This window comes from Microbacterium sp. DT81.1 (assembly GCF_049844955.1).
In the GTDB taxonomy this organism is placed as follows: Bacteria; Actinomycetota; Actinomycetes; order Actinomycetales; family Microbacteriaceae; genus Microbacterium.
In genome coordinates, this window is the sequence record NZ_JBNCMA010000008.1 from 1 (window position 1) to 112,686 (window position 112,686).

Consider the following 112,686-nt stretch of genomic DNA (forward strand, 5'->3'; position numbering starts at 1 on the left):
GCTCAGGCGTCCACGCCGAAGGCACACAGCAACGGGACGCGGGGGATCATCCGGCGCGGGCCGAGCTGCACCGTCGGGATCGTCCCGTTCTCGATGCCGAGCTTGATCCGCTCGGGCCTGCCCGCGAGCAACCAGGAACGCCCTGCCCGCGACCTCCCTCGCGCGGGCATTGCGCGCATAGGGATCCCTTGCGGGCATCCGTTCTGCGACGGTACGCGCGGCCGAGAATGCCGGCAGTCTGCACAACGCTGCGCGAGTGCGCGCGTCGCGCCCACTCGTCGCGCCACTCGTCACCCCAGCCCGAGTACCCGCCGGGTGAAGCCGTTGCGGAAGACACCGCCGGGATCGAGCTCACCGGCCAGGGAACGGAAGGCGTCCATCTGCGGATACAGCGGTGTCACATCGAACAGCGGGCTGAAGACCTTGCCCCAGTGGGGCCGCGGCGAGAACGGCTCGAGAGCGCGCTCGAGAACGGGCAATGCGCTCGCGACCGCTTCCGGATGCCGCTTCCACGTGTGGGCGATGGACAGAGAGTCCCGGCCGTACGCCATGCTCAGCCAACGGTCGTCGGCGGCCACCGCCCTGATCTCCGACACGAAGAGGTGCGGCGCGAACGGTTCGCTGATGCGCCGGACTGCCTCCATCGCCGCTTCGGAATCGCGGATGTCCACCAGGTATTCGGTCTGGATCTCGGCACCCACCGAAGGGCGTGCGTCCATCCGGAAGTGCGCCAGGCGCTCGGACCACGGTCCCCACACTCCGCGACGCGGCGTCACGTTCTCCGTGTCTGGCAGGTCGGTCAACGCCGAGCCGACGTGGTCGGCCGCGTCGGCGTCTCCCTCGCGAGACTTGATGAGCAGCTCATGCCGGTCCAGCCAGTCGGTGAAGATGCTCACGCTGTACGCCGAGGACATCAGGGCGGGCACGTCATGCACGAGGTCCGCCCAGCGGGCGACGGCGAACGTCTGCTGGCGGAGCCGGTAGGACGGCACGATCGCGAGGCTGAGTCGGGTCACCACTCCGACCGCGCCCAGCGAGACGACGACGCCGGCGAGGCGAGGATCCGTGTCGTCGATTCTGAGGACTTGTCCATCCCCCGTGACGAGCTCCAGGGCACGCACCGCGGCCGACAGGGAGCCGTTCGCAAGTCCGGACCCGTGGGTCGCGGTCATGACCGCTCCGCCTATGGAGATGTGCGGCAGCGACGCCAGGTTCTGCAGGGCCCAGCCTCGATGCTCGAGCCATGCGGCAAGCGCGCCGTATGTCATCGCTGCCGAGACCCGCACCTCTCTGCGGTTGGCGTCGAGCACCGGTTCGATGATCAGTCGCTCGAGCGAGACGAGCTCCGCCGAATCGGCGAGGTCGGTGAAGGAGTGTCGCGTGCCGAGTGCCCGCACCCGGGTCCCGGACGTGATGACCCCCCGCAATTCGCCCATTGAAGAGGGCCTGTGCAGCGTCGACGCGGTGAACCGGTACGTCTCCGCCCACGTCGTGCCGACGGGGCCGCCGCTCATCGCGGCGGCTCCCTTCTCGCGTTCGGCGCAGCGATCACTCGGGGGTCAGCGCTCGGCGAGCTGCTCGGCGGTTCCGAGGTCGGTCACGAGCGCGGTCACCCAGCCGCCCGAGAGGGCGCCGTGGATCGCCTCGAGCTTGTGCTCGCCGCCCGCGATGCCGACGCGACGGGGGATGCGCAGGAGATCCTCGACCGGAATGGCGATGATGCGATCGTCGAACTCGCCGCGCACGAGGGAGCCGTCGGCGCTGTAGATGCGGTGGCAGATATCGCCGACCGCGCCGGCTTCGATCATCGCGGCGCGCTCGGCGGGCGAGAACGCGTTGCCGCTCTCGGCCAGCACATTCGACGGCTCGATGCTTCCGATGCCCATGATCGCCATGCTCAGCTCGCGCCAGTGCCGCGTGACCTCCTGCATCGAGGGGTCGGCCAGCAGGCTGTCGCGGATGGCCGAGCCGGCCACGATCCCCGGCGCCTGCACGTAGACCGGCTCTGCGCCGAGCATGCGCGCCAGCTCGCCGAGGATGCGGTTCGAGTGGCTCTGCGCCTCCGGCGCGCCGACTCCGCCGAGCAGCTGCACGACCTCGACGGCTCCGCGCGCGGTGAAGGGCCGCATCCGGTCCACCATCGCCAGCACGGTCTGACTCCACGACGAGACGCCGATGCGGTCGGTGCCCGAGAGGGTCGCCTCGAGGTAGGCGGCCGCCCCGGCGCCGATGGCGGCGAGCAGCTCGCGCTCGTCGGCCTCGGGGTCGACATCCACCACCACCGCCTCGGCAATGCCGTACTTCGCCTCGAGCGTCTCCTCGAGCTCCGAGTAGACACCAGGGGCGACCGTGACCGTCGTGCGCACGATGCCCAGGGCCTCCGCCCGCTTGAGCAGGCGGGAGACCTTGGCCTGCGAGATGCTCAGGGCGGCGGCGATGTCCGCCTGCCGCACGCCGCGCTCGTGATACATCCGCGCGACCTTGGTGAGCAGGCGCACGTGACCGTCATGCGGACGGGTGTAGCGGTTGGTCGACACGTGCGGTCTCCGATCGGTTGTCGCGGGCGGGCACCGGTGCGCGCCGCGGCATGGGGGAAACGATATTCAGTTGGCGGCCCGGGAGGCCAGTTCTGCGGTTCCGAGGGAAATGCGGCGGGTGTGCATCCCGTGGGGAAGCGTCTCGGGCTCCCGGCCCGGAAGGTCGAGCACACCCCGTGCCCCGACGGGAACGGTCGCCTGTACGACCAGCTCGCCCTCGAGCACCGTCCAGGTGATCGCAGTCTCACCGTAGGGGGTCAGGTGGCTGGCCGTCGCCGTGGTCAGCCCGCCGCCGGGGCGCGGCGCGAAGCGGATGACGCGGTAGCCCGGCTCATCGGGTGCCAGACCCGCGACGACGCGGTGCAGCCAGTCGGCGACCGCGCCCAGGGCGTAGTGGTTGAAGCTCGTCATCGTGCCGGGATTCACCGTGCCATCGGGCAGCATGGCGTCCCAGCGCTCCCAGACCGTCGTCGCGCCCATGTCCACCTGGTAGAGCCACGAGGGGCACTCCCGTTCGAGCAGCAGGGCGTATGCGGTGTCGACGTGGCCGTGCGCGCTCAGCGCGTCGGTGACGAGCGGGGTGCCGACGAACCCCGTCGCGATGCGGTTGCCTGCCTCTCGCACGAGCTCGGCGAGGCGTGCCGCGGCGGTGTCCCTGCGTGCGGCATCCGGGATCAGCTCGAACGCGAGCGCGAGGGCGTAAGCCGTCTGCGCGTCGCTCGTCATCGTGCCGTCGGCGCCGACGTAGCGCTCCGCGAAAGCGGCCGCGACCTCGTCGGCGAGGCGCGAGTATCGCGCCCGCTCATCCGTCAGCCCGAGCGCGTCGGCCATGTCGGCCACCGCGCGTGCGGAGCGGGCGAAGTAGGCCGTCGCGACCAGGTGGCGGTCGGTGCGGGCATCGGCCGGGTCCTGCGGCGGGGCGGCGGGATCGAGCCAGTCGCCGAGCTGGAAGCCCGTGTCCCAGAGCCGGCCGGGTCCGGCCAGGCGCTCCACGAGGTCGACCCACCCGCGGGCGCTGCCGAACTGGGCGCGCAGCACGCCGGCGTCGCCGAAGCGCTCGTACAGCGTCCACGGCAGCAGCGTCGCCACATCGCCCCATGCAGCACCAGGACGGATCGGCGTCCACATGTGGTGGGCGGGGATCACGGGCACGTACCAGGGGACCGTGCCGTCGGGCAGCTGCTCGATGGCGAGGTCCCGCAGCCAGCCGGTCAGCATGCCGCTCACGTCGTACAGCGAGGACGCCGCCGGTCCGAAGACCTGGATGTCGCCGGTCCAGCCGACGCGCTCGTCGCGCTGTGGGCAGTCGGTCGGGATGTCGACGAAGTTGCCGCGCATCCCCCAGACCACGTTCGCGTGCAGGCGGTTCACGGAGGCGTCCGAGCACTCGAACCACCCCGTGCGCTCGAGGTCGGAGTGGTAGACCCGGGCCACCAGGTCGCCGCTCGCCGCCGCGGCATCCAGGTCACCGGGCCATCCGGACACCTCGACGTAGCGGAAGCCGTGGAATGTGAAACGCGGCTCCCACGTCTCGCCCTCCGCCCGGCCCGCCAGCGTGTAGCCGTCGCTCGAGCGCGCTCCACGCAGGGGACGGGTGTAGAGCTCGCCGTCCTGCAGCACCTCGGCGGTGCGGAGGGTGACGGTGCGCCCCTCCTCGCCGCGCACCCGGATGCGCACCCGGCCGACGAGGTTCTGGCCGAAGTCGAGGATGCGGCTGCCGCTCGGGCCGGTGAGCACCGCGACGGGCGCGACCTCCTGCGTGCAGCGCACCGGCGGTCCTGTCGGCGCGACGAGCGTCGCCGGGTCGCGGTGGCGCATCGCCGCGCGCTCCCATCCGGTCTCGTCGAAGCCCGGCCGACTCCACCCCGCGCGTTCCTCGCGTGCGTCGTGGTCCTCCCCGTCGTAGATGCCGGAGCGGAGGATCGGGCTCGGCGCGGCCCGCCACGAGTCGTCGGTGGCGATGATCTCGCGGCGCCCGTCGGCGTAGGTCAGCTCCAGCTGACCGAGGAAGGACAGATCGTTGCCGTAGAGGTTGCGGAACCCGCCGCGCCAGCCGAGGCGACCGCGGTACCAGCCGTCACCGAGCCAGGCGCCGACGGCGTTCGGACCCTCCTCGAGCATGGCCGTGATGTCGTGGGTGTAGTACCGCAGCCGGCGGCCGTAGACGGTCCAGCCGGGGGAGAGGGCGTCGTCGCCGACCCGCATGCCGTTCACCTCCGCCTCGTAGAGGCCGTGCGCGCTCGCATAGAGTCGCGCCCGCACGAGTCCGTGCGCGACCGCGAACTCGCGGCGCAACAGGGAGGGCCGGCGTTCGTCCGAGTCGGGGTCTTCGGTCCAGGTGGCGCCGACCGGGCGGGCGATCCAGTCGTCGGGGAAGAGCAGTCCGGCCTCGAGCGTCGTGGGGTCGGACGGGGCCGACCACTCGCCGTCCGCGCCGCGCACGGCGACGCTGAGGCGCGCGGACTCGCGCGACCGGAGCGGAGCGTCCGGCCAATCGACGAGCACCTGCTCGCCGGAGCAGACCGTGAGCTCCGACGCCGGCGCCTCGCCCCGCTCGATCACGACGCGATAGGCGTTCTGCCGCCATCCGGCCGGAGCTTGGAGGACTCGCCACGAGAGACGAGGGGCATCCTCGCCGATGCCGAACGGCTCTCGGTGGTGCTCGAGCCGAGGCGATTCGACGATCACATCCACGACAGCTCCGTATCGGTTGCATTCACTATAGAATCATTATGCAATACGGGCTGAGAAAGCGCGAGAGCGGGACGCAGGAGGATCTGTATGGGCGAGCCTATGGTCATCGGGGTCACCGGGAGCGCCGGAAAGCTCGGCCGGGCCACGGTGGCGCGGCTGCGAGACGAAGGTCATCAGGTGATCGGCTTCGACCAGGCGGGCGACCCTGGCCCCGGGTTCACCCGCGTCGACCTTGCCGACTACGGCCAGACCCTCGACGCGATGCTCGGCGTCACCGCTCGGCACAGCGGGTTGGACGCTCTCGTGCACCTGGCCGCCATCCCGGTGAACGGCCTGGTGCCGGACGCCGAGACGTTCCGCAGCAACGTCGCGGTGTCGTTCAACGTGCTCTTCGCCGCGCATCGCGCAGGCATCCGCACGATCGTTCTTGCATCGAGCATCACGGCGATGGGCTTCCCGTTCGAGGAGACCCCGCCGTTCCTCCCGGTCGACGAGAGCTGGACGCGCGCGAACAACACGTACGGCCTCGGCAAGGTGGCCGAGGAGGCGGTGGCCGCACAGCTCGCGCTCTGGGGGTCGGATGTCTCGATCACGGCCCTGCGGTTCACCAACGTGGTGGGCGAGGGCGAGTATGCCACGTTCGACCGCGCGGCCGAGCCCGGCTATCGCCGCGACCTTCTCGGGTCGTGGATCGATGCGCGCGACGGGGGGCTGGCCGTCTCGCTCGCCCTCGCCGGCGCCACCCCTGGTTACCGGGTCTACAACGTCGCCGCACCGGAATCCGGCTGCGCCGCTCCTTCGCGGGAACTCGCGGAACGGTGGTTCCCCGGCACGCCCGTGGCTCCCGATCTCGGAGAGTTCGAGTCGCTCATGTCGACGCGGCTCATTCAGAAGGAGCTCCGGTTCCGCGCGCAGCACGACTGGCGGGCGCGGTCGGGGGCCGCGTCCGCCTCGTGGGACCCATCCCGCTCTCCGTCCGGCTCTGCGCCGGGGGATCCCCGCCGCGACGTGACCTATGTCGACCTGCCGAGGGGGCACTGGCCGCAGCTCACACGACCGGACGATCTCGCCCGTACGATCCTCGAGCAGCCGCCCCTCAGCCCTTGACGAAGACGTTCTCGGTCACCTTCGTGCCGGTCACCGGGTCTGGGTCGGCGTCGGGCTGCACGTAGTACGTGCGTGTCGCGTTGCTCACGCCGAGCTGCGGGCCGCCGCATCCCACCACCCAGTCCTCCCGGTGCACGAGAAGGCAGACGGTGCCCACCTCCGTGCCTCTCGCGAGGTACAGCTGGTCGCCGTCGTGCTCCGCGACCCACCGCGCGCTCGCGGTGTCGACGCTGTCGTAGGCGTCGCCGGCGAGGTCCGCGGGCAGCGCGTCCGCGGACTCTGCATCGCGGTCCAGCAGCGCGAATCCCGAACCGCCCACGCCCCCGACGAGAACGATCGCCGCCCCTGCGAGAAGCAGAAGACTCGTGGCAAGCAGAAGCAGAAGACTCGTGGCAGATCTGGTGCTCATGGACTACCCGCTTCCTTTCTCCGAGTCTTGCGGGCGAGGGCGGCTCACGCAAGGATCGGCGGCGGTCCTACTGAGGGGTGAGCGCCACTCGCGTCGCCTCACCGGAACCGAGGCGCAGCACGACCTCTCCGGCAGGTGTCGAGACGGTGACCTCGCGGTCCCGGTGGCCGATGTTCGCCGCGATCACCGTCGTTCGCCCCTCGTGCCTCCCGCCGAGGGCCCACACGGTCCCGTCGCGGCTCGGCCCGCTGAACAGGCTCGCCCCGTCGAGCTCGGACAGCCAGCCGAGCACCTGGACGACGGGGCGGGGGGAGCCGTCGGACGAGCGGATGCCGCGGGGCCCCCACTCCTCGAAGTAGCACAGGGTCGCCACACCGTCCACCGCGAGCGCGGCGGCGCTCGCCACCGTCCATGCCGCCAGCTCCGGCGCGGCCATGCGCGGGTCGTCGGCATCCGTGAACGCGGCCCCGTATCCCTCGGAGAGATCGCTCGCGGCGGGGGTCGGCGTGGGCCGTGTCGCCACGTTGTTGAATCGGGGTCGGAGGGTCACCGGCCCGATGTGCACCGGCCGGCCGACCGCCATCCGGACGGCCTGCTCGGCGACGAGGCGCTGGATGGGGACCGACTCGACCAGCTGCTCCGTATCGAGGGTGTGAAAGAGGGGGGTCACCGAGAACGTGAGGGCATCGAGGTCGCCGGGGACCAGCTCGGCGCCGCGGTTCAGCTCTGTGAAGTGGGACCTCGCTCCGCCGATCACGGGGAGAGCGAGACCCCTGTCGGAGAGAGCCCGGCGAAGCGCATCCCGCAACGGCGGGAGAGTGATCGAGTCGAGCCTGTCGTAGATTCCGATGCGCGTCACCGGGAGCGCGCTCAGCGCGTCGACCACGGAGTGCAGGTCGTCGCGGGTGTCCGCGACGACCCGTACGTCGAGGGGTACTCCAGACCGCGCCGCCCGCTCGAGCGCCGCACGCCAGTTGGGGGTGGCCAGATCGAGTTCGACGAGTACGAACGCGGTGCCGGGTGCCGAGCCGGATGCCCCGGCGAGCGTGGGTCCTGGCGCCGGACCGGGTGCGGGATCAGGCGCCGTGGATGCCGCGACACCGATCGATGGGAACGCACCCGCCTCGACGAGTTCGATTCGATCCACGGGCCCCGCCGCGTCGTTTCCGGGCGGCGTCGCACGGTGTCGCGCCGCCTGCGACGCGGCGGTGCCCGCCCCCAGCGCATCGGCCGGCGTGACCTCGAGCCGGGCGGTCTGCTCGGGCACCTCCCCCTCGGCGAGCGAGTACGGGAAGGGCAGTGCCAGGGGCCGGCTGTACGTCTTGTAGGAGGCGTCGGTCCAGTTGCGCTGGTCCTCCATCTCGAACACGTCGCCCGAGAGCGAGAGCCGCGCCTCGCCCCCGTCGAAGCGCCAGTCCATCCCGAAGATGTCGAGGGCGGGTTGATGCGGGCTGATGTCGATGGGGAATCGCATCGCCGTGGTGGTGCCATCCGGATGCCGCACCGTGAGCGGCCCGCCCGCCAGACCGGGCGGGTGCAGCAGCACGAGCCCCACGCGGTTCGTCTCCGCCGCCTGTGCCGAGACGGCCCGCCAGCGGATCTCGAGCGCATCGCCCTCCACGGCGGCCGTCAGGGTGCCGTGCACCGAGAGCCCGAGACCCTCCATCGCCAGCCGCACCGTGAGCTGCGACTCGCCGGGCTCGGCATCCACCACCCGCGTCGGGACCGTGCCCCAGTCCGCGTCGCGCACGACCGCGCGCACGCCGCGCAGCAGCAGGCGTCGCCGGAACCGGATGTCGGCGAGCTCGTCGCCCCGCAGCTCCAGCGACCAGTCCCCGCAGGACCACGTCCGGGACGGCGACCACCAGCCGGGTGCTGTCGTGCCCCCGGCATCCGTCCCGCCACCGGCATCCGCCCCATCGCCCGCCTCGGGAGTCACAGCGTCGTCATGCCCCCGTCCACGGCGAACAGCGCGCCGGTCGCGAAGGCGCCGTCGTCGCTCGCGAGATACACCATGATGCCCTCGACGTCGGCCGGGCTGCCGGCACGGCCCAGGGGAATCCGGCCGATGATCGCGGCGCGCGAAGTGGGATCGGATGAGATCGCGCTGACGAGCGACGTCTCGGTGTACCCGGGCACGACCGTGTTCACGCGGATGTTCCTGTCGGCGTAGGCGGCGGCGACCGTGCGGGCGAGCCCGTGGATGCCGGCCTTCGAGGCGCTGTAGGCCGTGAAGTCCTTGCCCTCGCCGTTCAGGCCGGTGGGGCTGCCGGTGAGGATGATCGAGCCGCCGACTTCGCGAGCCAGCAGCGAGCGCACGGCGTGCTTGACCGTGAGGAACGTGCCGGTGAGGTTGATGTCGATGGTGCGCCGCCAGACGTCGAGGTCGAGGTCGGCCGCCGGAGCGTCCTGCCCGAACAGCTGCACGCCGGCGTTGGCGACGACGACGTCCGGCGACATGCCATCAGCCTGGAGCTTTGCGAACGCCGCCTCCACCGCCGCCTCGTCGGAGATGTCCATGACGACGGCGACGGCGCGGTGCGCGTTGATCGTCTTCACCGCGGCATCGGCGGCATCCGCATCGCGATCGGCGACGACCACCCGCGCGCCTTCGTTCGCGAACCGCAGCGCGACGGCGAGCCCGATTCCGGTGCCCGCCCCGGTGATCAGCGCGGTCTTGCCTTCGAGGCGACCTGTCATGGCGTGGCTCCTCAACGCTCGATGTGACTGCGTTCGATGTGGTCGAGGTGAAGCATCCGCGCGAGGTTGCGGTCGAGCTCGTCGTCGCGGAAGATCTTCTTCCAGTCGTCCTTGATGATGCTCTCGCGACCGTAGTCCATCGCGATCAGGCACGCATCGCTGAAGGGGTTGTCGCCGCGCAGGCCGTTGGCGAGCGCGACCTGCGTGTGGCCGTACAGGATGCTGCGGGCGGCGGCCTCGGGCACGCCCATCGTGTTGATCGTCTCCTGCAGGGCCTCGTTGAGCAGGGCGCCGATCATGCAGGCGACGGTTTCGACGAGTGTGGGCTCGAGCTGGGCCAGCTGCTTGATCGTGACCCAGTGCACGTCGATGATCGGGGCGTAGATCGCGCGCACGGTGGACTCGACGATCGCCTGCTTCGCCGGGTCCTCCGACTCGACGGCGGCGATCGCGTCCTGCGGGGCGGCGATGCCCCCGAACGTGTCGGCCCACTCCTCGGGGGTCTGCCGCTGCAGGAAGATCGACGGGTGGCACGGGTGCGCGACGGCCTGGATGACGTCCTCGCGGGTGGTCAGCAGCCCGGCGTACGCGGCGGCGGGGTCGAGGGTGAGCACGATCGAGCCCGGCTTCATCTGCGGCACGACCTGTGCCGTCACGGGCCCGAGCGCCAGGTCGGGGACGGCGAAGACGACGATGTCGGCGTCGGCGACGGCATCCGCGAGTTCGGTGACCTCGCGGCCCGCCTCGCGCGTGCGCTCCTGACCAGCGGGCGAGTTCTCGACGTAGTAGACGGTGTGATCGGTCCTGGCGAGGTTGTTGGAGACGCGCATCCCCATCTTTCCGCCCGCTCCCAGGACGGCGATCGTGTAGGTCGCTGAGCCTGTCGAGGCGGTCCCTGAGCCTGTCGAAGGGTCGGTGGTGGTACTCATATTGTGCTCCTCAGGTATTCGAGTGTGATGCGGGTCCATTCCCGCTCGGTGGTGACGGTGGTCTCGGGGTCGCCCTGCCAGGGGAGCCAGTGCTCGACGATCTGGTTGATGCCGCGTTCGTCGGGCCTGACAGCGCTCAGCAGGTGCGGGTAGTCGTGCAGTCCGGTGCCCATCGGGGCGCCGGAGTAGGTGAAGCCCACCCAGCCGTCCTGGCGGGCGAAGGCGAAGTCCTTGACGTGGACGTTCTTGGTCAGCGGGGCGCAGCGCTCGACGGCGGCCCGCGGCGTCTCCAGCCGCGCGACGACATTGCCCGGATCGAGGCAGATGCCCAGGTGCTCGGAGTCGATCCGCTCGACCAGGCCCGCGAGGTCGTCCGTGGCGACCTGCTCGTACGTCTCGAGGGCGAGCGTGACCCCGGATGCCTCGTAGGCGGGCAGCGCCGTGCGCAGCATCCGCTCGGCCTGCTCCAGCGAGGGACGCGACTCCGGGGCGTACAGCATGCTGCGCACGAGCGCGGCGCCGAAGGCGTCGGCGAGGCGCAGGAACGCTTCGAGGTGCCCCGGGTCGACGCCCTTCGTGCCGAGTTCGATCACGAGGCCGAGGTCCCGCGCGGCGGCGGCGGCGTCGGCGATCTCGGCAGCGCTCATGACGAGCAGCGGCGCGTAGTCGCAGATCTGGAACAGTCCGACATCCTGGTCGCGGGTGGCCTGCAGTGCGCCGATCAGAGACAGCGGCTCGTCGACGCGGTCGGAGTGCTGCCAGAAGAAGGCGTAGGTGCCGAGGCCGATCATGCTTCGAGCCCTTCAAGCCCGTCGAGCCCGTCGAGCCCGTCGAGCCCCTCGGTTCGCTCGATCGCCAGCACCGCGGCCTCGTCGAGCACGGCCTCCAGCGCGACGGGATCGTGCGCGAAGCGCCCGAGGAACAGCCCGTCGACGGCGTCGCCGAGTGCGCTCAGCAGCCCGGGGCCCGCGGACCCGCCGTAGATGACGGAGGTGCCGGGTCGGTCGGCCACGGCGTCGCGCAGTGCCAGGGTGACGGTCCGGATGTGGGCGACGGGCGCCGGCTCGGGCGCGCCGATCGCCCAGACGGGCTCGTACGCGACGATCAGCGGGCCGGCGGGGGCGCCTTCGAGCGCGTCCACCAGCTGGGCCACCGTGCGAGCGGCCGCCAGGGGCGGCTCGCTCCGCTCGGTCTCGCCGACGCACAGCACCGGCCGAAGTCCGTTGCGAAGCGCGGCGTGCGTCTTCGCCCGCACCACTGCGTCCGTGTCGCCGAAGAGACGGCGGCGCTCGGCGTGCCCGATCTCGACGACCCCGACGCCCACCTCGGCGAGCTCGGCCGCGCTGACCTCGCCCGTGAAGGCACCGGAATCCTCGGTCGCGGCATCCTGCGCGCCGATGATCGTCGGAGTGCCCTGGAACGCCTCGACTGCGCGGGCGATCTGCAGGTAGGTCGGGATGACGAAGAACTCGACGCTTCCCGACGACACGGCCGGATGCCGTGCGGCGAGTTCCGCGACGCGCGCGAACCATGCGCGGGCCTCACGATGCCCGAAGTACATCTTGAGGCTCACGCCCACGGTCACGCGCCCGGTCATCAGCAGCTTCCGGTCTGCTCGTACTCGTCGATGACGGCGACCTTCTCGGCGGACGCCGAGGTCGGGTCGAAGCGGTAGGTCAGCCACTCGCGCGCGAGGCGGCGGGCGAGCTCGAGGCCGACGACCCTCTGGCCCATCGTGAGCACCTGGGCGTCGTTGGAGAGCACGGCGCGCTCGACGGAGAAGCTGTCGTGCGCGGTGACGGCGCGGATGCCGGCCACCTTGTTCGCCGCGATCGCGACGCCGAGCCCGGTGCCGCAGACCAGCAGCGCGCGGTCGGCCTCACCGGAGGCGACGAGTTCGGCGGCGGCGATCGCCACGCGAGGGTAGGCGGTGTGCCCGTCGGCGTCCACGCCCACGTCGATGACCGACGCGACCCCGGGATTGGCTTCGAGGTCGGCCTTCAGGATCTCCTTGTAGTCGAAGCCGGCGTCGTCGCTGCCGACGACGAGGCGCAGGGGCTGGGATTCTCCGGGCATGTCAGTTCCTTTCGGTGGATTCTGGGGTGGCGGACGCATCGGCGGCATCCGGCGCCCCGGTCGATTCCGCGAGCAGCTCGCCGATCGCGGTCGCGATGAGGGCGAGCGAGTGCGCACCGGGGTCGGGTGTGCCGAGGCTCTTCTCCGCGTGCGGCCGTGCGCGGCCCATGCGGGGGAGCAGCTCGGCGGTCGCGGCGGCGGCGCGGGTCGCGGCCTCCGCGGCGGCGGCCCACGCGTGGGCGAGGGAGGCGCCAGAGTCCGCAGCGATCGTCAGCTCCGTGCTGAACGGGACGAGGGCATCGACCATGGTCTTGTCGCCGACCTCGGCCTTGCCGTAGTCGGTGACGCCTCGGGCGGCGGCGGCCACACCCGCGGCGACGCCGATCGCATCGGGGGCGTCGTCGTCGCCGATCGTCTCGCCGATCGAGCGCAGGATGACGCCCCACAGGGCGCCGGATGTGCCGCCGGCCCGGTCGGACCACGCGTCGCCGGCGTGTGCGAGCACGGTGCCGACGCCGGCCCCGAGCTCCGCGGCGCGCTGGGCGGCGGCACGCGCGGCGCGGGCGCCTCGCTGCATCCCGATGCCGTGGTCGCCATCGCCCGCGATCTGGTCGAGGCGACCGAGTTCGTCCACGTGCGCATCGACGATCTCGGATGCCGCGGCGACGGCACGCGCGGCTACCGGGGCGAGGGCGCGCGACTCGGCGCTGGCCGCCGGGATCGCGGCGGTGTCTTCGACCGAGGCTGCCCGCTCGTCCTGCGCGGCCGCGACGACCGAGCCGCGGCGGTACGCGGGGGTGTCGACGGGTGTGTCCCAGAGCCGCTCCAGCTCGTCATCGAGCCAGAACAGCGTGAGCGAGGTGCCCGCCATGTCGAAGCTCGTGCAGTACTCGCCGACGTGCGGGTCGAGGACCTCGACCCCCGCCTCCTGCAGCAGCGCGGCGACGCGGCGGTAGACGACGAACAGCTCCTCGTACTTGACGGCGCCGAGCCCGTTCAGGATCGGCACCAGCTTCTGCCCGTCCGCGCTGTCGATGCCGTCGGGCAGCTCGGCGAGCAGCCGGCCGGTCAGCAGCTCGGCCAGTTCGTCCGCGGTGGGCACGTCGGTCTCATCTATGCCGGGTTCGCCGTGGATGCCGAGGCCGACCGCCATGCGCCCCTCCGGCACCGAGAACAGGGGCTGCTCCGCTCCGGGAAGGGTGCAGCCGGTGAAGGCGACGCCGAACGAGCGGGTGCGGTCATTGGCGAGCCGGGCGACCCGCTCGACTTCGCCGAGGTCGTACCCGGCCTCGGCGGCCGCGGCGGCGATGCGGAACACCGTCAGGTCCCCCGCGATGCCCCGACGCTTGTGGCGCTCCTCGATCGAGGCGCTCGAGATGTCGTCCGTCACCGTCACCGTGGCGCAGGCGATGCCCTCGGCGCGGAGGCGATCCTGGGCGGCGTCGAAGTTCAGCACGTCTCCCGCGTAGTTCCCGTAGGAGAAGAAGACCCCGCCGCCCCGATGCGCCGCGTTCGCCACGGACTGCACCTGCTGCGTCGAGGGCGACGCGAACAGGTTGCCCATCGCGGCGCCATGGGCAAGACCCTGCCCGACGAGCCCACCGAAGGCGGGGTAGTGGCCGGAGCCGCCGCCGATGACGACGGCCACCTGGCCGTCGGGCACCACGGTGCTGCGGACCACGCCGCCGGGAACGCGCCGGACGTACCGGCCGTTCGCGGCGACGAAGCCGTCGATCATCTCGTCCGCGAACGCGGACGGCTCGTTCCACAGCCGGGTCATGGGCGGGGTGCCCTCAGCGCTGCGGCATCCGCCTTCTCCTGCGCGGCAGCGAGGCCGGCGGCGGTGACGGCCGCCTTGTTCTGACGTGCGAGCACGACCATGAGTATCGCGGAGACGAGCATCACTCCGCCGACGATCATCATGGGGATCTCGTAGCCACCGGTCCAGTCCGCCACGGCGCCGGTGACGAACGGTGCGCTGAAGCCCGCGAGGTTGCCGATCGTGTTGATGAGCGCGACGCCGGCGGCCGCGGCCACGCCGGTGAGGAACTTTGTCGGGAGGGTCCAGAAGTTGGGCAGCGCGGCGAAGATCGCCATCGCGGTCAGGGTGATCACTGCGATCGTCGCGGCGGGCGAGCCGGCGAACAGGGCGAGCGGGATCGTCACGGCGCCGAGCACGGCGGGGCCGGCGATGTGCCAGGTGCGCAGGCCGCGGCGGGAGGCGTCACGCGACCAGAAGTACATCGCGATCGCGGCGGGCAGATACGGGATCGCCGTGATCAGGCCCTTCTGGAAGACGTCGAACTCGGTGCCGGCCGCCGTCTGGAACCCCTCGATGATCGTGGGGAGGAAGAACGCCAGCGCGTAAAGGCCGTAGATGAAGCCGAAGTAGATGAAGGACAGCATCCACACGCGGCCGCTGCTGAAGGCGAAGCGTACGGAGACGTGCTTCTCGGACTTCTCTGTGACCTTGCGCTCGGCGGCGATCGAGTCCGTGAGCCAGACCTGCTCCTCCTTGGTGAGCCACGGGGCATCCGCCGGCTTGTCCCTGAGGTAGAACCAGGCGATGATCCCGACGATGATCGCGGGGATGGCGACGCCGAAGAACATGAAGCGCCAGCCGGCGAGCCCGAAGAAGACCTCGTCCTGCTGAATCAGCCAGCCGGCGAACGGGGCGCCGATGACGGTGGTGAGCGGCTGGGCCAAGTAAAAGAGCATGAGGATGCGGCCGCGGTACTGCGAGGGCACCCACAGGCTGAGGAAGAGGATCGCACCGGGGAAGAACCCGGCCTCGGCGACACCGAGCAGGAACCGCAGCACGACGAGCTGCTCGAAGTTCTGCACCCAGGTGAACAGCAGCGCGACGATGCCCCAGCTCACCATGATGCGGGCGAGCCAGCGCCGGGCGCCGAAGCGGTGGAGGGCGAGGTTGGAGGGCACCTCGAGCAGGATGTACCCGATGAAGAAGACGCCGGAGGCGAAGCCGAACTGGGCGGCGCTAAGCCCGAGGTCCTCGTTCATGCCGTTCGGGGCGGCGAACCCGATGGCGGTGCGGTCGAGGTAGTTGATGAAGAACATCAGCGCCACGAAGGGCACCAGGCGCAGGGAGACCTTGCGTATGGCGGATTTGGCAACGGGCGACTCTATGCCCGTCACGACGGGGGTGTTGTCCACGGTGACTCCTGAGGATCGTCGTCGATTCTGGCGACGCCGGGGATGACGCCTGGGACTATTTTGGCAAACCGGTTGACCAATTGCAAGCGAAAGTTTCCGAGTACATTGGGCGTTATGCCCGCCTACGCCGCTGACTCCTCGGCCGAGATCACGGCCGCCCTGGGCTCGATGCCCGCCGGATCCGCCGTATCGGGGGTCGCCACGCGGCTGCTCGACCTGTTCACCAGCGGCCAGGTGGCGCCCGGCACGCGGCTGCCGCCGGAGCGGGAGCTCGCATCCACCCTCGGCGTCGGCCGCTCGGCGGTGCGCGAGGCGCTCGCCGCGCTCGAGATCCTCGGGATCGTCGACGTGCGCCCCGGTTCGGGCACCTATCTGCGCGGGACCTCGAGCGAGCTGCTTCCGCAGACCCTGCGATGGGGACTGCTGATAGGGGAGCGGAACACCGCGGAGCTTCTGGAGCTGCGCTCGGGGCTCGAGATCTACGTGGCGAGGCTCGGCGCCGCGAGGCTCACCGACCGCCAGCTCGCCACGCTCGGCCGCCACGTCGACCGGATGCGCGCCTCGGTGGATGACCTCAAGGCGTTCGTGCAGGCCGACCTGGACTTCCACCACGCGCTCGCGGCCGGGGTGGACAACCAGGTGCTGCTCGACATGCTGCAGGTGGTCCGCTCGCTGCTGCGGGTGTGGGCCGACCGGGCCGTGCACGACCAGGCGCACGCCGTGCGGGCGCTCGAGGAGCACGACGCGGTCTACCAGGCGCTGCTGCGTCGTGATCCGGATGCCGCGGCATCCGCCATGGCGACCCACATGGCCACGGCATCCGCCCGCCTGTCGGAGACGTCCCGCGCCTGACGCTGCCTAGTCCGCCTCGCGGGCGCGCCGGACCCCCCACGCGAGGCGGCCGGCACGGACACGAGGCGCGGCTTCCCGTCGGGCAACACGAGCGCACGGCTTCCCGACGAGTGCACGGGATACTGCCGCCGGCACGCCGTGCACTCGGCGCTGAGCCGTGCACTCGGCGGTACGCGCGACGGGCATCCGGGATGGCCCCGGCTAGCCCGCCTCGCGGGCGCGCAGCTTGTCGGCGCGTGCACCCTCCCGCTTGGGGAGCGGGATCGGCGTCGTGCCGGCGACCGCGTCGCTGTACTCCTCGGGCGAGACCACGCGCAGCGGCCTGGTCTCGTCGAGGGTCAGGCGGAAGCGCTTGGACGCGTGGCGGTGCACGCGGCCGGAGGCCAGCATCCACGTGACGCCGATCAGGAACGCGACGAGTCCGGCGGTCGCGCCGACGAGGATCGCGGCACGGGGACCGAATTCGGCGGCCACCCACCCGACGATCGGCGCGCCGACGGGCGTGCCGCCCATGATGACGGCCATGTAGAGGGCGAGCACCCGGCCGCGCAGCGCGGGGTCGGTCGTCGTCTGGACGTAGCCGTTCGCGGTCGTCATGACGGTCACCACCGCGAAGCCGACGAGGGTGAGCGTCGCGGCATAGCTCCAGTAGCCGGGCATCAGGGTCGAGGCCACCGAGGCGATGGCGAAGCCGAGCAGCGCCAGCACGACCACCCGGATGCGGGCCTGATCGCGCCGGGCGGCCAGCAGTGCGCCGGCGAGCGAGCCGATCGCGAGGATGGAGCTGAGCAGCCCGAACCCGTCGGCGCCCTGTCCGAACTCGATCGCCATCGTCGAGGCGAAGATCGGGAAGTTCATGCCGAACGCGCCGAGCAGGAACACCATCGCGAACGTCACCATGAGATCCGGCCGTTTGCCGACGTAGCGGAACCCGTCCGCAAGCCGGGAGGAGCCGGTGCTGCGCACCCGCGGGACGAGCTCCTTCGTGCGGATCAGCAGCAGGGCGATGATCATGCCGAAGAACGTCACGGCGTTGAGCAGGAACACCCAGCCCGTGCCCACCAGCACGATGAGCACGCCGGCGACGGCGGGCCCGATCATCCGCGCTCCATTGAAGGATGCCGCGTTCAGCGCCACCGCGTTGGACGCGTTCTCTCGTGACACGACGTCGGTGACGAACGCCTGGCGGGCCGGGTTGTCGAATGCGCCGATGACGCCCAGTGCCAGGGCGAAGCCGTACATCAGAGTCAGCGTCATGACCCCGGACAGGATCAGCACGCCCAGCGCCGCGCCGAGCACCATCAGCAGCCCCTGCGTGATCATCAGCAGCCTGCGCCGATCGAAGCGGTCCGCGACCCAGCCGGTAACCCCGACGAGAAGCAGCGGCGGCCCGAACTGCAGCGCCATCGTGATGCCCATCGCGCCGGCGTCGTTGTCGGTGAGCTGGGTGAGCACGACCCAGCTCTGGGCCGTGGACTGCATCCACGCGCCGATGTTGGACACGAGGGCGCCGATGAACCAGACCCGGTAGTTGAAGATCGAGAACGACCGGAACATGGCGCTCATCGCTCGGCCAGCTCTCGCATGACGATGGATGCCGCGGCCAGTGTCGCGCGCTGCTTCCGCGTCAGTTCCGCGAGCGCCTCTTCGAGCCAGGCGTCGCGGCGGCGAACGGTCTCGGTGACGACGCTCGTGCCGGCATCCGTCAGCTCGATGTTGACCTTGCGACGGTCGACGGCGTCGGCGGTGCGAGTGAGGTAGCCGGACTCTTCGAGGCAGTTCACCGTGCGGTTCATTGACGGCGCGCTGACGCGCTCGCGGTCGGCGAGCTCACCGAGGGTGTGGCCGCCGTGGATGTGCAGGGCGGCGAGCACGGCGAACTGGCCGTCGCTCATGGTGTCGACGGCGCGCTGGGCGCGGAGGCGCCTGGCGAGCCGGAACGTGGCCATGCGCAGATCCGAGGCGGCGTCATGCAGAGAGGTGTCGGCGGGAGGGGATGCGGGAAAAACGGAAGCACTCATAGATTTACTTAGCATAGCTCATTAGCCTTGCTAAGTAAATGGCTCGCGTGGAGGCTGGACCGTCACGAAGTGGGTTCGGGCCCCCCTGTCGGGAGACGGCGACGCCCCAGCAACTAGGCTCGCGTCATGCCCGAGTTCATCGATGCACACGGCATCGCCATCGTCTACGACGTCTACCCGGCGAGGACGACGCCACGCGCGGTGGTCCAGCTCGTCCACGGCCTGGGGGAGCACGCGAGGCGTTACAGCGCGCTCATCGAGGCACTCACCGCCGACGGCTTCGCCGTGTACGCCAACGATCACCGGGGCCACGGTCGCACCGGGATGGCCCACCACGGGGACGACAGCACCAAGCTCGGTCGCCCTGGTCCCGGCGGGTTCCGGGCTGCCGTCGCCGCGGTCTGGCAGATGACCGAGCTGATCAGAGAAGAGAATCCCGAGCTTCCGCTGGTGCTCCTGGGACACTCCGGCGGGTCGTTCATCGCCCAGATTCTGCTGAACGCCCACCCCTCGGCCTACGACGCTCTCGCGCTGAGCGGGTCGGCACTGCGCCTCCCGGGATCGCTGCACGCCGGCCGGCTCAACGCGAGGTGGCAGACGGCCGAGGCGATGGGGACCGAGTGGCTGGCGTCCGACCTCGACGTGGGCAGGGCCTTCCTCGAGGATCCGCTGACCACCGTCACACCGGCCGCACAGCTGTTCACCCTTCGCGACCAGTTGCGGTTCTACGGGCGCCCGCGCAGGAATCTGGGCCACGACATCCCGGTCCTGCTCATGGTCGGGCGCGATGATCCCGTCGGGGGACCGCAGAGCGTCCACAGGCTCGCCGACTCCTACCGCACCCGGTCCGGGCTCACCGACGTCACGACGCTCGTCTATCCCGGCGCGCGCCACGAGGTCTTCAACGAGGTGCAGCAGAAGGACGTCCGCGGCGACCTGCTCGCCTGGCTCGACCGGCGGTTCGCCGTCCGCGACTAGCCGGGTGGTGTGCACCGAACCAGGAGAACAGCGGGAGAGCAGGACGTTTTTGCCCTCGGCATCCTGCATTCGCGCACATCTCCTGCTTTCGCGCTGTCCATCGCCGAACCCTCGCGATTCATTGCCGCAGAGCGAGGTCCACCGTTGCACCGACGGGCGGATGCCGCGCGCACCAGACCCTTGACTTTGGGAGCGCTCTCACGGCATCCTGGCTCTGAACGTGTCCGTGGGAGCGCTCCCACGACCGGTCACCCGCGGTAATCCACGCGCGCACAGCGCACGCGATGGTCGACGAAGACCCTGGAGAGACATGACACACCTGTTCCGCACCCGAGCCCGCTGGGCGGCGCTCGCCGCCGTCGGCGTGGTCGCGGCATCCCTCACCGCGATCGCACCCGCGTCCGCGGCAGAACCCGGCGACCTCGCCGGTTCCGACCTCTACCTCAACCCCTACAGCACGACCCTCGAGGCGGCCCAGTCCCTGAGCGGCCAGGCACGGGCCGACGCCCAGCTGCTGGGCAGCATCCCGTCGGCCAACTGGTTCACCAGCGGAACCGCCGCAGAAGTGCAGGCGGCGGTCGACGAGGTCGTCTCCGACGCGGCGGTCAAGGGTCAGATGCCCGTGCTCGTGGCCTACAACCTGCCGTTCCGCGACTGCGCGCAGTACTCCGCGGGCGGCGCCGCCGACACGGCGGAGTACAACGCGTGGATTGACGGCTTCGCCGCGGGCATCGGGGATCGCGCCGCCACCATCATCCTGGAGCCGGACGGCCTGGGCATCATCCCGTGGAACACCGACATCAACGGCAACGCCGAGTGGTGCCAGCCCGCCGAGCTCGACCCCGCGACCGCCGTCGGCAACCGCTACGCGCAGCTCAACCACGCCGTGGACGCATTCGCGGCGCTTACCGCCACATCGGTGTACCTCGACGGCACCCACAGCGGCTGGCTGGGCGTCGGCGACATCTCCAACCGCCTGATCCTGGGCGGGGTCGAGAAGGCCGACGGGTTCTTCCTCAACGCCTCGAACTACGTGCAGACGGAGCGCCTGCAGAAGTACGGTCAGTGGATCTCGGACTGCGTCTACCTCTCTCAGAACAGCTGGTGGGAGCCGTCATACTGCGGCAGCCAGTACTACCCCGCGAACCCCGACGACTTCCCGACATGGGGACTGACCGATGCGACCTACGACAAGGCCTTCGCCGACACCGGCCTCACGCGCGACCCCGCCGTGCAGGCGCACTTCGTGATCGACACGAGCCGCAACGGCCAGGGCCCCTGGACCGCTCCCGCCGGCGCCTATCCCGACCCGGAGGTGTGGTGCAACCCTCCGGGTCGCGGAGCGGGTGAGGTTCCCTCGACGACGACCGGCAACGCGCTCATCGACGCGTACCTCTGGATCAAGGTGCCCGGTGAATCCGACGGCAAGTGCTATCGCGGCACCGGCGGCCCGCTCGATCCGGCGCGTGGGATCGAGGACCCGGCCGCGGGCCAGTGGTTCCCCGAGCAGGCGCGGGAGCTGGTCGCGCTGTCCAATCCGCCGCTCACGCCCCTGACATGCCACGTCAAGGTGAAGGACACGCAGATCGGCAGCAGGTTCGTCTCTGCGCTGGTCGTGCAGAACAACGGCACGACGACCACGGACCCGTGGACCCTGTCGTGGAGCTTCGAGGGCGACCAGAAGGTGACCAGAGTGGTCGGCGGCTCGTACAGCCAGACCGGGGCCGACGTCACGGTGACGGGCACGAAACTGCTGCCGAAGCTCGCCCCGGGCAAGAAGGCGGCGGTCGTCCTGACCGGCAAGGGGGCGGCGGACGCACCATGGCTGTTCTCCCTGAACGGCGAGCCCTGCACGTCCAGCTGACCACGTGAGAACACGCGAGGGCGCCGGATACCGCATCCGGCGCCCTCGCTGACGTTAGGCTTGGCCGCGCCTCGGCGCTCCGCCCCCCAGCTCCGTGCGCGCCGCCCTCGGCCTGCGCTCCCGATCGGAAGGTCCCCCCACCGTGATCACCCTCTCCTGGCTCCTGATCATCGCCCTCGCGGGCGGCGTGCTCGCCCTCATCGACGGCATCCTGCGGCTGCGCGGAAAGGGCGGGACGCTGTTCGGGGTCCTCGAGACAGTCGTGGCCGCGCTGTTCCTGCTGTCGCACTTCGTGCCGGGCATCCCGTTCGGCTCCCTCGTCCTCGGAATCGCCACGATCGTCGTGCTGGTGATCGGCCTCATCCTCCGGGCGAAGCACGCCATCGGCGTGACGATCGCGGCTCTCGTGGTCATCGGTCTGTGGATCGTGCTGATCAACCGCTGGCTGATCATCCCCGGGATCAACTGAGCCCGAGCTTCCGCGGCGCGCGCCCCCGCCGCCTCCCGAGCACGTCGCCGTAGGCTGAGCGCATGCACGGCGAATACAAGGTCCCCGGCGGCAAGCTGGTCGTCGTCGACCTCGAGGTCGAGGACGGCCGCATCGCCGACTTCCACCTCGCGGGCGACTTCTTCTTGGAGCCCGACACCGCTCTCGACGCGATCGACGCCGCCGTGACGGGCCTTCCGGTCGAGGCGGATGCCGCGGCGATCGCCGCGGCGGTGCGCGGCGCTCTCCCCGATGGGGCGCAGCTGCTCGGCTTCACACCCGAGTCCGTCGGAACGGCCGTGCGCCGCGCCCTCGTCACGGCGCCTGGATGGCGGGACTTCGAGTGGGAGGTCGTCCACGAGAAGGCCGTGTCGCCGCGCATGAACCTCGCGCTCGACGAGGTGCTCACCGCCCGGGTGGGCGACGGGCGGCGGCGCCCGACCCTCCGTCTCTGGGAGTGGGACGAGTCGGCCGTCGTGATCGGATCTTTCCAGTCGTATCGCAACGAGGTCGACCCGGATGGCGCAGCCCGGCACGGCTTCGATGTCGTCCGCCGCATCTCCGGAGGCGGGGCGATGATGATGGCCGCCGGTCAGATCATCACGTACTCGCTCTATGTGCCGGCATCCCTCGTCGCGGGCATGACCTTCGCCGACTCCTATGCCTTCCTGGACGACTGGGTGCTGCAGGCGCTGCGCTCGCTCGGCATCGAGGCCACGTACCAGCCGCTGAACGACATCGCGAGCCCGACCGGGAAGATCGGCGGCGCGGCGCAGAAGCGCCTGGCCAACGGCGGGGTGCTGCACCATGCGACCCTCAGCTACGACATCGACGGCGAGGTGATGACCGAGGTGCTGCGCATCGGCCGGGAGAAGCTCAGTGACAAGGGCACCACCTCGGCGGCGAAGCGCGTCGATCCCCTCCGCAGCCAGACCGGCCTGCCTCGCGAGCAGATCATCCAGCGTTTCATCGAGACCTTCTCCCGCCTGTACGGCGCCGAGCCGGGGCGTATCACCGAGGAGGAATACGCCGAGGCGGAGGCGCTGGTCGCGGCGAAGTTCGCGACGGACGAGTGGCTGCGCCGCGTGCCGTGAGCGGGCCGCCAGGTGGCCGCGTCCGGATCCACGAGGGCGACAACCTCGAGATCATCCGCACGTTCGAGGACGCCTCGTTCACGCTTGTCTACCTCGATCCGCCGTTCAACACCGGGCGGGTGCAGGCCCGTCAGGTCGAGTCGGCTCGGTCGGCCGGTCCCGGCCCGGTCGCCGACGCCACCATCCGGCGCGGGTTCCACGGTCGCGAATACGAGCGGCTGAGAGGGGACCTCCGCACCTTCGACGACCGGTTCGACGACTACTGGGCCTTCCTCGAGCCCCGCCTGCTCGAAGCGTGGCGCCTGCTCGCTCCGGACGGGACGCTCTACCTCCACCTCGACTACCGCGAGGCGCACTACGCCAAGGTCCTGCTCGACGCGATGTTCGGGCGGGCGTGCTTCCTGAACGAACTCATCTGGGCGTACGACTACGGGGCGAAGACCCGCAGGCGGTGGCCCACCAAGCACGACACGATCCTCGTCTACGTCAAGGATCCCGACCGGTACTGGTTCGACTCCGATGCCGTGGACCGCGAGCCGTACATGGCACCCGGACTCGTGACGCCCGAGAAGGCCGAGCGCGGCAAGCTGCCGACGGACGTCTGGTGGCACACCATCGTCCCGACCACGGGGCGCGAGAAGACCGGATATCCGACGCAGAAGCCGGAGGGCATCCTGCGCCGGATCATCCAGGCCTCCACCCGGCCAGGCGATCGCGTGCTCGACTTCTTCGCGGGCAGCGGGACGACCGGCGCGGTCGCTGCGGCGCTCGGGCGCGACGCGGTGCTCGTCGACGACAACCCCGAGGCGATCGCGGTCATGAGGGCGCGGATGCCGGCAGCGACGGCGTCTCCGGTGCCGGCTGGAACCCAGGCTCGCATCGGCGCAGACTAAGTCCCACGCGGCGCGCGATCATACCCGCGCTCCAGTGGCCTCACAAGACTGTTGGAAATTCACGGCGGATGCATATTCTTTCCTCATCCCCCGCCGCTTCGAGTGGTGGGGCGTGCCTTGCTGTATCCGCATGCCCATCCCACGAGGAGCCCCATGAGTCTCACCCGCAGCCGTCTGTCTCGAGTCGTGGTTGCGGGGGTGACGCTCTCCGGATTGCTGGTTGCCGGCGGCGTACCCGCATTCGCGCAGGACCAGCGATCCCTCGCCGCCGCCCCGGACGAAGGTCCGTCGTCGAGGTTCCAGCAGTCGCCCACGCGTGGCCCCGTCGGCACGGAAGTCCGCCCGATGAGCGTCGGCGCAGACGGGCGTGTGACGGTCGTCGTCGAGATGGAGGGCGACCCCGTCGCCGTCGTCCAGGCCGAGAAGGGCAGCGAGCTGACGACCGCCGAGCGCGAATCGATCAAGAGCACGCTCAAGAAGGCGCAGGATGCCATCGCGGGGTCGATCGAAGGCAGCGGCGGCACGATCGAAGCCCGCATGCAGTCGGCCTACAACGGCATTCAGGCCTCCATCCCGGTAGAGCAGGTCGACGCGATCGAAGCGCTGCCCAACGTGGTCGCGGTGCACCCCGTCAAGAAGTACTCCCTCGACAACGCGGTCTCCGTGCCGTTCCTCGGCGTGCCCCAGGTCTGGCAGGACACCGGATACACCGGCGAGAACGTCAAGATCGGCATCATCGACACCGGCATCGACTACACCCACGCCAACTTCGCCGGCCCCGGTACGCCGGAGGCGTGGACAGCGGCCAACGCAGCGGAGGCGGACCCCGCCGATCCGGCGTACTTCGGACCCGAAGCGCCCCGCATCAAGGGCGGCTACGACTTCGTCGGCGACGCGTACAACGCCGATGACGACGCCAGTGTGCCGATGCCCGACCCCAACCCGCTCGACTGCAACGGGCACGGCAGCCATGTGGCCGGCACAGCCGCCGGCAACGGCGTCGCTGCCGACGGCACGGCGTACACGGGCCCCTACGACGCGTCCACCCCGTCGACGCCGTTCGACATCGGTCCCGGCGTCGCGCCGCAGGCGGACCTCTACGCGCTCCGGGTCTTCGGCTGCGCCGGCTCGACGAACGTCGTCGTGCCCGCCATCGACTGGGCCGTCGACAACGGGATGGACGTTCTCAACATGTCCCTCGGCTCGCCCTACGCTCAGGCCGGCGACCCGGACGAGGTAGCGGTCTCCAACGCGGTCGGCGCGGGTGTCGTGGTCGTCCGGTCCGCGGGCAACGAGGGTCCGAGCCCCTATCTCGCCGGGAACGGCGATGGCGTGATCACGGTCGCGGCTGTGGACAGCACCGAGAGCTTCCCTGGTGCCGAGATCACCGTCGACGGTGTGGCCATCCCCGCGATCAACGCCAACGGCGCGGACCTCGCCGGCCTGCCCGAGATGACTGTCGTGCGTCTCACGGACGACCCCGGGACCGCGAACGAGGACGAGTCGCTCGGCTGCTCCATCCAGGCGTACAAGTTCGCCGGGGTCGTGCCGGGCGGCAACCAGCTCGCCGTCTCGACCCGTGGCCTCTGCGCCCGCGTGGCGAAGGCGATCTTCGCCCAGCAGGCGGGCGCTGCCGCGGCGGTCATGATCAACACGAGCGACGACTACCCGCCGTTCGAGGGCCCGATCACGTCCAACCCCGACGATGGGAAGGAGTACACGGTCACCATCCCGTTCCTCGGCGTCAAGCAGTCCGATGGGCCGAAGCTCGTGGACGGCGAGACCGCCTCCATCGCCGCTGCGGCTCTGCAGAACCCCGGGTTCCGCGGCTACGCGTCGTTCAGCTCCAGCGGCCCCCGCAGCGGTGACAGCGCGATCGGTGTGGATGTCGCGGCTCCGGGTGTCTCCATCGTCTCGACCGGCGTCGGGACCGGCAACGGCCCCGGAACCAACTCGGGAACGTCGATGGCTGCTCCGCACGTCGCGGGAGTCGCCGCGCTGAGCGTCCAGGCGCACCCGAGTTGGAAGGCAAGCGAGGTCGCCGCGGCGGTGGTCTCGACGGCCGACCCCGAGAAGGTCGCGGGCCAGAACGGCGTGCGCGGCGGAGTAGGCCTTGTCGATGCCGCACAGGCGGTGGCCGCCCAGGTGACCGCGACGGGTGACGCATTCCGCACCGAGAGCGGATGGCTTCGCGAGCCGGCGCTCAGCTTCGGCTTCCAGGAGTCGTCCTTCGCGTTCGGCGGAGTGAAGACGATCACCGTGACCAACTACGGCGACAAAGCCGTCACCTACAGCGTGACCTCCGCGCCGTCGGCTCAGTCGGAGAAGGCGAAGATCGTGCTCAGCCGGAGCAAGGTCACGGTGCCGGCCGGTGGTACGGCCAAGGTCGTGGTGGCGCTCGGCGCCACCACCAGCGCGGTGGGCTCGTCGACGGCTGGACCGGATCAGTTCTCGTTCTACGAGTTCTCGGGCGACATCGTCCTGAAGTCCTCCGCCGACACGCTGCGCGTGCCGTACCTGCTCGTGCCCCGCTCGACCAGTCGCGTCGCAGTCGCCGGCGGCAGCCCGCTGATCAAAGACGCCTCGGTCACCGACGGAGAGAAGTCCATCAAGCTCAAGAACCCTCTCGGGGCCCTCGCAGCGGACGCGGACTTCTACACGTGGGGTCTGAGCGACGAGAAGGACGTGACCGAGTCGATCGTCGACACCGGGTACGACGTGCGTGCCGCAGGCGTGCAGTCCTTCGCCGACGGCGAGGACCAGTTCCTCGTTTTCGCGATCAACACGCACAACCGCTGGTCGAATGCGGCGAGCAACCAGTTCGACGTGATCGTCGACACGAACGGCGACGGGAAGCCCGACTGGATCGTCTTCTCGGCGGATGCCGGACTCGTCACGGCCGGGTCCGCGAACGGCATCTCGCAGGTGTTCGAGTACGAGGTTGCCACAGAAAACACCTACGCCTCGGGCTTCCTCGCGTCTGCGCCGACCGACAGCAGCACGATCCTGCTGCCGCTGTACGCCAGCGACCTCGGCATCACGGCGGAGAACGCGACGTTCCGCTACACCGTGGAGAGCTTCTCTTCAGTGAACGACGGGGAGGACGCGATCGATGGCATGGCGACCTACAACCCGTGGGCGCCGGCACTGAGCAACGGCCAGTTCGTCACGGTGCCCCGCAACGGCACTGTCTCCGTGCCGGTCACGGTGGATGCGGACGAGTTCGCTGCCCAGAAGCCGCTCGGAGTCATGGCTGTCGTTCTGGACAACGCGTCGGGCGGAGAGGCCCTGCTGGTCAAGGCCCAGTAGCCGCTGCTGCGACGAAGGTGGCGTTCCGCTTCTGCGGGGCGCCACCTTCGTCCGTGCGAAGCGGATGCCGCGTCCCGGTCGCGACTCCCCTTCAGCGTTCGCAGAGCTTCGGCGAGTCCGTCGAACCGAAGCGATAGTCGTACGTCTCCCCGTCCACGCGCACGATGACCCGCATGCCGTCGACCAGCGCCTGCGTGTAAGAGGCGCCCGGTTTCGGGCAGCCCAGTGCGCCGTTGTTCCAGGTCACCGCCTTCGCCGAGACGAGTTCGGGGGCGCCGGTCACGTCCCTGGCGATCAGATCCGCCACGATGGCGTCCCAGCGGGCCGGAGGCACGTCGGTGGGTGCTCCAGATGCCGAGACGGGTCCGGGCGTCGTGGTGAGGAACGGCGGCCGTGTCGATGCCTCGGTCGAATCGTCCATGGAAGCCCCGGAACACGCGGTGAGAGAGAGAAGGAGGAACGCGGCGGCGGCGATGTGTAACCGAGACATCCGACTCCCCTTGGTCGGCTTCAGCCTAGGGCGCGGCGCTCCGAGTTGACTGGGAAACGCTTGCCCCTGAGGAGCCGTGTAGCCGATCACCGACCCTAGGCTTGCACCATGCGATTCGGTGTATTCATTCCCCAGGGCTGGCGTTTCGATCTCGTGGGCATCGAGCCCGCTCGGCAGTGGGAGGTCATGAACGGGCTCGCCCAGCGTGCCGACTCCGGAGCATGGGAGTCGCTGTGGGTTTACGACCACTTCCACACGACCCCCGTGCCCAGCGACGAGGCCACGCACGAGGCGTGGACCCTCATGGCCGCGTTCGCGGCATCCACCTCCCGGGTGCGGCTCGGTCAGATGTGCACGTGCATGGGCTACCGCAACCCGGCGTACCTCGCCAAGGTGGCCGCGACGGTCGACATCGTCTCGGGCGGCCGGGTGGAGATGGGTATCGGCGGCGGCTGGTACGAACACGAGTGGCGCGCCTACGGGTACGGCTTCCCGCCGATCCCCGACCGCCTCGCCAAGCTGCGCGAGGGTGTGGAGATCATGGACCAGGCCTGGACCACGGGTCGGGCGACCCTCGACGGCAAGCACTACCAGGTGGACGGCGCCATCGTTCAGCCCCGCCCGCTGCAGGACGGCATCCCGTTCTGGATCGCCGGAGGCGGCGAGAAGGTGACGCTCAAGGTCGCGGCGAAGTACGCCGCCTACACGAACTTCGCCGGCTCGCTCGAGGAGTTCGACCACAAGAGCGATGTGCTGCGGGGACACTGCGACGACCTCGGCCGTGACTTCGCGAGCATCACGCGCTCGTCCAACTTCAACACGATCATCGGCGACACCGAGGCGGAGGTGCGCGAGCGCATCGCCGCGCTGCGCGCGCGGGTGCTGCCTTTCGTCGGCGAGGACCGGGCCGACGCCATCGCGCGCGACTTCGAGGGGTCCGACGCGGTCGGCACGCCCGACCGCGTCGTGGAACGGCTGTCGGAGCGCGCGAAGCACGGGCTGGGCTACGCCATCCACTACTTCCCTGACTCCGCCTACGACACCTCGAGCCAGGAGCTGTTCGAGAGCAGGGTGATCCCCGCGCTCGCCTGAAGGCGGTCGCTGAGGTCGCTCTAGAGGAGCGCGGCGACTTCGGCGTAGCCGTCGGGGATCGTGTCGGGAGCGGATGGCGGGCCGCCGAACACGCGCGTCGTCCCCGGATTCTTCGACCACGCCGGCCAGCCGGGGTCTCCCGTGCGCACGAAGGCGACGGCCGAGCCGTGTACCGCGTCCGCGAGCGCGGGAGGCGGGTCCTCGCCGGCGATCCTGTCCACGCGCTCGGCGTCGAGGTGGTCGAAGAAGAAGGGCACGTCGAGGCAGTGGCACGACCACCCCTTCGTCGGGGACACCCACGAGAACCGGTACACCCAGGTGGGCGCCGGCCCGCGGGCGGCGGCGACCCGGGCGACGAGCGTGCGGAAGATCCGGTCGGTGGCGTAATGCCCGAGCACGGCGGCGGTGCCCTTGCGGCGCACGTCGCGGTTCGCCTTGAGGTAGGGGCGCCGCTGCGGACCGCGCAGCCCGATCACGCGACCGAGGGCGAGCCCGGCCGGCACGAAGCGCAGCTTGCCGCGGTAGCCGTCGGTGGCCATCGTGAACTCGTCGTCGGTAGCGCCGAGCACGAGCAGCTTGTCGGCACCGACGCCCGCTGCGATCGCCTCCACCGTCGTGTCGGTCAGCAGCTCACCATCGAGCACGGGTCCGTGCGACAGCCCGAGGCCGAGCACGCCGCGGAGCCGGTCGATCTGGCTCGCTCCCTCGGGGTACGTCGCATCTTCGCGCGTGTGGTTGATCTTCCCCGGAGTCAGCGTGCCGAAGCCCTCGCTCGTCGGCGCCACGCCCGTGAGCGCCGCCAGACGTTCGGAGATGCCTCGCGCACGCTCGAGCGGCACGTCGGCGGCCGCCCCCGACATGCACCACGCCGCCCGGAACAGATGCTGAGCGGCGGGCATGCCGAGCAGCCGGAGCACGGCGCCCCCGCCGGCTGATTGGCCGGCGATGGTGACCCGGTCGGGATCTCCGCCGAAGGCGCGGATGTTCTCGCGCACCCACTCCAGCGCCAGCAGCCAGTCGAGGACGCCCCGGTTGGCCGGGGCGTCCTCGATGTATCCGAAGCCGGTGAAGCCGAGGCGGTAGGAGACGGTCACGGTGACGACCCCGTCGCGGTTGAACGCGGCTCCGTCGTACCACGGGCTCGCCGGCGATCCCGAGAAGTACGCGCCGCCGTGGATGTAGACGAGCACCGGCAGCGCGGCATCCGGGGTCGGCGATGGCGAGAAGACGTTGACGTTGAGGGTGGAGTCCCCCTTGACCGACGGCTCCGGGATGAGGGTGGTCCCCCCGTCGCCGCCGCGCTGGGGTGTGGCGCCCATCTTGGTCGCCTCGAGCACTCCCTTCCACGCCCGCTGTGGAACCGGGGCGGCGAACCGCAGGGCGCCCACGGGCGGCTCCGCGAACGGGATGCCGAGAAACGCTGCCGAGCCGCCGCGCCAGAACCCGCGCACCGACCCGGCGGCGGTGTGCACGACGGGACCGCTGGCGTCACCAGCGCCGGGTCCGGCGGCGGGGCCGGCGGCGGATGCGCTGGCGGATCCGGCGGCGGGTGCCGCGGTGGGGCGGGTGGTTTCACCGATGGGTGCTTCGGTCATCGATTCCTCCTTGAGAGGACAGTCGTCCGGTTCCATCGTGCCGGGCGCGACCCGATATACCGAATCTCGTTCAGTCGGACCCGCTGTTCGTGTCCGACTGAACGCGGGGGCTCGGTCCCTGGGCATCCCCTCCTCCCGTCGCCTCCCGCGCGCCCCGAGCTTCGGAGAATGTCATGTACTTCCGACGATTCCTGCCGAACCGTCCGAAGTTCGCGCGATTCTCCGAAGTTGGCGACATCTGCGCAGCGCGAGAGGCCCGGCTCCAGCGCCGCGTCATACCGCCGGGCATGATGGAGACATGCCCGCACCCTCCGCCCTTGTCGTGATGGGGGTCTCCGGCTCCGGCAAGTCGACGATCGCCGCCGCCCTCGCTCAGCGCCTCGGCGCGATCTTCCTGGACGCCGACGACCTGCACTCCGACGATGCTCGCGAGAAGATGGCGGCCGGCATCCCGCTCACCGACGAGGATCGGGCCCCGTGGCTGAAGCGTGTGGCGGAGCACATCGACCACCCCGGAGGCGATGCAGCGAACGCATCGCCGCTCGACCCGGGTTCGAACCCGCGCCGGGTCGTGATGGCGTGCTCGTCGCTGCGCCGTGCCTACCGCGACGCGCTGCGCCGGGATGCCGGAACACCCCTCTTCTTCGTGCACCTGCACGGCGACCCGGCCGTCCTCGCCGCCCGCATGCATGCCCGCGCCGACCACTTCATGCCGCCGGCGCTGCTCGAGTCGCAACTCGCGACGCTCGAGCCGCTCACGCCCGACGAGGCAGGCGTCGTCGTGGACATCGCCCAGGCTCCCGACGAGATCGTCGACGAGGTGCTGGCAGGACTGCCGGCCTGAGCCCCGGTCGGCGCCGGCGACCGGCCGGGACTCTGACGGGATCCTGCCCTCCGGCGCCGCTCACGCGTCGGTGCCCTCCTGCCGCTCGCGCGTCGGTGCCCTCTTGGCGCCGCCTACGCGTCGCGGCGCGCACCCTCCGATGGACGGACGGTGAAGATGGTGGGGGCCGTGAAGCCGGATGCCGCGAACGCGGCCGTCACGGCGGCACCGACATCCGCCGTCTTCTCGTCGTCGATCAGCGCGATCGCGGCACCGCCGAAGCCGCCTCCGGTCATGCGGGCTCCGATGGCTCCATTCGCCAGCGCGGTCTCGACCGCGAGGTCGAGCTCCGGCACCGAGATCTCGAAGTCGTCCCGCATCGACGCGTGCGACGCGACCAGCAGCTCGCCGATGGTCCGCGGGCCGGCGGAGCGCAGCGTCCAGACGGTGTCGAGCACGCGCTGGTTCTCAGTCACGATGTGCCGCACGCGGCGGAAGGTCACATCATCCAGCACCTGCTCTGCGTGGGGCAGGTCCTCGACCGTGACATCGCGCAGCGACGAGACGCCGAGCCCGGCGGCGCCGGCCTCGCAGGACTCCCGGCGCTCCCGGTATCCGCCGGTCGCGTGGGAGTGCTCGACGTTCGTGTCCATGACGAGCAGCGTGAGCCCGGCGGGGCGGAAGCCCAGCTCGACCGAGTCGGTCTCGAGGGTTCGGCAGTCGAGGAAGGTCGCCGCATCGGCCACGCCGAGCATCGAGGCCATCTGATCCATGATCCCGGTCGGCGCCCCGACGGCGTCGTTCTCGGCCGTGCGCCCCACGCGGGCGAGTTCGACGCGCGACAGCCCGGCGTCCCACTCGTCGTTGAGGCCCGACGCGACAGAGCCCTCGATGGCGGCGGAGGACGAGAGCCCCGCGCCCACGGGCACATCCGAGGCGATCGCGATGTCGACGCCGAAGGTCTCGGCATCCGGCGCCGCCCGCCGCAGCGCCCACGCGACGCCGAGCGGGTACGCCGCCCAATCGAGCCCCCCGCGCGCGATGGCGTCGTCGAGCTCACCCAGGGAGACCTGAACGGGCTCCTCGGCGAAGGTCGACATCACACGGATCACGTCGTCGTCGCGCCGCGCAACGGCGGCCGCGGTGCGGTGCTCGATGGCGAACGGCAGCACGAAGCCCTCGTTGTAGTCGGTGTGCTCGCCGATGAGGTTCACGCGGCCGGGGGCCGACCAGACTCCGTCGGCCTCGCGGCCGGTCACCTCGCGCAGCAGCGCGGTCGCGGCATCCTGGGCGGTCATGCGGGCACCACCTCTCGCAGGCGCTCGGCCTGGGTCTCGGGGGCGACGTCGGCGATCCACGCGCCCATCGCGGCTTCGGAGCCCGCGAGGAATTTCAGCTTGTCCGCCGCCCGGCGGGGCGAGGTCAGCTGCAGGTTCAGGCGGGCCGTGTCGCGTCCGGCGTTCACCGGCGCCTGATGCCACGCTGCGATGTAGGGAGTGGGGGTCTCGTAGAGGGCGTCGATGCCCTTCAGCAGTCGCAGGTAGAGAGGCGCCAGCTCGTCGCGTTCCTCCGCCGTGGTGGCGGCGAAGTCGGGCACATGGCGGTGGGGGAGCAGGTGCACCTCGAGCGGCCAGCGAGCCGCGAACGGCACGAACGCCGTCCAGTGCTCACCGCTCAGGATGACGCGCTCCGAGGCGCGCTCGAACGCGAGGATGTCGGCGAACAGCTCGGGTCCGTACGCGTCGATCGAGGCGAGCAGGCGCTGAGTGCGTGGCGTGACGTAGGGATAGGCATAGATCTGACCGTGCGGGTGGGGCAGGGTCACACCGATGGCCTCGCCACGGTTCTCGAACGGGAAGACCTGCTCGACGCCGGGAAGGGCCTGCAGGGCACTGGTACGGTCGGCCCACGCCTCGATCGCCGTGCGGGCGCGGGTCTGCGTGAGACCGCCGAACGATCCCTCGTGCTCGGGGCTGAAGCACACCACCTCGCACCGGCCGACGGACGTGCGGGAGCGCCCCAGGCCGAGGGTGCCGAGGTCGTCGAGTCCGAGGGGCGGGTCGGATGCGGCGGGGGCGCCCTCGTGCTCGTGGATCAGGGCTGGGCCGAACGACGGCGACTTGTTCTCGAACACGGCGACGTCGTACAGGGCCGGGATCTCGGAGGGGTTGGCCGGCGACTGCGGGGCGAGGGGATCCAGGTGCGCCGGCGGCAGGAACGCGCGGTTCTGCCGAGCCGCCGCGATCGACACCCAGTCGCCCGTGAGCACGTCTTGGCGCATCGTCGCCGTCGCCGGGCGCGGGTCGAGTGTCCGCTGGTCGACGGCGCGCACCTCGCCGAGCGTGGTGTCGGGGTCGTCGTAGTAGACGAGCTCACGGCCGTCGGCGAGGCGCGTGGGGCGCTTCACGACTCCCGCGCCGAGGGCGATGGCAGTGTTCACGGAGACCTCCATGTCGTGCTCGGTCCCCCGGCGCGGCGATGCGGGAGACCGGAGCGAGCGTGTTTACGTCAACATGCAGACTAGCGCGTCGCCGTGATAACGTCAACATGCCGTCGGGCGGAGGTGGACGTGGACGAATCGATTCTGGGACGAGGGCGCGCATCGATGGCGGATGTCGCGGCCCTCGCGGGAGTGTCCGGCCAGACCGTCTCCCGGGTCGCGAACCGTCATCCTCGAGTGGATGCCACCACCCGCGCCCGCGTGGAGGCCGCGATGGCGGAACTAGGGTATCGGCCGCACCGCGCGGCCCGCGCGCTGCGCACCGGCCGCAGCCAGAGCATCGGCGTCGTGGTCGCGACCCTCGCCACGGTGGGCAACACCCGGATGCTCGAAGCGGTGTCGGGCGCGGCATCCACCAAGGGGTATGCCCTGGTCGTCGTCTCGCCCACCGATCGCTCGGGGCTCGACGGGGCGTTCACGACGCTGCGCGACCAGGGCGTCGACGGCGCGATCGTGCTGAACGAGGCGACGGCGCTCGCCCGGGGCGCCGAGCTGCCGCGCGCGCTCGACCTCGTCGTGGTCGATTCGCCGCCGGACCAGCGGTTCGCCGTCGTCGAGTCCGACCATGCCGGGGGTGCGCATATCGCGACGGCGCATCTGCTGGCGCTCGGCCACCCGACGGTGTGGCACCTCGGTGGGCCGGAGACGTCGTACGCCGCGGCCGAGCGCGAGGCCGGCTGGCGCGCGGCGCTCGAAGAGGCGGGGATCGTGGCACCCCCAGTGATCCGAGGCGACTGGAGTGCGGCATCCGGCCACGTCGCGGGGCTGGAACTCGCCCCTCGACCAGACGTGTCGGCGCTGTTCGTCGCGAACGATCAGATGGCCCTCGGACTACTGCGAGCCGTGCACGGCGAGGGGCGGTCCGTGCCGGGCGAGGTCAGCGTGATCGGTTTCGACGACGTGGCGGATGCCGCGGACTACACACCACCGCTGACGACCGTACGGCAGGACTTCGACACTCTGGGGCAGCGTGCCGTGGAGGCGCTGGTCGCCCGCATCGAGGGAGGTCCGATTGCGGAACCGGCCCAGGGCGAGGAGCCCGCGGTGCTCCCGCCGCTGCTGCGGGACGTCGTGCCGACCCGGCTCGTGGTGCGCGAAAGCACCGGCCCGGCCGCTAGCGTGGCACCGTGACCCGTACCGTCGTCATCGCCCCGGATTCCTTCAAAGGCACCATCGCCGCGGCCGATGCCGCCGAGGCGATCGCCGCCGGCTGGCGGCAGGAGCGCCCAGACGACGACATCCGCCTGCTTCCCATGGCCGACGGCGGCGAGGGGACGCTGGAGGCGTTTGCCACCGCGGTGCCCGACGCCGAACGGGTGCCCGTGACGGTGGTCGGGCCGGACGATCGGGAGGTCGAGACGTTCTGGCTGCGGCTGCCCGCCTCCGACGATGCACCCGGCGGAACCGCGATCGTCGAGCTGGGCGCCACGAGCGGCATCGAGCTGCTCACCGAGCTTCGGCCGCTGGCGGCCCACACCTTCGGTCTGGGTCAGGCGATCGCCGCGGCCCTCGAGGCGGGCGTCTCGCGGATCGTCGTCGGCCTCGGCTCCTCCGCCTCCACGGATGGCGGCACCGGGATGCTGCGCGCGCTCGGCGCGCGAGTGCTGGACGCCGCCGGAGCCGAGGTTCCCCTCGGCGGCGCGGGCCTGGCGTCGGCGGCCTCGATCTCCGGCCTCCCCGCGCTTCCGGCCGGTGGCGTGCGGGCGCTGAGCGACGTGACCAACCCGCTGCTCGGGCGGCGCGGCGCCGCCGCGGTGTTCGGTCCGCAGAAGGGCGCCACCCCCGACGACGTCGCGGCGCTCGATGCCGCCCTGGCGAAGCTGGCGGCTCTGCTGCCGGAGGTCGACCCCCTCACCCCGGGCGCCGGCGCCGCCGGCGGAACGGGCTTCGGTCTGCTCGCCTGGGGCGCGACCCTCGAACCCGGCTCGGTGGCGGTGGCCGAGCTTCTCGGGCTGCCGGCGGCCGCGGTGGCGGCATCCGTCGTCGTCACCGGCGAGGGCTCGTTCGACGGCCAGTCCGCGGCGGGCAAGGTCCCGGCTCACGTCGCCGAGGCCGCGGGCCCGACGCCCGTCGCGCTGGTTGCGGGGCGCATCACCCCGGATGCCGACACCTCCGCCTTCGCGGCGTCGCTCTCCCTCACCGACCTCGCCGGCTCGCCGGAGGCGTCCATGAAGGACCCCGCCACCTGGCTCTGGGAGGCCGGCCGCCGCTTCGCCCGCGACCTCGGCTGACCCGTCCTCGGCGCATCTGGAGCAGCCGCGAGCCGTTCAGGACCCGGCTGTCGCCGAAGACCGTCGAGTGCTAGCGTGCACGTGGCGGCCCACCTCGATCACTCGATCGTCTCCCGTCGCACCAGCAGCACCTGCTCCTGCTCGAGCACCATCACAGGTCTCTCGACCTGGTCTCCGTGAACTGGACCGTCATGCGCGTCCCCGCCATCCTGCTCGCCGCTCTCCTCGTTGTCTCCGCAGCCGTGCCGGCCGATGCGCCGCCCGCGGCGGCGAGAGCCACCGCGTCCGCGGCTGTCGCCACGCCTGCCGGATTCTCGACTTCGGTGGTCGGCGCCGTGGTCGCGCCGACCGCCCTCGCCCCGCTGCCGGACGGTCGCCTGCTGGTCGCGTCGCAGCGTGGCCCGGTGTACTCCATCTCGGGCGGGGTGGTGGCGGCGACACCCGTGCTCGATCTGAGTGCGAAGATCTGCGCCAACTCGGAGCGCGGTGTGCTCGGTCTGGCGGCGGATCCGGATCCGACCACTCGGGCGGTGTTCGTGTTCTACACGCGGAAGGGGTCGGACGCCGCGTGCCCGACGAACGCGTCGGGCACCGTCCTGCCGGCCGGGGCGCCGACGAACCGCGTGTCGCGATTCGTCATGCGGGCGGATGGGACGATCGACCCCGCGACGGAGTCGGTCCTGATCGACGGCATCCTCTCACCGGCTGGAAACCACAACGCCGGTGATCTGTTCGTCGGCAAGGACGGCAATCTTTACGTCTCCACGGGCGACGGCGGGTGCGACTACCGCGGCGGGGTGGCTGATCCGGGCGGGAGCGGGTGCGGCGGCGCCAACGATGCGAGCCGCGACCCGAACATCCTCAACGGCAAGATCCTGCGCATCACGCGGGCCGGGGCGGTGCCGGCCGACAACCCGTTCAGGGGGGACAACAGCGCGTCCTGTGCTCGCGGTCCCGCGCCGGCGGGCATGGTGTGCCAGGAGACCTTCGCATCCGGACTGCGCAACCCCTACCGGATCGCAGCCGATCCGAACGCCTCCGGGACGGTGTTCCGGATCAACGACGTCGGGCAGAACGCGTGGGAGGAGATCGACCAGGGGATCAAGGGATCCGACTACGGCTGGAACATGCGCGAAGGCCGATGCGCGCGAACCGGCGCCGAGTCCGATTGCGGAGCGCCCGCGCCCTCCGGCCTCACGGACCCCGTCTACGCGTACGGGCATTCCACCGGGTGCAGGTCGATCACGGGCGGCGCGTACGTTCCGAACGGCATCTGGCCGGCCGCTTACACCGGGTCGTACCTCTTCGCCGACTACGTCTGCGGCAAGATCCGCTCGCTCAGCCCTGCCGGCACCGCGACCGACCTCGTCACCGGGCTCGGCGTGGGCAGCGCGGTCGCTCTCGCCTTCGCGCGCGATGGAGCGACCACGTCGCTGTACTACACCTCCTACGCCGGCGGGGGCACCGTCCACAAGCTCCGCTACACCGGCACGGCGAACCGTGCACCCACCGCGGTCGTGACCGGGACGCCGTCATCCGGAGCGGCACCGCTGAACGTCACGCTGAGCGGCAGCGGGTCCACCGACCCCGACGGGGACGCGCTCACCTACATCTGGGCCTTCGGCGACGGCACGACCGGGCTCACGACCACTACGCCGAGCACGACGCATTCGTTCCGCGCCGGAACCTGGACGACGACACTCCGCGTCCGCGACGCGAAGGGCGCCGTCTCTCCGGCAGCCACGGTCAAGGTCAGCTCGGGCAATCACGCTCCGAGGCCCGTGATTGCTGCACCCGCGGTCGGCGCGACGTTCGTCGTCGGCAGCACGTACACCGTCTCGGGCAGCGCCACGGACGCCGAGGACGGAACCCTGGCGGCCAGCAGACTCACGTGGACCATCGAACGCCGGCACGGCGGGCACACACATCCCTTCCTCGGTCCGGTGACGGGGGCAACCGCGACCTTCGTCGCCCCTGGCCCGGAGGACCTGGCCGCGGCTGCAACGAGCGACCTCCGCGTCATCCTCAAGGCGACCGACTCCAAGGGCCTTTCGACCACGACGACGCGTACCTTCGCGCCCCAGCGCGTGAATGTCACATTCGCGACCACGCCGACCGGCCGGACCGTGCTCGTAGGCGGCACTCCCTACTCCGGTCCGACCACTCTCAGCTCGTGGGCGGGCGCGCTGCTGCAGGTTCGGGTGCCGACGCAGTCCACCGCCGACGGCACGGCGTACGAGTTCGCCTCGTGGTCGGACGGCGGCGCCGCGAGCCACACGATCACCACGCCTCCCGTCGCGACGACGTACACGGCGACCCTGCGGCTGCGGCCGGCACCCCCGGGCCCGGTTGCCTCGATTGTGGCGGCGCAGACCGGTCAGGATGCCGCGACACTCCGCTGGATGCCTCCGGCCATCACCGGAGGGGCGCCCCTCAGTGGATACCGAGTGTCTCGAGACGGCACGGACACAGCCGGGGCGGGACCATGGTCGTACACCGTGCCGGCGACGACGACCAACTTCACCTTCACGAAGCTGGTTCCGGCCTCCCTCTACACGCTGAGCGTGCAGCCCATCTCATCGGCCGGCGCGGGGCCGGCGTCGTCGGCGACGGTGAGGACCGTCGCAGGCACGCTCGCCGGACCACCGACCTCAGTGACTGCCACGACCCCCGTGGTTGCCGGCGCGACCCTGTCATGGCTGCCGCCGAGCACCACCGGCGGGCAGCCGATCACGGGTTACCGCGTCGCCCGGGACGGCACGGATCTCGATGGCGGCGGGCCCTCGTCGACGACGCTTCTTCCCACCGCTCGCACCTTCGCCTTCACGAGGCTCGTCGCCGGGCGAACCTACACGCTCACGGTGAGCGCGATCACCGCCGTCGGCATCGGGACGGCAGCGCCCTCGCAAGTCGTAGCTCGGTGACGGCGGCCAAGAGCAGGCGCTGCGGCTCGGCGCCGACCGATGAAGGCTCGAGCACTCGGCGTCCGCCGCATCCCTCTCGCGGAACGACCTCGCCGGTTCGCCGGAGGCCGCTATGGAGGACCCGGCGACTGGCTGCGCGAGGCGGGACGGCGCTTCGCGCGCGGCCTCGGCTGAATTGGCCCTTTCACTCATTTCGCTAGATAAGCTAGCGAAATGAGTGAATCACTGAGGACATCGTCGTCAAAGGTCGAGCGCTCGCGCAGGCCGCTGTCGGATCGCGCGCGGCTGGGCAGGGGCCTGGTTCTCTTCTTCGCGGTCGGCCAGCTCGTATCCAACCTCATCTTCAGTGTGCTCTTCCCCAACCAACTGCAGTCGGGGGTGGAGTTCTCGCCGCTGGTGCCCCCTGGTGCCATGTTCTCGATCTGGGCCGTCATCATCGTCGCGAGCATCCTCTACGCGGTGCTGCAGTTCCGACCCGCGGTACGGGACTCTGCGCTGATGGACCGGCTCGTGGCGCCGCTGTGCGTGGTCTACGCAGGCTTCGGCGCGTGGCTCGCCGCCGCATCGCTCGGACAGGAGTCGCCGCTGACACTGGTGGTCTTCGTGTTCATCGTCGGCGCCCACTTCGTGGCCTGGCGACGGATCAGCGCCGCTCGCGCCGAGCTGGCGACGTGGACGAGGCTGGACCGCGGAGTGCTGTATCTCTCGGAGGGTCTCTACGCAGGGTGGACCTCGATGGCCCTCTTCGTCAACGTCGCGACGGTGCTCCAGGCGACCGGCGCTCCGATCACCGGCCCATGGGGGACGACGTGGCAGCTGCTGATCATCGCCGCCGCTGCGGGTACCGCAGTCCTGTTCGTGGTGACGAGCGGCGGCTCGCTCTCATACGCGGTGGCCGCCTGCTACGCCCTCGTCGGGGCGGGGATATCGTCGGCGCTCGGCGGTTTTCCGGCGCTCGCGATCGCGCTCGGGGCAGGCGTCGCTGTTGTGGTCGGCTCGACCATCGTCACGCGGGTTCTCCGCAGCCGCCGCGTGCGCGCGGTGTCGGCCCCGTAGCTCAGCCCTTCGCCCGCCCGGCCACCGCCCGATAGCCCTCACGGATCTCCGGCCGCGGATCCGCCGGCAGCGTCTCCGAGCCCTCGATCGTCCACGACGGGCGCTCGCCGCTCAGCATCCACGCCGCCTGGGCCGCCGCGCCGAGGGCGACGTACTCCGCGGGCGGGGGCACGGTGACCGGCAGCCCGAAGACCTGGGCCGCGATGCGGCGCGTCGCCTCGAGCCGGGCGCCGCCGCCGATCAGCAGCAGGCGCTGCGGGTCGGCGCCGACCCGGATGATCGCCTCGAGCCCATCGGCGAGACCGCAGAGCATGCCCTCGATCGCGGCGCGCGCGACGTTCTCGCGCGTCGTCGAGCCGAGCGTGAGCCCCGCGAGCTGCGCCGTCGCGTCAGGGAGATCCGGAGTGCGCTCGCCCGAGAAGTACGGCACCAGCACGACGCCGCCGGCTCCGGGCGCGGCAGAAAGCGCCAGCGCCCCGAACCCGTCGTGATCGACGCCGAGCAGGGCGGCCGTGACGTCCACGACCTGCGCCGCGTTCAGCGTCGCCACCAGCGGAAGATACGCCCCGGATGCGTCGGCGAACCCGGCGACCGCGCCCGTGGCGTCGGCTGCCGGGGTGTCGGTGACCGCGAACACGGTGCCGCTGGTGCCGATGGACACCACGACGTCGCCCACCGACGCGCCGAGGCCGAGGGCCGCGCCCGCGTTGTCGCCGGCACCGGCGCCGAGCGCGATGCCGGCCGGGATGCCCTCCTGTTCGACGGTGGACCCGGCCCGCTCGTCCGGTGCGAGCACGCGCGGCACCACGACATCCCGCCCGAGCGCACGCACCAGCAGTTCGCGGTCGTACTCGCCTGTGGCCGCGGACCAGTAGCCCGTCCCGCTCGCGTCGGAGCGGTCGGTCGTGAGCGCAGAGAGGTCGGGCCCCAGGGGCGACTCGCCCTCCGGCCCGAACCCCGCCAGGCGCCACGTCAGCCAGTCATGCGGCAGCGCCACCGCGGCCACCCGCGCGGCGTTGTCGGGTTCGGCGTCCCGCAGCCACCGCAGCTTGGTCGCGGTGAACGACGCGACGGGCACGAGGCCCGTGCGGGCGGCGTACTGCTCATCGCCGACCTCGTCGCGCAGCGCCCGGGCGGCCCCTCCGCTGCGGGTGTCGTTCCACAGCAGCGCGTCGCGCACCACCCTGCCTTCGGCATCCAGGGCGACCATGCCGTGCTGCTGACCGCCGATCGAGAGCGCATCGACATCCGCCAGCCCGCCCGCATCGGTGATCGCCGAGCGCAGCGCGTCCCACCACGCGGCCGGATCGACCGACGTGCCGGCCGGGTGCGACGCCCGTCCCGAGCGGACGACGGCGCCGGTCGTCGAATCGACGACGAGCACCTTGCAGCTCTGGGTCGAGGAGTCGACCCCCGCGACGAGCCTCCTGTTCGCTCCTGTCGTCTGCGCCGCGGTCACTCTCGAGCTCCCCGGCGCGCGAAGCGCTGCTGCAGCAGCACCGCGACCACGATGATGACGCCCTTTGCGACGTTCTGCACCGACGAGGACAGGTTGTTCTGCACGAACACGTTGTTGAGCGTCGCGAAGATCAGCACCCCGAAGACGGTGCCGGTGATCGTTCCACGGCCTCCGACGAGCAGAGTGCCGCCGACCACGACGGCGGCGATCGCATCCAATTCCAGCAGGGTTCCGTGGGTGGACGTGCCGGCGGTGGTGCGCCCGAGGATCATGACGGCCGCGATGCCGGCGGCGAGGCCGGAGAGCACGTAGATCCACACGGTATGGCGGTTGACGTTGATGCCGGCCAGGCGCGCCGCCTCGCGGTTGCCGCCGATCGCGACCGTGCGGCGACCGAACGTCGTGCGGTTCAGCAGCACCCACCCGAGCACCGCGGCGAGGACGAAGATCCAGATCAGGATGTCGATGCCCAGGATGTCGGCGTTGAACGCCTCGATGAAGTCGCGTGAGTCGACTCGAAGGGTGCGTCTCTCGGCCAGGATCTCGGCGAGGCCACGGGCCGCGACCAGCATGGCGAGGGTGGCCATGAACGCCACGACCTTGCCGTAGGCGATCACGATCCCGTTGATGAACCCGGCGAGGACGCCGACACCCAGCGCGACGAGGACCATGAAGATCCAGTGGGTCGCCTCGGTGAACTCCTGCATGGCATCGAGCGTCGCGGCGACCGACGCGAGCCCCATGACGGCGCCGACCGACAGGTCGATGCCGCCGGAGATGATGACGAAGGTCATGCCGATGCTGACCACGCCGATGATGGATGCCTGGCGGAGGATCACGAGCACGTTGTTGATGCTCGTGAAGCTCTCGCCGGCGGTGATCGCGCCGATGATCACGATGATCACCAGCGCGAGCACGAGCCCGAAGTTGCGGCCGGCTGAGCCGCTCAGCACGCGGCGCCACGCCGGCGTGGCCGGACCGACGGGAGTGGGGGGCCCGGCGTGCGCCGGCTGTGGTGCGGAGCCGACGGTCTCGGCCCGGGTCTGATCGCTCACGCGGCGGATCCTTTCATCACGAGGTCGAGCACGCCGTGCTCGTCGATCTGGTTCGCGGGTACGGTGCTCAGCACGCGGCCGTCGGCGATGACGAGAACGGTGTCGGCGAGCCCGAGCACCTCCTCGATCTCACTCGAGACGACGACGACGGCGTTGCCCGCTGCGGCGAGACGGCGGATGAGCGCATAGATCTCGGCGCGAGCGCCGACATCCACCCCTCGTGTCGGCTCGTCCAGCAGCAGCACGCGCGTGCCGTGCACGAGCCAGCGCGCCAGCAGGATCTTCTGCTGGTTGCCACCGGAAAGGGTGATCGCCGGGCGGTCGGGGTCGGCGGGGCGCAGCTCGAGCGCTTCGATCTGCTCGCGCGCGGCCTTGCGCTCGGCGCGCTCGTCGAGGAAGCCGGCCTTCGCGAACCGGCCGAACGAGGCGAGGGTGACGTTGACGAAGATCGGCTCTTCGAGCACGAGCCCTTGGCTCTTGCGCTCTTCGGGAGAGAGCCCGATCCCCGATTCGACGGCGTGCACGACGGAGCCGTTGCGCAGGCGGGTTCCGGCCACCCGCACGGTCCCGGAGGTCGCGCGCCGCGCGCCGTACACGGTTTCCAGGATCTCCGAGCGGCCGGAGCCGACGAGCCCGGCGAGCCCGAGCACCTCGCCCGCACGCACCGTGAAGCTGACGTCTTCGAACACGCCTGCCGACGTCAGCCCGTCCACCTCGAGCACGACCGGCGCATCGGCGGGCCGCGCTGCGGCGGGCGGGAAGACGTTCGAGACCGCGCGGCCCGTCATCAGCTTGATGAGCTCGGGGGTGGGCGTCTCCGAGACCAGCAGGCCGGTGGCCATGCTGGCACCGTCCTTCAGCACCGTGATGCGGTCGCCGATCTCGCGGATCTCCTCGAGGCGGTGCGTGATGTAGACGACGGCGATCCCCTCGGATGTCAGTTCCCGCACGACATGGAAGAGGTTCTTCACCTCTTCGTTGTCGAGCACGGCCGACGGCTCATCCATGATGATGAGCTTGATGTCGTGCGAGAGCGCTCGCGCCATGCTGACGATCTGCTTGTTCGCGGCGCTCAGCTGCCCCACCTCGAGGTTCGGCGAGAGGTTGCCGTGGCCGAGCCGCTTCAGCAGCGCGCGCGTCTCGCGGTGCGCCTCCGAGCGCTTTGTGAAGCCGCCACGCGCGAGCTCGTGCCCGAGGAAGATGTTCTCCGCGATCGTCAGGCCGTCGACGACATCCAGCTCCTGGTACATCGTGGCGATGCCGAGCGCCAGGCCGGCCTGCGGGTTCGGAATGTCGACCACCTGGCCCTGCCAGGAGATGGTCCCGTCGTCGGGGCGGTGCACGCCCGCGAGGGTCTTGATGAGCGTCGATTTGCCCGCACCGTTCTGACCGAGGACGCAATGCACCTCGCCCGGCACGATCTGCAGGTCGACGCCGCGAAGAGCGCGCACCCCGGCGAAGGATTTGGTGATCCCTCGCACGTCGAGGAGCACCTCTTGGTCGACTTTGATCATGCTCGCAACATAACAGACGGTCCGCTGGAGCGCACCCGTCTGCTCCCGGCCGGGCAGGGTAGACGAGCCCCGGATCGGCTGTTATGTTGTGCCAAACGCCAATTGGGGGAACGACGCCGAGCGCGTCGGCCGGCTGGCGCACCTGCAGCACACCCGCATCACACTCAAGGAAGAGACAGCACATGACACGGAAACTGACGCTCGGGCGACGGCTCGCGCTCGGGGCGGGAGCATCGCTCGCCGCCATCGCCCTCCTCGCCGGCTGCACCGGCAGCGGGGCGGACGAAGGGGATGTCGTAGACCAGGGCACGACCTCCGAAGAGAACGCCGAGACGGGCGACACGGTCACGATCGGCTTCTCCGGTCCCGCCGCCGACCACGGCTGGCTCGCCGCCATCAACTCGGGCGCCATCGCGGCTGCCGAGAGCTTCCCCGACGTCGACCTGCAGACCGCCGAGGGCACCAACGACGTCACCGCCCAGATCGCGGCGGTCGAGCAGTTCGTCAATGACGGCGTCGACGCCATCGTGCTGCTGCCGAGTGACGGCGACCTGATGACCGAGGCCGCGATCGCCGCCATGGAGGCAGGCATCCCGGTCGTCAACGTCGACCGCGAGTTCTCCAGCCCGTTCGCCGCCAGGGCGACGATCCTCGGCGACAACTACGGCATGGGCGTCAGTGCAGGCACCTACATCTGCGAGCAGCTCGGCGACAACCCCGACGCGGTCGTCGCGGAGATCGCCGGCATCGACGCGCTCCCGCTGACGCAGGACCGCTCCGAGGGCTTCGCCGACGCGCTGTCCGACTGCGGACTCGAGGTGTCTGCCCGGGTCGCCGCCGAGTTCACCGTCGAGAGCGGCGAGGAGGTCACGTCTCAGCTGCTGTCCGCCAACCCGAAGATCGACGCCATCTGGAACCACGACGACGACCAGGGCATCGGCGTGCTCGCCGCCATCGAGTCGTCGGGTCGCGACGAGTTCTTCATGGTCGGCGGCGCCGGCAGCAAGGACGCCATGGAGCTCATCCAGGCGGATGACTCGGTGCTGAAGGCCACCATCATCTACCCCTCGACGCAGGCAGCGGACGGCATCGCCCTCGCCCGCCTGATCGCCCAGGGCAAGACGATGAGCGACCTCATCACGCCCGGTGTGGCCAACCGCATCGTGCTCGACGCCCCCGTCGTGACCAAGGACAACGTGGAGGAATACATCGACCTCGCATTCGAGTCCTGAGCCGCGGCATTCCGCTCTCTGAGAGGGGGCGTCCGCCGCTCGCGGGCGTCCCCTCTCGTCACCTCATCTCTCCGCTCCGATCACCCCATCTCTCCGATTCCTCGCCCGTCTCTCCGATTCCTCGCCCGTCTCTCCGATTCCTCGCCGCTTCCCTCACCCGCCCCCGCACAACCGGAGGATCTCCCCGTGTCCGACACCCCACCCGTCGCCGAGAAGCTGCGCGTCGCCATGATCGGCTACGGCTTCATGGGCGCCGCGCATTCCCAGGGCTGGCGCGTGGCGCCGCGCTTCTTCGACCTTGCCGCCCAGCCGTCCATGGACGTCGTGGTGGGCCGCGACGCGTCCGCGGTCGCCGCCGCCGCCGAGAAGTGGGGCTGGCGCGAGTCGGCCACCGACTGGCGCGAGGTGATCGCCCGCGACGACATCGATGTCGTCGACATCGTCACCCCCGGCGACACGCACGCCGAGATCGCGATCGCGGCGCTGGACGCGGGCAAGCACGTGCTCTGCGAGAAACCGCTCGCGAACACCGTCGCCGAGGCGGAGGCGATGGTGGATGCCGCTGCCCGCGCGGCCGAGAAGGGCATCCGGTCGATGGTGGGCTTCACCTACCGCCGTGTGCCCGCCGCCACCTTCGCCCGCGACCTCGTCGCGGCGGGGCGCATCGGCGACGTGCGGCAGGTGCGAGCGTCGTACCGCCAGGACTGGCTGATGGATGCCGAAGCGCCCCTGACCTGGCGCATGCAGAAGGACCGCGCGGGATCGGGTGCCCTCGGCGACATCGGCGCCCACGCCGTGGACCTCTCGGAGTACATCACGGGTCTCCGGCTCGAGAGCGTCTCGGGCGTGATCGACACGATCGTCAAGGAGCGTCCGCTCCCGGGCACTGCCGACCGGTCCCTGAGCCTGTCGAAGGGCGGAACGGCCTCCGACGAACGAGGCGAGGTCACCGTCGATGACGTCGCCCTCTTCAACGGCCGCTTCTCGAACCCCTCAGGCGTGTTCGGCGCGCTCGGCTCCTTCGAGGCGACCCGTTTCGCCACCGGGCGAAAGAACGCGCTGTGCATCGAGGTCTCCGGATCGCTCGGCGCTCTCTCGTTCGACCTCGAGCGCCTCAACGAGCTGCAGTTCTACGACGCGACGCTCCCCGCCACCGAGCAGGGCTTCCGCACGATCCTCGTCACCGAGCCGGACCACCCGTACCTCGCGCCGTGGTGGCCGGCCGGCCACATGCTCGGGTACGAGCACGGCTTCTCGCACCAGGTGGTCGACCTGATCGAGGCGATCGCCGCCGGGGAGCAGCCGCGCCCCTCCTTCGAGGACGGCCTGCACGTGCAGCGGGTGCTCGATGCGGTCGAGCAGAGCTCGCTCTCGGGCAGCGCCTGGATCCCCACCGCCGGATAGCCCGCGGCCGGCCCAGGCCGGCATCCACACTCTTCTCCTGAAAGGCAACCAACATGTCCGACAACGTTCACGACACCGGCGCGACCTCGCGCCCGATCACCCTGTTCACCGGCCAGTGGGCCGATCTTCCGCTCGAAGAGGTGGCGCGCCTCGCCGCCGGCTGGGGCTACGACGGGCTCGAGCTGGCCTGCTGGGGCGACCACCTCGACCCCTGGCGCTGGGACGACGACGAGTACGTGCAGGGTCGCCTGGACCTGCTCGAGCGGCACGGCCTCAAGGTCTGGGCCATCTCGAACCACCTCAAGGGCCAGGCGGTCTGCGACGACCCGATCGACCAGCGTCACCGCGACATCCTGTCCGACCGCGTCTGGGGCGACGGCGACCCGGAAGGCGTGCGTCAGCGAGCCGCCGAGGAGATGAAGAACACCGCCCGCCTTGCGGCGAAGCTCGGCGTGAAGACCGTCGTCGGCTTCACCGGCTCGAGCATCTGGAAGTACGTCGCGATGTTCCCACCGGTGTCGCAGGAGGCGATCGACGCCGGATACCAGGACTTCGCCGACCGCTGGAACCCGATCCTCGACGTGTTCGACGAGGTCGGGGTGCGCTTCGCGCACGAGGTGCACCCGAGCGAGATCGCGTACGACTACTGGACGACCGTGCGGACGCTCGAGGCCATCGGGCACCGGCCCGCCTTCGGCCTGAACTGGGACCCGTCGCACTTCATGTGGCAGCAGCTGAACCCGGTGGACTTCATCCTCGAGTTCAAGGACCTGATCTATCACGTGGACTGCAAGGACGTGAAGCTGAACGTCGGCAACGGCCGCAACGGGCGGCTCGGTTCGCACCTCGCGTGGGCCGACCTCCGACGCGGATGGGACTTCGTGTCGACCGGGCGCGGCGACGTGCCGTGGGAGGCGTCGTTCCGCGCGCTCAACAGCATCGGATACGACGGACCGATCTCGGTCGAGTGGGAGGACGCGGGCATGGACCGCCTGCTCGGCGCACCGGAGGCGCTCGAGTTCGTGAAGCGCAACGCCTTCGCGGCGCCCACGGCGGCTTTCGACGCGGCGTTCTCCACGCGCTGACCCTGAGGAGGGGGCTGCGGATGTCGGGTGAGGAGGTGTCGCGTTCGCCCGGGACGACCCTCGATGTCGTCCGCCGGCAGAACCTCACCCAGGTGCTCCGGCTGGCGCACCGCGACGGTCCCATCTCGCGGGCGGAGCTGACCCGGGCCACCGGGCTCAACCGCTCGACCGTCGGCGGCCTCGTCTCCGAGCTGCGGGCGAGGGGACTGGTGGAGGAGAGCGAGCCGCACCCCACGCGCAAGGTCGGCCGGCCGAGCCCCATGGTGGTCGCGGCGGATGACACCGTCGCCATCGCCGTGAACCCCGAGATCGATGCCGTCGACGTCGGCATCGTCTCGCTCGGCGGGCGGGTGATCCGGCGGGTGCGCTACAAGAACGAGCGCATCCCTACACCCACGGAGTTCGTGAACATCGTCTCGGCGATCGTCGACGGCATGCGGCCGGAACTGGACGCGTCGTACCGCACGCTCGGGATGGGGCTGGCGGTGCCGGGGCTGGTCCGCCGCGAGGACGGCCGGGTGCTGCTCGCCCCGCACTTGGGCTGGCGCGAGGCGCCCGTGAGCGCGATCCTCGCGAAGGTGACCGGGATGCCGGTGGTCGCCGGCAACGACGCGAGCTGCGGCGTGGTGGCCGAGAGCGTCTTCGGGGCCGCCCGCGGCGTGGACGTCGTGGTGTACCTCAACGGCGGTGCGAGCGGCATCGGGGGGGGCATCGCGCAGGGGGGCACACTGCTGATGGGCGCCGGCGGCTACGCGGGCGAGTACGGGCACACGCTCGTGGAATCGGCGGGCGCCGCGTGTCATTGCGGGGCGATCGGATGCCTCGAGACCGAGGTGCGCCGCGACGCGCTGCTCCGGGCGGTGGGCCTGAACGATGCGGATGTCGACCGCCTGCCGGCCGCGCTGGCGCTCGCCTGGCGCGAGCCGGACAGCGCGGGAGCGCGGGAGGTCCGGCGGCAGGTGGCGTACCTCGGCATCGCGCTCCGCAACATCGTCAACGGGCTGAACCCGCGGCGCGTGGTGCTCGGGGGGTTCCTCGCGACGCTGCTCAAGGTCGTCGGCGAGGCCGGCATCGCGTCGCACCTCGGGGTCGCCCTGCCAGGAGCCCGGTACGACGTGGGGTTCGTGGCGGCGACGCTCGGACAGGACGTGCTGCTGGTCGGGGCCGCGGAGATGGTCTTCGCCCCGGTGCTCGAGGACCCGACGCTGATGCCGCTCGAGCTCGAGCCGGCCACGGTCTAGCGCCCGGCCCCTGTGCGGCTTCAGGCGATGTGCGCCAGTTCAGGCCGCTGGCGCCCCGATCGTCCTGATCCCGTGCCCATCACCTGACCCGGTGCACATCCCTGATGCGTCGGACCCCGCGTCCGGCTCAGTCGCGCGCCGGGGTGCTGGCGCGCACCAGCACGTCGAGGGGCAGTGGCGCGGCGTCGCCCGTCCACTCGTCCTCGATCACCGCGCGAAGGGCGCGGTAGCCCAGATCCTCCAGGGGCACGTGCACGGTGGTGAGGTCGGGGCGGACGTCCCGGCTGGTCGGGATGTCGTCGAAGCCCGCGACCGCGATGTCGGCCCCGGGTTCACGGCCCGCGTCGCGGATGGCGGAGAGCGCACCGATCGCCACGACGTCGCTGACGCCGAAGACCAGGGTGCCCGGCTCCACTCCCTCCTCCAGGGCCTCCGTCATCAAGGAGTACCCGGCCTCCCGCGCGAAGCCGCCGCGCAGGATGTTTCGCACCCGCCCGCCACCGGAGACGAAGCCGTCGGTGAAACCCGCGATGCGGTCATCCGAGGTGCGCACGCCACTGCTCGCGCCGAGGATGATGGCGTCGCGGTAGCCGAGGCCCGTGAGGGCGGCGCCGAGGGCGCGCGCCCCGCCGACGTTGTCCACGGCCACCGAGCGCACATCGCCCCCGCCGGGGCCGAGGGCGACGACCCGCCCGCCCATGGCACCGAAGGCGTCGAGCTCGGCTCGGACGCCGTCGCCGTCTTCGTCCTCGGTCCGGGATGCCGCAAGGATGAGCCCCTGCGGGCGCTGGCCCCGGAGGGCGCGGACGAGCCGGGCCTCGCGCTCGGCATCCCGTTCGGTGATCGCGATCGTGACGACGAGACCCGCCTCGTCGGCGCCGCGGGCCACGCCGGCGGCGAGCTGCCCGAAGTACGGGTCGGCGATGTCGGCGACCAGCAGCGCGATGATCGCGGACGTCCCGCGCGCGGTCGCCTGAGCGGAGAGGTTCGCCGTGTAGCCGAGGCGCGCGGCCGCCTCTTCGACGCGTTCGCGGTAGCTCTCGGCCACCTTTCGTGCGGATCCGTTGAGCACGCGGGAGGCGGTGGCGAGCGAGACGCCGGCTTCGCGGGCAACATCGTGCAGGGTCGCCGCTGACCGATGCTGATTTCCCGTGTCATCCGTCACAGCCGAGAGTCTAGGGCCCGGAAAGCGATTGCTGCGCCTTGCGCGCCGCCGGTGAGGATGCGAGACTGGAGGCGCACCGGGCAAGCGCTTTCCCATCAAGCCGACGGTGGCGATCTCTCCTTCGCCAGAGTGCGCCGTCGTCGCCGCGAGGGTCTGCGCCGACCACCGACGTTCACGCCACCGGAAGAGAGTCATGACCATCACCTCCGCCATCGTCGGCACGGGCGCCATCGCCCACGCGCACGCCGAGGCACTCCTCCACCTCGGCGACAGCCAGCCGGGCTGCACGCAGCCCGAGGGCGCCCGGCTCGTAGGAGTCGTGGACCTGGACCCCACCCGAGCCCGGGACTTCGCCGAGCGGTTCGCGGTGCCCGCGACGTACGGGAGCGTGGCCGAGCTGCTCGAGCAGACGCGACCCGACTACGTGCACATCTGCACCCCTCCCGGTTCGCACGTGCCGCTTGCCATCGAGGTGCTGCGCGGCGGGTCGGTCCCGATCATCGAGAAGCCCCCGGCGCTGTCCCTCGCCGAGCTCGACCGCCTGCATACCGTCGAGCTCGAGACGGGCATCAGCGCCATCGGGCTCTTCCAGCAGCGATTCGGCGCCGGTGCGGAAGCCCTGCGCTCGGCGCTCGCAGAGGGTCTGCTCGGACGTCCCCTGGTGGCCGTCTGCGAGACGCTCTGGTACCGCGACGAGGACTACTTCGCCGTGCCGTGGCGCGGCAAGTGGGATGTCGAGGGCGGCGGGCCGACCATGGGGCACGGCATCCACCAGATGGATCTGCTGCTCTCAGTGCTGGGGCCGTGGTCCACGGTCCGCGCCGTCGCCGCTCGGCAGGCCCGCACCACTCAGACCGAGGACGTCTCGGCCGCGATCGTGACATTCGAGAACGGGGCGATCGCCACCGTGCTCAACTCCCTTGTGTCACCGAGCCAGGTCTCGCGGCTGCGTATCGACTTCGAGAACGCGACGGCCGAGCTCGTGCACCTCTACGGCTACGACGCGGGCAACTGGAGCCTCACCCCGGCGCCCGGCTCGGAGGCACTGGCCGAAACGTGGGCCGAGCGTGCCACCGGCGTCCCGAGCGGTCATGCCGCGCAGTTCGGCGCGATCGTCGCAGCACGCGAGGCCGGCACGCCGGCCCCCGTCACGATCACGGATGCCCGCGAGACCCTGTCGCTGGCGGCGGCGCTCTACGCCTCCGCCTTCACCGACACCACGATCGCGGCAGGGGACATCGGCCCGGGGCATCCGTTCTACGACAGCATGGAGGGCACGGGCGCACCCTGGGCCGCTGTGTCTTCGGCGGCTGCAGCCGCGCCGTCGTCAAGGAGGGAGGCGGCGCGATGAGCGGCTTCAGCATCGTCCACGAGCTCGATCGCAGCGTCTCTGTTCGCCTGGACGGGGTGGAGCTCGCCGAGTACGTGTACGCGCCCGACACCGTGCCGCTCGAGTCGCCGAAGCCCTACCTGCACCCGCTCCGCACCCGCGCGGGGCACCTCGTGAGCCTCTTCCGCCCGCACGATCACGTGTGGCACAAGGGCATCGCGTGGTCGCTGCCTCACGTGGGCACCGAGAACTTCTGGGGTGGGCCGACCTTCGTGCGCGACCGGTTCTACGTGCAGCTCGAGAACAACGGACGCGCCGAGCACGCGGAGCTGACCGAATTGCGGGCGGATGCCGAATCCGCCGTTCTCGCGCATCGCCTGAGGTGGATCACCCAGGCCGGCGTGCACATCATCGACGAGTCCCGCAGCCTGACGGCGACGCTCCCCGATGCGGGCGTCGCCGCGGGGGCATGGGTCCTGACCTTCGAGTCGCGCATGCGCAACGTCGGCCCCGAGGATCTGTGGATCGGATCGCCGACCACCAAGGGCCGCGAGAATGCCGGCTACGGCGGGCTGTTCTGGCGCGGACCCCGATCGTTCACGAACGGCCGGCTGCGCACGGTCGACGGCGACGGCGGCGACGAGCTCCGGGGCACCCGGCACGCCTGGATGGGATTCACCGGCCGGCACGACGGCATCGATGAGGCATCCACTCTGGTGATGGTCGATGACCCCGGCAACATCCATCACCCGCCGCAGTGGTTCGCGCGCACCGAAGAGTTCGCGTGCATGTGCCCGGCGCCGTTCTTCTCGGAGGAGGTGCTGCTCGCGCGCGGCGAAGAGGTGACCTTCCGCTATGCGGTGGTGATCGCCGACGGCGAGGCCCCCGGCGCGGAGGTCGAGGCCCTGGCGGATCAGGGGCTCGCGGCGCTCATCGGCAGCGAGGCGGCCGAGCGCGACGAGAGCAGGGTGTCGGTGTGACCGACGTCGTGTTTCCCGGCGGCACGTCGGTGAGCCGGCTGCGCGTCTACGACGACGCCGTGCCCGCCGGGTTCGGCGTCGCTCCGGACGGCCTGCCCGGCGGCACCCCGCATCTGCACACCGTGTCGACGGAGGCCTACGTCGTGACGGCGGGCTCCGGATCGCTGCAGACCCTCGACCGCACCGGCTACCGCGAGCACGACCTGGCACCGGGCGCGACCGTATGGTTCGCACCCGGCACGATCCACCGGGTCGTCAATGGCGGCGGCCTCGAGGTCGTCGTGATCATGAGCAACCGCGGCCTGCCCGAGGCGGGCGACGCGGTGATGACGTTCGCCGACGAGGTGCTCGCGGATGCCGAGCGGTACGGCGAGGCGGCACGGCTGCCGGATGCCGCGCCCGACCGGTCCGCGGCCGCAGAGGCCGCCCGTGCCCGGCGGGACGCCGCCGTGCGGGGCTTCGTGGCGCTGCGGGCGGCGGTGCAGGGCGGCGACCTCGCCCCGCTCGAGCGCTTCTACGAGCGGGCCGCGGCGCTCGTCGCTCCGCGTTCCGCCGAGTGGTCGCGGCTGCGCAAGGACAGCGTGCTCGCCGACGCCCGCCGCGGCGAGCAGCTGCTGGCCGAGATCGCCTCCGGATCGGCCGCGCTGCTGGGCGCTGCGGAGCCGCGCTCCAGCTCCGGCGCGGAGGGCGAGCGTCGCTTCGGGATGTGCGGCCTGCTGCGCACCTACGACGTCGACTGAACGTGCTGCCCGGAAGCCCTGACGAAGACAGTGTGGCCGAACTCGGCGCGGGAGCGATCCGCGCGAGACAACCGAACCGATGAGGGAGACTGACCGGATGCCGCACGCGATCGTCGCCGCAGGAACGGGCCGTTACTCGGACCCCTGGCACCCGTTCGTCTCCACCTCGCGCCTGATCGCCGAGGCGCTCGAGGCCGATGGCTGGACCGTGACCCTCGAGGACGACTTGGACTCCGCGCTCGCGGGCCTCGGGGGCGCGGTCCTTCCCGACAGGGCGCTCGATCTCGACGGCGCGGACCATTCCGACGGCTCGGTCCTTCCCGAGGGCGCGCCCCTTCCCCACGGCGTGGTCCTTCCCGACGCCGAGCCGCCCGACCTGCTGGTCGTGAACGCGGGCGACCCGTGGCGGAACGGCGAGACGGGCCACGGTGCTCCGGATGCCGCGGTGGCAGGACTGCGTGCCGCACTCGACCGTGGCATCGGCATCCTCGCGGTGCACAACGCGGTCTCGACGCTGCGCGACTATCCCGAGTGGCGCTCGGCGATCGGCGGCGCGTGGATCGAGGGGCGGTCATTCCATCCGGAGATCTCCGAGGCGACGGTGCGCGTCCTGGCGCGGCATCCGGTCACCGCACGTGTCACCACCGGCGAGACCGGCGCCTTTCGGCTGTTCGACGAGCGTTACACGGACCTGGCGGTCGACGCCGACGTCACGGTCCTCGCGGTGCACGAGCACGAGGGCCGGACGCATCCGCTGGTGTGGACGCACGAGTACGGTGCGACGCGCGCCGTCGTATCCGCCCTCGGGCATGACGAGCGGTCCTTCGCGTCCCCGGAGCACGTCGACCTGCTGCGCGGCGCCGCACGTTGGGCCGCGCGGTTGGATGCCGAGGGCTGAGCGCCGGGTCGGTTCAGCAGGGCGTCAGCGCCCCAGCGGCGCGAGGTGCGGGCTGACCGCCGCGCCGAAGGCCGCGGCCGTGCGGCGTACGACCTCGTCGTGCGGGGTCGCCCAGATGTCCTCGTTGAACAGCTCGACCTCGATGTCGCCCGTGTACCCGGCATCCACCACGGCGCCGGTCAACGAGCCGAAGTCGATGACCCCGTCGCCCGGATAGTGCCGGCTGAGCAGCACGTCGGCGGCCAGCGGGGTCTTCCAATCGCACACCTGGTAGGTCGCGATCCGGCCCTCGCGGCCCGCTCGCGCGATCTGTGCGAGCACGTCCGGATCCCACCAGATGTGGAAGGTGTCGACGGTCGCTCCGACCACCGACGGCTCGAAGTCCGCGGCGATGTCCAGGGCCTGGCCGAGCGTCGATACGACCGCACGGTCGGAGGCGTACATGGGATGCAGCGGCTCGATCGCCAGCGTGACGCCGGCGGCCGCGGCATCCGGAACCAGCTCCCCGATCGCGTCGCGCACCCGCCGGCGCGCGCCGATCAGGTCGCGCGAGCCCTCGGGCAGGCCGCCGGCGACGAGCACGAGGATCGCCGTGGATCCTTCCGCGCCGGCCGCGGCCAGGGTCGCCGCCTCCTCGATGGCGCGACGGTTGTCGTCGATGGCAGCGCGTCGGGCGGGTCCCTCCGGGAGCGTGAAGAATCCGCCGCGGCAGTGCGTCGTGAAGCGCAGACCGGAGGCCGCCAGCAGCTCCGCGGCGGTCTTCAGGCCGACCGCCTGCACGGGCTCGCGCCACAGGCCGATCGCCTGCACGCCGGCTTCGGCGGTGACCCGCAGGGCGGTGGCGAGGTCGGCGTACTTGATCGTCGCCTGGTTGATCGAGAGGCGGGGATCCGGCCGCGAAGCCGTGGCTGCGCTCGTCGTGACCGTGTCTGTGCTTGTCGTGACCGTGTCTGTGCTTGTCGTGACCGTGTCTCCGGCGGTCATGCGTCCACTCCGTTCAGGCGCAGCAGGCCGTTCCAGCGCTCGGCCGCCAGCTCCGGGCGCTCGAGCGCCTGCGAGGCGTTGGCGAGGCGGACGATCTCGCTGAGGTGCGGGAGACTCCGCGCCGAGTGCAGGCCGCCGACCATCTGGAAGGCGCTCTGGTGGCCGTTCAGCCACGACAGGAACGCGACGCCGGTCTTGTAGTAGAACGTCGGGGCGGCGAAGACCTGCCGGCTGAGCTCCTCGGTCGGGCCCAGGATGCTGAGGTACGCGTCGGGGTCGTTCGCGTCGAGCGCCTGGATGGCCGCCGAGGCGACGGGCGTGAGAGCCGCGAATGCGCCGAGGAGCGCGTCGGAGTGTCCCCGCTCGGCCGCGAGGGTACCGGTTGCCGTCGAGTGCACGGCTTCGGCGCTCAGCGAGCCCGTTCTCTGGGCGGCATGCCGTGCGCTCGACCCCTCGACAGGCTCGGGGACCGTTCCCGTGGCCGGAAGCGAGTCTCCGCCGATCAGGCCCACGTAGTTGAAGTCGTCGCCGGTGAACATGCGCACCGATTCGGGGAGGCGCTCGCGCACCGACACCTCGGCCGCGGCATCCAGCAGGCTCATCTTGACGCCGGCGATCTTGTCGGTGTTCTCCGCGATGACCTCCAGCAGCACCTCGGATGCCGCGGGCCAATCGCTTGAGCCGAAATAGCCGGCGAGCACGGGGTCGAAGGCCGTTCCGAGCCAGTGCAGCACGACGGGCGTGGTGGCCGCCGAGAGCACCTCGCGGTAGACGCGGCGGTAGTCGTCGGCCGACGTCGCCGCGCGAGCCAGGTGGCGGCTGGCCATGAGCACAGGGCCCGCCCCCTGCTCCTCGGTGAAGTGCAGCTGCTCCTTATACGCGTCGATGATCGCGTCCAGGCTGATGAACTCCTCATCGACGTGGTCGGTGTTGACGCCGACGACGACCGAGCCGCCCTCTTCGCGGGCGACCTGGGCGCTGCGGGCGATCAGCTCCCGCGTCGCCGTCGCGTCCAGGCCCATGTTCCGCTGCGCGGTGTCCATGGCATCGGCGACTCCGAGACCCCACGAGTACACGTGGCGGCGGAACGCCAGGGTCGAGTCCCAGTCGATGTCGGCCGGGCTGCCGGGGGTGTTCTCGCCCCACACCACCGGCACCACGTGCGCGGCGGCGTACGCCACGCGGCTGCGCAGCGTTGCGGTGGGCTTGGAGAACGAGGGCGCCGGGGCGAGTTCGATGCGCGTCGTGGCGCCCGAGACGCCGAGGAGCGTGAGTCGCCCGGTCGCTGAGCTCTGTCGAAGCATCAACGTCAGCCCAGCGCGAGCTTCGGCAGTTCGACCTTGCGGCCCTCGCGGCTGGACTGCAGGCCGGCCTCGGCCAGCAGCACGCCGCGCGCGCCGGAGAGGAGATCGAACTCGTAGTCGGTGCCCTCGACGACCGAGACGAGGAATTCCTCCCACTGCTGCTTGAAGCCGTTCTGGAAGATCTCGTTCGTCGGTACGTCGATCCAGTCGGCGTCGTAGTCGTGGTCGTCGGCCAGATCGGGGTTCCAGACCGGCTTCGGGGTGGCGTTGCGGGGCTGGATCTTGGCGCCGAACAGGCCGACCACGGCCGAGCCGTGGGTGCCGTCCACGTGGAACTCGACGAGCTCGTCGCGGTTCACGCGGACGGTCCAAGAGGAGTTGATCTGGGCGATGACGCCGTCGGCGAGCTCGAAGATGCCGTAGGCGGCGTCCTCGGCGGTGGCCGTGTAGTGCTCGCCCTTCTCGTCCCAGCGGTCGGCGATGTGAACGGCTGCCTGTGCGTACACGGTCTTGATCTCGCCGAACAGGTTCTCGAGCACGTAGTTCCAGTGCGGGAACATGTCGACGATGATGCCGCCGCCGTCCTCGGCGCGGTAGTTCCAGGAGGGGCGCTGCGCGGGCTGCCAGTCGCCCTCGAAGACCCAGTAGCCGAACTCTCCGCGGACGCTCAGGATGCGGCCGAAGAAGCCCGAGTCGATGAGGCGCTTGAGCTTCTGCAGGCCCGGAAGGTAGAGCTTGTCGTGCACGACGCCGGTCTTCACGCCCGCGGCGGCGGCGAGGTTCGCCAGCTCGAGGGCCTCGTCGACGGTCTCGGCGGTGGGCTTCTCGGTGTAGATCGTCTTGCCGGCGGCGATCGCCTTGCGAAGGGCCGAGGAGCGGGCCTTCGTGACGAGGAAGTCGGCGTAGATCTCCCAGCGGGGATCCGCAAGGGCCGCGTCGAGGTCGCTCGTGTAGTCCTCGATGCCGTGCTGGGCGGCCAGTTCGGCGAGCTTGGCTTCGCTGCGGCCGACGAGCAGGGGACGCACCGTGACGCGGGATCCGTCCGGCAGCACGACGCCGCCCTGATCACGGATGGCCAGGATGCTGCGCACCAGGTGCTGCCGGTATCCCATGCGGCCGGAGACGCCGTTCATGATGATGCCGATCTCGCGGGTGCCCGGCGCGGGGGCGGTGGATGCCGGGGCCGGGGCCGGGGCGAGGATGGTCGTCTCTGACACGGTCTTTCCGTTTCGCTCGGTGCGTTCGTCGGTGTCCCGAAGTGATCGGGTAAACGCTTTCCGAATAGTTTCGCACGTGGCGAGGCCATCGCGCAAGCGGCGGTGGAGACGGCGTTGCGGGACGGCTCGCCGGACACGAAGGTCTCGGCGCCGGCAGCGCGCGGCGCGCACCGTTACCGGTTCGCAGGTCGGGTCGCAACCCCGCCCTGCTCGGGAGCTCCTCGGGTTAGCCTCCACGAATGAAGGCAGAAGACATCCGGTGGAACGAACCCGCCCGAGCCAAGATCCTCGACGATGCGGACGCCGTGCTGCGGGAGGCGGTGCTGGACATCGCCCGGTCGCAGAGCGGCATCTCGTCCGACGACGCGTTCGTGGAACTCAACCGGCGCATGAAGGACCGATTTATCGACTACGAACCGGGTCCGGATATCCGCAAGTATGCGGACGCGATCGCGGCGGGCGAGATCGAAGACGCTCAGGACTGACGGAACTGGAAGACGCTGAGGGCTGACGGAACTGGAAGACCCTCAGGACTGACGGAACTGGAAGACCGCTCAGGACTGACCGGACTGGAGGACGCTCAGGACTGACCGAGCTGGAACAGGCACACAACCGCAGCTCACGTTCCGCCTGTCAGAACGGCCGCGGATCCCCGGACGGCATGAACCGCACGACCGGCTCCGGGGCGTCTGTGTAGTGACGACTCCCGGGGCTGGTCCATTCGAGCACTCCGCCGGCAAGTTGTCGCACCGTCCACCGGGTCGCGTGCTTCAGCGTGTGGTGGCGCCTGCACAGGTGAGCGAGGTTTGCTTCGCACGTCGCGCCACCGAGCGCGGCGTCGTGACTGTGGTCGAGATCGCACCGGTGAGCCGGCATCCGGCATCCGGGGAACCGGCAGTGCTCGTCGCGGACGCGGAGCGTGCGCCTCAGGTCTTCGCTGGGGCGGTAGCGATCGACGGCCAACACCGCACTCGTGACCGGGTGGGTCATCACGCGGTCCCAGCCGGTCGCACCGCCGGCGAGGACCCGCGCCGTCTCGGGGTCGATCGGCCCCGACCCTGCGAGCGTGGCAGCGGCGCCCGAGCGCCCCGCCAGAGTGAGGACCGGAACGGTCACCTGCACGGTCGCACGGATCGCACCGAGGGCCGTGGCTGGATCGTCGATCGTGGGGCTGGCTGTAAGCAGCAGGTCGCAGAGGATGTCGGCGCGAAGCTCGTCCATCGAGCGGTCGTGGACTGGCTCGGGGTCATGCTCACCCGGCGGCATCGCCGACGCGCGGAGTGGCTCGGCTGGGTCACCGGTCGCGGCGTCCGGCTCGTCGTCGCGTGAGCGCGCCGCCTTCACCGCGCGCGCCTGCTCGCTCAATCGGTCGTGGATTCCCCGTGCCAGCACGGCGGGGAGGGTCGCGATCAGTTCCGCCATACCGTCGGGGAGGTCATTGATCACGACCGCGCGGGCGAGCCTGGCACCCGCGTGCCGCTCGTCGATGGAGCGAGGATGGAGCCGATCGGCGACGATGCGGGCCACCGGCCGCAGCCGTCCCGGCGTCTCCCTCTCCGCGCGGGCGAGCACCGCCACCTCGTAGGCCCGACGAGCGTCCTGGTCATCGATGTGGAACCCGGCATCGACGATCACCTCGACGTGCCCCGAGGCGATCGTGCCCTCGCGCCACGCAGCCAGCGTCCGCGGAAATCCGCCGACCAGTGTTTCGGCCTCGTTCACCTGCCGCTGCATGCTGCGTTCGCTGACCCGCACCGCTGTGGCGAACTCGGCGACCAGGGATCGCATCTCCATCTCCCGCGCACGAGCCACCGCACTCGGCTCGCCCGCCACGCGCAGTGATGCGAGCTTCGCCGCGCCGGCCAGCGCCTCCGCTTCCTGCGCCTGAAGAGCAGCGATCGCCGCCCGCCCCGTGACCACGGAATCGACGAGAACCCCAGTGGCCGCATCGTATGAGTGGCGGTCGAGATTCGAAGACATGTTCTCATCGTCGCACCGGCCTCCGACATCCGGCGCTAGCGGGAAACGTCCTGGGGACAACCTCGCGGCATTCGCGTCTGTGCAGGAGACTCGGGCCTGCGAGACCCACGCAAGACATCCGACGCAGCAGCGCTCGCGCTCGGATCGCGCACCGTCTGATCGCGTGGCAACTCGCTGGGGCGGCCTCAGCCCACGCGCGGCCCGGGATGATTCACGAGGCGCGACACGGCCCGCGCCGCCCTAAGACCAAGCCCGCGGCCGACCACCAAAACCGCCGCCGACCTACCCCAGCCGCAGCGCCACCCACGACACCGCCGGCATCGTCACGCGCAGCACGCCGTCCGCGATGGTCGCCTCTGCCGGACGGGGCGCGACCCGCTCCGGATCCTCGAGGGTGTTGGCCGCGTAGATGTCATCGTCCGCGATCAGGTGCGACTCCCGCACCGACAGCCCTGACCCGAGCGCGGTCACGTCGATCTCCAGGACCTGAGGATCGGACAGCGAGCGGTTGACCAGGAAGACGCTCGTGCCGTCGTCATCCACCGTCGCGACGCCGTTGATGGTGCCGACCTCTCCGAAGCGCTCGCTCGTGAACGTCGGCGACTCGATGGCGAGCCGCACCGCGTGTCGGCCGGCGAGGCGCGAAGTGATCGAGAAGGGGAAGAAGGTCGTCTGCCGCCACGCAGCGCCGCCCGGCTCGGTCATGATGGGCGCGATCACGTTGACGAGCTGGGCCAGCGATGCCGAACGCACGCGGTCGGCGTGCTGGAGCAGGGTGATCAGCAGATCGCCGAAGACCACGGCATCCAGCACATGGTACTTCTCCTCGAGCAGCCGCGAGGCGAGCGGCCAGTCATCGAGCTGCGGTGCCGGGGCCTCCACACCCTCCGGAAGATGCAGGTACCAGATGTTCCACTCGTCGAACGAGATCATCATGCGTTTCGTGCTGTCCCGCATCGCCGCGACGTGGTCGGCGGTCGCGACCACGCTGTCGATGAAGCGCGACATGTCGACGGCCGAGGCGAGGAACTCCTGCGCCTTGCCGTCGTGCTCCTGGTAGTAGGCGTGGCAGGAGATGAAGTCGACATCGGCGAACGTGTGCTCGAGCACCGTCCGCTCCCACGAGCCGAACGTCGGCATTGCGCGCGACGACGACCCGCACACCACGAGCTGCAGCTCGGGATCGAGCATCCGCATGGCCTTCGCGGTACGCGAGGCGAGCTTGCCGTAGTCCTCCGAGTTGCGGTGACCGAGCTGCCAGAACCCGTCCATCTCGTTGCCGAGGCACCACATCTGCACCCCGAACGGCTCCGCCCTGCCGTTCGCCACCCGCTGGTCGGTCAGCGCCGTCTGCACGGGCAGGTTCGCGTACTCGAGCAGGTCCAGGGCCTCCTGCGTGCCGCGTGTGCCGAGGTTCACGGCGAGCATCAGGTCGCTGCCGATCTTCTCCAGCCACGACGAGAACTCGTGCAGCCCCACCTCGTTGGTCTCCGTCGAGTGCCATGCGAGGTCGAGCCGCCGCGGGCGCTCGGACACCGGACCCACACCGTCCTCCCACCGGTACCCCGAGACGAAGTTGCCGCCGGGATAGCGGATGGTCGTCACGCCCAGTTCCTGGACCAGCTCGATCACGTCGGTGCGGAAGCCGTCCGCGTCGGCAGACGGATGCCCGGGCTCGTAGATCCCGTCATAGATGTGCCGTCCGAGGTGCTCCACGAAGCCGCCGAAGATGCGGCGGTCGATGTCTCCGATGGCGAAGCGGGGGTCGAGATGCGTCCTGGCGATATCGGTCATGAGCGTCCTTGAAAATCGGAATCGAAAGGGTCGAGACTATCGCCGTCCGCGCCGCCTCGGCAGCGGACGGGCGGAGAGGTCCGTCATCGAGTCGCGACGGCGTCAGCGCGTTCGGTGCGGGCGGATGCCGTCTCGGGCGACAGCGCGAACAGCACACTCCGGGCGTCCAGTCGGCGGCCACCGATGTCGACGCCGCTCTCGGCATCCGTTCCGTCGACTTCGATCCAGACGGCCTCGTCGCCGTGATTGATCAGCGTCACGAGATCGCCGCGGCGGGCGACCTCCACGTCGGCCGGCAGATCGGCCACCACGGGGGTGACCCCCGATGCGTCCACAACCGCTCCAGCCAGCGCATCCAGGCCCGCCGCATCCGGCATCGTCGTGACGTACCAGGCCTCCCCTCTGCCGTAGGCGTGCCGTGTGACGGCGGGGAAACCCGCCGACGGGCCGTCGGTGAAGCTCGCGACGACGTCCGCCCCGACGGCCTCGACCACCTCGGCGACAAGCGTTCCGCGCACGGGCGCGCCGTCCAGCACGAATCCGGCCGAGCCGCCGTGCTCGCCGCGCGCCGCAGGCCCGCTCTGCGCCCCGACGCCCATGCCGCCGGCCGACCCGCCGTGTGCGCCGGCAAGAGCGCCGAAGTTCTCGAGCCGCACGCCGAGCACCGGCCCGAGCTGCGCGAGGAAGCCGCCGGCGCGGAACTGGTCGTGCTCGTCCACGACGTCGGTGAACGGGCCGGCGAGCAGCGTGCCGCCGCCCTCGACGAAGCGCGTCAGCGCCGCGGCGCCATCTTCGCGCAGCAGATAGAGGGCCGGCGCGATCGCGAGGTCGTAGCCGTCGTCCACGCGCTCGGGAGGAATGATGTCGACCATGAGGCCTCGTTTGTGCAGCGCCCCGTACCACTGCAGCGAGAGGGCGAGATAGTCGATGTCGACGGGGTGATCGCGTTCCTCGACCGCCCACCAGTTCTCCCAGTCGAAGACCAGGGCCACGCGGGCGTCCCGACCGGGCGCCGGCAGCGAGAGCGACCCGAGGCGGGAGCCGAGCTCGGTGACCTCCCGCCACGTGCGCGTGTCGGTGCCGGCGTGCGGGAGCATCGCGGAGTGGAACTTCTCGCTGCCGGCACGGGACTGCCGCCACTGGAAGAACATGATCCCGTCGGCGCCGCGGGCGATGGACTGGGCGGTCTCGACCAGCAGCACGCCTGGTTGCTTGCCGGGGTTCGCGGGACGCCAGTTCACGGCATCCGTCGCCTGCTCCATCAAGATCCAGGGCACGCCGGGCTTCAGCGAGCGGATCAGATCGCGCTGGAACGCCGCATCCCGCACCCGGTCGGGGTTGGCGGGGTCGGGGTAGCAGTCGTCGGCGATCACGTCCATGAACGGCGCCCACTTGCTGTAGTCGGCGGGCTTGAACGGTCCCATGAAGTTGGTCGTGATGGGCTGCGTCGCACCGGCCGCCAGCAGGATCTCGCGCTCCATCAGGTAGCACTCGAGCAGCATGTCGGACGTGAAGCGGCGGAAGTCGAGCATCGACGACGGGTTGTGGCTGTAGGGCGCCTTGCGTGGCGGGAAGACCTCGTCGAACGAGCCGTAGCGCTGCGACCAGAAATTGGTGCCCCACGCCTCGTTGAGGCGCTCGGTCGTGCCGTACCGCGCTCGGAGCCATCCGCGATACGCGTCGCGTGCGGCATCCGAGTAGTCGGCCCACAGGTGGCAGCCGAACTCGTTGCCCACGTGCCACATCACGACGGCGGGGTGGTCGACGTAGCGTTCGGCGAGGCGGCGGACCACCTCGCCCGCCAGGCGCCGGTAGGTCGGCGACGACGGCGCGAAGTGCTGCCGGCTGCCGGGCCAGTAGGAGGCGCCGCTCTCGTCGGCGGGAAGCGTGTCGGGGTAGCGCGCGCTCACCCACGGCGGGGGTGAGGCGGTCGCCGTCGCCAGATTCACCTGGATGCCGCCGGCGTGCAGCTTGTCGATCACCCGGTCGAGCCAGTCGAAGTCCCACACGCCCTCGGCCGGCTGGATGCGCGACCACGCGAAGATGCCGAGGCTCACGATGTTCACGCCGGCCTCACGCATGAGGCGGACATCGTCGTCCCAGACCTCTTCTGGCCATTGGTCGGGGTTGTAGTCGGCGCCGTACAGCACAGAAGACTCCTTGGTCTGAGTGGGGGATGGGTCAGGTGAAGGGAGGGGACGAGTCGAGCGGCGACTACGCGCGAGTGCGCCGTGCCCGCGCCGGGATGGCGACCGCGGCGAGGGCGGCGCAACCGAGCGCCGGGATGATCAGCGGCGGAAGCGCCCACGTGAGGACCACCACGAACACCGCCGTGGCGGCGAAGTAGAGGGTGCCGGGGATGTCCCCTCGGAGCGTGCGCGGCACGGACCGAACGGCGCCGCGCCAGCCTGTATGGGGCTCCGCCCCAAACCCCCGGCTTGCTGACGCGCGCCCTTTATGGGGCTCCGCCCCAAACCCCCGGCTTGCTGACGCGCGCCCTGTATGGGGCTCCGCCCCAAACCCCCGGCTTGCTGACGCGCGCCCTGTTTGGGGCTCCGCCCCAAACCCCCGGCTTGCTGACGCGCGCCCTTTATGGGGCTCCGGGCTCCAGGCGCCTGCGGCCGCGAGCAGCGACACGCCGACGGCGGCGAGGCCGACCCAGCCGAAGATCGCGATCGCTGCGCCGCCCGGCAGGAGTCCGGAGTCCGCCAGGTCGACATCCAGCAGCAGGATCGCCGTCAGCACGAGCGCAATCACGCCGACCACGAGCCCCCCGGCGAGCGCGGCCCGCAGGTCGCGCCAGAAGGCGAAGAGGGGCGACGCCTCGGCGGCGATGTAGCGGCGCAGGTGGCGGATGCCGGCGGCCAGCGCGGCCGGAAAGGTTACGAGCGGCAGCGAGACGAGCGTCACGAGCAGGCCGATGAGCAGCACCTCGCCGAGGAGCGCGAACCTCGCGGTCGCCCCGGGGAAGCGCGCCGGCGGACGCTCGTGGAGCGTCGGGCCGCTGCCCGACAGGTCCGCGCGCTTGGCGGCGCGTGCTTCTCGGCGGTCGATGGCCATCGTCAGCCCTTGAGTCCCTGGGTGGCGACGCCGTCGACGAGGAAGCGCTGGAAGACCAGGAAGAAGAGGAGCACGGGAAGGAGGGCGAGGAAGGATGCCGTGACGGTGGCTCCGAAGTCACTCGTGGTGCTCTGGTCGTTGTAGAGGCGCAGCGCGATCGGGAGCGGATAGTTCTCCGGACTCGTCAGGTAGAGCAGTGGCCCGAGGAAGTCGTTCCATGCCCAGATGAAGGAGAAGATCGCGCAGGTGATCAGGGCGGGCTTGATCAGCGGGAGGATGATCGACCAGAAGATGCGCAGGTGACCCGCGCCGTCGATGCGGGCGGCTTCGTCCATGTCACGCGGCATCTGGCGGATGAACTGCACGAGCAGGAAGACGAAGAACGCCTCGGTCGCCAGGAACTTCGGCAGCAGCAGCGGAATGAACGTGTCCACCAGCTCGAGCCGGTTGAACAGGATGTACTGCGGGATGATCAGCACGTGGAACGGCAGCAGGAGCGTGCCGATCATCGCGGCGAAGAGGATGCCGAGGCCCTTGAAGTGCACCCGCGCGAACGCGTACGCGGCCAGGGCGGAGGAGAACACGGTGCCGATGACCGAGACGACGGCGATCAGCAGGGAGTTCGCGAAGAACCGCCACATCGGCACCCCGGCGATGCCCTCGGACACCTTGGCGTAGTTCTCCAGGGTCGGGTTGTTCGGAAGGAGACCCATGTTCGATCCGAACTCGCCGTTCGGCTTGAAGGTGGACAGGAACAGCCACAGCAGCGGGTAGAGCACGACCGCGGTGACGCCCAGCAGCACGACCAGCCAGATCACGGTCTGCCAGGTCTTGCGCTTGACCCTCCGGGGGCGTGCGGTTTCCTTGGGGTCCGGGTCGACCTGGTTCTCGACCTGGACGAGCGCGGCCTCGGAGAAGCTTGAAGTGGTCATCGGGTGTCTCCGGAGTAGTGCACCCAGGAGCGCTGGGTACGGAAGAGGATGAAGGCGATGATGGCGACGACGACGAGCAGCACCCACGCCATGGCGGCTGCGTAGCCCATCTGGCCGTCGGAGAAGCCCCGCTTGTAGAGGTACAGCGTGATGTAGTTCGTCATGCCGGCGGGACCGCCGGAGCCGTTCGAGATGATGTATGCCGACGCGAACACCTGGAAGGCGCCGATCAGGCCGAGCAGCAGGTTGAAGAAGATCACCGGTGAGAGCATCGGCAGGGTGACCGCCCGGAACCGGTGGAACGCTCCGGCGCCGTCCATCTCCGCCGCCTCGTACAGCTCCTTCGGGATCTGCTTCAGGCCGGCGAGGAAGATCACCATCGTGGCGCCGAACATCCACACCGCCAGCAGGATCATCATCGGCACCGCGAGGTCGGGATTGCCGACCCACCCGCCGATGTCGATCCCGAAGAGGCTCAGGGAGCTATCGACCGGCCCGTTGTCGGAGAACATCGCCCGCCACACGATGGCCACCGACACCGAGGCCCCGATGAGCGAGGGGGCGTAGAACGCGGAGCGGAAGAACCCGCTGCCCTTGTCGCGGAAGTTCAGCAGCATCGCCACAGCCAGCGCTGCGGCGAGGGTGATCGGGGTGCCGACCAGCACGTAAATCAGGGTGATCTGCGAGGACTGGATGAAGTTGGGGTCATCCGTGAACAAGCGGACGTAGTTGTCCAGGCCGATCCAGCGGGGGTCGGAGAAGATGTCGTACCGGGTGAAGGACAGGTACAGCGAGTACAGCATCGGGCCGACGGTGAGGCCGATGAAGCCGATCAGCCACGGGAGAAGGAACCCGTACCCGGTCAGCGTCTCCCGGCGTTCGCGCCGCTTCAGGCCCGGCCGTCCTGCGTCTTCTGCGCGCCGTCTGCGCAGCAGGTTCTTGCGCGAGGAGTCTTCCCCGGTGACGATCACTCTCGTCGCTGTCGTACTCACGTCGGTCTCCTGAACGTTGGGTGGAGGTTCGGGGCGGGGCCCGGGCGTCGCCGCCCGGGCCCCGGGTGTCCTACTGGCCTAGGACGACGTCCATCTCAGTGAAGAACTCGCTCACGGCCTCGTCAACCGTCATGGTGCCGAAGTTCAGCTCGGTGCCGATCTGGCGGAACTTCTCCTCGAGCGTGCCGTAGCCCACGATCGGGACCGGGGGAGCGTCGCCGAGACGGTCGGCGATGGATGCCTCGTAGTCCTTCACCTGCTGGCTGAGCGGGTCGAGCTCCGCGGCCGCGAGCGCCGTCTCGGAGGCCGGGAGGCCGCGGTTGGTGCCGAAGATCTCACCGGACTGCGGCGAGTTGACCAGGAAGTTGACGAGCGTCGCCGCTGCCTCGGGGTGGTCGGTGTTGGCCGAGATCGAGTGGAGCATCGAGGGCTTGAGGTACAGGTCCTTCGCGCCTTCCTCCGTGACGGGCGGCTCGATCAGACCCAGCTCGGTGTACTCCGCTCCGAGGCCGGCGAGGTAGCCGGCGCCGAAGTTGTCCCACGTGAGCTCGCTGGCGGTCAGCGCGCTGTCGAACGCGCCCTTCGGGACGACTTCCTCCACCCGCTGCTGCGGGATGCCGATGCCGTCCTCGCGGATCGGTGCGCCCTGCTCCCAGAACTCGGTGAGGCGCTCCTCGTCGAAGCCCGGCTCACCGTCCTCGGTGAAGAGGTCCTTGCCCTCGGCGCGCAGCTGCAGCTCGAAGTTCTGGATGCGGCCGGTGAAGTCGCTGCCGCCCCAGAACGCCCCGCCGGCGCCGTCGGTGACTTCGCCCATCCATTCGGTGTAGTCCTCCCAGCTGCCGCCCTCGAACTGCTCGACACCGGCGGTCTCGAGAAGCTTCGTGTTGGTGAAGAGACCCCACGCGTTGGTGGACGTGGCGATGCCGGTCGTCTTGTCGTCCACCACGCCGATGTCGAGGATGTTCTCCGGCAGCGGCTCGGTGTCGATGATGTTGCCGAGGTAGGGCTCGAGATCGAGCAGCAGATTGTTCTGGGAGTACTGACGCAGGTACGAGTAGTCGAACTGCATCACGTCGGGCAGGTTCTTGCCGGCCGCCTCGGTCTGGCGCTTCTCCCAGAACTCGGGGAACGCGAGGAACGTCGAGTTGACCGTGATGTTCGGGTACTCCTCGTTGAACGCCTCGATCGCCTGGTTGTACAGGTCGGCGCGGATGTCGTTGCCCCAGAAGGCGAGGTCGAGGGTGACCTCCTCGTCCGGATCGAAGGTGGCGGCGGGCTCCGCCGCGTTGTCGCCTCCCGCGCATCCCGCCAAGACCAGTGCGGCTCCCGCCGTGAAGGCCATTGCAGCAATGGCCCGCTTCTTGCTGAACATCTTCGTCCTCTCTGACGTCCGCGTCCGAGTCGTGAGCCGGCGAACGTTCGTTGTTCTTTCGTGCGATTGACGGCGTTCCTTGGTGACGGGAAAGCGCTTGCCCATCACCGTACCCGACGGGAAAACGTTTCGCAAGAGTCAATCGCGTAACGGTGCGCGAGCGGCCGAATGTGCCGGTCAGCGCGCGCAGAGAAGCGTGCCGTCGCACACGGACAGCCGCGCGACGTGCACCGCACTGAGCCTGGAATCGGCGTCCTCGCTGGTGCCGAGCTCCGATCCGTCCCACCACGGATGCGTGAAGTAGTACAGGCGCGCGTCGTCCTCCGTGACGACGACCGAACCGTGGCGACCGATCTGGATGCCGCGCTCCGGCGGCCCGGAGTCGCCGAGGATCACATTCTCCGGCCCGCCCTGCCGTACCCACTCCACCGCATCGCTTGAGCGGTGGACCGCCATTCCGCGCCACTCGTCCGTGATCATCCACCACCACCCTCCCAGGGCGAAGACGTACGGGCCCTCGTGCGGTCTGCCGCCGATCGCCGTGCCCTCGAGGCGCCATGAATCGAGGTCGGGGGAGACCGCCACGCGCGTCACCGACGCGGCCGCCTCGTCCTTGAACCACAGCCGCCAGCTCCCATCGGGACAGCGCGCGACCGCCGCGTCGATGACCCGGTCGCTGCCGAGCTCGAGCGCCCCGCGCCTCTCCCAGCGCGTCAGGTCGTCCGAGACGTACTCGATGATCCGCCGGTCGTGACCGTCCCACCGGTCCGGGATCCCGTCGATCTGCGTGAGGTACATGCGCCAGCGAGGCCTGTCGCCGGCGACCGTGTCGTCCCGCACCACGTCGGGCGCCCAGTGCGTCTCCGCGATCTCCGCGGGGAGGGCGCCGGCGCGCAGCGACAGGCCCGCGTCACCGGGCTCGAGGGTGTCGGGCTCGAGGGTGCCGGCGTACGACCACGAGTACCCGTCCTCACCGCGGGCGACGCCGATCCGGCTGCCGTGCACCCACGCGACGCCCGGGCCGGGATCGGGATGCGTCGCCCGGCGCTGCGTGTAGAACATCCACCATCCGCCGTCCACATCGCGGACCACCGTCGGATCGGTCGCGCCGTCGTAGACCGGGTCGCGGTACACCTCGCCGGGAGCGACTCGGCGATCGGTCACGGCGTCGTGCTGGCGTGGCGCGGATGCCGCGGTGAAGGCACGCCGGTCATCCCGCCGCCGCCGCGCCGTTCTGGGTGGCGTGCAGGTGCGCGTAGCGCCCGCCTCGTACCAGCAGCTCGTCATGTGCGCCGACCTCCACGATGCGACCGCCCTCGAGCACGACGATGCGGTCCGCACTGCGGATCGTCGAGAGCCGGTGTGCCACGACGAGGGTCGTGCGGCCCTTCATCAGGCGCGAGAGTGCTTCTTTGACAAGCTGCTCCGACTCCGGGTCCAGCGCGCTCGTGGCCTCATCGAGCAGCAGGATGCGTGGATTGCGCACCAGGGCCCGGGCGATCGCCAGCCTCTGGCGCTGGCCGCCCGAGAGCCGCGCGCCGCGTTCTCCGACGATCGTGTCCCACCCGTCCGGCTGAGACGCGACGACATCGAGCGCGTTCGCATCCCGCAGCGCCTGGTGGATCGCCTCGTCCCCGAGCTGGGGCAGGCCATACGCGATGTTGTCTCGGATGCTTCCCTCGAAGAGAACCGAGTCCTGGGGCACGACCGACACGAATCGGCGCACCGTGCGGAGGTCCAGCTCCTGCATGTCGCTTCCATCGAGGAGGATCGTCCCCGCGGTCGGACGAACGAAGCCCAGCACGAGGTTCAGCAGCGTCGACTTGCCCGAACCCGACGATCCGACGAAGGCCACCGTCTCACCCGGTCGGATCTCGAAGGACACATCGTGCACCGCATCCACCGCCGAATCCCGGTACCGGTGGGAAACGGAGCGCAGCGTGATCTCGCCGGCGACCCGGTCGACCCGGCGCTTGCCCTCGTTCTGCTCGAGGTCCGGCTCCTGCAGCACCTCGGCGATGGACCGGACGGACTCGAGCCCGCGGGCGCCGACAGGGATGAGCATGAGCAGCTGGGTCAGCCCCTGGGTGAGCAGGGCGAAGTAGCTCGAGAGCAGCACGACCTCCCCGGGGGTGATCGGCACGATGCCGGTCAGCGAGAAGACGGCGGCGAGGCCCAGGCATCCGACACCGAGCAGCTGCATGCCGACCCACGAGATCGACGCGACGTGCCCGTTCAGCATGTCGAGGTGGAGCCCGGCTCGCCGCACCTCGTCGGCGCCGTCCGAGACGCGGCTCACCGCCGTCTGCTCGAGGCCGTGCGCGCGGGTGACGGGGATCAGAGACGCCATCTCGCCGACGCGTCCGGCGAACGCCTCCACCTCACGCCGGAACACCTCGTTGCGCGCGCGCGACCGCCGCGCCATCCCCCAGCGGAGGAGCAGGGCGAACGGCACCGTGAGCGCGTACACGGGCAGGAACTCCGGCACGACGACGGCCGTCATCACGATGGCGCCTGTGAGCACCATCACCGACGACAGCAGCGGATGCGTGACCTGCTGCAGCATCAGCTCGACGTTCTCGACGTCACGCACGACCTTGGTCTGCACGACCGACGAACTCGCACGCGTGTGATATCCGATGGAGAGGCTCTGCAGCCGCGCTGCAAGCGCGTTGCGCAGGCCGGCTCCGGTGTCGCGGACGACGGTCATGAAATTGCGCGTGTACAGGATGTGGTTCGGGTAGTTCTGCAGCAGCAGCGCGATCGCCACTCCCAGCCAGACGAGCACCGACGACACCGCGCCGCCGTCCGCGACGATGTCGATGATCGCGCCGGTCACGACCGGGAGGAACCAGAGCGGGATCTCCTTCATGGCGAACGCGAAGATGGCGACGGTCATCCGGCCGGGACGCCGGGCGAGCAGGCGCAGCACCGACCGCGCGGGATGGGCGCCGTCGACGACATCCGCGGTACGGGTAAACGCTTTCTCGCTCATGGGACAATCGTACCGAGCGCTCCGGAGCACGAGACCGAAATGCGGGATGAACGACAGAGCCGCAGGATCAGCCGACGGTGGATGCGCGGATCACCAGTTCCGGCTGGAACACGACCTGCGTGACACCGTCGAGATCGCCCGCGATGTGGCGGAGCAGCAGCTCGCCTGCCCGCTTCCCCATCTCCCGCGCCGGCTGCCGGATGGAGCTCAGCGGCACAGCAGCGATCGAGGCGAACTCGATGTCGTCGTAACCGATCACAGCGATGTCCTCCGGCACGCGCACGCCGGCGCTCACCAGTCCGTGCACGACGCCGCACCCCATGTGGTCGTTCGTCGTGATGATGCCGTCCGGCCGCTCCGCGGCATCCAGCGCGGCGATGCGGGCACCCAGCTGCTGGCCCACCCTCGCGGTGGTCCGCTCGCACCACGTGACATCCAGCGTGACCTCCGGATACTGCGCGACCGCTTCGCGGGCGCCTTGGAGGCGTTCACGCACCTGGCGCACCTCTTCGCGAGCCCCGAGAAAGGCGAGCCGGCGCCGGCCGATGTCGATGAGGTGTCCCGCCGCCATCCGGCCGCCGGCGATGTCGTCGAGCGACACGGAGGGCAGCGCGCCGGAATCATCCATGGTGTCGACGAGTACGACCGGGATGCCGCGCGCGCGCAGCCGATCGATCCACGGTCCGGTGTCGCCGAACGGGGTCACGAGAGCGCCCTCGACCTGCACGCGCTCGAACAGTTCGAGGTGGTCGCGCTCCTTCGTGACGTCGTCATCACTGTTTCCGACCAGCACCCGCAGGCCCGCGACGGCGACGGCGTCTTCGGCTCCCGCCATCAGTTCGGCGAAGAACGGGTTGGCGATGTTGATGACCGTCATCCCGAGCAGCCCGCTGCGGCGGACGCGCAGCTGCCGTGCCGCCTCGAGGGGGACGTAGCCGAGCTCGTCGGCGGCCAGCCGCACCCGGGCGACCAGCTGCGGGTTCACGCCGTCGGGCCGGTTCAGTGCCTTCGACACCGTGCTGATCGAGACGCCCGCCTCGCGGGCGACGTCTCGGATGCCTGTGCGTTTGGTCATGGTGCTCCTGCGATCATCATGCCCCCGATTGCAGAACGGCCGCTCGCGGCTGCCGGGCGTGGGCCGGGAGTTGCCGCCTCCGCGGACGAGCGCCTAGGCTGGGAAAGCGGTTTCTCACGTCCGCGATCCTATCCCGACGAAACGAGTTCTCGATGTCGAACGAACCGGCACGCCGCCGCTACGCGCTCGTGGGAACGGGCTCCCGTGCTCGCATGTACCTGCAGGAGATCGCCGGTCCGCACGCCGCCTTCGCCGAACTCATCGCGATCGCCGATGCCAACCCCGGGCGGGCCGCGCTCGCCCGCGACCTGGTCGTAGCGAGGGGCGCCGCGGCGCCCGCCGTCCTCGATCCGGCCGAGCTGCCGGCGGCAGTGCGGTCGGAAGGCATCGACGCCGTGATCGTCACGACCCCGGATGCCACCCACGCCGACTTGGTGGTCGCGGCACTGGATGCCGGCGCCGACGCCATCGTCGAGAAGCCGCTGACCACCACCGTCGAAGGGGTGCGCCGCATCGCCGAGGCGGCGGAGCGCACCGGACGCTCGGTGACGGTCACCTTCAACTACCGGTACTCGCCGCGCAACACCGCGCTGAAGAGCCTCATCGCATCCGGCGAGATCGGGCGCGTCACGAGCGTGCACTTCGAGTGGGTGCTCGACACCGCCCACGGCGCCGACTACTTCCGCCGCTGGCACCGCGACAAGACCAACTCCGGCGGGCTGCTCATCCACAAGGCGTCGCACCACTTCGACCTGGTCAACTGGTGGATCGACGATGTCCCGGCTCGCGTCTTCGCCTCGGGCGGCCTGCGGTTCTACGGCGACCGCAACGCCGCCGAACGGGGTCTCGGCGAGCGCCCCGAGCGCGGATCCGTCGATTCGCCCCTTCAGGACGCATTCAGCCTCGACCTGCGGAGCGAGCCGTCGATGAAGGCGCTCTACTACGACCAGGAGCAGTACGACGGCTACCGGCGCGACCAGGACGTCTTCGGCGAGGGCATCACGATCGAGGACAACCTGGCCCTCGTCGTCGATTACGCCTCCGGTGCCTCGATGTCGTACTCACTCAACGCGCACTCGCCGTGGGAGGGGTACACCGTTTCCGTGAACGGCACCAAGGGCCGGGCCGAGCTCACGGTCATCGAGCGTGGCGCTGTGCTCCTGGGCGAAGACGGACGGGTGCTGATCGATCCGAGCGCGCAGCCCGAAGGCGTCGAGAGCGACCGGACGCGCCCGATCTCGGAGCGGCTCGTGCTGCAGAAGCACTGGGAGACCGCCGTCGAGGTCCCGATCCCGGAGGGGGAGGGCGGGCACGGCGGGGGCGATGCTCGCCTGCTGCGCGATCTCTTCGAGGGCGTGGACGATGACCCTCTCGGTCACACGGCATCATGGCGGGATGGCGTTCGGTCCGTAGCAGTCGGGCTCGCCGGCAATCGATCGCTCGAGACCGGGCAGGCGGTCACGATCGCCGACCTCGACCTCGGGGTCGCCCTGTAGCCGGCGGCTCGCATGATCGTCATCGTCGTCGAGGGGGAGAGCGATCGCGCCGCCGTCGAGACGCTCGGCGCCCGGCTCGGCCTGGCGATGCCTCCTGTCGTGGCCGTCGGGGGGTCGAAGGGCGCCCGTCGGGCCGCACAGGATCTTGCGGGGGCCCGGCTGCTCGGTCTGGTCGACGCGGCCGAACGCCGGGACTTCGAGCGTGTGCTCGATGCCGTGTTCGTCTGCGAGCCGGACCTGGAGGGGGAGTTCGTGCGCGCGCTCGGCATTCACGGCGTCGAGTCGCTGATCGCCCAGCAGGGCGAACTCGAGTCGTTTCGCCGGTTGCAGCAGCAGCCGGCGCAGCGCGAGCGCACGCCCGAACAGCAGCTGGCGCGCTTCTTCGGCGGCCGCAGCGGCAACAAGCGCCGCTACGCGGAGCTTCTGGCGTCCGCCCTGCCGCTGGAGCGCATCCCGCCGCCCATCGCGCAGTTGCTGAGCGCTTTCTGAGCGCCAGAGGACCCCTCTGAGACCATCCGTCAACCCCTTGCCCTGACGATGCCCACAGGGGTGTGATGGAGTTCTACCCGCGCGCACCACAGTCGCCGCGGGCCATTGTGAAGGAGATCATCATGGGTGCAGACGACAAGATCAAGAACGCTGCTCAGGACCTCACAGGCAAGGCCAAGGAGGGCCTCGGCAAGGCGACCGACAACGAGCGCCTCGAAGCCGAGGGCAACGCCGACCAGACCGAGGCGAACCTCAAGAAGGCCGGCGAAGACGTGAAGGATGCCTTCCGCTGAACCACCGACGAAACGGCCGGGACGACCTCGTCCCGGCCGTTTCGCTGTCGGGGAGGTTCTTCGGTGCCGTCGGCTTTCCGGGCGCGTAGTCTGCGGATATGACGAGCGATCCAGGAGACGACCAACCCGTCGAGAACGACGGCGCACCCACCGGTGGCGACAAGACGACCGAAGACCAGTTGGAGGCAGACAACGCGGTCGAGGAGGACATGCTCAAGGCCCTCGACCCCGACGCGCCGCCCGCCTGATCCGGGCGGGGCCGCAGCGCCCGATCAGACCATGGCCGGGAGCCCTGCTTCGACTCAGGCGAGCTCGTAGGCCTTCCTGAGCCACCTGAGCAGCTCCTCGTCCACCTCGTCGATCGAGGTCACAGAAACGTTGTGCGTGCACATCCCCGTTGCGGCCTTCAGCCTTTCTGTGGGCGCTGTGCCCCTCACATTGATCCCCAGCTGAAGCCTCTTGGCGCTCGCCGGCTCCACAAGAGCGAACTGCTTGGAGCGACGGAGCGAGACACTGGCCCTCTTCGGACGCACGTCGACGTCGTCGCCGAACTGCCGCACGGCCGAGATCACGGCTTCATAGAGGGGACGCAGGCCGGCTCTCGGCCCGGCGTACTGGGCATCGACGAGGTCGTCGTCCGAGGTCGCCGCATCCCTTGACCGGTACTGCAGCACGATGCCGTTCGCGTACCCGTGGCTCACGCCGTGTCCGCCTTTCAGGTACGCCACCATCTCGGCGTGCTTCTCCAGGCCGGCGTGGCTGAGCACCGTGTACCACTCCTCCAGCGACTTGCCGGTGTTCTTGGGCAGATTGTCGATCATCGACTGCGTCGCGGCGTCCACGACCTGAGTGTAGGAGCGTCGTTCCAGCATGTCCATGACGGCGCATTCGACCTCGACTGCAGGACTGCTTCCCCCTTTCCCGACCGGGTGCGTCGTGCGATCACGACTGGCTGTCGGCGAGATGTCAAGCCCTCCCACGGCGCCTCCGGGATCGGGTCGAATGGAGGAGTACCGATCGAAACCGAAATGAGGAGTGACTCCATGGCGCAGATCATCGAAACCATCGACGTAGACGTTCCCGTGAGCACGGCATACAACCAGTGGACGCAGTTCGAGAGCTTCCCGAAGTTCCTCGACGAGGTGGAGTCGATCACGCAGATCGATGACACGCACACCCACTGGAAGATCAGCGTCGGCGGCCAGAAGCGGGAGTTCGACGCCGTCATCACCGAGCAGCACCCCGACGAGCGCGTCGCCTGGAACAGCACGGGCGGCGAGACCGAGCACGCCGGCGTCGTCACCTTCCACAAGCTGAGCGACACCACCACCCGCGTCACCGTCCAGCTGGATTGGGACCCGCAGGGCCTCATCGAGAAGGTCGGCTCCCTGGTGGGTGCGGGTTCGCACGCGGTGAAGAAGGACCTCAAGAACTTCAAGGAGTTCATCGAGTCCCAGGGCGTCGAGACGGGCGCCTGGCGCGGAGACGTCCCGGCCTAGCGGACTTTCGGGGGTGGCTCAGCGCGCGTCGACCACGCTGACACCGAGCCACTCCCCGAGCTCATCGAGCTCCGCGCGCACCATCTCGTCCTCCTCCGGCTCCAACGGAAGGAACTCGTGCACCGCATTTACGCGGAGCACCTCCCGTTCCCTGTCGACCTCGGCATCCAGCATCCCCACGAAGCGGTCGCCCAGCAGGATCGGGTGGGCGAAGAAGCCGTACCGCCGTTGCGGCTTCGGCTTGAACTGCTCGAGCACGTACTCGAACTCGAAGACGTCCCGCAACCGCGGACGGTCGAAGAGCATCCCGTCGTAGGGGTTGAGGAACGCGACCCGACCGCCGTCGTCCTCGTCGAGGGCGGCCACGGCATCCGGATCCACGCGCCACTTGGTGCGCATCCCCTCGATCGTCGCCGGCTCGCCCGCCTCTCCGACGGGCGTCCAGGGTGACTTCTGCTTCGCGATGCCCGCTGCCTGCAGCCTCCTCTCATCGAGCAGCCGCGCAGCCTCGTCTTCGTCGTACTCCGGGAGATCCCGGGGGTAGACACGCTCCGCAAGGTCCCAGATGCGATGCCGGCTCTCGCGGCCCGAAATGGCGACCACGCCCTGCCGCATGAGGAAGTCGAGCATGTGCGGCACCTGGTTCGACCCCGACCAGCCGTCGGGGGCCCTGCTGACCTGCGCGGTGTCGGGGATCTGGCTCGCGAGCAGTGGGCCCTCGGCGCGGAGCCGGGCCACCACATCGGCGCGGAATCCGGCGTTCGCCTCCAGCCACTGCCGGCTGCTCTCGCGCCGCGGCCATCCGCGCATCGCCGGCAGCATCAGCGGGAGCAGGCTCGCCGGACGGAAGGCGCCGTCGTACTCGAAGAGCAGCCGGTCCATCTCGACCGCCTTGATCAGCTGCCCCGACTCGTACGACCAGCCGATCCTCGACCACAGCACGGTGTGCTCGCAGGGGGCGATGGTGGCAGTCGGGTCGATCTTGACGGCGCCCAGCTGCTCGGCGACCTCCACAACGTCGCCCGGGCGGTCGGCGTCCAGCAGCTGCGCACGCACGGCGATCCGCCGCGCCTGATCGAGTGTGAGACGATGCGTCACCCGTCGAGGTTAGAGCACGCCTCCCCCGCGGCGCGGACTCAGCCCACGCGTCGGCCGCACATGCCGCAGACGCCGGTCGCCGAGATCTCGACGTAGCAGTCCGGGCACATCGCGCGCACCCTGTCGCTCGACGCGACGCTGCGCGGCGCAGGCGCGCGTCGCGCGACGCGAGCGGCCGCTGGCTTCGCCGTGGCAGCGGTCGGCGTCGAGTGCTGCTGCACCGCCGGCAGGTGCGGCCGGCAGTAGAACCGGACGTAGCCGGCGTGATCGTTCGGATGCCGGTGCTTCACCGCCCACAGCTCGGTACGGGGACGCAGCTCCGACGCCGTGCCGCACGTGAAGCAGCGCGTCGGTTCGCCGGGAACGAGGTCGGCGACGAGCATGGGGGAGTCGAACGCGATCGACTGACGCCAATCGGATGTCGTGGTGATCTTCATGGGGGTGTCCCTCCTGGATCCCCATGAATCCTACCCGCGCCGGCCGGGCATCACCCGGGGTCATCCTCCGGCCAGGCCGCGCATCGGGTCGGTTCCTGGCAGGAGCTGGACCTGAGTGGCGCTCGAGCGCGCGGATCGGTTTGCTCAGCGCTGAGATCTGCCGGTCTTCTCCTGCAGGCGCTCGATGTGCTCGGATGCCTCGGCCTTTGTCAGGTCGGCCGAGATCTCCTCGCCCGCCTCGCGTGCCAGAGTGTCGAGGTAGCTGCGCTGCGCCGCTGTCATCGGCTCATCACCGGTGACCCACTGCGACGGGTCCTTGGCTGCGGGGTTGTCTGTGGGCTCGGTCGCACCGAGGACCTCGCCGGAGTTGTTCGATTCGGACATGTGTTCGACGATAGTCCGCCAGACCGACACCCCGGTCGGGGTTGACAGAGGGGCGGCGAGGTGTCAGGTCATCAGAGCCCACCGAAGGCGCTCCGCCTCAGCCCGCGGAGGGCGCGCCGCCTCAGCCGGCGGAGCGGCGCTCGATGGCCCGCTCCGCCGCCCGCACCACCCAGCGCTCCTGCCACGGGGTTTCGACCGCTCGGGCGCGGTAGTGCTCCCGCACCCATGCAACGGCCCGATCCGGCTCGACGCCTGCCAGCGCCGCGAGCACGGCGAGCCCCGCACCCGTGCGGCCCGTGCCGCCCGCGCAGCCGAGCTCCACGCGCTCCTCCGCCGCCCGATCGTAGGCTTCGCAGAGTGCGCGCATGGCATGCGGGGTCGACAGAGGGACGCCGAAATCCGGCCATCGCACGAATCGATGCTCCCACGGGCCCGGATGGACGGTCCGGCCCAGCAGGTACACCCCGAACTCGGGAGTCTGGAAGTCGCTCGCCGGATGTGCATGGAGGCCGCGCCCGCGCACGAGCCGGCCGTCAGGCAGCTCGACCACGCCGACTCCCGGTTCCCAGTTCGTCACGCTCGAGATGCTACGCGGCGCCCCCGTCGTTGTGCGGCGGGGGGACGCTGAATAGCCTTTGGTCATGTCAGATCAGAACAGCGTCGACGTGGTGCTCGCCCTGATGACGGCGTTCCGCGAACAGGACCGCCCCAGGGCCGAGGAGCTCCTGGCCGACGACTTCGTGTTCACGAGTCCCCAGGACGATCACCTCGATAAGGCGACGTGGCTCGAGCGGTGCTTCCCCACCGCCTCTCACTTCGATGCGCCGTCGCAGACCCTGCAGATCGCAGACGTCGACGGGGTGGTGCTGCACCGCTACGAGTACCGCGTCGACGGGGTTCGATGGCGCAACGCGGAGGCCTCCGAAGTCGCGGACGGCAAGGTGAAGTCCGTCGAGGTGTACTTCGGCGGCGCGGTGGACCCCCAGAGCTGACCGAGCGGCGCCCGGGGCCGGCGCGGAGCCCCGCGCCGAGTCGTCGGCAGGGCTAGAGGCCCTCGGCGATCTCCCGGATGACGGAGAGCCGGCGGTCCCACTCGGCGCCGATGGCGTCGAGCCGACGCGCTGTGGCGCTCAGCTGCGATCCGAGCACCCGGTACTGCACTTCGCGCCCGACACGGACCGGCTCGACGAGCCCCGCCTCCTGCAGCACGGCGAGGTGTTTGGCGATCGCCTGACGGCTGACCGGGAGGCGCCCGGCGAGGGCCGACGCGGACGCGTCGCCCTCACCGAGTGCCGCCAGGATGCTCCACCGCGTCTCGTCGCCGAGCGCGGCGAACACCGGCACGAGGGTGCCCGTCGTCACGCGGCGCCCTCGAGCAGGGCGACCAGCTTGTCGAGTTCGGAGTTCCAGCCCTCGCGGTGGCTCTCGAGGTTGGCGGACGGGTCGGACGTGGTCTCGAAGCCGGTCTCCACGACGGTGAGCCGGGTGCCGTCCGGGACCGCCTCGAGCGTGAAGGTGAACACGGTCGAGTGCTCGGGGTCGACCTCCTCTGCGAGGTTTCCGAGGGCGTCGTCGTTCCCCCAGCGGTACGAGATCGAGCGCGGAGCGTCGATCGCCTCGATGCGCAGCGGAACCGCGCCGTAGTCGGGGAACGTCAGGGTCCCCGTGGCTCCGACTCCGGCGCCGTCGAGGACGGCGACGCCGAACCACTTCGAGATGTGCGCCGGTTCGGTGACGGCGGACCACACGGCCTCGACCGGCGCGGCGATCTTGATGGTGCGCCGCACGGTGAAGCCGCTCTGGTCGATGGTCGACGGATTGACTGTCATGCTCATGATTGTTCTCCTCAGGTCGGGAAACTAACTGCAACTAAATAGTTGCACAAGAAGAACAAGACTGCAACCCACAGGTTGCATCACGGCGGGCCGGTGGAGGGGAACCTAGCCGCCCAGCGCCGCGCTGACCACCGCGCGCGCCTCCTCCTGCACCTCCCGCAGGTGCGCCTCGCCCCGCAGGGACTCACCGTAGAGCTTGTAGACGTCCTCGGTGCCGCTCGGCCGCGCCGCGAACCAGGCGTGCTCGGTCTGCACCTTGAGCCCGCCGATCGCGGCACCGTTGCCCGGCGCGTGCGAGAGCTTCGCGATGATCGGCTCGCCGGCGAGTTCCGTGGCGGTGACGGCTTCGGGGGCCAGCTTGGCGAGCTGGGCCTTCTGCGCCGGGCTCGCCGGTGCGTCGACCCGCTGGTACGCGGACGACCCGAACCGGGCTTCGAGATCGGCGTACAGCTGCGACGGGGTCTTCCCTGTGACCGCGAGGATCTCGGCGGCAAGCAGGCACAGGAGGATGCCGTCCTTGTCGGTCGTCCAGACGGTGCCGTCGGTGCGGAGGAACGACGCTCCGGCGGACTCCTCGCCGCCGAAGGCGACGGAGCCGTCGAGCAGGCCAGGGACGAACCACTTGAAGCCCACCGGCACCTCGAGCAGCCGGCGACCGAGGCCCTCCGCCACGCGGTCGATGATCATCGACGAGACGAGGGTCTTGCCGACCGCGGCATCCGGCGACCAGCCGGGGCGGTGCGAGAACAGGTACTCGATGGCCACGGCGAGGTAGTGGTTGGGGTTCATCAGCCCGGCATCGGGTGTCACGATGCCGTGGCGATCGGCATCCGCATCGTTGCCCGTCAGGATGTCGTATTCGCTCCGTCGTGCGACCAGCGAGGCCATCGCGCTCGGTGACGACGGATCCATCCGGATCTTCTCGTCCCAGTCGAGCGTCATGAACCTCCACGTCGGATCGACGTCGGGGTTCACGACGGTCAGGTCGAGGCCGTAGACCTCGGCGATGAGGGCCCAGTATTCGACGGATGCGCCTCCCAGCGGGTCGGCACCGATGCGCACTCCCGCCTTCTTGATCGCCTCGACGTCGATGATGCTGCCGAGGTCGCGCACGTAGGCGTCGCGGAAGTCGTAGTCGCCGAGGGTGTCGCCGTCGATGTCGGCGTAGCGCACGCGCTTCACGCCCCCGAGCCCGGCCGCGATCAGCTCGTTCGCGCGGTCGGCCACCCATCCGGTCGCGTCGGTGTCGGCGGGTCCGCCGTTCGGCGGGTTGTACTTGAAGCCGCCGTCTCGCGGCGGGTTGTGGCTCGGTGTGACCACGATGCCGTCCGCCCGGCCGACGTCATCCAGTGCCCGGCCCTTGTTGTACGTCAGGATCGCGTGACTCAGCGCGGGCGTCGGCACCCAGGAATCCCGGGAGTCGACGCGCACGTCCACGCCGTTGGCGACGAGCACCTCGATTGCGGTGCGCTCGGCCGGCAGCGACAGCCCGTGGGTGTCGCGGCCCAGGAACAGCGGACCGCTGATGCCCTGCGCCGCCCTGTAGTCGACGATCGCCTGGGTGGTCGCCAGGATGTGATCTTCGTTGAAGCTGGTGGAGAGCGACGACCCTCGGTGGCCGCTCGTGCCGAAGGCGACGCGCTGCTCGGCGACCGCGGCATCCGGCTTTCTGTCGTAGTAGGCGTTGATCAGCTCATCGATATCGATGAGGTCCTGTGGTTCTGCTACCTGTCCGGCACGAGAGCTCATGCCTCCAGTCTTACAGTGCGAAGCGGCTCGGGCACAGGGTGGCGTCAACTCTCGCCGGAGTGGTAGGCGCCCGGCGCGGGCGGACCCGGGGACGGACGGCGAGCGGATTCCGCGGCGATAGGCTGAAGCGCGTGACGAGTGAGCCCGAGATTCCCGCACGCCGCACGTACAGCTTCCTCGGACCCGCCGGCACGTTCACGGAGGCCGCCCTCGCTCAGGTGCCGGAGGCGCGCGGCCACGACTGGCGGCCGGTCTTCAACGTCGGCGAGGCGCTCGGCGACGTCATCCAGGGACGCAGCGACGCCGCCATGATCGCGATCGAGAACTCGGTGGACGGCGGGGTCTCCACGACGCAGGACGCGCTTGCCACGATTCCCGGGCTGCGGATCGTCGGGGAGTACCTCGTGCCGGTCAACTTCGTGCTCGTGGCCCGACCCGGCACCGCCCTCTCGGATGTGACGCTGATCGCGGCGCATCCGGTCGCTTACGCGCAGTGCCTGCAGTGGCTCACCTCCACGCTGCCCGAGCACGCGCACATTCCCGCGGCGAGCAACGTCGCGAGCGCGACGGGCCTGCTCGACGGGACGAACAACGCGGATGCCGCGATCGCACCGCCGTCGATCACCGAGCACCATGACCTCGCCGTGCTCGCGACCGAGATCGGGGACAACCCCAAGGCCGTGACGCGGTTCGTACTGGTCAGCCGGACGGCGCCCCCACCGGCGCCGACCGGCGCCGACAAGACGTCGCTCATCGTCGAGCTGCCGGAGGACCACCCCGGCGCCCTGCTCGAGCTGCTGGAGCAGTTCGCGACCCGTGGCATCAACCTCAGCCTGCTGGCCTCGCGGCCGATCGGCGACGAGCTCGGCCGGTACCGGTTCGTCATCGACGCCGACGGGCACATCGAGGACGAACGGATGGCGGATGCCCTGCTCGGGCTTCGCCGGTTCAGCCCGAAGGTCGTGTTCCTCGGCTCGTACCCGCGCGCGGACCGGGCCGTCGTGCGGTACCCGGAGCGCTACTCCGACGACGTCTTCGTCGAGGCGCGGGACTGGCTGCGCGGCCTGCTCAGCGGCGAGCCCGAGGCCTGAAGCCGCGCGCGCGAGTTCTGCGCGCAGCCCGAAGCGTGCGCGCAGCCGTAAGAGCTGCGCTCCGCGGCCTGGCCAGCGCTCGCGCTGCACTTCGCTGCACGGGCGCCGCGAATTGACGCAGCGCGCGGCAAGAACTGCAGCCCGCAGCGAAGGGGTCGGTCGAGAACTGCAGCGCGCGGCGAGAAGTGCAGCGCGCGGGGAGAACTGCAGCGCGCGGCGAGAAGGGCCGCGCGAAGCGCGGAAGGCCAGCGCGAAGCGCGAAGCGCGTCTCAGGCGACGAGCAGTTCGAGGGTCTGCAGGCGGCCCGGCGAGGCATCCATCGGCTCACCGTCGAACGAGCCGGCGACCGGCGAGACCATGACCTCGTCCACGCCGTGCGCGGCGGCGAAGTCCGCCACCTGCGCCTGAACGTCCGGACCCGTGCCCACGAGCCACCGGCTGCGCGCGGACTGCATGATCGATTCCGCGAGCGCATCGCCCTCGGCCGCCATCGCCGCCCGCGCCTCCTCGACGGTCTCGAGCGCGGTCAGCGGCTTGTTGGTGCGCAGGCGCGCCATCATCCGCAGCTGCGGTACGGCGCGGGCCTCGGCCTCCTCTGCGGTCGGCGCCGCGACCGCGTTGATCGTCAGGAACGTGCGCGGCTCGAGCAGCTGCTCGCTCGGGCGGAACCCGCTGCGATACAGCTCGAGCGCGCGCTCGAGGCCCTCGCCGGAGAAGTGGTTCGCGAAGACGTAGGGCAGACCCATGGATGCCGCGAGCTGCGCCGAGTAGTCGCTCGAGCCCAGCAGCCACACTTCGGGTGCCCCGTCGGCCGATGGGGTGGCGTGCACGCTGTACTCGCCGCCGCTCGAGAACCGCACGGTGGCGCCGTCGGGCGAGACCAGCCCGAGGATGTCGCTGATGTGCGACGGGAACCGCTCCACATCCGAGGTGGTGCCCGACATCCGGAGCAGCTGCGTGATCACCGGGTCGCTGCCCGGGGCGCGCCCGATGCCGAGGTCGATGCGGCCCGGGGCGAGCGCCTCCAGCGCGGCGAACTGCTCGGCCACGACGAGGGGGGAGTGGTTCGGGAGCATGACTCCGCCGGAGCCGACCCGGATGCGGCGGGTGCGGGCGGCAGCGGCCGCGATCAGCACCGGGGGAGTCGTCGACGCCACCGCCGGCATGTTGTGGTGCTCGGCGAACCAGTACCGCCGGTAGCCCAGAGCGTCGGCGCGCTCCGCGACGGCCAGCGAAGCGGCGACCGCCTGCGCGCTGGTCTGCGCCGTGCGCACCGGCACGAGGTCGAGGACGGACAGGGCGGGCGCTGGTGCAGAGGTCATCGCTGAGGGCAACCGCGACCGAGCCTCCGGGTATTCCCAGCTCGAGCGGCTCCCGCGTCTACGGCAGCCGCGGCGTGTAGGCGACGAGCAGCCCGCGCTTGTCGCGCATGGCGCCGGCGATGACGAGGATCACATCGATGAGCCACCAGATGCCGAACCCGCCGAGGGTGAGAAGCTTCAGGATGCCGGTGCCGACCTTGCCGAGGTAGAACCGGTCGATGCCGAGCTCCCCGAGGAAGATCGACAGCAGCAGGGTCGCCAGCCACGACTTCGGGCTGACCTGTTCGGCTCCCGGCACGGCGTAGGGCTGAGGCACGGCGAAGGGCTGAGGGACGGCGTGCGGCTGCGGGACGGCGGGCTGGTAGGCGGGGGCTTGCTGCGACATGGCGATCCTGTCATCGGGTTCGGGTGTCCTCCGAGCCTAAGAACGCACCTTCCACGCCGCACGGGGGCTGGCCCCCGGATTCAGGCCCCTGCCCGCCGGACCACCTCGTACGCGGCGAGCGCCGCCTTGCGCGACGCCGCCAGGTCGACGATCGGATCCGGGGCCTCACCGCTCAGGTGCTCCGGCGCCCACCGCTTCACGTAGGCACCGTCCGGGTCGAACTTCTTCGCCTGCACCTCGGGATTGAAGATGCGGAAGTACGGAGCGGCATCCGCGCCCGATCCGGCCACCCACTGCCAGTTGAACGGGTTGCTCGCGCCGTCGGCATCCACGAGGGTGTCCCAGAACCACTGCTCGCCGAGCCGCCAGTCCAGAAGCAGGTTCTTCGTGAGGAAGGATGCCGTGATCATGCGCACGCGGTTGTGCATCGTCCCCGTGGTCCAGAGCTCGTGCATCCCGGCGTCGACGACCGGGATTCCGGTGCGTCCCTGCTGCCACGCCCGCAGCGCCGTCTCGTCGGCCGGCCGCCACGGGAACGCGTCGAACTGCCGGCGCCAATTGCGCGTCGCGAGATCGGGGAAGTGGTACAGCACGTGCGCGGCGAACTCACGCCATCCGAGTTCGCTCAAGAAGCGGCTCACGCTGTCGCCGTCGGCACCGGATGCCGCGACGGCATGCCATGCCTGGTACGGGCTCACCTCGCCCCAGCGCAGGTGCGGCGACAGGCGAGAGGTCACCCGGTCGGCCAGCGTGTCTCGCCCCGCGGCGTAGTCGCCGAGGTCGTCGGTGAGAAAGGCCCTCAGCTGCTCGCGTCCGCCGCGCTCGCCGGGGATCCACAGCTCCCGCAGGCCGCCGGCCCAGTCCGGACGTGCCGGCCTCAGCTCCCAGTTCTCGAGCGCGTCACCGGGGACGGCCGGCGCCCCCGTGAGCTCCGGCTCCGGCAGCGGATGCCGGGGCTCGGGCAGCGCGCGGCACGCGTTCCAGAACGGCGTGAAGACGGAGAAGGATGTGCCCGAGCCGGTCTGCACCGTCCACGGCTCGAAGAGCAGCGAAGCCGCGAACGATGCGACATCCAGCCCGCGCTCCCGCAGTTCGGCCTTCACGGCGGTGTCGACCTCGCGCTCCGCGCCGCCGTACCGCCGGTTCCAGAAGACCGCCTTCGCCCCGATGGCCGCGGCGACCTCCGGCACGATCGCCCCGGCCTCGCCGCGACGCAGAACGAGGGCGACCCCTCGTCCGGCGAGCTCTCCCCCGAGGGCCTCCAGCGACCCGTGCAGCCACCAGCGCGACGCCCCGCCAAGGGGGCGGATGCCGGGCGAGGCCTCATCGAGCACGTAAAGCACGACCACCGGGCCGCGCTCCGCGGCGGTGGACAGGGCGGGGTTGTCGGCGATCCGCAGGTCATCGCGCAGCCACACGAGGCTCGGGGCACTCATGGCTTCGATCCTGCCATCGGCCATCGCTACCCTGGGCCGATGGACACCGAGATCTTCTACGTGCTCGTCGGAGCGGTCGCCGTCGCCGCGGTGGCTCGCTGGCGGGGATGGCCGGCGCCCCTGCTCGTGACCGTGGTGGCGCTCGCCGTGTCATACATCCCGGCCGTCCCCGACCTCGAGATCGACGGCGAGCTGCTGCTGAATCTGGTGCTCCCGCCGCTGCTCTACTCCGCCGCGCTCGACGTGTCGTTCGTCAACTTCCGGCAGAGCCTGCCGCAGATCCGCCGGCTCGGAATCTGGCTCGTGCTCCTGACCGCGCTCGCCGTCGGGGCCGTCGCATTCGTGATCATGCCGTCGCTGACCCTTCCCGGCGCCCTGCTGCTCGGCGCGATCGTGGCGCCGCCCGACGCGGTCTCCGCGGCATCCATCGGTCGTCGTCTCGGGCTCCCGCGGCGGATCATGACGGTGATCTCGGGCGAGAGCCTCATCAACGACGCCACCTCGCTGACGCTGTTCCGCGTCTTCGCGGCGATCCTCGCGGGTGCGACCGTCACCGTCCTCCAAGGGGTGGGGCAGTTCCTGCTGGCGGTGATCGTCGGGGTCGCAGTCGGTCTGCTCTTCGGCGTGCTGCTGAACCTGATCCGCCTGCGGCTGGCCGACCCCGTCGTCGTCGGAACCTTCGGGCTCCTCGTGCCGTTCGGTGCCTACGGCATCGCCGAGCACCTCCGCGGCTCCGGTGTGCTCGCGGTCGTCGCGATGGGGCTGTATGTCGGGTACCAGGCCCCGCGCACGAGCTACGCCACGCGGCAGCAGGAGCGGCCGGTGTGGCTCTCGATAGACCTGCTGCTCGAGAGCTTCGTCTTCGCCCTGATCGGGCTGCAGCTCCCGGGGGTGATCACCGAACTCGCGACGGGATCCGAGTCGGTCATCCTTCAGACGATCCTGCTCTCGATCGCCGTGCTGGCGGTCGTGCTGCTGGTGCGGCCCGTCTTCGTCTTCGCGAGCTACGCGTGGGGGCAGTGGTCGCAGACCAGGCGCGTAGCCCGCTGGCGTGCGCGGATGACCGCCCTGCCCGACGACGACGCCCGTCGCCGTGTGCGCCGTGGCGCGCCCGTGCCCACGGAAGGGCAGATCCGGATGCGGATGGAGCCCGTGCTCTCGCGTCAGGACCGCGTGGTGGTCTCATGGGCGGGAATGCGCGGAGTGGTGACCCTGGCCACGGCCGCCGCCATCGCCGACGTCGCCCCCGGCTTCCCCGAGTCGGCCGCGCACGCCATCGTGTTCGTCGCCTTCGTCGTCACCGTCGGCACCCTGCTGCTGCAGGGGCTGACGCTGCCCGTGCTGATCCGCCGCCTCGCCGTCGCCGACGCCGACGAGAAGGTCGACGACGCGCGCGAGCTCGACGCCGTGCGCGCGCGCACCAACGAGGAGGGTCGCGCCTACCTCGCCGCCAAGCGGGAGGAATGGGAGGAGCGCTTCGGCGCGGGCTTCTCCGACCGCTTCGACCGGCTGGCACGCTCGCTGACCCGGCTCGAGACCGACTCGGAACGCGCTCAGGATGCCGAGCTCGGCGCCACGCGCGACTCGGATCCGGGGCATCCGGCGCCCAACTATGCCGACTTCGCGTCGCTCTCGCGGGGCTGGCTGCAGGTGCGCCGCCGAGTCGTCCTCGAGGAACGCGACGCGGGCAATCTCAACGAGGAGGTGATGCGCGAGCTGATCGTGGCGATGGATGCCGAGGAGCTGGCGCTCGATACCCGCGGTGGGCTGCGGGGAGGCGACTCCCGCGCGTAGGCTCCGGGATCAGGTCGCTACCCCGGCATGACGCGGAGTGCAGCCGTTTGCATCCGCTTGCAAGTTCTTGCGTACACTGACGACATGTCGAAGCGACTCGCCGAGGTGGCGCGCAAGGTGGGGGTCAGCGAGGCGACCGTGAGCCGGGTGCTCAATGACAAACCCGGCGTGTCAGAGGCGACCCGACAGGCGGTGCTCACCGCGCTGGACGTACTGGGGTACGAGCGGCCGACCAAGCTGCGGGGCGAGCGGGCGCGACTGGTGGGTCTCGTGCTGCCGGAGCTGACCAACCCGATCTTCCCCGCGCTGGCCGAGATCGTGGGCGGGGGACTCGCCCAGAACGGGTACACCCCGCTGCTCTGCACGCAGAACGCCGGCGGCATCACGGAGTCGGACTACGTGGACCTGCTGCTGCAGCAGCAGGTGAGCGGGGTCATCTTCCTCGGCGGCAACTACAGCCAGGGCGATTCCCCGCACGGCCACTACGCGCGCCTCCGGCAGGTCAAGCTCCCGACCGTGCTGGTGAACGCGCGCGTGGACGACATCGCATTCGCCACGGTGTCCACCGACGACGCGGCCGCGGCCGAGCAGGCCGTGTCGCACCTCCATCAGCTGGGGCACCGCCGCATCGGCATGCTGATGGGGCCACTCGATCACATCCCGTCTCAGCGCAAGCTGGCCGCGGCGCAGCGGCTGCTGGACTCCCTCGGCTCCCCGATCGACGAGGGCCTCGTCATCCGCGGTCTCTACTCGCTGGAATCGGGGCAGGCCGGCGCCACCCGCCTCTATGCGGCCGGGGCCACGGCCATCGTCTGCGCGAGCGACCTGCTCGCCCTCGGTGCGGTCCGCGCCGCGCGTCGCGCGGGGTTGCGCGTGCCGCACGACGTGTCGGTCGTCGGCTTCGACGACTCGTCGCTGATGAGCTGCACCGAGCCGCCGCTCACGACGGTGCGCCAGCCGATCGAGTCGATGGGAAGGACCGTCATCGACCTCCTCCTCGCTCAGATCGCCGGCACCACCGAGGCGGGAGACGAGCTGCTGTTCGAGCCCGAACTCGTGCTGCGGGCGTCGACGGGCCCGGCACCGGCCTGACGGACGGCTTCGACGGCCTGACGGACGGCTTCGACGGCGTCGGCGGCTTCGGCGGCTTCGGCGGCTTGGGCGGCAAGGGCCGTCCGACCCGACGCGCCATCGCGCGCGAGACAGCTCACACGCGCCGAGGCGGATGGCGCATGCGGATGCCCGGCAACGCAAGCACACGCAATTTGCTTAAGTTCGTTGCGTTCTTGCGTCATACCCACCATAAAGCTACTGTGATCTCACAGCCCCGAGCACTGGAGATCCGTGGACAGCGACGTCCTGACCCGCAGCGGCCGCGCCTATGGCGCGGCATCCGACCGACGCGGCCCCTCCGCGCCGACCGATGGCGCGACGACGCCGCGCGAAGGCAGCGTCTCGCCGCCGCAGGACGATCCGCTCTGGTGGCGGTCCGCGGTGATCTACCAGGTCTACGTGCGCAGCTTCGCCGACGGCAACGGCGACGGTACGGGCGACCTGGCGGGCGTCCGGGCGCGACTGCCCTATTTGAAGGACCTCGGCGTCGACGCCATCTGGTTCAACCCCTGGTACCCGAGCCCCATGGCCGACGGCGGCTACGACGTTAGCGACTACCGCGACATCCACGAGCAGTTCGGCACGCTCGATGAGGCAGAGGCGCTCATCCGCGAGGCCCTGGCCCTCGGCATCCGCACCATCATCGACGTGGTTCCCAACCACATCAGCGACCAGCACGAATGGTTCCAGGCGGCTCTCGCCGCCGGACCGGGGAGTGCGGAGCGCGAGCGATTCTGGTTTCACCCCGGCAAGGGGGAGAACGGCGACGAGATCCCGACGCGCTGGGTCTCGAGCTTCCAGGGCGAGACCTGGACCCGCACGATGGAACCCGACGGATCGCCGGGCGAGTGGTATCTCCACATGTTCACGCCGGAGCAGCCCGACCTGAACTGGAATCACCCCGACGTGCGCCGCGAGCACGAGGACGTCCTGCGCTTCTGGTTCGACCGCGGCGTCGCCGGCGTGCGCATCGACTCGGCCGCGCTGCTCATCAAGGACGCCGATCTTCCCGAGGTCGGCGAGAAGCCCGACCACCCGACGGAGGACCGCGACGAACTGCACGACGTCTACCGCTCGTGGCGCGCCATCGCCGACTCGTACCCGGGCACGCGCGTGCTCGTCGGCGAGATCTGGGTACCGGACATCGAGCGGTTCACCGCCTACCTCCGCCCCGACGAGATGCACACGGCGTTCAACTTCGACTTCCTCGCCCGCCCGTGGAACGCCGCTTCCTTCCGGGCGTCGATCACGTCGACGCTCGCGGCCCACGCGCCCGTCGGCGCGCCGAGCACATGGGTGTTGAGCAACCACGACGTCACACGGCCGGTCACCCGGTACGGTCGCGAAGACACCGCGTTCGCGTTCCTGAAGAAGCGGTTCGGCGTGCCCACCGACCCGAGCCTCGGCCTTGACCGGGCGCGCGCCGCCGCGCTGCTGGTCGCCGCCCTGCCGGGCAGTCTGTACATCTACCAGGGCGACGAGCTCGGCCTCCCGGAGGTCGAGGACCTGCCCCCGCAGCTGATCGAGGACCCGATGCACTATCGGTCGGGCGGAATCGATCCGGGGCGGGACGGATGCCGCGTGCCGCTGCCGTGGTCGGGGCAGACGGCTCCGTTCGGGTTCGGACCCGACGGCAGTCGATCCTGGTTGCCGCAGCCCGCGTTCTGGGCGACCCTCACCGTCGAGGCGCAGCTGGCCGATCCTGCCTCGACCCTCCATCTCTATAAGCAGGCCCTTCGACTGCGGCGGCAACTGCCGGAACTGGGCGATGGCGACCTCGAATGGTGGGATGACGCGGTGTCCGGCGCCCCCGGCATCCTGGCCTTCCGACGTGGCGAAGGCTTCGCCTGCCTCGTGAACACCGCGGAGGACCCCGTCGCCCTGCCCGCCGATCACGAAGTGCTGCTCGCCAGCGCCCCCGTTCAGGACGGTCGGCTGCCGGGCAACGCGACCGCATGGCTTGCATCCCGCACCACCCACCCCTCGAGGGAGCCCGCCGCGTCGAGAGGCTGACGCGGTCCCTCACCATGAAAGGAAAGACGATGAAGTCACCAGCAAGGGTCCTGCTCGCCGGTGTCGCCGTGGCAGCGACCGTCGGCGCACTCGCCGGCTGTTCCGCCGGCGACAGCGGCTCGGACAGCGACAAGACGGAACTGCGGGTCGCGACCTTCCCGCCAGGCGCGGATGCGGCGGCCTACGAGGCGTTCGCCGCACAGGAGAAGCAGTTCGAGGAGGAGAACCCCGACATCGACATCGTCGGTGTCGAGTACGAGTGGGAGGGGCCGACCTTCGCCGTGCAGCTCGCCGGCGGAAGCCTTCCCGACGTCTTCACCGTGCCGTTCACCGACAGCAAGACGCTCGTCGAGAACGGCCAGCTCATGGACGTCACGGAGGAGATGGAGGAGCTCGGCTACACAGACAGCTTCAACCCGATCATCCTCGACGGCGTGACCGACTCCGACGGGAACATCTACGGGTTCCCCCGGCAGGCCTACGCCGCCGCTCTGCACTACAACCGGGACCTGTTCGAGCAGGCAGGGCTCGACCCGGACAGCCCGCCGAAGACCTGGGACGAGGTGCGGGAGGCGGCCATGGCCATCACAGAGGCCACGGGCAAGGCCGGCTACGCCCAGATGGCCATCAACAACACGGGCGGATGGCAGCTGACCTCTCAGACCGCGGCACGAGGCGGCCGCACGCAGATCGACAACGGCGACGGCACCTACGAGTCGACGATCGACAACCCGGCGACGAAGTCCGTGCTGGAGTTCCTGCACGCGCTCAAGTGGGAGGACAACTCGTTCGGGTCGAAGGTGGATCTTGACTGGGGGACGATCAACCAGGAGTTCGCCGCGGGCAACATCGGCATGTACACATCCGGGTCCGACATCTACACCGCTCTCGTCCGCGACTTCGGGCTCGACCCCGACGTGTATGGAATGACGGTCGTACCGCTGGAGGGCGACGAAGCCGGAACCCTCGGCGGCGGCGACATCGCGGTGATGAGCCCGAAGATCGACGATGAGACCAAGGCCGCCGGCGTCGCCTGGATCGACTGGTACTACATGCAGAAGCTGCTGGACGAGGATGCCGCGGTGCAGGACGCCAAGACGCTCAGCGAGTCCGACCAGGCCGTCGGAACGCCGCTGCTGCCGGTGCTGAGCCGTGAGCTGTACGAGCAGTCCCTGGTCTGGATCAAGGACTACATCAACGTGCCGGTCGACCAGATGAAGCCCTTCACGGAGGGCATCTGGGAGCAGACGCCCGTCGGCGAGCCCAAGGGCAAGACGCAGGAGATCTACGCCCTGATGGACCCCATCGTGCAAGCGGTGCTCACCGATGAGAACGCCGACATCGACGCCCTCCTCGCGCAGGCGGATGCCGACGCGCAGGCGCTGCTCGACGAATAGGCCTACGCGCGCTGAGAACAAGGCAGGTGGATGCCGCGGCCTCGCGCCGCGGCATCCACCGCACCCGGGAAGAGACTCATGAGTGTGATCGACAGGGCACCGGCCCCCGCTCCGGCGGGCGGCGATATTCCGCCGCCGCCCGTCCCCGCGCGGCGGAGGGCGCGACGGACCCCCGCGACGTGGGTGCGCGGCGGCGGCCTCTCGAACCTGCTCTTCCTGCTCCCGATGCTGTTCGTCTTCGGCCTCTTCAGCTGGTCGCCGATCGCGCAGTCGGTGATCATGAGCTTCCAGGAGACGAACCTGGTCGACGCTCCCGAGTGGGTCGGCCTGAGCAATTTCGTCCGCGTGCTCGAGGATCCCCTCCTCGGCAAGGCGGTGCTGAACACCGTCTACTTCGCGGTGCTCGCGCTCGTGCTCGGCTTCCCCCTGCCGCTGTTCATGGCGGTGCTGATGAGCGAGGTCAAGCGGATGAAGGGGCTGTACAGCGCCCTCGCCTACCTGCCCGTCGTCGTTCCGCCGGTCGTGGCGGTGCTCCTGTGGAAGGTGTTCTACAGCGCGGACCCGAACGGCGTCTTCAACACGATCCTCGGGTGGGTCGGCATCCCGGCCCAGCCGTGGCTGCAGTCCCCTGCCACCGCTATGCCGTCGCTCGTGCTCGAGGCGACGTGGGCCGCCGCCGGCGGAAGCATCATCATCTACCTGGCGGCTCTCCTCGCCGTGCCGCCGGAGCTCTATGACGCCGCGGAGGTCGATGGCGCCGGCATCCTGCAGAAGATCTGGCACGTCACGCTGCCGCAGCTGCGCGGCATCCTCTTCATCATGCTCATCCTGCAGGTGATCGCGACCGCGCAGGTCTTCCTCGAGCCGTTCCTCTTCACCGGCGGCGGACCCAACAACGCCACGAAGACCGTTCTGCTCCTCATCTACGACTACGCCTTCCGCAACAGCCTCGGCGGCAACTACGGCATGGCGACGGCGCTGTCGGTGATGCTCGCGATCTTCCTCGCGGCGCTGTCGTGGGCCTACTTCCGACTGACGAACCGGTGGAGCACCTGATGACCACGACCATCTCGCAGACGACGTCGAGGGAGGGGCTGCGCGACTGGATGGCGCGCCGCCAACGCGGTGCGTCCGGGCCCGCCGACGACGAACGCGACCGCAGCATCGTCTCCCCCGCCGAACGCCGACGCCCCGGGACCGTCGCCGGCATGTCGCTGGTGCACCTGTTCCTGCTGGTCGGACTGGTGATCGCGGGGCTCGGCCCGATCCTCTGGCTCGCGAAGTCGGCCATCACCCCGACGCAGGACACCCTGTCGCAGCCGTTCGCGCTCTGGCCGAACGGCATGGACTGGGCGAACCTCTCCGTCGCCTGGAACGACATCGAGATCTCCAAGTACTTCGCGAACACAGTGCTCATCGCACTCGGGGCGTGGTTCTTCCAGCTGCTCGTCGCGACGACCGCCGGCTACGCGCTCTCGGTGCTGCGCCCGAGGTACGCGCCCATCCTCAACGGGCTGATCCTGATGACCCTGTTCATCCCGGCCGTCGTGCTGTTGGTGCCGCTGTACCTGACCATCGTCAATCCGCCGTTCCTTCCCGATGACGCGACGCTGCTGAACAACTGGGTGGCGGTGTGGCTGCCGATGGCGGCCAACGCCTTCAACATTCTGCTCGTCAAGCGCTTCTTCGACTCCCTGCCCCGCGAGGTCTTCGAGGCGGCACGCACCGATGGCGCCGGGCCGTTTCGACTGTTCTGGTCGATCGTGCTGCCGATGTCCAAGCCGATCCTCGGCGTCGTCTCGGTCTTCGCGGTCATCGCCGCGTGGAAGGACTACCTGTGGCCGATGCTCGTGCTGCCCGACAAGAACTGGCAGCCCCTGTCCGTGCGCCTGCCGGCGGTGCAGTCGCAGACCGAGCTCGATGTGTTCCTCGCCGCGCTCGCGATCTCCACCATCATCCCGATCGCCATGTTCCTCGTCTTCCAGGGCGTCTTCCTGCGTTCGGCGGGACTCGGCGGAGCGGTCAAAGGGTGACAGTATTCCGTTTCGATCACGGGGGCCCGAGAAGGTGCCCGAATGGATGCGCTCGCCGGAGCGCGCGGCGCTAGATTGACCGCATGACCGCCAAGCGCAGCATCCTCGCCCTCTCTGCCGGCATCGCCCTCGTCACGCTTCTCTCGGCGTGCGCATCGGGCCCGAGTACCGCGGGATCCACCCCCTCATCCGCTCCTTCCTCCTCCGCATCCGCCTCCGGCGAGGAGGTCGAGGTCGAAGCCGCCTGGCTCAACGGAGGCACGATGATCGGCCTCGTCTCCTACGGCAGCTCCACCTGCGTGCCGACGGTCGACACCGTCGAGGTGGCCGATGGCGGCACCCTCTCCGTGACTCTCGCCGATCCCGAACCCGACACCCCCTGCACGATGGACTACGTCCCGCGCGTCACGCTCGTGGACGTGCCCGCCGACGTCGACCCGTCGCAGGATCTCAAGGTCGAGGTGACGGGCGACGGCTTCACCGCCACCGCCGAGCTCGACGGCATCGAGGTCGGAGAGGCTCCGGACGAATACGGCCCGACCGCCGGTTGGACCGGCGAGGACGACTCCTTCGTGATCCTGACGTGGGGCAGCTCGACCTGCGCCCCGGTCATCGAGAGCGTCGAGCCGACCGGACCCGCGGAGGTCACGGTGACCTTCATGACGCCGCCGGCCGACCAGGTCTGCACGATGGACATGGCGCCGCGGGGCACCCTCGCCACGGTCTCCGGCCTCGAGGCCGACTCAGGGGTCGAGCTCGTGCTCACGGGCGGCGAGTTCACCGGCGCGCGCGTGGTGATCCTCGGCGAGAAGTAGCCCGCGCGCGCGACCCCGCGCGCCCCTGCCACCGGCACGAACTACGGAGAATGTCGCCAACCTCGGCCGATTGCACCGGAAACCTCCGAGCACGGTGACATTCTCCGAACTTCGTCGCATCGCAGCCCGGACCAGACCGCTCCGCACAGCCGACCGAACAGCCCGCCTCCAACGACGAGGCAGGCGACGGGGCCGGATGCCGAGACGTCACGCGTCGCTTGGCGCTATGCCCAGGGCGAACAACGGGATTTCGGCATCCACCCGTCGTTACCCTCGATACAAGGCGCCCCCGCAGAGCGCCTGGAGGAGTTTGCGATGTTTGAGAGATTCACCGACCGTGCCCGTCGCGTGGTTGTGCTCGCCCAAGAAGAGGCGAAGATGCTCAACCACAACTACATCGGCACCGAGCACATCCTGCTCGGGCTGATCCACGAGGGCGAGGGCGTCGCCGCAAAGGCGCTCGAGTCCCTCGGCATCTCGCTCGATGCCGTCCGCGAGCAGGTGCAGGACATCATCGGCCAGGGCCAGCAGCAGCCGACGGGGCACATCCCGTTCACGCCGCGCGCCAAGAAGGTCCTCGAGCTGTCCCTGCGCGAGGCGCTGCAGCTCGGCCACAACTACATCGGCACCGAGCACATCCTGCTCGGGCTGATCCGCGAGGGCGAGGGCGTCGCCGCACAGGTGCTCGTCAAGCTCGGGGCCGACCTGAACAAGGTCCGCCAGCAGGTCATCCAGCTGCTCTCCGGATACCAGGGCAAGGAGCCGGCCGCCGTCAGCGGCGCGGCGCACGACAGCACGGCGGGCGCTCAAGGAGGATCGCAGGTGCTCGACCAGTTCGGTCGCAACCTCACGCAGGCCGCACGCGACAACAAGCTCGACCCGGTGATCGGGCGCGAGAAGGAGATCGAGCGGGTCATGCAGATCCTCTCTCGTCGCTCCAAGAACAACCCCGTGCTGATCGGTGAGCCTGGTGTCGGAAAGACCGCCGTGGTCGAGGGCCTCGCCCAGGCCATCGTCAAGGGCGATGTGCCCGAGACGCTCAAGGACAAGCAGCTCTACTCGCTCGACCTCGGGTCGCTGATCGCCGGTTCCCGCTACCGCGGTGACTTCGAGGAGCGCCTGAAGAAGGTCACCAAGGAGATCCGCACCCGCGGCGACATCATCGTCTTCATCGACGAGATCCACACCCTGGTGGGTGCGGGTGCCGCGGAGGGCGCCATCGACGCCGCATCCATCCTGAAGCCGCTCCTCGCTCGAGGCGAGCTGCAGACGATCGGCGCGACGACGCTCGACGAGTACCGCAAGCACTTCGAGAAGGATGCCGCTCTCGAGCGCCGCTTCCAGCCGATCCAGGTCGCCGAGCCGAGCCTGCCCCACGCGATCAACATCCTCAAGGGGCTGCGTGACCGGTACGAGGCGCACCACAAGGTGCAGATCACGGATGGCGCCATCGTCGCCGCCGCCAACCTCGCCGACCGGTACGTGAGCGACCGCTTCCTGCCCGACAAGGCCATCGACCTGATCGACGAGGCCGGCGCACGCCTTCGCCTGTCGATCCTCTCGAGCCCGCCGGAGCTCCGTGAGTTCGACGAGAAGATCGCGAACGTGCGTCAGCAGAAGGAGCAGGCCTCAGAGGACCAGGACTTCGAGAAGGCCGCCGCCCTCCGCGACGAGGAGAAGAGCCTCCTCGCCGAGCGCCTGCGCCTGGAGAAGCAGTGGCGCTCCGGCGACGTGGCGACCCACGCGGTCGTGGACGAGGGCCTGATCGCCGAGGTGCTCGCTCAGGCCACCGGCATCCCCGTGTTCAAGCTGACCGAGGAGGAGTCCAGCCGGCTCGTCTTCATGGAGAAGGCGCTGCACCAGCGCGTCATCGGTCAGGAGGAGGCCATCGCGGCCCTCTCCAAGACGATCCGCCGTCAGCGCGCCGGCCTCAAGGACCCGAAGCGTCCCAACGGCTCGTTCATCTTCGCCGGCCCCACGGGTGTCGGAAAGACCGAGCTCGCGAAGGCGCTCGCCGAGTTCCTGTTCGACGACGAGGGCGCGCTGATCTCCCTCGACATGTCGGAGTTCGGTGAGAAGCACACCGTCTCGCGGCTCTTCGGTGCCCCTCCGGGATTCGTCGGGTTCGAAGAGGGCGGTCAGCTCACCGAGAAGGTGCGCCGCAAGCCGTTCAGCGTCGTGCTCTTCGACGAGATCGAGAAGGCGCACCCCGACATCTTCAACTCGCTGCTGCAGATCCTCGAAGAGGGTCGGCTCACCGACGGTCAGGGCCGCGTGATCGACTTCAAGAACACGGTCATCATCATGACCACCAACCTGGGCGCGCGCGACATCGCGGGCGGCCCGGTCGGGTTCCAGGTCGAGGGCGACAGCGCGACGTCGTACGACCGGATGAAGGGCAAGGTGCAGGAAGAGCTCAAGCGGCACTTCAAGCCCGAGTTCCTCAACCGCGTCGATGACATCATCGTGTTCCCGCAGCTGTCCAAGCCCGAGCTGATCCAGATCGTCGACCTGTTCACGAAGCGCCTCGGCGAGCGTCTGCTCGACCGCGACATGACGATCGAGCTCACGCTGCCCGCCAAGGAGCGCCTCATCGAGATCGGCTTCGACCCGGCTCTCGGCGCTCGGCCCCTGCGCCGCGCGATGCAGCACGAGGTCGAGGACCGCCTGTCGGAGCGGATCCTGCACGGCGAGCTCAACTCCGGCGATCACATCACCGTGGACGCCGTGAACGGCGAGTTCGTCTTCGAGAACGGTCCCCGTGGTCAGAAGGTGGCCGTCGGCATCACGAGCGGCGCCGAGATCAGCTCATCGCCCGACCTCGCGGTCGCCAGCGGCGAGTAGCACTGCGGGCCGTGGCCTGAACGAACGAAGACCGGATGTCGCGACATCCGGTCTTCGTCGTTTCCGCCCCCAGCGATTCCAGATGCGCACGCGGCTTAGGCTGGAACGATGAGCACATCCCGCGCAGCTCGCGAGCCGCAGATCGAGGATTCGGCCGCCTACCGCGTCCGCCCTGCGCGAAGCGCGGACGTGCGGGGCATCCAGTCCCTGCTGGCGCCTTTCGTCGAGCGCCGGATCCTCCTGGGCAAGGATCTCGTGGTGCTCTTCGAGTCCGTGCAGCAGTTCGTGGTCGCCGAGACGTCGGACGGCCGGCTGATCGGATGCGGCGCATTGCACGTGATGTGGGAGGACCTGGGCGAGATCCGCACGCTCATCGTTCAGGACGAGTGGCTGCATCACGGCGTCGGCCGCGAGATCGTCGAGGCCCTGGAGGGGAACGCGCGGACGCTCGGGCTCTCGAGGCTGTTCTGCCTGACGTTCGAGGTCGATTTCTTCACCCGGCGCGGGTTCACCCCGATCGGCGAACAGGTCGTCGACCCGGACGTCTACTCGCAGCTGCTGCGGAGCCCCGACGAGGGCATCGCGGAGTTCCTCGACCTGGCCCACGTCAAGCCGAACACGCTCGGCAACACACGGATGCTCAAGCGCCTCTGACGCCGGCGCCTTCCCGGCCCGTCACGCGGGCAGTTCGGCCTCCGGCCCGTCATTCGGGCAGCTCGGCCTCCCCGGCCTCCGCGGGCGGAATGTCGGGCAGCCCGTCATCCTCCGCCTCCGCGGGCGGGATGTCGTACGCCCACGACGGCGCGAGCGCCTTGATGCGCGCCTGCCGCCACTGCCACATCCCCCAGAGCACCGGCCAGAGCGCGGGTGCGGCGGTGCCGCCGATCACGAGCCGATCGCGCCACAGCGTCTTCTCCGGGTCATCGGGCGCGGGGGCGACGGCGATCTGGTGGTCCCAGACATCGAGCGCCGCGAGCGGGCCGGTCAGCGGGATGCCGCTGTCGCGGAAGATGCGCACCGGTCCTTGCCGGTCGGTGGTGAAGCGGTCGCTCGCGTGGATGAGCTGCCGCCCGAGGGGCAGCGCGCCGCCGACGCTCATCCCCACGGCGACATCCGCGCCCGACTCCCACCGGGTCGGGAAGCCGTCTGCACCGAGGGGCTCCATCTCGAGGAAGGGGCCGTAGAGCTCGGCCACCGCCCTCGGCGAGTGCAGGGCCCGCCATGCGGCATCCGCATCGCAGTCGATCACGAACTTGAGCATGACGCGCATCCCCCCATCCTTGCATCCGGGCCCGCTGGCGAGGCCTTCCGGGCTGCCAGTGCCCGCCATTTAGGCTGTCCGGGTGGACGCGACGCCTTTCGATCAGCAGACCTACCAGGTGCGACTCGAGTGGGGCGTCGCGGGGCTTGCGCGCCTCGCCCCCGCCGACGTGATCGTCGTCGTCGACGTGCTGCGCTTCTCGACGAGGGGGACGGATGCCGTGGCCGCCGGCGACGCGTTCCCGCTGGATGACTCCTCCCACGCCGTCTCGATCAACGGCGCCGCCGTGAGTGCCGCGGCCGCGCGCACGGACGCGCTCGTTCTGCTCGGCTGCCTGCGCAACGCTTCGTCCGTCGCCGCGGCCGTGCTGGCCGAGCAGGAGCGACGAGGCGACCGGACGAGCGTGGCGATCATCGCCGCCGGCGAGCTGACGGGACGCGAGGAGGACGCGTCGCTGCGCTTCGCCATCGAGGATCAGCTCGCCGCCGGCGCGATCATCGAGGCGCTGGGCGAGCGGGGGATCGACCACACGTCGCCCGACGCGGCCGTGGCGGGCGAGGCTTTCCGGGGCCTCCGCCGCGCCGTGCGGCACCTGTTGACCGCCAGCGGCTCGGGGCGCGAACTCACGGCGACGGGACGGGCCGATGAAGTGGCCGCTGCCGCCGTGCTGGACGCGACGGACGCCGTGCCGGTGTTCGTCGAGGGCGCCTTCGTCGCCTACCCCGCCGCGCCTGACGGGGCCGCTCAGCGGACGGGTCTCAGCGGGACCGCTGAGCCGCCAGTCGCAGTGCGGGAGTGATCTCCCGGCGCGTCCAGGCGAAGACGAAGCGCTCGTCGAAGCGACGGGCGCACTTCGCGCACGACGTCGATCGCGTCGGCTTGCGATGCCGGTAGGCGACGTGTCCGGAGGGGCATACCCCCACCCACGGCGCGAGCTCGGTCGCGGTCTCGCCGTCGTGGGTGGTGCCTCCGACGTACCCGAGGTCGCGCGCGATGGCCTTCCACTTCGGACCATGTCCCGCCTTCGCACCGGCCAGCGCGTGCGCGACCTCGTGCAGCAGCGTCTGGTGGTTCGTGTCGTCGTCGTAGCGCGCGGCGAGGTAGCGCGACACGCTGATGCGCTTGCTCGTGTAGTCGCAGAGCCCGGCCCGGCGTTTGGCGTGATCGAAGGCGAACGACCAGGAGTCGTCGAGGTGGAGCGCGATCAGGGCATCGGCCCACGCACGAACACGGTGCAGTTCTGTCATGCGGAGAACTTAGAACACAGGTACGACAGTCGGTGCCCGGTGGCGGGACCCGCTCAGCTCGCCACGCTCGTCTGGGCACGGCGGCGGTCCGCCGCATCGATCGCCAGCAGCGACGACTCCAGCTGCTCGTCGGTCGCGCCCGACTCCTGCCGGAGGAAGAGCGCGCGCTTGAAGTCCATGCGGGCGTCGTCGAAGTCGCCGGCATCGAAGCGCACCTTGCCCCGGTGCTGGTAGGCGAAGGCGGCGATGGCCGCCCAGTTCTGCCCTTCGGCCTCTTCGGCGCACGTGGTCAGCTCGTGCTCGGCCGCCGCATATGCACCCCGCGCCTGCTGCACCGACGCGTGCAGGATGCGGGAGCGGAGCAGGTCGCGGCGCGTTCCGGCCATCCGGGCGACCCGCACCGACTGCTCGCTGATCACGAGGGCGTCCTCGAGGCGGTCGAGCACCTTCAGCAGCCACACGCGCTCGAGCAGGGCCGGCAGCGAGCGCTGCTCGCCGATCTCCTCGAGGCGCGCCTTGCACTGGCGCTGGTCGATCTTCTCGCGCAGTGTCTCCGGATCGTATCCGTGGATGTAGCTCACCGGGACTCCTCTCGCCGCGGGCGGTTCGCCTCCCCAGTCTGCCCCGAATGCGGCGGCGTTCCGAAGAAGGCGCGCGGGATGTCGAGACGCCGGTGTCGTCATCGCTCGAAAATCGACGCCTGGGGTCTTGGGGAGGGGACGGCATCGGCATCCGTGATCACCCGCGCACCGCGCGCGAAGGCGTCCAGTTCGGCGCCCATCGCCACCTTTGCCGGGTGCGGGCCTGCCGCCATGAGCCGGGGGAGCCACTCCGTGGGCAGCGGCGCGGCGGATGCGGCGATGACCAGGTTGCCGAAGCGACGGCCCTTCAGCACCTGCACCTCGGCGAGCACGGCGACGTGCTCGAGCACTGCGTGGATCGTCGCGACCTGCCGACGCGCGAACGCCAGGCCGGGGCCGTCGGCGACGTTCACGAGCAGCACGCCGTCGGGCGCCAGCATCCGCGCCGCCACCGTGTGGAATTCCACCGAGGTGACGTGCGCCGGTGTCTGCGACCCGGCGTACACGTCCGAGACGAGCAGGTCCACCGAACCCACGAGTCCAGGAGGCAGCCTCTCCAGCACCGCCCTCGCATCGCCGACCCGCACGCGGATCGACGCGCCCTTGGGCAGCGGCAGCGCGGCGCGCACCAGTTCCACGAGGGCCGGTTCGAGCTCGACGACCTGCTGCCGGGAACCGGGGCGGGTCGCCTCGATGTAGCGGGGGAGGGTGAGGGCCCCGGCGCCCAGGTGCACCGCGGTGAGCGGCTGACCCGGCATCCGCAGGCGGTCGATGACCGCCCCCATGCGCGCGACGTACTCGAAGTGCAGGTGCGTCGGATCGTCGAGGTCGACGTGCGACTGCGGAGTCCCGTCGACGTCGAGCTCCCAGCCGGACGTGAAGCCGGAGCGCACCACCCTGGCGATGGTGCCGTCGGACAGCCGGACCGTGATCGGGTCTTCCTGCCGCGCTCTGGCCATGGATCCACGCTATCCCGCCAGGATGAAACACGATCGAGACATAGGTGTAATGCCCTCACGGGCGCGGGCCGGATAGCGTCGAGGGATCACCCACACCGAGTGACGGGCCCGACCCGGGCCCGCATCCGACGATGGAAGGTTCACAGCAAATGCAACACTCACGAATCCGGCGAGGCGCTCTCGCAGCGATCGCCGGAGTATCGATCGCGGCGCTCGCCCTCGCGGGCTGCGCGAGCGAGCGGGGCGACGGGGGCGGCGACGCCGATGCCACCGACGCGGCGGTCGACGGCACGTTCATCTTCGCGGCGTCTGCCGACCCGGCCAACCTCGACCCCGCCTTCGCCCAGGACGGCGAGACGTTCCGCGTCTCGCGTCAGATCTTCGAGGGGCTCGTCGGCACGGAGCCCGGAACCGCAGACCCCGCGCCGCTGCTGGCGGAATCGTGGGACTCGGCCGAGGACGGCATGTCGCACACCTTCACTCTGAAGGAGGGGGTCACGTTCCACGACGGCACGGACTTCAACGCGGAGGCCGTCTGCTACAACTTCGACCGCTGGTACAACTGGACGGGCCTTGCCGCCAGCGAGGCGCTGTCGTACTACTACGGCAAGCTCTTCCGCGGCTACGTCGAGACGCCGGATGCCGCGGTGTACAAGTCATGCACACCCGACGGCGACTACTCGGTGACGATCGAGCTCAACCAGCCCTTCGCCGGCTTCATCCCCGCGCTCTCCCTGCCCGCCTTCGCGATGCAGAGCCCGACGGCTCTCGCCGAGTTCGACGCCGACGGCATCGGCGGCAGCGAAGAGGCGCCGACGCTGTCGGAGTACGGCTCCGGTCACCCGACCGGCACCGGTCCCTACAAGTTCGACGAGTGGGCACCGGGCGAGCAGCTGAAGCTGAGCGCGTACGAGGACTACTGGGGCGACGCGGGTCAGATCGACGAGATCATCTTCCGGGTGATCGATGACCCGACCGCACGCCGCCAGGCCCTCGAGTCCGGTTCCATCGACGGCTACGACCTGGTCGGCCCCGCCGACACCGGCGCCCTCGAGGACGCCGGGTTCACGATGGTCTCGCGCCCCCCGTTCACGATCCTCTACCTGGCGTTCAACCAGGCCGTTCCGGCGCTGCAGGACATCCGTGTGCGCGAGGCCCTCTCGTACGCGGTCGACAAGGACGCGCTCATCTCACAGGTGCTCCCGGAGGGCACCGAGAAGGCCACGCAGTTCATGCCGGATGTCGTCAACGGCTGGAACCCGGATGTCACGACGTACGAGTACGACCCCGAGAAGGCGAAGTCGCTCCTCGCGGAGGCGGGCTACGACGAGTCGAACCCGCTGACGCTGGAGTTCAACTACCCGGTCGACGTCTCGCGCCCGTACATGCCGGACCCGGAGCAGATCTTCACGGTGCTCTCGTCACAGCTCGCCGAGGCGGGCGTCGTGACGAACCCCGTGACGGATGCCTGGAGCCCCGACTACCTCGACAAGATCACCGGAACGCCGAACCACGGCATCCACCTGCTCGGGTGGACGGGCGACTACAACGACACCGACAACTTCGTCGGCGTCTTCTTCGGTCAGCCGTCGGCGGAGTGGGGCTTCGACAACCCCGAGCTGTTCGCCGCCCTGTCCGAGGCCCGCGGGGTTCCGAACCTCGAGGAGCAGACGGCGCTGTACGAGGACATCAACCAGATGGTCGCCGAGTTCATCCCCGGCGTGCCCCTGGCGCACCCGGCCCCGACGCTCGCATTCGCGAAGCGCGTCGAGAGCTACCCGGCCAGCCCGGTCAATGACGAGGTCTTCACCGACATCGTCCTGACTGAGTAAAACGCGGCACGTGCCGTAATGTGCGGTGCGGGGACCTGGCCATCAGCCGCGTCCCCGCACCGCACACCGTCCCCGACACCCCTGGGAGAAATCCGCTTTGCTGCGCACCATCGGCAACAGGCTGCTCCTGCTCATCCCCACGCTGGTCGGCCTCAGCATCCTGCTCTTCCTGTGGGTGCGCGCGCTGCCGGGCGGTCCGGCCGTAGCCATCCTGGGCGAGAAGGCGACGCCCGAGGCCGTCGAGCGCATCAATGAGCTCTACGGGTTCGACGAACCCGTCTTCGTGCAGTACTTCACGTGGCTCGGCCGGCTGCTCACCGGCGACTTCGGCAGCTCCATCGAGACCAGCCGAGCGGTGCTCGATGAGTTCGTGCGCCGTTTCCCCGCGACGCTGGAGCTGTCGATCGCCGCACTGATCTTCGCGATCGGCCTCGGCATCCCGCTGGGCTACATCGCGGCCCGCCGCCACGGCCGTTTCACCGACCACGCATCGGTCGTGGCGAGCCTGGTCGGAATCACGATCCCCGTCTTCTTCCTGGCGTTCATGCTGAAGTACATCTTCGCCATCCAGCTCGGGTGGCTGCCCTCCGACGGACGCCAGGACCCGCGGATCGATGCGACCCATCCGACGGGCTTCTATGTGCTCGACGGCATCCTGACGGGCGAATGGGATGCCGCGTGGGACGCGATCATCCACCTCATCCTTCCTGCCCTCGCCCTGGGTACGATCCCCCTCGCGATCATCGTTCGCATCACCCGCGCATCGGTCCTCGAGGTGCAGAATGCCGACTACGTGCGCACCGGCCGGGCCAAGGGCATCAGCCAGGGCACGTTGCGCAACCGCTTCATCATGCGCAACGCCCTGCTTCCGGTGGTGACCACGATCGGCCTGCAGACCGGTCTCCTCATATCGGGCGCGGTGCTCACCGAGAAGGTCTTCGCCTGGCCGGGAGTCGGTTCGTTCATGGCCGACGCCATCTACAACCGGGACTTCCCCGTGCTGCAGGGATTCATCATCTTCATCGCGATCCTCTACGCGCTCATCAACCTGACCGTCGACGTCTCCTACAGCTTCATCGACCCGAGAGTGAGGGTGTCATGACGTCCGCCATGCTTCCCCCCGCACCGATGGGCGGGCCGGTCGATGACACCTCTGTCGATGACCGGGAGTTGCTGCGGGCACAGTCGCCCGGCGGCTTCTGGCGCGATGTCTTCAAGAGACTGCGCCGCAACCCGACCGCGTGGATCGGCGCCGCGATCGTGTTCGTGTTCGTCTTCGTCGCCGTCCTGGCGCCGTGGCTCGCTCCGTACCCCGAGACGGCGCTGCCCGGGGCGAGGTACATCACCCCGACCAACATCCCGGGGCCGGGCGAACTCCCGCAGTTCCCTCTCGGGCTCGACCGCTTCGGCGGCGACGTGCTGTCCAAGCTCATCTGGGGCGCCCGGGCGTCCCTCGTGATCGGCGTGGTCTCGACCGCGTTCGGTCTCATCGGCGGGATGCTGCTGGGGCTCCTCGCGGGGACGTTCGGGGGCTGGGTCGACAACGTCATCATGCGCTTCGTGGACATCCTGCTGTCGGTGCCGAACCTGCTGCTCGCCGTGTCGATCGCCGCACTGCTCGGTCAGTCCCAGTACGCGGTCATGATCGCGATCGGAGCGTCGCAGGTCCCGATCTTCGCCCGCCTCCTCCGGTCATCGATGCTGCAGCAGAAGAGCGCCGATTACGTGCTCTCGGCGCAGACGCTGGGGCTCGGCCGGGGCACCATCACGATGAGCCACGTGCTGCCGAACGCCATCGGCCCGGTGATCGTGCAGGGAACCCTCACGCTCGCGACCGCCGTCATCGACGCCGCGGCGCTGTCGTACCTCGGCCTCGGCGGCGGGCGCCCCGAGACCGCCGAGTGGGGGCGCATGCTCACGTACGCGCAGGCCGAGTTGGCCATCGCCCCCTGGCTCGCGTTCCTCCCCGGCATCTGCATCGCCCTGACCGCACTCGGCTTCACGCTGCTCGGCGAGGCGCTCCGCGAGGCGATGGATCCCCGCACGCGGGCGCGCTGACATCCGACCCCTCCGTCGACGCTCGAGAATGGGTGCGGCGCCCCGGACTCGCCGCCGCGCGCTGATTCTCGGACGGCGGACCGAGTCTCGACGCGAGCAGGAAACCAGGCAACGCCCGGCTTCTCGGGGGTGGTTCAGCCCGCGATGCCGAGTTCGTTGCCGGGGATCGAGGCGAGGAGCCCGCGCGTGTACGGGTCGCGCGCGTTGGTGAAGATCTCCTCCGAGGTCGCGGCCTCCACCAGCACGCCGTCCTTCATCACGCAGACGTAGTCGCTGATCAGCCGCACCACGGCGAGGTCGTGCGAGATGAACAGGTAGCTCAGGTTGTACTCGCGCTGCAGGTCGCCGAGCAGGCGCAGGATCTGGTCCTGCACGAGCACATCGAGCGCCGAGACCGGCTCGTCACAGACGATCACCTCGGGGGAGAGGGCCAGCGCCCGCGCGATCGCGACGCGCTGCCGCTGGCCGCCCGACAGCTCGGACGGGTAGCGCCGCAGCATCGATGCGGGCAGGGCCACGTCATCCATCAGCTGCCGCACGCGCGCGGACCGCTCCTTCGAAGAGCCCCGCTTGTAGAACGCGAGGGGTTCTTCGATGAGCCGCTCGATCGTGAACATGGGGTTCAGCGACGAGTACGGGTCCTGGAAGATCGGCTGCACCTTCTGGCGGAACTCCCGCTGCTCGCGCCGGTCGAGGGTCTGGATGTCCTGGCCCTCGAAGAGGATGCGTCCGCTGGTCGGCTCCACCACCTTCAGCAGCATGCGCGCCGTGGTGGTCTTGCCCGACCCCGACTCGCCCACGATGGCGACCGTCTCACCGCGCGGGACCGCGAGTGACACGCTGTCGACGGCGACGAAGTCCTCCTTCTGGCCGCGGACGGGGAAGACCTTGGTCACGTCCTCGTACTCGACGACGTAGTCGACGGATGCCGGCTCCGCCGTCGCCGCGGGGCCGGCGGCGTCCGCCGCCGCAGGGCGGGTCGTGGCGGCCGGGACAGCGGGTTGCGCCGGCGCGGCGGCAGCCGAATCCGGAATGACGGACTCCAGCCGCGGCGCGGGCCGGAAGGCCTCCGGGCGCAGGCGCACGGCGGCGACGGAGGGCGCCGCCTTCACGAGCGACTGCGTGTAGGGATGCTGCGGGTCGTTCAGGATCTGGTCCGCCGGGCCCTGCTCGACCACGCGGCCCCGGTGCATCACGACCACGCGCGCGGCCCGCTCGGCGGCGAGCCCCAGGTCGTGCGTGATGAGCAGCACCGATGTGCCGAGCTCCTCTGTCATCCGTCCGAGCTGGTCGAGGATCGTGCGCTGCACCGTCACGTCGAGGGCGCTCGTCGGCTCGTCGGCGATCAGCAGGCGGGGCTTGCACGCCAGCCCGATCGCGATCAGCGCTCGCTGCCGCATCCCGCCCGAGAACTCGTGGGGATACTGCTTCGCCCGCTCCCGTGCGTTCGGAAGCCCCGCCGCCTCGAGCGTCTCGACGACCTTGTCATCGACGTCCTTGCGCGTCGCCAGGCCGTGTGCGAGCAGCGTCTCGGCGACCTGCGAGCCGATCTTCGTCACGGGATTCAGATTCGACATCGGATCCTGTGGCACGAGGCCGATCTGGCGCCCGCGGATCGCCCGCATGTCCGACTCCGGCGCCCCCACCAGCTCGCGGCCGTCGAGCGTGATGCTGCCGCGGGCGACGCGGCCGCCGCCGGCGAGCAGGCCGATGATGGCCATGGCCGTCGTGGACTTGCCCGACCCCGACTCTCCCACGATGGCGAGGGTCTCGCCGCCTGCGATCTCGAGGTCGACGCCCTCGACCGCGTGTACCACGCCGTCGGTCGTTGCGAAGTCGACGGCGAGATCCCGCACCGACAGCAGTGTCGTGGAGGCGGGCGCCGGGCCCGTGCCGATCGGAGTCATGCACCCCATCCTGCCCTGCGCCGGGGCCCGGGCGCATTTCCGGGCGGCGGCCTTTACCGACTCGTGACGACCTCGGGTACCGACTCTCGAGATCCTCGTGTCCGGGGCTACCGTGGACCCATGGCAAGTGGGGCCGCGCTGGAGGCGACACCGTCGATCGACCTCAACAGCGACCTCGGCGAGACCTGGAACGGCGAACCGACCGCCGACGACGAGGCGATGTTCGCCGTCGTCTCGAGCGCGAGCATCGCGTGCGGCTTCCATGCCGGTGACGAGCAGTCCATGCGGGCGAGCGTCGAGCGCGCGTCCCGGCTCGGCGTCGCGGTGGGGGCACATCCCAGCTACGCCGACAGGGAGGGCTTCGGGCGCCGCGACCGGAACCCCGAGCCCGGCGTGCTTCGCACCCAGATCGCCCAGCAGCTCGACGCGCTCGCGGCGGCCGGCGCCGACATCCGGTATGTGAAACCGCACGGTGCGCTCTACAACCGCATCGCGGTGGACCCGGTGCAGGCCCGTGCGGTGGCCGAGGCGATCGCGGGGTTCGCCCAGGCCGCGGGCCGGCCGCTCCCGGTGCTCGGGCTCGGCGGCGCCCTCGCGGAGGCGGCCCATGACGCCGGCCTGCCCTTCGTGCGCGAGGCGTTCCTCGACCGCGCCTACACCGCGGGGGGTGCGCTCGTGCCGCGGAGCCGAGCCGGTGCGGTTCTTCATTCCGTCGAGGTCGTGACCGCGCGCGCGCTGCGCCTGGTGCGCGAAGGCGTGATCGAGTCGATCGACGGCGCGCTCGTCGAGGCGGATGCCGCATCGCTGTGCGTCCACGGCGACACCGCCGAGGCGGTGGCGATGGCTCGCGCCGTGCGCGCGGCGCTCGAGGGCGAAGGCGTGGCTATCCGGGCCCCGTGGCGCGCGTCAGCAAGCCGGGGGTTTGGGGCGGAGCCCCATAGAGTGGCGCGCGTCAGCAAGCCGGGGGTTTGGGGCGGAGCCCCATAGAGAGGCGCGCGTCAGCAAGCCGGAGGTTTGGGGCGGAGCCCCATAGAGTGGCGCGCATCAGCAAGCCGGGGGCGTGGCTATACGAGCCCCGTGGGGAATACCGCCGCTAGGGTCGAGACGAAGAGCGCTGCCCCCGAGCGAACGGACCGACCATGACGAACGCATCTTCCACCGGAAGCCCCGACGGCAGGGACATCGTGCGCCAGGTGGCGGTGATCTCCTCGGTCGTGTTCATGGTCATCGCCGCCTTCATCGGCAGCGGAGCGGCCGGTGGAACCCCGATCCAGGAGGCTCTCGGCGGCGCGCTCGACTCGGATGCCTCGTACCTCGCACCCGCGCGGCCGGCGTTCACCATCTGGAGCGTCATCTACGGCGGCCTCATCCTGTACGCCATCTGGCAGGCGCTCCCGGTGCAACGCGCGGCGCGCCGCCAGCGGCTGCTCGGCTGGTGGATCGCGCTGACGGCCGTGCTGAACGGCGGATGGATCCTCGTGGTGCAGTTCGGGACGCTCCTGCTCAGCGTCGTGACGATCATCCTTCTGCTGGCCGTGCTCGCCTTCGTCTGGCGGCGCACCGTGCTCACCAGGGAGCCGGGCGACGGCGTTCTGGACAGCGTGCTGATCGACGGCGTCACCGGGCTGCACTTCGGGTGGGTGACGATCGCGACGGTCGCAAACATCACGGCGCAGCTCACGCAGGTCGCCGACGACGGGTGGGCGGATGCCGCCGGCTTCTGGGGTGTCGTGGTGCTGCTGGTGGCGCTGGCGATCGGCACCGCGATCTCGGTGTGGAGCAAGGGGCGCATCACACCGGCCCTCGCGATCGCGTGGGGCGTGCTGTGGATCGGCGTCGGCCGCATCGCCGACGAGCCCCGGCAGACGGCGATCGGGGTGACGGCGATCCTCGTCGCCGTGCTGCTGGTGGCCGTGCCCGTCGCCATCACCGTCGCGCGGAGGGCGCGCGGGGTGGCGCCCGCCCGCCTCTGACCCGGACGAACGAACCCTTCAGCGTCCGCCCCGAAGCCGTGTCCGAAGCCGCCGACCCGCACACCCTGCCGCGGCTCCTGCCGATGGGCGACCGGGCGCTGCTGGCCGAGGTCGGCTCGCTCGAGGCCGTACTGGCGCTGCGGGCCGCCCTCGCGGCATCCATCCCCCCCGGAGTCCTGGACATCGTGCCGGCAGCCCGCACGGTGCTCGTGCACCTCGACCCGGCGCTGCTTCCGCTGCCGGGCGCCCGGTCGTGGGTGACGGGAGCGGCGGCGGGAACTCCGGATGCCGACGGCCCGGCGGTCGCACCGACGGAGGTGACTCTCGACATCGTGTACGACGGGCCGGACCTCGCGGACACCGCCCGGCTGCTCGGCCTCAGCGCCGAGGCCGTCGTGCAACGCCACCGCGCGGCCGAGTGGACCGTCGCTTTCGCGGGCTTCGCGCCAGGATTCGCCTACCTCGTGAGTCGCGACTGGCGCTTCGACGTGCCGCGGCTCGACACCCCGCGAACGCGGGTTCCCGCCGGCGCCGTCGGGCTCGCGGGCGAGTTCACGGGTGCGTATCCGCGGGAGACACCGGGAGGATGGCGCCTGATCGGAACGACCGCGGCGCCCCTCTTCGAGCCTGGCGCGGAGTTCCCGGCGCTGCTGACCCCCGGTGCCCGGGTCAGATTCGCCGCCGGTCGTGCCCGTGCGTCCGCCTCGGGGGCGTCCGCCTCGGGGGCGCCCCTCTCCGGGGCGTCCGTCCCCGGTGCATCCGCGTCGGGAAGGGACCTCGCCGGGTCGCCGCCCCCCAGGACGGCGACCTCCGGGTCGCTCGAGGCGGAGGAGTCGCTTCCTCTCGGCGGGTTCCGCGTCCTCGAATCCGGGCTGCTGGCGACGATCCAGGACCTCGGGCGCCCCGGCCGGGCGTCGCAGGGCATCGCCCGCTCGGGTGCGCTGGATCGGGCGGCTCTGAAGACGGCGAACAGGCTCGTCGGCAACCCGGAGGGCGCCGCCGGGGTCGAGGTCACGCTCGGCGGGTTCCGGGCGAGCGCCGAAAAGCCCGCGTGGATCGCCGTCGCAGGCGCCTGGGGCGACATCCGCATGGACGGCCGCCGCGTCGACCCCTACGTCGCCCACCCGTGGCCGGCCGGTGCCGAACTGCACATCGACTGGTTCGCCCACGGTGTGCGCGCCTACCTGGCCGTGCGGGGCGGAGTCGACGTGCCCTCCGTCGCCGGTTCCCGCTCGACCGACGTCCTGGCGCGGCTCGGCCCCCCGGCCCTGCGGGCGGGGCGGAGCGTCGGCGTGCGGGCGGATGCCGTCGACCCGGTGCCCCCGGCAGACGTCGCGCCGTGGGGCGCGCCTCCCGACGAGGAGGTCGTCGTCGAGCTCGCCCCCGGTCCGCGCGCGGACTGGTTCTCGGCATCCGCGCTCGCCTCGCTCTACGAGGCCGTCTGGATGGTCACGGAGAAGGCGGACCGGGTGGGGGTGCGCCTTGAGGGACCTCGCCTGGAGCGGACCCGCACCGGCGAGCTGCCGAGCGAGGGCATGGTGCCCGGCGCGATCCAGGTGCCTCCATCGGGATTGCCCACCGTGCTGCTGGCCGACGGTCCCGTGACCGGCGGATACCCCGTGATCGCCGTCGTCGCCGACGGCTCGCTCGATGCGCTCGCGCAGCTGCGGCCAGGCACGCGCATCCGATTCCGGCACGCGCACGCGCACTGAGCCGCCGTCACCAGTGCGCGAGCAGCGGATCCGCGTGCTGGCGATCGAGCTCGGGCAGCGCGAGCGCGACGGCCTCGGGTACCGTGAGCTCCTCACCCGCTCGCTCGCCGGCCGCCACCCCCTCGGGGTCGCGCTCGCGGAGCCGCGCGAGATATGGCGTGTGAACGGTGAACGCCTCGACGTCGAACACGCCGATGCGATGGCGGATGCGGGCGGCCGCGACGGAAAGCGCTCCGGCCCGCCATGCGTCGTCGCGGGCGGCAGAGACGGCGCAGAGGCCCTCCAGTCCGTAGGCGACGCCCTCGTCGTAGTGCAGCCGGATCGAGAGCATGAGCGTCTGGATGAACTCCTTCTCGGCGCCATCGACGTCTCCGCCCAGGAACTTGAGCCGTGCGCGCAGGTTGCCGGCCACCGAGGTGTTGAAGAGGTCGTTTCCCGCCACCGCGACCGTCGTTGCCCGGTCGAAGTGCGCGAACGCCTCGTCGGTGCGGCCCTGCACCCACGCCAGCCGCCCGAGCGAGACCTCCGCGAGCGCCTCGGCCCAGCCGTTGCCGAGCGCCCGCAGCTTGACGGACGCGCGCAGCAGCTCCTTCTCGGCCTTCTCGGCTCCGGCCGCCGAGTACTGCACGCGCGCGGTCGCTCGGGCGGCCAGGGCCATCGCGGCGGCGTCTTCGTCGCCGGTGTCGGTGAACAGCCGCACGGTCTCCCCGAGCCCGGCGATCACCTCCTTCGACGGCCGCTGCCACATCTCGCCCCAGAGCGCGAGGAACCACGCCACCGCTCGGGTGTGCTGCGTGATCGGGCGATCCTTGCCGAGCAGCTCCAGCATCCACACCCGGACGCCGCCGAACAGGCCCGCGATCCACCAGTAGACCAGCAGGCTCCAGGCGAAGTCGGCCGCGTCATCCAGGCGGTCGGTGTAGACGAGGTGACGGATGGCTGCACGGAGGTTGGGCAGCTCGAGGCCCAGCTCGCCAACGGACTCCAGCTGACCGACGCCGCGGAGCCCAGGTGCCAGCCGGGCGACCAGGGCGCGGTAGTAATCGGCGTGCGCGGCGCGCACCTGATCCGCGTCGCCCCGCTCCTTGAGGCGTCCCAGCGCGTACTCCCGCACGATGGCCAGCAGCGAGAAGACGGACCGGCCCTCGACGTCGGTCTGCTTGACGAGCGATCCGTCGACCAGGGCCGCCAGCCCGTCGATGCCGTGCCCGTCCCAGGAGCGCCCGATGCCGAGCGCTTCCACCGCATCGATCGTGAAGCGGGTGGCGAAGACGCCGAGATCGGTGAGCATCTCCCGCTGGATGTCGGGCAGCAGGCTCACGCTCCAGTCGATGGTCGCGCGCATCGTGCGGTGGCGCTCCGGCAGATCGCGCACCGCCGCGGTCAGGAGGGGAAGGCTGCGCTCGAGGCGCTTCGCGATGCCCTGGGGGGTCAGCAGACGCACCTTCGCGGCGGCCAGCTCGATCGCCAGCGGCAGGCCCTCCAGCCGACGACAGATGTCGGCCACGGCGTCGGCGTTCTCCTCCGTCAGCTCGAACCCCGGTTTTGCGGCGCGCGCCCGGTCGATGAACAGGGTGCACGCCGCTGACCGGCGCGCCCGCTCGATCGACGCCGGCTCGCCGGCCGCAGGGAACGGCAGAGCCGGGACCTCGTAGACCCGCTCGCCGCGGATGCGCAGCACCGTCCGGCTCGTCACCAGGAACCGGGCCAGCGGGGCGACCGTGTACAGCCTCACCAGCACGGGGGCGACATCCACGATCTGCTCGAAGTTGTCGAGCACGAGGAGCACGCGCCGTCCCTCGAGCGCTCGCGAGATGCGCTCTTCGAGCACCGCCTCGCCGTTGTCGCGGATGCCGAGTGCGAAGCCGATCGTCGGCAGCAGCAGATCCCCCTCCAAGACACCCTCGAGGGGGACGAAATAGGTGCCGTCCGGGAACAGGTCCTCCGTGGCGAGAGCCGCCTCGATGGCCAGCCTGCTCTTGCCGATGCC

At 70.3% G+C, this 112,686-nt stretch carries 99 protein-coding genes (1 of these 99 only partly in view); 47 read left to right on the plus strand and 52 right to left on the minus strand.

From position 1 onward, the window contains the following. Positions 1 to 290: 290 nt before the first annotated feature. The 3 genes from ACLQ2Q_RS19240 to ACLQ2Q_RS19250 all read right to left on the minus strand — a co-directional run bounded on the left by ACLQ2Q_RS19240 (position 291) and on the right by ACLQ2Q_RS19250 (position 5,231). Positions 291 to 1,514, minus strand: coding sequence for a D-arabinono-1,4-lactone oxidase (locus ACLQ2Q_RS19240; RefSeq protein WP_425822907.1), 1,224 nt, complete (start codon positions 1,512 to 1,514; stop codon positions 291 to 293). A gap of 45 nt (positions 1,515 to 1,559) precedes the next feature. Beyond that, positions 1,560 to 2,537 (minus strand): sugar-binding transcriptional regulator, encoded by a 978-nt coding sequence (locus tag ACLQ2Q_RS19245; protein WP_425822909.1) that lies wholly within the window; start codon positions 2,535 to 2,537, stop codon positions 1,560 to 1,562. Between the two features lie 66 nt (positions 2,538 to 2,603). Next, positions 2,604 to 5,231 carry a family 78 glycoside hydrolase catalytic domain gene (locus tag ACLQ2Q_RS19250; RefSeq protein ID WP_425822911.1) on the minus strand — a complete coding sequence of 876 codons (2,628 nt, stop codon included), beginning with the start codon at positions 5,229 to 5,231 and terminating at the stop codon, positions 2,604 to 2,606. Between the two features lie 87 nt (positions 5,232 to 5,318). Here ACLQ2Q_RS19250 and ACLQ2Q_RS19255 point away from each other — a divergent pair, with 87 nt between their 5' ends. Then, entirely contained in the window at positions 5,319 to 6,338 is a 1,020-nt protein-coding gene (locus ACLQ2Q_RS19255; RefSeq protein ID WP_425822913.1) for an NAD-dependent epimerase/dehydratase family protein, read from the plus strand. On the opposite strand, the gene ACLQ2Q_RS19260 is transcribed toward ACLQ2Q_RS19255, so the two are convergent. The 9 genes from ACLQ2Q_RS19260 to ACLQ2Q_RS19300 all read right to left on the minus strand — a co-directional run bounded on the left by ACLQ2Q_RS19260 (position 6,328) and on the right by ACLQ2Q_RS19300 (position 15,626). Continuing rightward, positions 6,328 to 6,747, minus strand: a complete 420-nt coding sequence (locus tag ACLQ2Q_RS19260; RefSeq protein WP_425822915.1) for a hypothetical protein — start codon at positions 6,745 to 6,747, stop codon at positions 6,328 to 6,330. The genes ACLQ2Q_RS19255 and ACLQ2Q_RS19260 overlap by 11 nt on opposite strands. 67 nt (positions 6,748 to 6,814) lie before the next feature. After that, complete coding sequence (locus ACLQ2Q_RS19265) at positions 6,815 to 8,686, minus strand: hypothetical protein (protein WP_425822917.1); 1,872 nt, start codon at positions 8,684 to 8,686, stop codon at positions 6,815 to 6,817. Next, entirely contained in the window at positions 8,683 to 9,447 is a 765-nt protein-coding gene (locus ACLQ2Q_RS19270) for an SDR family NAD(P)-dependent oxidoreductase (RefSeq protein ID WP_425822919.1), read from the minus strand. Before ACLQ2Q_RS19270 ends, ACLQ2Q_RS19265 begins: the two co-directional genes overlap by 4 nt. An 11-nt stretch (positions 9,448 to 9,458) precedes the next feature. Further along, positions 9,459 to 10,376 carry a phosphogluconate dehydrogenase C-terminal domain-containing protein gene (locus ACLQ2Q_RS19275; RefSeq protein ID WP_425822921.1) on the minus strand — a complete coding sequence of 306 codons (918 nt, stop codon included), beginning with the start codon at positions 10,374 to 10,376 and terminating at the stop codon, positions 9,459 to 9,461. Beyond that, entirely contained in the window at positions 10,373 to 11,167 is a 795-nt protein-coding gene (locus tag ACLQ2Q_RS19280) for a sugar phosphate isomerase/epimerase family protein (RefSeq protein WP_425822923.1), read from the minus strand. The genes ACLQ2Q_RS19275 and ACLQ2Q_RS19280 overlap by 4 nt, the downstream gene beginning before the upstream one ends. Beyond that, positions 11,164 to 11,973, minus strand: a complete 810-nt coding sequence (locus ACLQ2Q_RS19285; protein WP_425822925.1) for a triose-phosphate isomerase family protein — start codon at positions 11,971 to 11,973, stop codon at positions 11,164 to 11,166. The genes ACLQ2Q_RS19280 and ACLQ2Q_RS19285 overlap by 4 nt, the downstream gene beginning before the upstream one ends. Continuing rightward, a complete protein-coding gene (locus tag ACLQ2Q_RS19290) occupies positions 11,973 to 12,452 on the minus strand; it encodes a ribose-5-phosphate isomerase (RefSeq protein WP_425822927.1) in 480 nt (159 codons plus the stop codon). The genes ACLQ2Q_RS19285 and ACLQ2Q_RS19290 overlap by 1 nt, the downstream gene beginning before the upstream one ends. Before the next feature lies 1 nt (position 12,453). Next, positions 12,454 to 14,232: a dihydroxyacetone kinase family protein gene (locus ACLQ2Q_RS19295; protein WP_425822929.1), complete on the minus strand. Its 1,779-nt coding sequence runs from the start codon at positions 14,230 to 14,232 to the stop codon at positions 12,454 to 12,456. Then, positions 14,229 to 15,626: an MFS transporter gene (locus tag ACLQ2Q_RS19300; protein ID WP_425822931.1), complete on the minus strand. Its 1,398-nt coding sequence runs from the start codon at positions 15,624 to 15,626 to the stop codon at positions 14,229 to 14,231. The genes ACLQ2Q_RS19295 and ACLQ2Q_RS19300 overlap by 4 nt, the downstream gene beginning before the upstream one ends. A 114-nt stretch (positions 15,627 to 15,740) precedes the next feature. On the opposite strand from ACLQ2Q_RS19300, the gene ACLQ2Q_RS19305 reads away from it, so the two are divergent. Beyond that, the gene (locus ACLQ2Q_RS19305; protein ID WP_425822933.1) at positions 15,741 to 16,478 is read left to right on the plus strand and encodes a FadR/GntR family transcriptional regulator; all 738 of its coding nucleotides are present in this window, start codon (positions 15,741 to 15,743) and stop codon (positions 16,476 to 16,478) included. A gap of 201 nt (positions 16,479 to 16,679) precedes the next feature. Here the strand turns inward: ACLQ2Q_RS19305 and ACLQ2Q_RS19310 are convergent, their stop codons facing one another. After that, positions 16,680 to 18,035 (minus strand): MFS transporter, encoded by a 1,356-nt coding sequence (locus ACLQ2Q_RS19310; protein ID WP_425823300.1) that lies wholly within the window; start codon positions 18,033 to 18,035, stop codon positions 16,680 to 16,682. 5 nt (positions 18,036 to 18,040) lie between these two features. Then, positions 18,041 to 18,514 carry a MarR family winged helix-turn-helix transcriptional regulator gene (locus ACLQ2Q_RS19315; RefSeq protein WP_425822935.1) on the minus strand — a complete coding sequence of 158 codons (474 nt, stop codon included), beginning with the start codon at positions 18,512 to 18,514 and terminating at the stop codon, positions 18,041 to 18,043. Between the two features lie 111 nt (positions 18,515 to 18,625). Here ACLQ2Q_RS19315 and ACLQ2Q_RS19320 point away from each other — a divergent pair, with 111 nt between their 5' ends. The 6 genes from ACLQ2Q_RS19320 (at position 18,626) to ACLQ2Q_RS19345 (ending at position 27,124) form a co-directional block, all read left to right on the plus strand. Continuing rightward, entirely contained in the window at positions 18,626 to 19,477 is an 852-nt protein-coding gene (locus ACLQ2Q_RS19320; RefSeq protein ID WP_425822937.1) for an alpha/beta fold hydrolase, read from the plus strand. Positions 19,478 to 19,787: 310 nt separating this feature from the next. After that, the gene (locus ACLQ2Q_RS19325) at positions 19,788 to 21,341 is read left to right on the plus strand and encodes a glycoside hydrolase family 6 protein (protein ID WP_425822939.1); all 1,554 of its coding nucleotides are present in this window, start codon (positions 19,788 to 19,790) and stop codon (positions 21,339 to 21,341) included. Between the two features lie 142 nt (positions 21,342 to 21,483). Beyond that, entirely contained in the window at positions 21,484 to 21,810 is a 327-nt protein-coding gene (locus ACLQ2Q_RS19330) for a hypothetical protein (RefSeq protein ID WP_425822941.1), read from the plus strand. Between the two features lie 62 nt (positions 21,811 to 21,872). Then, positions 21,873 to 22,922: a lipoate--protein ligase family protein gene (locus ACLQ2Q_RS19335; RefSeq protein ID WP_425822943.1), complete on the plus strand. Its 1,050-nt coding sequence runs from the start codon at positions 21,873 to 21,875 to the stop codon at positions 22,920 to 22,922. After that, positions 22,919 to 23,815, plus strand: coding sequence for a DNA-methyltransferase (locus ACLQ2Q_RS19340; RefSeq protein ID WP_425822945.1), 897 nt, complete (start codon positions 22,919 to 22,921; stop codon positions 23,813 to 23,815). The genes ACLQ2Q_RS19335 and ACLQ2Q_RS19340 overlap by 4 nt, the downstream gene beginning before the upstream one ends. Positions 23,816 to 23,968: 153 nt before the next feature. Continuing rightward, entirely contained in the window at positions 23,969 to 27,124 is a 3,156-nt protein-coding gene (locus ACLQ2Q_RS19345; RefSeq protein ID WP_425822947.1) for a S8 family peptidase, read from the plus strand. A 91-nt stretch (positions 27,125 to 27,215) separates the two neighbouring features. On the opposite strand, the gene ACLQ2Q_RS19350 is transcribed toward ACLQ2Q_RS19345, so the two are convergent. Further along, the gene (locus ACLQ2Q_RS19350) at positions 27,216 to 27,614 is read right to left on the minus strand and encodes a hypothetical protein (RefSeq protein ID WP_425822949.1); all 399 of its coding nucleotides are present in this window, start codon (positions 27,612 to 27,614) and stop codon (positions 27,216 to 27,218) included. A gap of 108 nt (positions 27,615 to 27,722) precedes the next feature. On the opposite strand from ACLQ2Q_RS19350, the gene ACLQ2Q_RS19355 reads away from it, so the two are divergent. After that, positions 27,723 to 28,706, plus strand: a complete 984-nt coding sequence (locus tag ACLQ2Q_RS19355; RefSeq protein WP_425822951.1) for an LLM class F420-dependent oxidoreductase — start codon at positions 27,723 to 27,725, stop codon at positions 28,704 to 28,706. 20 nt (positions 28,707 to 28,726) lie between these two features. Here ACLQ2Q_RS19355 and ACLQ2Q_RS19360 read toward each other — a convergent pair whose 3' ends face one another. Beyond that, positions 28,727 to 30,301 carry a carboxylesterase/lipase family protein gene (locus tag ACLQ2Q_RS19360; RefSeq protein ID WP_425822953.1) on the minus strand — a complete coding sequence of 525 codons (1,575 nt, stop codon included), beginning with the start codon at positions 30,299 to 30,301 and terminating at the stop codon, positions 28,727 to 28,729. A 298-nt stretch (positions 30,302 to 30,599) separates the two neighbouring features. Between ACLQ2Q_RS19360 and ACLQ2Q_RS19365 the strand changes: the two genes are divergently transcribed. Further along, complete coding sequence (locus ACLQ2Q_RS19365; protein ID WP_425822955.1) at positions 30,600 to 31,145, plus strand: gluconokinase; 546 nt, start codon at positions 30,600 to 30,602, stop codon at positions 31,143 to 31,145. Positions 31,146 to 31,258: 113 nt separating this feature from the next. On the opposite strand, the gene galK is transcribed toward ACLQ2Q_RS19365, so the two are convergent. Both galK and galT read right to left on the minus strand, forming a co-directional pair. Beyond that, a complete protein-coding gene (gene galK, locus ACLQ2Q_RS19370) occupies positions 31,259 to 32,422 on the minus strand; it encodes a galactokinase (RefSeq protein ID WP_425822957.1) in 1,164 nt (387 codons plus the stop codon). Beyond that, positions 32,419 to 33,576: a galactose-1-phosphate uridylyltransferase gene (galT, locus tag ACLQ2Q_RS19375; RefSeq protein ID WP_425822959.1), complete on the minus strand. Its 1,158-nt coding sequence runs from the start codon at positions 33,574 to 33,576 to the stop codon at positions 32,419 to 32,421. The genes galK and galT overlap by 4 nt, the downstream gene beginning before the upstream one ends. A 153-nt stretch (positions 33,577 to 33,729) precedes the next feature. On the opposite strand from galT, the gene ACLQ2Q_RS19380 reads away from it, so the two are divergent. The 5 genes from ACLQ2Q_RS19380 to ACLQ2Q_RS19400 all read left to right on the plus strand — a co-directional run bounded on the left by ACLQ2Q_RS19380 (position 33,730) and on the right by ACLQ2Q_RS19400 (position 39,835). Beyond that, complete coding sequence (locus ACLQ2Q_RS19380) at positions 33,730 to 34,755, plus strand: LacI family DNA-binding transcriptional regulator (protein WP_425823302.1); 1,026 nt, start codon at positions 33,730 to 33,732, stop codon at positions 34,753 to 34,755. Next, complete coding sequence (locus ACLQ2Q_RS19385; RefSeq protein ID WP_425822961.1) at positions 34,752 to 35,855, plus strand: glycerate kinase; 1,104 nt, start codon at positions 34,752 to 34,754, stop codon at positions 35,853 to 35,855. The genes ACLQ2Q_RS19380 and ACLQ2Q_RS19385 overlap by 4 nt, the downstream gene beginning before the upstream one ends. A gap of 176 nt (positions 35,856 to 36,031) precedes the next feature. Further along, entirely contained in the window at positions 36,032 to 38,779 is a 2,748-nt protein-coding gene (locus tag ACLQ2Q_RS19390) for a PQQ-dependent sugar dehydrogenase (protein WP_425822963.1), read from the plus strand. A gap of 39 nt (positions 38,780 to 38,818) precedes the next feature. Next, a complete protein-coding gene (locus tag ACLQ2Q_RS19395) occupies positions 38,819 to 38,953 on the plus strand; it encodes a hypothetical protein (protein ID WP_425822965.1) in 135 nt (44 codons plus the stop codon). Between the two features lie 39 nt (positions 38,954 to 38,992). Further along, positions 38,993 to 39,835: a hypothetical protein gene (locus ACLQ2Q_RS19400; protein ID WP_425822967.1), complete on the plus strand. Its 843-nt coding sequence runs from the start codon at positions 38,993 to 38,995 to the stop codon at positions 39,833 to 39,835. Between the two features lies 1 nt (position 39,836). Here the strand turns inward: ACLQ2Q_RS19400 and xylB are convergent, their stop codons facing one another. The 3 genes from xylB to ACLQ2Q_RS19415 are packed head-to-tail and all read right to left on the minus strand — an operon-like array spanning position 39,837 to position 43,863. Further along, the gene (gene xylB, locus ACLQ2Q_RS19405) at positions 39,837 to 41,294 is read right to left on the minus strand and encodes a xylulokinase (protein ID WP_425822969.1); all 1,458 of its coding nucleotides are present in this window, start codon (positions 41,292 to 41,294) and stop codon (positions 39,837 to 39,839) included. Next, entirely contained in the window at positions 41,291 to 42,349 is a 1,059-nt protein-coding gene (locus ACLQ2Q_RS19410) for an ABC transporter permease (protein WP_425822971.1), read from the minus strand. Before ACLQ2Q_RS19410 ends, xylB begins: the two co-directional genes overlap by 4 nt. Continuing rightward, entirely contained in the window at positions 42,346 to 43,863 is a 1,518-nt protein-coding gene (locus ACLQ2Q_RS19415) for a sugar ABC transporter ATP-binding protein (RefSeq protein WP_425822973.1), read from the minus strand. Before ACLQ2Q_RS19415 ends, ACLQ2Q_RS19410 begins: the two co-directional genes overlap by 4 nt. A 182-nt stretch (positions 43,864 to 44,045) precedes the next feature. On the opposite strand from ACLQ2Q_RS19415, the gene ACLQ2Q_RS19420 reads away from it, so the two are divergent. The 4 genes from ACLQ2Q_RS19420 to ACLQ2Q_RS19435 all read left to right on the plus strand — a co-directional run bounded on the left by ACLQ2Q_RS19420 (position 44,046) and on the right by ACLQ2Q_RS19435 (position 48,825). Next, positions 44,046 to 45,095 carry a substrate-binding domain-containing protein gene (locus tag ACLQ2Q_RS19420; protein ID WP_425822975.1) on the plus strand — a complete coding sequence of 350 codons (1,050 nt, stop codon included), beginning with the start codon at positions 44,046 to 44,048 and terminating at the stop codon, positions 45,093 to 45,095. 228 nt (positions 45,096 to 45,323) lie between these two features. Then, positions 45,324 to 46,499: a Gfo/Idh/MocA family protein gene (locus tag ACLQ2Q_RS19425; RefSeq protein ID WP_425823304.1), complete on the plus strand. Its 1,176-nt coding sequence runs from the start codon at positions 45,324 to 45,326 to the stop codon at positions 46,497 to 46,499. 53 nt (positions 46,500 to 46,552) lie between these two features. Continuing rightward, entirely contained in the window at positions 46,553 to 47,584 is a 1,032-nt protein-coding gene (locus ACLQ2Q_RS19430; RefSeq protein WP_425822977.1) for a sugar phosphate isomerase/epimerase family protein, read from the plus strand. A gap of 20 nt (positions 47,585 to 47,604) precedes the next feature. After that, on the plus strand, positions 47,605 to 48,825 hold the full coding sequence (locus ACLQ2Q_RS19435; RefSeq protein ID WP_425822979.1) for an ROK family protein: 1,221 nt from the start codon (positions 47,605 to 47,607) through the stop codon (positions 48,823 to 48,825). Between the two features lie 127 nt (positions 48,826 to 48,952). Here the strand turns inward: ACLQ2Q_RS19435 and ACLQ2Q_RS19440 are convergent, their stop codons facing one another. Further along, positions 48,953 to 49,990 (minus strand): LacI family DNA-binding transcriptional regulator, encoded by a 1,038-nt coding sequence (locus ACLQ2Q_RS19440; RefSeq protein ID WP_425822981.1) that lies wholly within the window; start codon positions 49,988 to 49,990, stop codon positions 48,953 to 48,955. Between the two features lie 193 nt (positions 49,991 to 50,183). On the opposite strand from ACLQ2Q_RS19440, the gene ACLQ2Q_RS19445 reads away from it, so the two are divergent. The 4 genes from ACLQ2Q_RS19445 to ACLQ2Q_RS19460 all read left to right on the plus strand — a co-directional run bounded on the left by ACLQ2Q_RS19445 (position 50,184) and on the right by ACLQ2Q_RS19460 (position 53,938). Next, positions 50,184 to 51,341: a Gfo/Idh/MocA family protein gene (locus ACLQ2Q_RS19445; RefSeq protein WP_425822983.1), complete on the plus strand. Its 1,158-nt coding sequence runs from the start codon at positions 50,184 to 50,186 to the stop codon at positions 51,339 to 51,341. Then, positions 51,338 to 52,300 (plus strand): PmoA family protein, encoded by a 963-nt coding sequence (locus ACLQ2Q_RS19450; RefSeq protein WP_425822985.1) that lies wholly within the window; start codon positions 51,338 to 51,340, stop codon positions 52,298 to 52,300. Before ACLQ2Q_RS19445 ends, ACLQ2Q_RS19450 begins: the two co-directional genes overlap by 4 nt. Next, positions 52,297 to 53,040, plus strand: coding sequence for a cupin domain-containing protein (locus tag ACLQ2Q_RS19455; RefSeq protein ID WP_425822987.1), 744 nt, complete (start codon positions 52,297 to 52,299; stop codon positions 53,038 to 53,040). The genes ACLQ2Q_RS19450 and ACLQ2Q_RS19455 overlap by 4 nt, the downstream gene beginning before the upstream one ends. Positions 53,041 to 53,137: 97 nt before the next feature. Then, positions 53,138 to 53,938 carry a ThuA domain-containing protein gene (locus tag ACLQ2Q_RS19460; RefSeq protein WP_425822989.1) on the plus strand — a complete coding sequence of 267 codons (801 nt, stop codon included), beginning with the start codon at positions 53,138 to 53,140 and terminating at the stop codon, positions 53,936 to 53,938. A 24-nt stretch (positions 53,939 to 53,962) separates the two neighbouring features. On the opposite strand, the gene ACLQ2Q_RS19465 is transcribed toward ACLQ2Q_RS19460, so the two are convergent. From ACLQ2Q_RS19465 to ACLQ2Q_RS19475, 3 genes are read right to left on the minus strand one after another with little or no spacing between them, the layout of a single operon-like run. Beyond that, complete coding sequence (locus ACLQ2Q_RS19465) at positions 53,963 to 54,922, minus strand: sugar phosphate isomerase/epimerase family protein (RefSeq protein ID WP_425822991.1); 960 nt, start codon at positions 54,920 to 54,922, stop codon at positions 53,963 to 53,965. Beyond that, complete coding sequence (locus ACLQ2Q_RS19470; protein ID WP_425822993.1) at positions 54,919 to 56,226, minus strand: dihydrodipicolinate synthase family protein; 1,308 nt, start codon at positions 56,224 to 56,226, stop codon at positions 54,919 to 54,921. Before ACLQ2Q_RS19470 ends, ACLQ2Q_RS19465 begins: the two co-directional genes overlap by 4 nt. A gap of 5 nt (positions 56,227 to 56,231) precedes the next feature. Continuing rightward, a complete protein-coding gene (locus ACLQ2Q_RS19475) occupies positions 56,232 to 57,359 on the minus strand; it encodes a Gfo/Idh/MocA family protein (protein ID WP_425823306.1) in 1,128 nt (375 codons plus the stop codon). Positions 57,360 to 57,682: 323 nt separating this feature from the next. Between ACLQ2Q_RS19475 and ACLQ2Q_RS19480 the strand changes: the two genes are divergently transcribed. Further along, positions 57,683 to 57,928 carry a hypothetical protein gene (locus ACLQ2Q_RS19480; RefSeq protein WP_425822995.1) on the plus strand — a complete coding sequence of 82 codons (246 nt, stop codon included), beginning with the start codon at positions 57,683 to 57,685 and terminating at the stop codon, positions 57,926 to 57,928. Positions 57,929 to 58,076: 148 nt separating this feature from the next. Here the strand turns inward: ACLQ2Q_RS19480 and ACLQ2Q_RS19485 are convergent, their stop codons facing one another. The 10 genes from ACLQ2Q_RS19485 to ACLQ2Q_RS19530 all read right to left on the minus strand — a co-directional run bounded on the left by ACLQ2Q_RS19485 (position 58,077) and on the right by ACLQ2Q_RS19530 (position 71,643). Beyond that, positions 58,077 to 59,423 carry a DUF222 domain-containing protein gene (locus ACLQ2Q_RS19485; protein WP_425822997.1) on the minus strand — a complete coding sequence of 449 codons (1,347 nt, stop codon included), beginning with the start codon at positions 59,421 to 59,423 and terminating at the stop codon, positions 58,077 to 58,079. Positions 59,424 to 59,705: 282 nt separating this feature from the next. After that, positions 59,706 to 61,217 carry an alpha-N-arabinofuranosidase gene (locus tag ACLQ2Q_RS19490; RefSeq protein WP_425822999.1) on the minus strand — a complete coding sequence of 504 codons (1,512 nt, stop codon included), beginning with the start codon at positions 61,215 to 61,217 and terminating at the stop codon, positions 59,706 to 59,708. Positions 61,218 to 61,300: 83 nt separating this feature from the next. Beyond that, on the minus strand, positions 61,301 to 63,367 hold the full coding sequence (locus ACLQ2Q_RS19495; RefSeq protein ID WP_425823001.1) for a beta-galactosidase: 2,067 nt from the start codon (positions 63,365 to 63,367) through the stop codon (positions 61,301 to 61,303). Positions 63,368 to 63,431: 64 nt separating this feature from the next. Further along, a complete protein-coding gene (locus ACLQ2Q_RS19500; RefSeq protein ID WP_425823003.1) occupies positions 63,432 to 64,277 on the minus strand; it encodes a hypothetical protein in 846 nt (281 codons plus the stop codon). 2 nt (positions 64,278 to 64,279) lie between these two features. After that, positions 64,280 to 65,209 (minus strand): carbohydrate ABC transporter permease, encoded by a 930-nt coding sequence (locus tag ACLQ2Q_RS19505; protein ID WP_425823005.1) that lies wholly within the window; start codon positions 65,207 to 65,209, stop codon positions 64,280 to 64,282. Continuing rightward, complete coding sequence (locus tag ACLQ2Q_RS19510) at positions 65,206 to 66,201, minus strand: carbohydrate ABC transporter permease (RefSeq protein WP_425823007.1); 996 nt, start codon at positions 66,199 to 66,201, stop codon at positions 65,206 to 65,208. The genes ACLQ2Q_RS19505 and ACLQ2Q_RS19510 overlap by 4 nt, the downstream gene beginning before the upstream one ends. A gap of 70 nt (positions 66,202 to 66,271) precedes the next feature. After that, positions 66,272 to 67,573 carry an ABC transporter substrate-binding protein gene (locus ACLQ2Q_RS19515; protein WP_425823010.1) on the minus strand — a complete coding sequence of 434 codons (1,302 nt, stop codon included), beginning with the start codon at positions 67,571 to 67,573 and terminating at the stop codon, positions 66,272 to 66,274. A gap of 177 nt (positions 67,574 to 67,750) precedes the next feature. Then, positions 67,751 to 68,737: a family 43 glycosylhydrolase gene (locus tag ACLQ2Q_RS19520; RefSeq protein WP_425823012.1), complete on the minus strand. Its 987-nt coding sequence runs from the start codon at positions 68,735 to 68,737 to the stop codon at positions 67,751 to 67,753. Positions 68,738 to 68,783: 46 nt separating this feature from the next. After that, positions 68,784 to 70,568, minus strand: coding sequence for an ABC transporter ATP-binding protein (locus tag ACLQ2Q_RS19525; RefSeq protein WP_425823014.1), 1,785 nt, complete (start codon positions 70,566 to 70,568; stop codon positions 68,784 to 68,786). A 67-nt stretch (positions 70,569 to 70,635) separates the two neighbouring features. Continuing rightward, on the minus strand, positions 70,636 to 71,643 hold the full coding sequence (locus tag ACLQ2Q_RS19530; protein ID WP_425823016.1) for a LacI family DNA-binding transcriptional regulator: 1,008 nt from the start codon (positions 71,641 to 71,643) through the stop codon (positions 70,636 to 70,638). 152 nt (positions 71,644 to 71,795) lie between these two features. Here ACLQ2Q_RS19530 and ACLQ2Q_RS19535 point away from each other — a divergent pair, with 152 nt between their 5' ends. The 4 genes from ACLQ2Q_RS19535 to ACLQ2Q_RS19550 all read left to right on the plus strand — a co-directional run bounded on the left by ACLQ2Q_RS19535 (position 71,796) and on the right by ACLQ2Q_RS19550 (position 74,169). Then, the gene (locus ACLQ2Q_RS19535; RefSeq protein WP_425823018.1) at positions 71,796 to 73,139 is read left to right on the plus strand and encodes a Gfo/Idh/MocA family protein; all 1,344 of its coding nucleotides are present in this window, start codon (positions 71,796 to 71,798) and stop codon (positions 73,137 to 73,139) included. A 12-nt stretch (positions 73,140 to 73,151) separates the two neighbouring features. After that, positions 73,152 to 73,628: a hypothetical protein gene (locus ACLQ2Q_RS19540; protein WP_425823020.1), complete on the plus strand. Its 477-nt coding sequence runs from the start codon at positions 73,152 to 73,154 to the stop codon at positions 73,626 to 73,628. A 122-nt stretch (positions 73,629 to 73,750) separates the two neighbouring features. Further along, positions 73,751 to 73,921 carry a CsbD family protein gene (locus ACLQ2Q_RS19545; protein ID WP_425823022.1) on the plus strand — a complete coding sequence of 57 codons (171 nt, stop codon included), beginning with the start codon at positions 73,751 to 73,753 and terminating at the stop codon, positions 73,919 to 73,921. A 98-nt stretch (positions 73,922 to 74,019) separates the two neighbouring features. Then, positions 74,020 to 74,169, plus strand: a complete 150-nt coding sequence (locus ACLQ2Q_RS19550; protein ID WP_425823024.1) for a hypothetical protein — start codon at positions 74,020 to 74,022, stop codon at positions 74,167 to 74,169. Positions 74,170 to 74,223: 54 nt separating this feature from the next. On the opposite strand, the gene ACLQ2Q_RS19555 is transcribed toward ACLQ2Q_RS19550, so the two are convergent. Continuing rightward, positions 74,224 to 74,763: a DUF5655 domain-containing protein gene (locus ACLQ2Q_RS19555; protein ID WP_425823026.1), complete on the minus strand. Its 540-nt coding sequence runs from the start codon at positions 74,761 to 74,763 to the stop codon at positions 74,224 to 74,226. Between the two features lie 201 nt (positions 74,764 to 74,964). Here ACLQ2Q_RS19555 and ACLQ2Q_RS19560 point away from each other — a divergent pair, with 201 nt between their 5' ends. After that, the gene (locus ACLQ2Q_RS19560) at positions 74,965 to 75,420 is read left to right on the plus strand and encodes an SRPBCC family protein (protein ID WP_425823028.1); all 456 of its coding nucleotides are present in this window, start codon (positions 74,965 to 74,967) and stop codon (positions 75,418 to 75,420) included. Positions 75,421 to 75,438: 18 nt separating this feature from the next. On the opposite strand, the gene ACLQ2Q_RS19565 is transcribed toward ACLQ2Q_RS19560, so the two are convergent. The 4 genes from ACLQ2Q_RS19565 to ACLQ2Q_RS19580 all read right to left on the minus strand — a co-directional run bounded on the left by ACLQ2Q_RS19565 (position 75,439) and on the right by ACLQ2Q_RS19580 (position 77,916). Then, complete coding sequence (locus ACLQ2Q_RS19565; protein WP_425823029.1) at positions 75,439 to 76,518, minus strand: DNA glycosylase AlkZ-like family protein; 1,080 nt, start codon at positions 76,516 to 76,518, stop codon at positions 75,439 to 75,441. Positions 76,519 to 76,556: 38 nt separating this feature from the next. After that, positions 76,557 to 76,955 carry a glucose-6-phosphate dehydrogenase gene (locus ACLQ2Q_RS19570; RefSeq protein WP_425823031.1) on the minus strand — a complete coding sequence of 133 codons (399 nt, stop codon included), beginning with the start codon at positions 76,953 to 76,955 and terminating at the stop codon, positions 76,557 to 76,559. Between the two features lie 144 nt (positions 76,956 to 77,099). Continuing rightward, complete coding sequence (locus ACLQ2Q_RS19575; RefSeq protein ID WP_425823033.1) at positions 77,100 to 77,339, minus strand: DUF3072 domain-containing protein; 240 nt, start codon at positions 77,337 to 77,339, stop codon at positions 77,100 to 77,102. Between the two features lie 121 nt (positions 77,340 to 77,460). Continuing rightward, positions 77,461 to 77,916, minus strand: a complete 456-nt coding sequence (locus ACLQ2Q_RS19580) for a protein-tyrosine phosphatase family protein (RefSeq protein WP_425823035.1) — start codon at positions 77,914 to 77,916, stop codon at positions 77,461 to 77,463. Between the two features lie 64 nt (positions 77,917 to 77,980). On the opposite strand from ACLQ2Q_RS19580, the gene ACLQ2Q_RS19585 reads away from it, so the two are divergent. Further along, positions 77,981 to 78,331, plus strand: a complete 351-nt coding sequence (locus ACLQ2Q_RS19585) for a nuclear transport factor 2 family protein (protein WP_425823037.1) — start codon at positions 77,981 to 77,983, stop codon at positions 78,329 to 78,331. Between the two features lie 52 nt (positions 78,332 to 78,383). Here ACLQ2Q_RS19585 and ACLQ2Q_RS19590 read toward each other — a convergent pair whose 3' ends face one another. From ACLQ2Q_RS19590 to pgm, 3 genes are all read right to left on the minus strand, one after another. Continuing rightward, a complete protein-coding gene (locus ACLQ2Q_RS19590) occupies positions 78,384 to 78,701 on the minus strand; it encodes an ArsR/SmtB family transcription factor (protein ID WP_425823039.1) in 318 nt (105 codons plus the stop codon). Continuing rightward, positions 78,698 to 79,174 carry an SRPBCC family protein gene (locus ACLQ2Q_RS19595; protein WP_425823041.1) on the minus strand — a complete coding sequence of 159 codons (477 nt, stop codon included), beginning with the start codon at positions 79,172 to 79,174 and terminating at the stop codon, positions 78,698 to 78,700. The genes ACLQ2Q_RS19590 and ACLQ2Q_RS19595 overlap by 4 nt, the downstream gene beginning before the upstream one ends. A gap of 105 nt (positions 79,175 to 79,279) precedes the next feature. Next, positions 79,280 to 80,923, minus strand: coding sequence for a phosphoglucomutase (alpha-D-glucose-1,6-bisphosphate-dependent) (gene pgm, locus ACLQ2Q_RS19600; protein ID WP_425823043.1), 1,644 nt, complete (start codon positions 80,921 to 80,923; stop codon positions 79,280 to 79,282). Positions 80,924 to 81,054: 131 nt separating this feature from the next. Between pgm and pheA the strand changes: the two genes are divergently transcribed. Further along, positions 81,055 to 82,014, plus strand: a complete 960-nt coding sequence (gene pheA / locus ACLQ2Q_RS19605; protein ID WP_425823045.1) for a prephenate dehydratase — start codon at positions 81,055 to 81,057, stop codon at positions 82,012 to 82,014. Between the two features lie 269 nt (positions 82,015 to 82,283). Here pheA and ACLQ2Q_RS19610 read toward each other — a convergent pair whose 3' ends face one another. From ACLQ2Q_RS19610 to ACLQ2Q_RS19620, 3 genes are all read right to left on the minus strand, one after another. Beyond that, positions 82,284 to 83,336, minus strand: a complete 1,053-nt coding sequence (locus ACLQ2Q_RS19610; protein ID WP_425823047.1) for an MsnO8 family LLM class oxidoreductase — start codon at positions 83,334 to 83,336, stop codon at positions 82,284 to 82,286. 58 nt (positions 83,337 to 83,394) lie between these two features. Then, the gene (locus ACLQ2Q_RS19615; protein WP_425823049.1) at positions 83,395 to 83,721 is read right to left on the minus strand and encodes a TM2 domain-containing protein; all 327 of its coding nucleotides are present in this window, start codon (positions 83,719 to 83,721) and stop codon (positions 83,395 to 83,397) included. Positions 83,722 to 83,801: 80 nt separating this feature from the next. After that, positions 83,802 to 85,157, minus strand: a complete 1,356-nt coding sequence (locus ACLQ2Q_RS19620) for a cryptochrome/photolyase family protein (RefSeq protein ID WP_425823051.1) — start codon at positions 85,155 to 85,157, stop codon at positions 83,802 to 83,804. A gap of 39 nt (positions 85,158 to 85,196) precedes the next feature. Here ACLQ2Q_RS19620 and ACLQ2Q_RS19625 point away from each other — a divergent pair, with 39 nt between their 5' ends. The 9 genes from ACLQ2Q_RS19625 to ACLQ2Q_RS19665 all read left to right on the plus strand — a co-directional run bounded on the left by ACLQ2Q_RS19625 (position 85,197) and on the right by ACLQ2Q_RS19665 (position 97,820). Next, the gene (locus ACLQ2Q_RS19625; protein ID WP_425823053.1) at positions 85,197 to 86,951 is read left to right on the plus strand and encodes a cation:proton antiporter; all 1,755 of its coding nucleotides are present in this window, start codon (positions 85,197 to 85,199) and stop codon (positions 86,949 to 86,951) included. Positions 86,952 to 87,035: 84 nt separating this feature from the next. Then, the gene (locus tag ACLQ2Q_RS19630; protein ID WP_425823055.1) at positions 87,036 to 88,043 is read left to right on the plus strand and encodes a LacI family DNA-binding transcriptional regulator; all 1,008 of its coding nucleotides are present in this window, start codon (positions 87,036 to 87,038) and stop codon (positions 88,041 to 88,043) included. A 252-nt stretch (positions 88,044 to 88,295) separates the two neighbouring features. Next, a complete protein-coding gene (locus ACLQ2Q_RS19635) occupies positions 88,296 to 90,077 on the plus strand; it encodes a glycoside hydrolase family 13 protein (protein ID WP_425823057.1) in 1,782 nt (593 codons plus the stop codon). A 29-nt stretch (positions 90,078 to 90,106) separates the two neighbouring features. Then, positions 90,107 to 91,474 (plus strand): ABC transporter substrate-binding protein, encoded by a 1,368-nt coding sequence (locus ACLQ2Q_RS19640; protein WP_425823059.1) that lies wholly within the window; start codon positions 90,107 to 90,109, stop codon positions 91,472 to 91,474. A gap of 78 nt (positions 91,475 to 91,552) precedes the next feature. Beyond that, complete coding sequence (locus ACLQ2Q_RS19645) at positions 91,553 to 92,530, plus strand: carbohydrate ABC transporter permease (protein WP_425823061.1); 978 nt, start codon at positions 91,553 to 91,555, stop codon at positions 92,528 to 92,530. Then, a complete protein-coding gene (locus ACLQ2Q_RS19650) occupies positions 92,530 to 93,507 on the plus strand; it encodes a carbohydrate ABC transporter permease (RefSeq protein ID WP_425823063.1) in 978 nt (325 codons plus the stop codon). Before ACLQ2Q_RS19645 ends, ACLQ2Q_RS19650 begins: the two co-directional genes overlap by 1 nt. Before the next feature lie 83 nt (positions 93,508 to 93,590). Beyond that, positions 93,591 to 94,322, plus strand: a complete 732-nt coding sequence (locus ACLQ2Q_RS19655) for a hypothetical protein (protein WP_425823065.1) — start codon at positions 93,591 to 93,593, stop codon at positions 94,320 to 94,322. Between the two features lie 315 nt (positions 94,323 to 94,637). Next, complete coding sequence (locus tag ACLQ2Q_RS19660; protein WP_425823067.1) at positions 94,638 to 97,166, plus strand: ATP-dependent Clp protease ATP-binding subunit; 2,529 nt, start codon at positions 94,638 to 94,640, stop codon at positions 97,164 to 97,166. A gap of 108 nt (positions 97,167 to 97,274) precedes the next feature. After that, positions 97,275 to 97,820 carry an amino-acid N-acetyltransferase gene (locus ACLQ2Q_RS19665; protein ID WP_425823069.1) on the plus strand — a complete coding sequence of 182 codons (546 nt, stop codon included), beginning with the start codon at positions 97,275 to 97,277 and terminating at the stop codon, positions 97,818 to 97,820. A gap of 49 nt (positions 97,821 to 97,869) precedes the next feature. On the opposite strand, the gene ACLQ2Q_RS19670 is transcribed toward ACLQ2Q_RS19665, so the two are convergent. Continuing rightward, a complete protein-coding gene (locus ACLQ2Q_RS19670; protein WP_425823071.1) occupies positions 97,870 to 98,436 on the minus strand; it encodes a hypothetical protein in 567 nt (188 codons plus the stop codon). 73 nt (positions 98,437 to 98,509) lie between these two features. On the opposite strand from ACLQ2Q_RS19670, the gene ACLQ2Q_RS19675 reads away from it, so the two are divergent. Beyond that, the gene (locus ACLQ2Q_RS19675) at positions 98,510 to 99,226 is read left to right on the plus strand and encodes a 2-phosphosulfolactate phosphatase (protein WP_425823073.1); all 717 of its coding nucleotides are present in this window, start codon (positions 98,510 to 98,512) and stop codon (positions 99,224 to 99,226) included. Here the strand turns inward: ACLQ2Q_RS19675 and ACLQ2Q_RS19680 are convergent. The 3 genes from ACLQ2Q_RS19680 to ACLQ2Q_RS19690 form a co-directional block, all read right to left on the minus strand. Beyond that, on the minus strand, positions 99,186 to 99,674 hold the full coding sequence (locus ACLQ2Q_RS19680) for a SprT-like domain-containing protein (protein WP_425823075.1): 489 nt from the start codon (positions 99,672 to 99,674) through the stop codon (positions 99,186 to 99,188). The two genes, ACLQ2Q_RS19675 and ACLQ2Q_RS19680, sit on opposite strands and share 41 nt — an antisense overlap. Positions 99,675 to 99,727: 53 nt before the next feature. Then, positions 99,728 to 100,255 carry a hypothetical protein gene (locus ACLQ2Q_RS19685; protein WP_425823077.1) on the minus strand — a complete coding sequence of 176 codons (528 nt, stop codon included), beginning with the start codon at positions 100,253 to 100,255 and terminating at the stop codon, positions 99,728 to 99,730. Between the two features lie 98 nt (positions 100,256 to 100,353). Then, positions 100,354 to 101,214, minus strand: a complete 861-nt coding sequence (locus tag ACLQ2Q_RS19690) for a spermidine synthase (protein WP_425823079.1) — start codon at positions 101,212 to 101,214, stop codon at positions 100,354 to 100,356. A 149-nt stretch (positions 101,215 to 101,363) separates the two neighbouring features. Between ACLQ2Q_RS19690 and ACLQ2Q_RS19695 the strand changes: the two genes are divergently transcribed. The 3 genes from ACLQ2Q_RS19695 (at position 101,364) to ACLQ2Q_RS19705 (ending at position 105,104) form a co-directional block, all read left to right on the plus strand. Beyond that, positions 101,364 to 103,046, plus strand: a complete 1,683-nt coding sequence (locus ACLQ2Q_RS19695; protein WP_425823081.1) for an ABC transporter substrate-binding protein — start codon at positions 101,364 to 101,366, stop codon at positions 103,044 to 103,046. A gap of 97 nt (positions 103,047 to 103,143) precedes the next feature. Continuing rightward, positions 103,144 to 104,148, plus strand: a complete 1,005-nt coding sequence (locus ACLQ2Q_RS19700; RefSeq protein ID WP_425823083.1) for an ABC transporter permease — start codon at positions 103,144 to 103,146, stop codon at positions 104,146 to 104,148. Continuing rightward, a complete protein-coding gene (locus tag ACLQ2Q_RS19705) occupies positions 104,145 to 105,104 on the plus strand; it encodes an ABC transporter permease (RefSeq protein ID WP_425823085.1) in 960 nt (319 codons plus the stop codon). The genes ACLQ2Q_RS19700 and ACLQ2Q_RS19705 overlap by 4 nt, the downstream gene beginning before the upstream one ends. A gap of 134 nt (positions 105,105 to 105,238) precedes the next feature. Here the strand turns inward: ACLQ2Q_RS19705 and ACLQ2Q_RS19710 are convergent, their stop codons facing one another. Continuing rightward, positions 105,239 to 107,011 carry a dipeptide ABC transporter ATP-binding protein gene (locus tag ACLQ2Q_RS19710; protein ID WP_425823087.1) on the minus strand — a complete coding sequence of 591 codons (1,773 nt, stop codon included), beginning with the start codon at positions 107,009 to 107,011 and terminating at the stop codon, positions 105,239 to 105,241. 120 nt (positions 107,012 to 107,131) lie between these two features. Between ACLQ2Q_RS19710 and ACLQ2Q_RS19715 the strand changes: the two genes are divergently transcribed. The 3 genes from ACLQ2Q_RS19715 (at position 107,132) to ACLQ2Q_RS19725 (ending at position 110,696) form a co-directional block, all read left to right on the plus strand. Continuing rightward, positions 107,132 to 107,998, plus strand: coding sequence for a LamB/YcsF family protein (locus tag ACLQ2Q_RS19715; RefSeq protein WP_425823089.1), 867 nt, complete (start codon positions 107,132 to 107,134; stop codon positions 107,996 to 107,998). Positions 107,999 to 108,150: 152 nt separating this feature from the next. Next, complete coding sequence (locus tag ACLQ2Q_RS19720) at positions 108,151 to 108,984, plus strand: tryptophan-rich sensory protein (RefSeq protein ID WP_425823091.1); 834 nt, start codon at positions 108,151 to 108,153, stop codon at positions 108,982 to 108,984. Between the two features lie 38 nt (positions 108,985 to 109,022). Then, positions 109,023 to 110,696: a 5-oxoprolinase/urea amidolyase family protein gene (locus tag ACLQ2Q_RS19725; RefSeq protein ID WP_425823093.1), complete on the plus strand. Its 1,674-nt coding sequence runs from the start codon at positions 109,023 to 109,025 to the stop codon at positions 110,694 to 110,696. A 7-nt stretch (positions 110,697 to 110,703) separates the two neighbouring features. Here the strand turns inward: ACLQ2Q_RS19725 and ACLQ2Q_RS19730 are convergent, their stop codons facing one another. After that, a protein-coding gene (locus tag ACLQ2Q_RS19730; RefSeq protein WP_425823095.1) for an ATP-binding protein crosses the window boundary here: on the minus strand, positions 110,704 to 112,686 show its 3' portion. The gene runs 642 nt beyond the window's last position; 1,983 of the gene's 2,625 nt are visible here — the last part of the coding sequence; its start codon lies beyond the right edge, outside the window; its stop codon occupies positions 110,704 to 110,706.

What these genes read in the sequence shown, in the direction of transcription:
- ACLQ2Q_RS19720 (WP_425823091.1), top strand. Translation starts at nt 108,151, where the DNA reads ATGACGAACGCATCTTCCACCGGAAGCCCCGACGGCAGGGACATCGTG.
- ACLQ2Q_RS19560 (WP_425823028.1), top strand. Translation starts at nt 74,965, where the DNA reads ATGGCGCAGATCATCGAAACCATCGACGTAGACGTTCCCGTGAGCACG.
- ACLQ2Q_RS19690 (WP_425823079.1), bottom strand. Translation starts at nt 101,214, where the DNA reads ATGGCCAGAGCGCGGCAGGAAGACCCGATCACGGTCCGGCTGTCCGAC.
- ACLQ2Q_RS19485 (WP_425822997.1), bottom strand. Translation starts at nt 59,423, where the DNA reads ATGTCTTCGAATCTCGACCGCCACTCATACGATGCGGCCACTGGGGTT.
- ACLQ2Q_RS19320 (WP_425822937.1), top strand. Translation starts at nt 18,626, where the DNA reads ATGCCCGAGTTCATCGATGCACACGGCATCGCCATCGTCTACGACGTC.
- ACLQ2Q_RS19575 (WP_425823033.1), bottom strand. Translation starts at nt 77,339, where the DNA reads ATGTCCGAATCGAACAACTCCGGCGAGGTCCTCGGTGCGACCGAGCCC.
- ACLQ2Q_RS19260 (WP_425822915.1), bottom strand. Translation starts at nt 6,747, where the DNA reads ATGAGCACCAGATCTGCCACGAGTCTTCTGCTTCTGCTTGCCACGAGT.
- ACLQ2Q_RS19505 (WP_425823005.1), bottom strand. Translation starts at nt 65,209, where the DNA reads ATGACCACTTCAAGCTTCTCCGAGGCCGCGCTCGTCCAGGTCGAGAAC.
- ACLQ2Q_RS19615 (WP_425823049.1), bottom strand. Translation starts at nt 83,721, where the DNA reads ATGTCGCAGCAAGCCCCCGCCTACCAGCCCGCCGTCCCGCAGCCGCAC.
- ACLQ2Q_RS19540 (WP_425823020.1), top strand. Translation starts at nt 73,152, where the DNA reads ATGATCGTCATCGTCGTCGAGGGGGAGAGCGATCGCGCCGCCGTCGAG.
- ACLQ2Q_RS19620 (WP_425823051.1), bottom strand. Translation starts at nt 85,157, where the DNA reads ATGAGTGCCCCGAGCCTCGTGTGGCTGCGCGATGACCTGCGGATCGCC.
- ACLQ2Q_RS19285 (WP_425822925.1), bottom strand. Translation starts at nt 11,973, where the DNA reads ATGACCGGGCGCGTGACCGTGGGCGTGAGCCTCAAGATGTACTTCGGG.
- ACLQ2Q_RS19435 (WP_425822979.1), top strand. Translation starts at nt 47,605, where the DNA reads ATGTCGGGTGAGGAGGTGTCGCGTTCGCCCGGGACGACCCTCGATGTC.
- ACLQ2Q_RS19610 (WP_425823047.1), bottom strand. Translation starts at nt 83,336, where the DNA reads ATGACCTCTGCACCAGCGCCCGCCCTGTCCGTCCTCGACCTCGTGCCG.
- ACLQ2Q_RS19665 (WP_425823069.1), top strand. Translation starts at nt 97,275, where the DNA reads ATGAGCACATCCCGCGCAGCTCGCGAGCCGCAGATCGAGGATTCGGCC.
- ACLQ2Q_RS19335 (WP_425822943.1), top strand. Translation starts at nt 21,873, where the DNA reads ATGCACGGCGAATACAAGGTCCCCGGCGGCAAGCTGGTCGTCGTCGAC.
- ACLQ2Q_RS19270 (WP_425822919.1), bottom strand. Translation starts at nt 9,447, where the DNA reads ATGACAGGTCGCCTCGAAGGCAAGACCGCGCTGATCACCGGGGCGGGC.
- ACLQ2Q_RS19445 (WP_425822983.1), top strand. Translation starts at nt 50,184, where the DNA reads ATGACCATCACCTCCGCCATCGTCGGCACGGGCGCCATCGCCCACGCG.
- ACLQ2Q_RS19290 (WP_425822927.1), bottom strand. Translation starts at nt 12,452, where the DNA reads ATGCCCGGAGAATCCCAGCCCCTGCGCCTCGTCGTCGGCAGCGACGAC.
- ACLQ2Q_RS19640 (WP_425823059.1), top strand. Translation starts at nt 90,107, where the DNA reads ATGAAGTCACCAGCAAGGGTCCTGCTCGCCGGTGTCGCCGTGGCAGCG.
- ACLQ2Q_RS19535 (WP_425823018.1), top strand. Translation starts at nt 71,796, where the DNA reads ATGTCGAACGAACCGGCACGCCGCCGCTACGCGCTCGTGGGAACGGGC.
- ACLQ2Q_RS19525 (WP_425823014.1), bottom strand. Translation starts at nt 70,568, where the DNA reads ATGAGCGAGAAAGCGTTTACCCGTACCGCGGATGTCGTCGACGGCGCC.
- ACLQ2Q_RS19310 (WP_425823300.1), bottom strand. Translation starts at nt 18,035, where the DNA reads ATGTTCCGGTCGTTCTCGATCTTCAACTACCGGGTCTGGTTCATCGGC.
- ACLQ2Q_RS19630 (WP_425823055.1), top strand. Translation starts at nt 87,036, where the DNA reads ATGTCGAAGCGACTCGCCGAGGTGGCGCGCAAGGTGGGGGTCAGCGAG.
- ACLQ2Q_RS19425 (WP_425823304.1), top strand. Translation starts at nt 45,324, where the DNA reads ATGATCGGCTACGGCTTCATGGGCGCCGCGCATTCCCAGGGCTGGCGC.
- ACLQ2Q_RS19365 (WP_425822955.1), top strand. Translation starts at nt 30,600, where the DNA reads ATGCCCGCACCCTCCGCCCTTGTCGTGATGGGGGTCTCCGGCTCCGGC.
- galK (WP_425822957.1), bottom strand. Translation starts at nt 32,422, where the DNA reads ATGACCGCCCAGGATGCCGCGACCGCGCTGCTGCGCGAGGTGACCGGC.
- ACLQ2Q_RS19460 (WP_425822989.1), top strand. Translation starts at nt 53,138, where the DNA reads ATGCCGCACGCGATCGTCGCCGCAGGAACGGGCCGTTACTCGGACCCC.
- ACLQ2Q_RS19595 (WP_425823041.1), bottom strand. Translation starts at nt 79,174, where the DNA reads ATGAGCATGACAGTCAATCCGTCGACCATCGACCAGAGCGGCTTCACC.
- ACLQ2Q_RS19530 (WP_425823016.1), bottom strand. Translation starts at nt 71,643, where the DNA reads ATGACCAAACGCACAGGCATCCGAGACGTCGCCCGCGAGGCGGGCGTC.
- ACLQ2Q_RS19305 (WP_425822933.1), top strand. Translation starts at nt 15,741, where the DNA reads ATGCCCGCCTACGCCGCTGACTCCTCGGCCGAGATCACGGCCGCCCTG.
- galT (WP_425822959.1), bottom strand. Translation starts at nt 33,576, where the DNA reads ATGGAGGTCTCCGTGAACACTGCCATCGCCCTCGGCGCGGGAGTCGTG.
- ACLQ2Q_RS19255 (WP_425822913.1), top strand. Translation starts at nt 5,319, where the DNA reads ATGGGCGAGCCTATGGTCATCGGGGTCACCGGGAGCGCCGGAAAGCTC.
- ACLQ2Q_RS19650 (WP_425823063.1), top strand. Translation starts at nt 92,530, where the DNA reads ATGACCACGACCATCTCGCAGACGACGTCGAGGGAGGGGCTGCGCGAC.
- ACLQ2Q_RS19315 (WP_425822935.1), bottom strand. Translation starts at nt 18,514, where the DNA reads ATGCTAAGTAAATCTATGAGTGCTTCCGTTTTTCCCGCATCCCCTCCC.
- ACLQ2Q_RS19360 (WP_425822953.1), bottom strand. Translation starts at nt 30,301, where the DNA reads ATGACCGAAGCACCCATCGGTGAAACCACCCGCCCCACCGCGGCACCC.
- ACLQ2Q_RS19515 (WP_425823010.1), bottom strand. Translation starts at nt 67,573, where the DNA reads ATGTTCAGCAAGAAGCGGGCCATTGCTGCAATGGCCTTCACGGCGGGA.
- ACLQ2Q_RS19240 (WP_425822907.1), bottom strand. Translation starts at nt 1,514, where the DNA reads ATGAGCGGCGGCCCCGTCGGCACGACGTGGGCGGAGACGTACCGGTTC.
- ACLQ2Q_RS19345 (WP_425822947.1), top strand. Translation starts at nt 23,969, where the DNA reads ATGAGTCTCACCCGCAGCCGTCTGTCTCGAGTCGTGGTTGCGGGGGTG.
- ACLQ2Q_RS19715 (WP_425823089.1), top strand. Translation starts at nt 107,132, where the DNA reads ATGGCAAGTGGGGCCGCGCTGGAGGCGACACCGTCGATCGACCTCAAC.
- ACLQ2Q_RS19570 (WP_425823031.1), bottom strand. Translation starts at nt 76,955, where the DNA reads ATGAAGATCACCACGACATCCGATTGGCGTCAGTCGATCGCGTTCGAC.
- ACLQ2Q_RS19680 (WP_425823075.1), bottom strand. Translation starts at nt 99,674, where the DNA reads ATGACAGAACTGCACCGTGTTCGTGCGTGGGCCGATGCCCTGATCGCG.
- ACLQ2Q_RS19705 (WP_425823085.1), top strand. Translation starts at nt 104,145, where the DNA reads ATGACGTCCGCCATGCTTCCCCCCGCACCGATGGGCGGGCCGGTCGAT.
- ACLQ2Q_RS19470 (WP_425822993.1), bottom strand. Translation starts at nt 56,226, where the DNA reads ATGCTTCGACAGAGCTCAGCGACCGGGCGACTCACGCTCCTCGGCGTC.
- ACLQ2Q_RS19670 (WP_425823071.1), bottom strand. Translation starts at nt 98,436, where the DNA reads ATGCGCGTCATGCTCAAGTTCGTGATCGACTGCGATGCGGATGCCGCA.
- ACLQ2Q_RS19380 (WP_425823302.1), top strand. Translation starts at nt 33,730, where the DNA reads ATGGCGGATGTCGCGGCCCTCGCGGGAGTGTCCGGCCAGACCGTCTCC.
- ACLQ2Q_RS19295 (WP_425822929.1), bottom strand. Translation starts at nt 14,232, where the DNA reads ATGACCCGGCTGTGGAACGAGCCGTCCGCGTTCGCGGACGAGATGATC.
- ACLQ2Q_RS19655 (WP_425823065.1), top strand. Translation starts at nt 93,591, where the DNA reads ATGACCGCCAAGCGCAGCATCCTCGCCCTCTCTGCCGGCATCGCCCTC.
- ACLQ2Q_RS19420 (WP_425822975.1), top strand. Translation starts at nt 44,046, where the DNA reads ATGACACGGAAACTGACGCTCGGGCGACGGCTCGCGCTCGGGGCGGGA.
- ACLQ2Q_RS19660 (WP_425823067.1), top strand. Translation starts at nt 94,638, where the DNA reads ATGTTTGAGAGATTCACCGACCGTGCCCGTCGCGTGGTTGTGCTCGCC.
- ACLQ2Q_RS19550 (WP_425823024.1), top strand. Translation starts at nt 74,020, where the DNA reads ATGACGAGCGATCCAGGAGACGACCAACCCGTCGAGAACGACGGCGCA.
- pgm (WP_425823043.1), bottom strand. Translation starts at nt 80,923, where the DNA reads ATGAGCTCTCGTGCCGGACAGGTAGCAGAACCACAGGACCTCATCGAT.
- ACLQ2Q_RS19465 (WP_425822991.1), bottom strand. Translation starts at nt 54,922, where the DNA reads ATGACCGCCGGAGACACGGTCACGACAAGCACAGACACGGTCACGACA.
- ACLQ2Q_RS19395 (WP_425822965.1), top strand. Translation starts at nt 38,819, where the DNA reads ATGAAGGCTCGAGCACTCGGCGTCCGCCGCATCCCTCTCGCGGAACGA.
- ACLQ2Q_RS19400 (WP_425822967.1), top strand. Translation starts at nt 38,993, where the DNA reads ATGAGTGAATCACTGAGGACATCGTCGTCAAAGGTCGAGCGCTCGCGC.
- ACLQ2Q_RS19475 (WP_425823306.1), bottom strand. Translation starts at nt 57,359, where the DNA reads ATGAACGGCGTCTCCGGCCGCATGGGATACCGGCAGCACCTGGTGCGC.
- ACLQ2Q_RS19545 (WP_425823022.1), top strand. Translation starts at nt 73,751, where the DNA reads ATGGGTGCAGACGACAAGATCAAGAACGCTGCTCAGGACCTCACAGGC.
- ACLQ2Q_RS19350 (WP_425822949.1), bottom strand. Translation starts at nt 27,614, where the DNA reads ATGTCTCGGTTACACATCGCCGCCGCCGCGTTCCTCCTTCTCTCTCTC.
- ACLQ2Q_RS19355 (WP_425822951.1), top strand. Translation starts at nt 27,723, where the DNA reads ATGCGATTCGGTGTATTCATTCCCCAGGGCTGGCGTTTCGATCTCGTG.
- ACLQ2Q_RS19450 (WP_425822985.1), top strand. Translation starts at nt 51,338, where the DNA reads ATGAGCGGCTTCAGCATCGTCCACGAGCTCGATCGCAGCGTCTCTGTT.
- ACLQ2Q_RS19500 (WP_425823003.1), bottom strand. Translation starts at nt 64,277, where the DNA reads ATGGCCATCGACCGCCGAGAAGCACGCGCCGCCAAGCGCGCGGACCTG.
- ACLQ2Q_RS19325 (WP_425822939.1), top strand. Translation starts at nt 19,788, where the DNA reads ATGACACACCTGTTCCGCACCCGAGCCCGCTGGGCGGCGCTCGCCGCC.
- ACLQ2Q_RS19585 (WP_425823037.1), top strand. Translation starts at nt 77,981, where the DNA reads ATGTCAGATCAGAACAGCGTCGACGTGGTGCTCGCCCTGATGACGGCG.
- ACLQ2Q_RS19480 (WP_425822995.1), top strand. Translation starts at nt 57,683, where the DNA reads ATGAAGGCAGAAGACATCCGGTGGAACGAACCCGCCCGAGCCAAGATC.
- ACLQ2Q_RS19490 (WP_425822999.1), bottom strand. Translation starts at nt 61,217, where the DNA reads ATGACCGATATCGCCAGGACGCATCTCGACCCCCGCTTCGCCATCGGA.
- ACLQ2Q_RS19275 (WP_425822921.1), bottom strand. Translation starts at nt 10,376, where the DNA reads ATGAGTACCACCACCGACCCTTCGACAGGCTCAGGGACCGCCTCGACA.
- ACLQ2Q_RS19710 (WP_425823087.1), bottom strand. Translation starts at nt 107,011, where the DNA reads ATGACTCCGATCGGCACGGGCCCGGCGCCCGCCTCCACGACACTGCTG.
- ACLQ2Q_RS19625 (WP_425823053.1), top strand. Translation starts at nt 85,197, where the DNA reads ATGGACACCGAGATCTTCTACGTGCTCGTCGGAGCGGTCGCCGTCGCC.
- ACLQ2Q_RS19430 (WP_425822977.1), top strand. Translation starts at nt 46,553, where the DNA reads ATGTCCGACAACGTTCACGACACCGGCGCGACCTCGCGCCCGATCACC.
- ACLQ2Q_RS19280 (WP_425822923.1), bottom strand. Translation starts at nt 11,167, where the DNA reads ATGATCGGCCTCGGCACCTACGCCTTCTTCTGGCAGCACTCCGACCGC.
- ACLQ2Q_RS19415 (WP_425822973.1), bottom strand. Translation starts at nt 43,863, where the DNA reads ATGATCAAAGTCGACCAAGAGGTGCTCCTCGACGTGCGAGGGATCACC.
- ACLQ2Q_RS19695 (WP_425823081.1), top strand. Translation starts at nt 101,364, where the DNA reads ATGCAACACTCACGAATCCGGCGAGGCGCTCTCGCAGCGATCGCCGGA.
- ACLQ2Q_RS19645 (WP_425823061.1), top strand. Translation starts at nt 91,553, where the DNA reads ATGAGTGTGATCGACAGGGCACCGGCCCCCGCTCCGGCGGGCGGCGAT.